Here is an 81,021-nt window from a genome sequence, read left to right on the forward strand (position 1 = left end):
GTAAATAATGTCATAAACGGATCTATAGACTATGATTCTCTCCGAATTAATTGGAATGGTGATGTTGTTCTAACAGATGTGATTATTAAAGATAGAGATGGTCATTTAGTTGGAACTGCTCAAGAGGTAGCTGTAGGAGTTAAATTATCTTCTTTGCCGAAGATTGTCGGTGGCAACACATCAGGGGCTACGGCTATTTCTAGTGTAATCGTTGAGGCGCCAGATTTTCATATATGGCAACTAGCTGATGGGTCGTGGAGTATAACTAAGTTAGTAAAACCATCCGATCCAAATAAGTCGGGTACTTTTGATGGCTCTGTGACTATTAATGATGGTCGCGTAGCGCTACGTACTAAAGATGGAATAAAGAGGAATGTAGAAAATCTTGATGGGACTATGGCGCTTGATATGAGTGGCATGTCTAAAGGTGCCTTTACTGCTGATGTAGATGGTTCCGCAATTACCTTGAATGGCAAAATTGATATGAACAATGTATCTAATTTTGATCTCTTTGTACAAGCTGATGAAATTGATACTGCTGGTATTATGAGTTTTGTTCCACTTCGTAAGGATCTATCTGTAACGAGTGGTAAGTTACAAGATTTACATTTAAATCTTAAAAGTGAAGATGGCAAATACATTATGAGTGGTAATGTAGGCTTTAAAGGTTTAACAGGCACTTATAAACGGGGTAATACAATTTATAATATTACCGATGGCACGGGTCGCATTATGCTTAATAATGATCAAATCGTTATTAGTCGTAGTTCTTGGAGGGTAAATGATCAAGTAACAAAGATCAATGGCTTAGTTACACTAGGCAAAGATGAAGAGTATTTAAATCTTAATGTTGTGGCCGATAAAGTAGATTTAGAGGCGATAACAGACGTCGGTGTTTCTGGTATTGTAGGTGGGCGTGCACATATTGGTGGTACGACAGTAGCTCCTCGTGTAGATGCAACGATTGCTAGTGATGGTATTTCTTATAATGGTTACTATATTGATCGTTTACAAGGTGATATTGTATATGATAACGGTTTAGTTCGTACGGATGATGTGCGCCTATCAGTAGGCGAAGGTAGTGCAAAGGTTAAGGGCCAATATGTGGTTGATACAGGGGATTTTGATACTACTATAAAGATTCAAAATTTACCTTTAGGCACTTTCACAAAAGATATGACCTCACCGGTTACAGGTAATATCGATGGTGAGATGCGTATCTTAGGAAAAAATAATCAAGTTACAGATGTTGTAGGCGCTGTTGAAGGTCGCCAAATAGGCATTCGCGGTGTTGTAGTTGATACTGCAAAAGCTAACTTTACGCATGCTGATAATAGTACAAATATGACCGTTGTAGGCACTATAGGAGATGGGGCGCTAAGCGGATATGGCTATATCCAAAATGGTAATATAGATGCCACTATTTCCGGTAATGCATTGCCATTGACCGCACTAAGTCCTATTATTGGTCAAGAGGTTGATGGCACCTTGAATACCTCTTTTGCGATACAAGGTACATTGGATAATCCAAATGTAATGGGCACTGTATGGGGTCAAGAGGTACATTATAAAGGGGCTCGATTCAATAATATCCATGGAGATATTAAGCTAGATAACCATATTCTCACTATCACCAATGGACATATTGGTGATGGCGATGGGGGCTATGATGTTAATGGTTGGTATAATCTTAATACAGATGTGTTAGATCTAAATGCCAAGGCTCGGGCTGCTCGTATTGAAAATGTGATTCGTACTGTTACAGATGTTCCTATTACAGGTTGGTTTGAAACAGACAATCATATTACAGGGACGGCTGCAAATCCGATTATAGAAGGTCGTGCTCATTTGTGGGATGGTTCTGCTTATGGCAAACTCGTGACCAATGCGTTTGCAAAATATAACTATCAGAATGATACATTAGAGCTTTATAGATTTGATATTGAAGGTTATGGTGCAACTATCACAGGTGGCGGTACAGTATCTAAAGAAGCAATTAATATTGATTTTGAAGGCAAAAAAATTGATATGGGCAGATTGCTCATTAATACGGATTACAAAGTTGATGGTTTGCTATCTGGTCGAGGACAAATTACTGGATCTGTGGATAACCCTCAATTCAATGGCTATATTTCATCCGATGCCTTATCAGTTAATGGGGAATTATTGAACGATATTCATGGTCGTGTTTATGCAGATAAATCGGTTGTAAATGTGCAAGATTTCACCTTTGCTGAAGCCGATGGTGGTCGCTACACTGCTAAAGGTGGTATGAAGTTTGATGATAGTAGACAACTATTTGGTGTATTAGATGTTACTAATGGTAGCGTAAAGAATTTGCTAACCTTGCTAGACCGGTCCAATGAACACATTGATGGCAAATTAAATGGTTCTGTTGAAATCGGAGGTACACGCGACAATCCAAGCGTTAATGTAACAGGCAAGATTAATGATGTAAGTATTGATGAAAAGATTGTTGGTGATGCAACTATCGATGCAAGTCTTGCTAATCGTAAATTCAAAGTTACAACTTTGAAACTGCCTGTTGATGAAGGTCTCATTGCAATAGGCGGTACGATGGATCTTGATGGTCAAGCGGACTTACAGGTTGCATTAAAGGATGTTGATATAGTACCGTTCTTGCCACTTATGGGTAAGGATATTCAAGCTACTGGTTGGGTGACTGGCGTTGTAAATATCACTGGGGAAACTAAGAATCCTAAAGTAGAATTATCCGGTGCTGTAGAGTCGGGGTCCTTTAATGGTGTTGGTATTGATGAAGGTTTTGTATTGGCTACAATGCAAGATCAAGTTATTCAGATTCAACGAATTCAAGGTGCCAAAAGTGGGTATAAGCTAAGTGTCTATGGTAAGATTCCATTAGCGGCAATCTTTACGTCTGGGTATATTCCAGCAAATGATAGCAAATCTATGGATGTAACTATTGATTTTAACGAAGCAGATATGGCTGTTATCCCTCTTCTTACAACTAGTGTTAAGGAGGCAACAGGTCCGTTAAAAGGCACGGTTCACATTACAGGCACTATTGATCAGCCTGAAGCATATGGTACTGTATCGGTACGTAATGGTACGATGAAATTGGCAAGTGTAGAAAATCAAATTACTGGTATTGATGGTGACTTAATTTTCTCTGGTCAACAAGGTGATTTCCAATCCCGTATTAATATGGGCAAAGGCTCAGCTGGTTTGGCTGCTAAAGTAAATTGGTCTGGACATACTCTTACTAATTACAAGGCGGCAGTTCAGCTAGAAGACTTAGAGGTTCGCAGTGAATATGTAAGAGGACCTTTGAATGGTGAACTTTATATTGCTGACCGAGATGGATTGCCGACCCTTATTGGTACTTTAAATCTTGAAAAGATTCAATTCAAAATTCCTCTTTCCTTACAATCTAGTGAAAGTACCAAAGATATGGGGGTGGATGTTACTGTTCATGCGGGTAAAGGTGTACGTTTATATGATCGCACCTTATACAACATGTTTATCAGTGGCGATGTTCATTTTGGTGGATCCTTACAAAATCCAACTGCTAGTGGTCAATTCGATGTTAGAAATGGCACGTTTAAGTATTTGAGCCATGTATTTAATATTACAAAAGGGAATGCTCATTTCGTAGGTGGCTCTTATTTACCAAACTTACAATTAGAGGCTGAAACAAATGTAAGTAATTACACTATTATGCTTGGCGTAAAAGGGACAGTGGATCATATGGACTTATCATTGTCCTCTAATCCTACATTGTCTAGAAAGCAAATCATTTCCATGTTGACCTTCGGCCGCGGTGCAGATTCAAATAGTAGTACTTTGACAAATGAAGATGTGAATGCTGTGGCTACAGCAGGGCTTCAAATGTTTGCTTTTGGCTATGTACAAGATGCATTACAAAATACACTTGGGTTAGACCGCATCAATATTACAACAGGGTCAATTGATCCCGATGAGCCAACTAATAGGGATACGGCAAGTAATTATAATATTGAAATCGGTAAATATGTATTACCGAGAGTCATGTTGACTTATTCTCAAGGTATTAATAACAAACAAAATAAATATGGTATAGAATATTCTGTTAAACGAAACCTTAAGTTCACGGGATGGCATACATCAAAAGGGAACAATTATATAGGTGGTCGTTGGACACGTAGCTTTTAAGAGTATGACTAGAATGTGTAAACCCCTTAGGTATGCACATTCTAGTCATATTAATTTCATAAAATTTGTTTAATATAGTACTCATTCCAAGCAATTTATGCTATAATGATAAAGATTTATTAGTCTTTATAAATAAGATGTAAACTCTTTATGGGGATGAGTTCTAGGAGGAATTTATGTTTAAACCAAAAGCTTATAAAAGTATGCTTGCAGCGTCCGTGTTGACCGCTGTCATGGGGACAGGCAGTGTATTTGCTGCTGAGGTACAAGCTGGCTATACTCCAGATTTAAATAGCACAACGACGACTAATGCTGCTACAACAAATGATGCAGCTACTACACAAGCTGTTTATAATGCTGATGCAACTACTACAACTATACAAGATGAAACTGATGCAGCTATCTTAGCTGCTCGTGGTGATACGACTATATCTAGTGACGGCACTGTAGTAAAAGGTTCTGATGGAACTGTTACAGTCAATAATGCTGCTTTAAAAACTGATGATAAACAAGTAAAAATGGTATCTAAAACTACTGGTGGTACTGATCTTGATAAGGCTGCTGAAAATGGCCAAACTCAAGCTGTTACAACAGTAGAAGCACAATATGTTACATCTGCTAGTGCAGAATCTGTTAATCCTTACGTAGGTAAATTGATTACCGGTTTGTCTATATCTGGGGTTACAGCTGAACAACAAGCAAATTTATTGCCAATTTTAACTGAAAAAGTTGGCGATGCCGTATCTGTTGATGGTGTATTTAAAGATGTAACTAATCTTGGTAATACTGGGTACTTCTCCGAAGTAAATCCTGTATTCACTTCCGTGCCTGAAGGCGTAAAACTGGACTTTGCTGTAACCGTAAATCCAGTTACCACTGGCGTTTCCTTTGAAGGTAATACTGTATATTCCTCCGAAGTATTGACTAAGTTCATGGACATTCAACCAGGTCAAGTTCTTAACTCTGTATCCGTAGGGCAAAAAGTTCAAGGTATTAATGCTGCATATGCTCGCGATGGCTATATGTTAGCACACGTTGATGGTGTCCGTGTAGATGACCAAGGCGTACTTCATATACACATTGTTGAAGGTATCGTAGAAGATATCATTCCAGCAGGTAACAAGAAAACCCGCAATAAAGTTATTACTCGTGAATTTGTTCAAAAGAAAGGAAAACCTTTTAATAAATTCTTGGTACGTCGTTCTGTAGAACGCGTATATAACTTAGGTTTCTTTGATGACGTAAACGTTCGTATGTTGCCAGGTGAACAAGATCCAAATAATGTAATTATTGAAATCGATGTATTGGAACATAAGACTGGTACCATCACATTAGGTGCTGGTTACTCTAAATCTGATGGGTTGATGGGTATTGTTGAATTCGGTGAAGATAACTTCCGTGGTACTGGCGATAAATTTAAAGTTCACTGGGAAATCGGTGGTAAGAAAAAATATAAGAACTACCAAATCTCCTACTTGAAACCTTGGATCGATAGCAAAGGTACATCCCTTGGCTTCTCCTTCTTCAACCGCGAAGATGAATACACAGATTACAATGAAGATGGTAATGAAGTAGCAGAATACAATAAGAAATCTCGTGGCTTTAATATTTCGTTCGGACGTCAAACTGGGGAATATACTCGTGATTACTTGACATTAGAATCCCGTAAAGATTCTTATAAATGGGATGATGATGATAGCTCTGGTTTCCGTTATGATAAAAATGCGGGTAAAGGTACAAACTGGGATAATGGTTCCTATAACTTCGCATCTGACAACTATGTAAAAAATAACTTCGGTCGCATTAACTCTGTAACATGGCAAAAAGTATACGATTCTCGCGATAATATCTATGAACCAACTCGTGGTCGTCGTATTTCCTATACTACACAATGGGCTGGTCATGGTTTGGGCGGTGACTTCGACTTCTACAAATTCACAGCTGAAACTCGTATGTACAAGAAATTGGGTGCTAAAAATGTATTGGCATTCCGTGCACGTGCTGGTTTCATCCAAGGTGATGCTCCTTATAGCCAATTGTTCACATTGGGCGGAGCTGATTCCTTACGTGGTTATGAAGATGATCAATTCCGTGGTAAGAAGATGTACAATGCTACATTGGAATTCCGTTTCCCAATTGTTAAGAAAGTTAGTGGTGTGTTATTCGGTGATATTGGTGATGCATGGGATGCACCAAATGTTACATGGTATAACAGCAAAAAATCCTTTAACTATGGCGTTGGTGCTGGTGTTCGTATTACAACTCCAATTGGTCCTGTTAAACTTGACTATGGCGTGGGTAAACACAAAAATAAATTCCACTTCAGCTTCGGTACACAATTCTAATATAGTAAATGTATATGGTGAAGGCCTCTTTTTAAAGAGGCTTTCACCAATATCTCTATATGGCATCCTTTGATGCAGTGATTTAAAGAAATGAGGGCACTCTATTATGATGCGAATGATGAACAACAAGGCGAATGTAAAGATTTTTTCCATCGTCATTGCTGCAATTTTTATTGTTGGTATTGGTGCGTTAGCTTATACGCAAATGGCTTCGCCTAGTAGTAATAGTGGGACTAGTACTATTGGGGTTATCGATACATCTCGTATGTTGTCTCAAGATAATCCAATTTATATCTCTGCAGCTCAAGAGTATATGAGCTATCAAAGCCAATTACAACAAGAAACGCAAGCTAAAATTGATGCAGCACAAGATGATGCTACTAAACAAAAAATCGCTGAAGAAGCGCGTCAAAACCTAGCTAAAAAAGATCAAGAAATTGCTAAATCCGTTCAAGATAAAGCTATGGAGGCTGCAAAAGCGGTTGGTGATGCTAAGGGTCTTAGCGTTGTTATGACTAAAGATACTGTACTATATGGCGGTGTTGACATTACAGATCAAGTATTGAAAAAACTAGCTACTGATGCAAAAAAATAAACTGTAGTTCTATGTAAGGGAGAACGACAATGAACGGGAAACAACGATATATAGGACTAGTCATATTTCTCGTTGCTGCAATAAGTGCTATGGTTTGGGCCTATGGTTTTGTAACAAATCGCCAACAGGGTCCTGATGGCATGTCAATAGGTGTTGTACGCATTGATGATGTACTAGAGTTTAATCCATCCTATGCGGATTATAAACAAGCCAAGAATGAACTGGAACTTTTACAACGTCAATATGAACTTGAACAACAAGCCTTAAATGCCAAGTCAGAGACACAAGATGAACAGTTGAAAACACTTGCACTGGATTCAACCTTGTCAGATGCTCTTACGGTAGAATTGCAAACTCGTATTGCAACAAAAGAAAATGAACTAAATCAGCAATTAAATTCGAAGCGCAATGAATTGACTCAAAAGTATTTAGCTGAGTTAAAGGTTAGTACTAATGAATATGATCTGGAAATCGTAAACCTTCAATTAGACTTATATGCCTATGATGCACGTGTATATATAGATGATGCACAAAGGGCGGCGGCTATGGCTGAAAAGGCTAAAAAAGAAGAAAGATTAAAAGAATTATTAGCTAAGAGAAAACCGTCGGATTTCGATGTGGATTCAATTAAAGCAAAGGTACAGGCTGAGCTTGCTCCAATGCAACAAAAAGGGCAGGAAGAGCTCAATCAATACGCTGCATCCCTACAGAAGGAATTAGCTGAGAAACGTGACTCCATGGTGCAACAACAAGCACAAGCCATCATTGCTAATAATAATCTGCCTGTGGCGCAAGATTGGAATGATACATGGGCAAAAAAACTTTCAGATAAAGAAGCTGAAGTGAGTGCACTTCATGAGGCTATTTTAGAAGATGTTCGTATGCGTGTAACAATTATTGCTGAGGAACAACATTTAGATTTAGTCATCATCGATGATGGTGGTAATATTAAAGGGCTTGATATTACTGATGCAGTGAAGGCGTCTTATCGAGTTCAATAAGGAGTTATATTATGAATAAACGTATTAAATCTTTAGTATTAAGTGTAGCTTTAGTAGCTTCTATGGCTATCTTAGGTGGTTGTGGTTCTAACAATGTTGGCTATGTGGATAGCGTGAAAGTAGCAAATAGTACTGAAAAAGGTATTGAAATTACTAAAGAGATTAACGCTAAAAAAGCGGAATTAGATGCTAAAATTGCTGCTGCTGATGAAGCATCTAAACAAAATGTATTTAACCAAGCGAATCAAGAATTAAATGCCTTTGCAAATGCAAAAGCACAAGAATACCGTCAATATCAAGAACAAAAAATCAATGAACTTGTGAAAGAAAAAAAACTTGATGTTATTATTGAAAAAGGCGCTGTTGTTGGTGGTGGCTCTGATGTAACCGATGATTTGATCACAAAAATGGGTAAAGCTTCTGACGATCAAATCAAAGAAGTTGAAAATGCGGCTAAAGCCCAAGAGCAACAAGATGCTCAGCAAAATGCACAGCAAGCAGATCAAGCTACAACAAGTACAACTGAAGCTGCACAATAATTGAGGATTACCACAGGGGGAGGAGTTTGCCTTGGAAAAAACTTTACAGGAACTCGCAAATTTAGTAAGCGGTCAACTTATAGGGGATGAGTCTATTGTCATTACTGAGACACGTAGCTTTGAACAAGCGGTAAAACAATCCATAACTTTTGCAATTGGTGAATATGTTGAACATATTGCGTTATGCCAAGCGGGTGCTGTTATCGTTGAATCAGAAGTAAAAAATGCACCGATGGCGCAAATCGTAGTTGATAATGCAAAATCTGCATTTGCCCAAGTGCTAGAAGTATTCCATCCACCTGTTGTAGTTCCCCGTGAAGTGCATAGTACTGCTATTATTGGCAAGAATGTTACACTTGGTAAAAATGTAGCTATTGGTGCCTATTGTGTTATTAATGATAATGCTGTTATCGGTGATAATGTAACGATTCGACCTTATGTATATATTGGTCATAATGTACGAATTGGGGAAGATTCTGACATCTATGCGGGTGCTATCGTACATGAGAACTGTATTTTGGGTAAACGCGTTGTATTGCGTGCTAAAGCAGTTATCGGTGGTGAAGGTTTTGGTTTTGCCACAGAAAATGGTATTCATACGCATATTCCTCAAGTAGGCAATGTTATTCTTGAAGATGATGTAGAAATTGGCTCTTGCACTACTATCGACAATGCTACAATGGGATCTACCTTGGTACGCCGCGGTACCAAAATTGACAATCTTGTTCACCTTGGCCACAATGTTGAGATTGGAGAAGATTGTTTCTTAATCGCACAGGTTGGGATTGCAGGTAGTACAAAATGTGGTAACCATGTAATCTTTGCAGGACAAACAGGCTGTACAGGTCATATTACAATTGGAGATAATGTACAATTTGCAGGTAAAACAGGAATTACTGGCAATGTGCCTTCTAATTCTGTTATGGCTGGGTATCCAATGAGACCTCATAAAGAGTGGCTAAAATTGGCTGCTTACGAGAATCGTTTGCCAGAAATGGTGAAAACTGTAAAACAATTACAAAAAGAAATTGACGCTTTGAAAGCACAGCTTAAGGAGAGCTAATAATCCATGTATAGGTTTATGAAAATCTTTAGTGCCTTTATTTGCTTATTACCTAAAGGTTTGCAATATGCTATTGGTACATTGCTTGGTGAAATTGCGTGGTTAGTGGTGCCACCTAAACGCAAGCGCCTGGCGATAGGCCAAATTTTATTCTGTAATATTACAGATGATCCTAAAGAAGCTCGACGTATTGCGAAAGCTAGTACTACACGCTTTGGCCGTATGATTATTGATGTATTGCGCTATCCTGAAATTAAAGATGGCGCATACAAAGATATGGTGGAGTTTATTAATCGAGAGTACTTAGATGATGCCTTAGAAAATGGTCGAGGTGCAATTTTAGCTGCTGTTCATAGTGGTAACTGGGAACTTTTAGGTGGCGTTCTTGCTTCTGAAGGATATCCGCTGATTTCTGTGGCTATGAAACAGAATGGTGATGCCGATAAGTTTATCAATGAATATCGTCGGATTATGCATCAACATGTGACCTATAAAACAGGTGTTCGTGAAATGATTAATGAACTAAAAAAAGGTGCATTTTTAGGCCTTATTATGGATCAGGACCCTGGTGATGATGGCGTTCTTGTACCATTCTTTGGCTATGAAACATTGACGGCTGCGGGGCCAGCTGTACTGGCTCGTATGCAAGATGTGCCTATTATTTTTGTAACCATACATTATAGCCCGTTTTCTGAGAAATATGAGATTGAAGCACATCCACCAATTTATGTGGAACGTACAGATGATAAAAAGCGTGATATAGCGGTAACAACAACTCGTCTAAATGAGTTTATTGAAGATTATATTCGACGATATCCTGAAGATTGGTTCTGGCTTCATAACCGTTGGAAATGGACTCGTCGTTTTTATGGTGAACAAATAGATACACCACCTGATGTTTTTCAATAGTTAATAATTTTAAAGAGATTTTGTTTATGCGATTGTGGAATCTTCAAGATGAAACTGATTCCTACTAGCATGGATGAAATCTCTTTTTATTTTATAACTTATAACTTAGTGTTTAAAAATAATCTATTAAAATTTTAAAGACTAAGAATAGTCTTTCCAATTAGCGTAATATATGGTAAATTTCTTGTAACGCCTATGCAAATAGGGTATAATACATATTGGTGTATAGTAAACGTGAATTCGGATTATGAAAGGACATTCTTATGAGTAAGCCACAACAAACAATAAAAAAGGCTGTTTCATATCAAGGGATTGGCCTTCATAGCGGTGAACCAGTACATATGGTTTTTAAGCCTGCACCTGAAGATACAGGAATTGTGTTTGTCCGCACGGACATTGAAGGGCATCCTTCTGTGCGAGCACACATTGATAATGTGACGAACACTATGCGCGCTACCACGCTGGAAAATGGTGAAGCAAAGGTATTTACTGTTGAACATGTGATGGCAGCGTTCAGTGCTATGAATATTGATAACTGTTATATTGAAATGGATTCTCCAGAACCTCCTGTAGGTGATGGTAGTAGTGCTATTTTTGTCAATCTTATTGAAGAGGCTGGCATTGAAGAACAAATAGCATCACGTCATATATACAAAGTGACTCGATCTCATGCTGTTTATGATGGGGATCGTTTTATTGTGATTTTGCCATATGATGGCTATCGCATGACTTTTACATCAATTAACAGCCATCCGTTGCTTGGTACGCAACAATGTGATTTTGAAGTATCGCCTGAGTATTTCAAAGCACACATTGGATCGGCTAGGACTATCGGATTTATGAAGGAATTGGAACAATTACAGGCCATGGGGCTTGCAAAAGGCGGTAGCCTAGATAATGCATTAGTCTATGATGATGAGAAATGTCTATCTATACCACGCTTTGAGGATGAATTAGTTCGCCATAAAGCATTAGATGTTATAGGGGATTTATTCTTGTTAGGACCGATTGAAGGCCATGTAATTGCTTTGAAATCGAGTCATGAATTAAATTCAAGATTGGCTCGCAGTATAATGGAAGAAATAAGGGAGACACAGCCATGATTCTTAATCACGAAGATATTTTAGAAATTTTACCTCATCGTTACCCAATGCTTTTGGTTGATCGCATTGTTGAGTTAGAACCTATGAAACGTGCTGTGGGTATTAAAAATGCTACATTCAACGAATTGTTCTTCCAAGGTCACTTTCCAGGGAACCCCGTTATGCCAGGTGTATTATTGACTGAAGCTATTGCTCAAGTCGGTGGTATTGCATTATTGTACCCTGAGGAAAATCGTGGTCTTACTCCTATGTTTACAGGTATTGATAAAGTGCGTTTCCGCCATCCTGTAAAACCTGGCGATCAAGTTCGCATGGAGGTAGATATTGTTAAAATTAAAGGTAAAATGGGCAAGGTTGAAGGCCGTGCCTATGTTGGCGACAAATTGTGCGCTAGCGGTGAATACATGTTTGCCCTTGTATAATAGAATGAGGAGTGATTGTAGTGATAGTTGTAGGCATGGAAAATGCGGAATCCAACATCCATAGTACAGCCATAGTCCATCCAAATGCTAAATTGGGCAAAGATGTAATCGTAGGTCCTGGCGCTGTTATCGGCGAACATGTCGAGATTGGCGATGGCACACAAATCGGTGCACATGTTGTAATTGGTGGTTGGACAACCATTGGTAAGCGTTGTGAAATTTATCCTAACGCATCTATTGGGTTGGAACCGCAAGATTTAAAATTTAAAGGCGAAAAAAGCTATTGTAATATTGGCGATGAAACGGTTATTCGTGAATTCGTAACTATTAGCCGCGCTACTGGTGAAGGTGAAGAAACACGTGTAGGCAATAATTGTTTACTTCAAGCCTGTACACATGTGGCTCATAACTGTATCGTTGGTAATAATGTAATAATGAGTAATTGTGCTGGTCTTGCAGGGCACGCTATCGTTGAAGATCGCGTGGTTATTGGCGGCCTTGCAGGTATTCATCAATTTGTTAAAATCGGTCGTAATGCAATGGTTGGCGGGATGGCTAAGGTGGTACAAGATATCCCACCTTACGTAATTGCTGATGGTCAACCGGCACGTGTTATCGGTCTAAACTCTGTAGGCTTATCTCGTGCAGGAATTTCCGAAGATGTACGACGTGATTTGAAACAGGCATTCCGTATTATTTATCGTTCTGGATTCAGCTTATCTAAGGCGATTGAAGAAATGGAATTACAATTGGATTCTTCCGTAGAAATTGAAAATTTATTACGCTTCCTACGCAATGCTGATAGGGGAATTATGCGTACTCGTCGCGACTAATTATGAGGACCTCGTACAATGTACGAGGTCTTTTTGTGTGCATTATCACTAGTTGAGTTTTATATCAATGATTAATTTACATTATATTTTTATATTTATAGAAAAGTTTTGATAGATATAATCGTAGATTTTTTAGTGCTTAAAAGGAATAAGGGAATTATAATAAAATGATGAAGAAAAGGGCATAAACCATGGCTTTTTAATGGTAAAAAGTAGCTATTTATAGTACAATATATTGTATATGATTATGTCTATTTTTAGGCCTTTTCATAGGGAACTTGAAATTACTAATTGATATATAGGCCGTGAGGCCATCTAGGAGGTATAGTCTTGGCAAAGGTAGGATTAATTGCGGGCATAGGTGTTTTGCCTGTAGAATTCATGCGTGCCGCTCATGTATTGGGCCACGAGGTGGTTGTTATCGGTGTGGTACCTGATATAGACCCGGCTCTAAAGGCTGAGGCTGATGCTTTCTACGATATTGGTGTTGCTAAACTAGGTAAAATCTTCAAAACCTTGAAAAAAGAAGAGGTTGAAGAGTTAACCATGCTTGGGAAAGTTACTAAAGAGATTCTTTTTAAAGGTCTTACGTTTCCTGATTTAAAAACATTAGGTGTTTTAAAGCGTCTTAAAAATCGTAAAGATGATACGATTATGCTTGCCATCGTTGATGAAATAGAGCGAGAAGGCTTTAAAGTATTAGATCAAACCGTATACTTAAAACCATTTATGCCAAAGGTTGGAGTGCTTTCAAAAGCACAACCTACAGATGAGCAATGGGCTGATATTTGTTTTGGTTTTGAACTAGCTAAACAAATGGGTGCCCTTGATATAGGTCAAACTGTTGTTGTTAAGCATAAGGCGGCCATGGCTATTGAAGCTATTGAAGGTACTGATAAGTGTATTTTACGAGGTGGCGAGCTCGGCCGTGGGGATGCGGTTGTCGTTAAAACCGAAAAACCAAATCAAGATGTACGCTTTGATGTGCCGGCAGTAGGCATAAAAACGCTCATGTCTATGATTGATAGTGGTTGTAAGGTACTAGCTGTAGAAGCGGAAAAGACTATTTTCGTACAACAACAAGATGTGCTTGATATGGCAGATCGTCATGGTATTGTTATCTGTGCTGTTGACCAAGAATTTGTAAATTCCAGAAAGGATGCATAATGAAAGTCATGTTTTCCGCCGGTGAAGCTTCCGGCGATACTCATGCGGCAAGTGTAGCCAATGCATTGAGAGAAATAGATCCTTCTGTAGAAATGTTTGGTATGGGTGGCACCTTGATGGAGCGTGCTGGTGTTCGTATCGTGTATGATATTAAGAATCTTGGTGTCATTGGTATTGTAGAGATTGTGAAATCATTGCCAAAATTCTTTAAGTTGCGCACGTATTTGAAACGCGTCATGATGAAGGAGAAACCAGATATTCTCGTTTGTGTAGATTACCCAGGTTTTAATATGAAATTAGCTGCGGTGGCTCATGAACTGGGGATTCCTGTTTTGTATTATATTGCTCCAACGATTTGGGCATGGCATAGTAGTCGAGGTAATACAATCCGTAAGTATGTAACTAAGGTAGCATCTATCTTTCCATTTGAAGCTGAAGCATATCGCAAGTATAAATGTAATGTAGATTTTGTAGGGCATCCTTTACTCGACATCGTACATCCTACGATGACTAAGGATGCGGCCGAAGCATACTTCGGGGCTCGCAAAGAGGCTAAAAAGGTATTGCTCATGCCAGGCAGTCGTAAACAAGAGGTTTTATCCTTACTTGATACGATGTTAAAAAGTGGTGAGCAATTGATGGCGAAGCATGAAGATATTCAATTCTTCTTGCCTCGAGCACATACAATTGATCGAAGTGAGCTAGAAGAATTTATCGATGCTCATAAGGTGCCTGTTACGATTACGGAAGACCATACATATGACTTGATGCAGATTTGTGATGTGTGCCTTGCTGCATCAGGAACGGCTACATTAGAAACGGCGATGATGGAATTGCCAACGGTATTATTGTATCGTGTATCTCCAATTACGTATGGTATTGGTAAGATGGTTGTGAATGTAACACATGTGGGCTTGCCTAATATTGTAGCGGGTAAAGAAGTCATTTCCGAATTATTACAAGATGCTGTCACTCCAGACGCAATTGTGTCTTTGGTAGAACCATTGCTCAGCGATGTAGACAAAAATGAAGCTATGCGCAGTGAATTGCGCGAAGTACGTCATAAATTAGGTGAGCCGGGTGCAGTAAAACGGGTAGCACATCTTGTATATAATCTCGGTAAGGAGAAATGTAATGAATAGTTATTCTAGGCTCTTATACTTTGTAAAGCCTTATTATAAGCGAATGCTTTTTGCAGTATTCTGCATGATTGTCGCTGCTGCTGCCTATTTGGTAGTACCTTGGCTAATTAAGAATGTAGTAGACCAAGTATTAGATGAAAAGAATATGTTTATGTTGAACCTTATTGTAGGTGCTATTATACTCATTTTCCTAATTCGTGGCTTTGCTACCTATGGTCAAACTTATAACATGTCCTACATCGGACAGCGCGTGATTATCGATGTACGTGAGGCTATTTTTAATCATCTACAAAAATTAAGCTTATCCTATTTCGATCGTCGTAAGACGGGCGTTATCATGAGTAATCTTACAAATGACGTAGCTGCATTGCAAACGGCCGTGGTAGATAACTTGATTTCTTTTATCACTGAATCTGTAACACTTATCGGTTCCTTGGTGTCCATGCTTCTCATTGACTGGAAATTGACGTTAGTTACTTTTATTACGGTTCCCGTAGTTTTAGTGATTATCAATGTTTTTGGTAAGAAGCTTCGCGTGGCAGGGCATGATGTCCAAGGGCGTGTAGCTGATATTACGGCACTTTTACAAGAGGTAATTAGTGCAGTTCGCGTTGTAAAATCCTTTGCTCGTGAAGATTTTGAGCGTAAGCGCTTTGAAGATGAAAATGATCGCAATTTTAAAGCAGTTATCAAAGCTACTAAATTGACTAGCTTGTTAAGCCCAATGGTTGAGTTTTCTGCGGCAATCGCTGTAGCGGTCATCCTTTGGTACGGTGGTTACTCCGTAGTAACAGGTGCTATTACTGCAGGTTCTTTGATTGCTTTCTTGATTTATGCTATTAACTTGTCAAATCCCGTAAAACGTTTGAGTCAAGTATATGGTAATATTCAAAAGGCGTTGGCTGCTGCTGATCGTGTATTTGAGATCTTAGATACTAAAACAGATGTTGTGGAGAAACCTGATGCTATTACATTGCCTGCTATTACCGGCAATGTGGAGTTTAATGATGTTTCTTTCTCCTATGATGGAGAAAAGGCTGCCTTAGAACATTTTACCTTGTCTGTTAAGGCTGGTGAAAGTGTGGCCCTCGTTGGTCCATCTGGTGCAGGTAAGACAACTCTCGCGAACTTACTACCTCGTTTCTATGATGTAACAGGTGGTTCTATTACAATTGATGGTTACGATATAAAAGATGTTACTTTTAAATCCTTGCGTGAACAAATTGGTCTTGTACCACAGGAAACCGTATTATTCAATGCTACAATTAAAGAGAATATCTTGTATGGACGTTTAGATGCTACTGATGAAGACGTGTATGAAGCGGCTAAAGCGGCTAACGTACTTGAGTTCGTTGAGAAGATGCCTGATGGTCTCGATACAATTGTAGGCGAACGAGGCAGTTCATTATCTGGTGGACAACGTCAACGCGTTGCCATCGCACGCGCTATTTTAAAAGACCCTCGTATTTTAATTCTAGATGAAGCTACATCTGCTTTAGATACGGAGAGTGAAAAACTTGTGCAAGAGGCGTTAGATCGCCTTATGAAAGGGCGTACGGCATTTGTTATTGCCCATCGATTGAGCACTGTTCAAAATGCTCATCAAATTGTTGTACTCAATCAAGGCCGCTTGGTAGAGCAGGGGACTCACCAAGAGCTATTAGCTATTGACGGCGGATTGTACAACCATCTTTATTCCGTTCAATTCTCCAATAAAGGATAACCATGTACTGGATATATAACGTATTGCTCATATTCTATTGGATTGGCTTGATTCCGGTTATTTTATACCGACTTGCCTTTGAAGATGGATTTTATGAGCGTATCAAACAGAGTGCAGGCTATATGCCAGCTTCACTATTAAAAAAAATTGAAGGGCGTCGTGCTATTTGGATTCACGCCGCTTCTGTAGGGGAAATTGTGGCTACCAGTCCATTGGTAAAAGAAGTCAAAAAGGAGTTTCCTGAAGCTGTTGTGGTCGTGTCTGTAGTTACTGCTACTGGTCATGCTATGGCTCATCGTATCATTCCTGAAGCAGAAGGAATTATTTTCTTTCCCCTTGATTTACCATATTTAACTCGTAAAATTTTACATATTATTAAGCCGATTACTATTTTACTTGTAGAAACTGAAATCTGGCCAAACTTCTTGCGTATCGCCGAATCGGAAAATATTCCAGTTATGATGGTTAATGGACGCATTTCAGATCGCAGTATGAAACGTTATAAGTATATCAGTGCTTTTACACGTGAAATGTTACGTTCTATTGAGCGTTTTTGCATGCAGTCCAAATTTGATGCGGCGTATATTGAAAGTTTAGGTGCTCATACACCTGATATTACCGTAACAGGTAATATGAAATACGATCAAACATATGCCACCGTATCATATGAAGAAAAACAAGCTCTTCTCGATGAATTTGGCTTTGGGAATAATCATCCTATCATTATTGCAGGTAGTACTCACAAAGGTGAAGAAGAGGCTATTTTTGAAACCTTCAAGCAAGTATTGAAAGAGTATCCACAAGCTCGTTTATTGATTGCACCTCGTGAGATTTATCGCGGTCATGATGTGCAAAATATTGCAAAGCGTTATGAATTGAGTGCTATTTGTCGTAGCGATATGAAGGAGCCTGTTCACGAAGGCATTCCCGTTGTTGTTTTAGATACCATTGGTGAACTTGGACGACTGTATAGCTTAGGCGATATTATCTTTGTTGGTGGTTCCCTTGTTAAAACTGGAGGCCATAATATTTTGGAACCAGCTGCACATGGTAAGCCAATTTTGGTTGGGCCTCATATGTTTAACTTTAAAGAAATTTTCGCCTTATTAAACTCCCGAAATGCTTGTGAGCAAGTGAAGAATGGAAAAGAGTTAACCGCTATGGTCTTGCGGTTATGTAATGATAGAGACTTGGCTAAAAAGATGGGGCAAAACTGCCTGGATATCATTAAAGAAAATCGTGGTGCTACGCGACGTAATACACAAGAGTTGCGTTTGCTATTTGAGAAACATCAAATTATTCCGTAGTAAGACTAAATTTGTAGATTAGTTTACTGTATTACATAATAGGAGGCGTCACCTATGAGTGGGGAAGCATTATTCAAATCCATCGTTAGTGGTGAAGATCAATCCGTATTAGGTGATATAGCTCGCTCCAGTTTAGGCCTTTTGAGTAAAGGTTATGAGAAAGCTGTATCAATACGCAATGCTCGATTTGATGAGGGTAAAGGCGTTACGAAAGTTACAGTGCCTGTAATCAGCGTTGGCAACATTACGGCTGGTGGTACTGGAAAAACACCGATGGTGCGATTTATTTGTGATGTGCTTACTCAGAAGGGCCTTCATCCTACTGTTCTTAGTCGTGGGTACCGTGCAGAAGATAATAACAAAAATATTATTATTTCTAAAGACGGAACAATGCTTGTAGAGCCATCTATCAGTGGTGATGAGGCTTGGTTACTGGCTAAGGTTTTACAAAAATCCAATGTAATTATTGGACGTGAACGTTCCAAATCTGCAGAAATCGCTATTAATGAGCTAGGTGCCGATTGTCTTATTATGGATGATGGATTTCAACATCGTGCACTAGCAAGAGATATTGATATTGTACTAATTGATGCATCCAATCCGTTTGGCTATGAACATGTGTTACCACGGGGACTATTACGTGAACCCCTTAGTGGTTTACAGCGCGCGGATATTATCGTTCTTACTAAGGTTGATCAAGTAGCACCAGGTATTGTATCCGGCATTCGAAAGCGATTAACTCAGATGATTCCCAATATACCTGTCTATGAAACAACACATAAACCGCAATTTATGTACACCTTAGATGAGTGGGCTAATGGTTCTGTTGGGGCTTCTGTAGATGCTTACAAGGAACAACGCATTATGGCTGTAAGTGGAATCGGAAACCCTCAATCCTTTACACAAACGTTAACTGATGTAGGGTATAACGTTGTTCATACCTTGCCATTTGGAGATCATCATGACTTTTCAAATGATGATGTAGTTGAGATTTGGAAACAAGCATTTGCTCATCAAGCTGATGCTATTTGTATTACAGAAAAGGATGCAGTTAAGTTAAGTCAGTTGCATGCAATTGAAGACTTAAAAATACCGATTCTGGTGCTATCTATAGGGATTGAATTTGTTTCTGGAAAACAAGAATTCATAGAAAATTTAGAGATTTAGTGTATAATAATAAGATACACGAATAACAGAAATGGGGTTTTATCGTGAAGTTTGGATGTGTTATTCCTGCGCGTTATGGTTCTACAAGATTACCGGGCAAACCATTAGCTGATATTGCAGGTAAACCTATGATTGAACGGGTTTATGCAAGGGTATCACAAGCTACAAAGACAGTATGTACAATTGTAGCCACTGATGATAACCGCGTATATTCTGCAGTACAACAGTTTGGGGGAACTGTTATGATGACAGATCCTAATCACCCTACAGGAACGGATCGATTAGCAGAGGTTGCTAGTCATTATACAGACTTAGATGTTGTTATCAATGTCCAAGGTGATGAACCGATGATTGATCCAAATCTTATTGATGACTTGGCACGTCTATTTGAGGAAGATCCAAACTTGCAGATGGCCACAGTAGCTACTCCTTTATTAGAGGAAGAGTACGAGGAGCCATCAGCGGTAAAGGTCATTTTAAATAATCGTAATGATGCGATGTATTTTTCTAGATCTTTAATCCCATATCCTCGCCATGATTTTGTGCGTCCGCCACTAAAACATATTGGCATCTATGCATATCGTAGAGAGTTTTTATTAAACTACGCTAAGATGGAGCCAACTCCGGCGGAGCGAACAGAATCTCTAGAACAATTACGTGCTCTAGAGAACGGTTATACAATTCGTGTTATTTTGACAAATAAACGATTTATCGGTGTTGATACACCTGAAGACTTAGCTCGTGTTAATGCAATTTACGAGCAAGAGGAGAAATAAATGAAAACAGTTCAAATTAAAGATATTACTGTGGGTGGCGGCAAGGGTTTATTTGTCCTTGCAGGTCCATGTGTTATTGAGGACTATGACCGCACATTAGCTATCGGTAAACGAGCAAAAGAGATATGCGAACGTTTAGGTGTTCCCTATATCTTTAAAGCTTCCTTTGATAAAGCTAATCGCTCTAGCTTTAGTTCCTTCCGTGGACCAGGTCTTGAGGAAGGGTTAAAAATGCTTGCTTCTATTAAGAAGGAACTCAATGTGCCCGTTGTCAGTGACATTCACTCTATCGAGCAAATTGAACCTGCAGCTGAAGTATTAGATATTCTACAAATTCCAGCTTTTTTATGCCGTCAAACTGATCTTGTTTACGGCGCTGCTAAAACTGGTAAATGCGTAAATGTTAAAAAAGGTCAATTCATGGCTCCTAAGGACATGGAAAATGTTCTTAATAAAATGAAAGAAACAGGTAATGAAAATCTTATGCTTACCGAACGTGGTTTTAGCTTTGGTTATAATAATCTCGTAGTTGACATGAGATCCTTCCCAATTATGCGTTCTTTCGACTATCCAGTAATCTTTGATGCTACTCATAGCGTTCAATTACCAGGTGGTGCAGGGACTAAATCTAGTGGTAACCGTGAATTTGTACCAAATTTGGCACGTGCGGCTGTGGCTAGTGGCGTAGATGGGTTATTCTTTGAAGTACACGATAATCCTGAGGAAGCATTGTCTGATGGTCCTAATATGTTGTATTTAGATCAATTTGAAGCTGTGCTTCGTGATTTAGTAGCTATTGATAAAATCGTAAAAGGTTAGGGGCGGTATTTGTGACTATTTTAGAACAAGCGGCACAGGTGCTTCATGAGGAAGCTCGTGCTATTGAAGAATTAAGTTCTCGTTTGGATCACAATTTTGTAAATGCTGTAAATATGATTTTGGCTTGTAAGGGCCGTGTAGTATGTACAGGAATGGGGAAATCTGGTCATATTGGTCGTAAAATTGCGGCTACCTTGGCTAGTACAGGGACACCGGCACTTTTTATGCATCCTGGTGAAGGCGTGCATGGTGATCTTGGTATGATTACTGAAGATGATGTAGTGTTAGCATTTTCTAATAGTGGTGAAACAGGAGAAATCATTAGTATTTTGCCGTCTCTGCGCCGCATAGGAGCTAAATTAATCTGTGTTGTAGGGAAACCAGAGTCTACATTAGCAAAAAATTCTGATATTGTATTGTTGGCAGAGGTAGAACGAGAAGCTTGTCCATTGGGTTTAGCACCTACTACAAGTACTACTGTTGCTCTAGCACTAGGTGATGCATTAGCAGTATGTTTATTGGAACGCCATCATTTTACTCCAGAAAACTTTGCTGTATTCCATCCAGGTGGTTCCTTAGGTCGCAAATTATTGTTGACTGTAGAAAATATCATGCATGGTGGCGATGATAATCCAACAGTATTTAGAGGGGCTACCGTTCGTGATGCACTCTTTGTAATGACAGAAAAAGGGTTAGGTGCTACAAATGTTATTGATGAAGAAGGACATTTGTTAGGTCTAGTGACTGATGGTGATGTGCGTCGTGGACTTGATTCTGGCAGCAATTTTTTAGAATGGCCCGTAGAGGATATGATGACGTCTATGCCGCGTACGATTACAAAGGATAAATTGGCCGCAGAAGCGCTTCATTTGATGGAGAAAAATCAACCTCGCCCTATCACCGTATTACCTGTGGTTGATACTAATAATGTATGTCTTGGCATTGTTCACATTACGGATTTATTGCGTAGAGGCATTGTATAATGAATATTCAATGGATTGTTCTCGATGTTGATGGAGTTTTATCAGATGGCACTCTAATTTATACATCGACTGGAGAAGAGCTCAAAGCCTTTTCTGTAAAAGATGGTTTAGGCTTGACTGCGGCTCGTAAATCAGGGATAAAGTTAGCAATTATTACGGCTCGTGTATCTCCTATGGTAGAGCGCCGTGCAAAGGAATTGCATTTTGATGAACTTCTTATGGGGCATGCTAATAAAACTGAAGTATTAAGAGCTCTTTGTAAAAAACATCAAATCGACTTAGCTTCGGTTGCTTACATGGGTGATGATCTTAATGATTTAGGAGCTCTTCAACTCGTAGGTTTGCCGATGGCACCAAATAATGCGGTATTAGAGGTTAAATCAATAGCTAAATTTATTTCTACCGTCAATGGTGGACATGGTGCTGTTAGAGAGGCTGTAGAATATATCCTGAAGAATCAAGGTTTATGGGATTCTGTTGTTGCAGATTATGCGCGAGAGGCCCATGCTCATGGACAATAAAGGAGGTGGGCAGAATGAATAACGAATGGCAATACCATTTAGTTAAAGGCATTAGTTGGCTTGTTTGTCGACTACCATACAAGCTCATTTTGCTCATAGGCGCTTGTTTAGGTCCTGTATATGGGCTAATAGCGAAGAAGCAAAAGCTTAGAGGCATAAATAATATTAAAATTGGCATGAATATGAACGATCAAGAGGCGGAACAATTAATTAATAAGTTGTTCAAAAATCTCGGTCGCAGTGTTATGGAAGTATTATACATGCCAAACCTGACGAAATCCTTTATCAATAAACACATAGAGATGCGTGGTGTTGAACATTTAGAAAAGGCCATTGCTGAAGATAAGGGAGTTATCGTTCTTACCGGCCATGTAGGCAACTGGGAATGGATGGGGGCTGCTATGGCGGCTCATGGATATCCTTCCACTACAATTGTTAAGAAACAACCTAATGCTCAATTCACACGCCTTATGAATGAATATCGTGAGATGGTGGGGCTTGACGTATTTGCTAGTGGTGGCAACGAAATCGTTTCTGCTGCTAAGGCTTTAAAAAAGAAAAAACTTCTTGGATTCTTAGCTGACCAAGATGGATATATAAATGGTTTACCAGTTCCGTTTTTGGGACAAGATTCATCAGCTGTTATGGGACCAGCAACATTTGCAAAGAAATTTGGCTCTCCTGTAGTACCTATTTTTGCATCTCGTAAGCCTGAAGGAGGACATATCGTTCATATCTTGCCGGCATTACATTATGAGGAAACTGGCGATGAAGATGTTGATATGTATCGTCTAACTGAAGCCTGTGTACGTGTTACGGAAGAATTTATTCGTGAACATCCAGATGAGTGGCTTTGGTTCCAACATCGTTGGATGACTAAGATGGATCAAATTATTGATTACGATAAGAAGATAGCTATACGGGAGAGAGCGCATGAAAAACAATAAAAAGTTAATTGCCATTGTGGTCGCTATAGTATTAGCTCTAATCGGTCTTATTGTATTTATTATGAAAGACTCTAATGAGGCTAATTCCACTCAAAATCAAAGTGGACAACTCGTTAATTTCCAAGGTGCGGACTTGCAAGAGGAAAAGGATGGCAAGTTAGTATGGGCATTATCGGCTGAGAAGATTGAATATGACCCGCGTACAAAAGCTATCGTTCTGACCAATTTGAAAGGTCTGTTCTATCAAGATGATGTGACTACTACGATTACAGCTCCTCATGCTGTACTGACGGGTGATCGAAACTCTCTTGATATTGATCAAGGCGTTACTGCTACCAATACGGAAGGTGCAGAATTTAAAACTGAGGCCCTTCATTTTGATAACAAAACGAAAACATTGACATCTAAAACGGCTTTCACTTATAACAGTAAGGATGTAACCCTCACAGGTGACAAGCTTGAGGGCAATATGTCTTTAAAAATTATTAAAGCCATTGGACATGCGAAATTAACAAAGAAGTAATTGAGAGGAAATATGATGAATAAGAAAAAACAGATTGGTATGGCTATATTAGCTGTACTCATGACCGCATCTGTTACAGTTTGGGCTGCAAATGATCCGTTGACTATCAGCGCTGATACATTGTCTTATGATGGCAATTCAGGTCGTGCAGATGCAACAGGTAATGTTGTTATTACCCAAGCGGATAAAACTATGACTGGTGCCAAGGGTTGGTACAATACAAAAACTCAAGAAGCAAATCTTGATGGTGGTGTATCTATGATTGGTTCTGATATGGCCATGTCTGCTCAAGCGGTTCACAGTTACAATAATAATAAATTCACTGCTAATGGTAGCGTTCATTTACAACGTGCTGATCGCCAAATCTTTGGCGACAGTGTTGAGTATAGTACTGACTCTGAATACGGTCTTGTTACAGGCAATGCCCGTTTGATTGCTGAAGGGACAACCTTAACCGGTGATAAGGTAGAAGGATGGATGAAGGAAGTTCGTGCTGTAGCGCAAGGTAATGTTACCTTCTCTAATCCTGAACGAAACGTGTCTGGTTCTGCTGACCGAGCTACATATACACAAACGCCAAACCAAAATGATGGAGTGGTACTCTTATCGGGTTCTGCGCATGCCGTTCAAAATGGTAATGTACTGAATGCACCGGAACTGAAAATTCGTTTAGCTGATGATTCTGCTGAAACATTAGGTGGACGTAGTACACTCGTCATTGTTCCGAATAAATAAGGATAATATATGTATATAGAAACCAAAAACTTAGTTAAAACCTTTAGCGGACGCAATGTAGTAGATGGGGTTAGTCTACGCGTTGATAAAGGCCAAGTTGTAGGTCTATTGGGCCCTAATGGGGCCGGTAAAACTACGTCATTTTATATGATTGTAGGCATTGAAAGACCGAGCTCTGGCATCATTACCGTTGATGGCAAGGATATTACAAATATTCCTATGTATAAACGGGCTGCTGAAGGGATTGGATACCTACCACAAGAGGCATCAATCTTTCGTTCCATGTCTGTAGAAGATAACATTCGTGCCATGCTACAGATTACGGCAAAAAAGCCTGATGAGATTGAAGCTATCGTGGAATCATTGATTGAAGAATTTCATATTGGACATGTCCGTGACCGTATGGGGATGCAATTATCTGGTGGTGAACGACGTCGTGTAGAAATTGCGCGTTGCCTCGCCTTAGAGCCTAATTTCATCCTTCTTGATGAACCTTTTGCAGGTGTCGATCCAATTGCAGTTGCTGACATTCAACAAATTATCTTACATGTTAAGAACCGAGGTATTGGTATCTTGATTACAGACCATAATGTTCGTGAAACATTGGGGATTGTAGATAAGGCTTATATTTTGAGTAGTGGTAAAATCCTCCTAGAGGGTACCCCTGATGAAATTGCGAATGATCCAATCGCTCGTGAACATTATTTAGGGGATAACTTTAAATTATAGGAGGGGCTATGAGATTATTAGATAAATATATTTTAAAAGCCTTTGTAGGCCCATTCCTATTTGGGGTTTTTGCTTTTACTAGTATTTTTATTGGTACAGGCACATTGTTTAGGATTGCTCAATATATTACTGAATATGGAGCGCCATTGTTGCTTGTCATGCAAGCATTTGTCTTGGCTTTACCAAGTATTGTTATCTTAACATTCCCAATGTCGGTTTTATTGGCTTCTCTTATGACCTTTAGTCGTTTGAGTAGCACTAGTGAAATCGTTGTTATGCGTGCTGGTGGACTAAGCTTTTTACGCTTGGCCATGCCCGTATATATTATTGCACTCATCATTTCCATTGGGGCTGTAGCATTTAATGAATTTGTTGTGCCTCGTACAAATCATATGTATCAAACGATTGTGCGCGAACAAATCATGAAAAATGCATCACCTCAAACACAAAATCATATCGTGTTAAAAACGATGAATGGTGATGAGCTAGGCACATTGATGTATGCTAAGAGCTATGATGCTGAAACCAAACAGTTGTCCATGATTACGGTTCAACAATTTGGGGAGGGTGGCAAGTTACAACAAGTTGAAAATGCAGATACGGCTATTTGGAATGGTCAATATTGGGTGATGCAGAATGGTATCATCTATGATTTATCAGCTGGTAATGGTGTTGAACGTACCATGAAATTTAAGGAGCAATCCTTGCCGATTAAGTCTGCTCCAAAAGATATTCAACAAGATCAACGTAAGCCTGAGGAATTGACGATTAAGGAGTTACGTCACCAAATCAGAGCTTATAAGGCTGCTTATACTAATGCTAATAAACTTGAAATGGAAATGTACCAACGCTTCACAATTCCGTTGGCAAGTTTTGTATTTGCTCTCGTAGGTGCACCTTTAGGCCTTCAAAAACAACGCTCTAGTTCATCTATCGGCTTTGGTATTAGTATTCTCATCATCTTTATTTATTATGGGGTGATGACCTTTGCTGGTGCATTAGGGAAAGGTGGAGCATTGCCAACCATATTGGCTGCATTAATACCGGATACATTAGGTATTATTGCAGGATTGTATTTGAATTGGCGCGTATCGAAATAACAGATTGTATTCTTAGGAGAAAGGAGGGACATGATGTTAGTAGGTGTCAAAATCTTAATAATTATCGCTCTTATGGGTGGTCTCATTGCTTACATGGGGGATAAGCTGGGCACTAAAATTGGTAAACGTCGTATGTCCCTCTTTGGATTACGACCTAAGCACACATCTATTATAGTCACTATTGTGACAGGCCTTTTAGTTGCAGCAGCTACGGTTGGAGTATTAACCTTTACGTCTCAAAGTGTAAGAACCGCATTGTTCGGTATGGATCAGTTGCGAGCTGATATGAAGCAGTTGAATAATGAGGTCGCTGCAAAGACGCAAGAACTGATTCGTGGACAGGCTTTGTTAGAACAAAATAAACAAGAGCTTGAAGAGCGGATGGCTGAGATCGAACAAATTCGCCGTGAAGTTGAGGCTACAAAAGCTGAATTGGCGAGTGCACAAGCTGCTAAAGATGCAACAGAAGCTGAGCTGGCATCTTTACAAGCCTCTTATGCAGAGGTATCTCAAAAGGTAGCTGAGCTTGAAGCAACACGTGCTAAGATGGAAGCCCATATTAAGAATCTACAAAATACACAAGAACAATTGCAAAATGGCATCATTCATTTACGGGAAGGAACCATTCTTTTCCAAGTAGATCAGCTATTAGCACAAGCTGTTGTACGACCTGGTTTAAGTGAAGAAGATAGTAATAATGCTATTAAACATATTATCGATGATACAAATAAACTTGTTTTGCGCCGATTAGGTATAGAGGATAATGGTCAATCCGTTGTGTATGTAGATCGACAAAATGTTGAGGTAGCTACTCAAAAGTTAATCAATTCCAAAACCCCTATGGTGGTTCAAGTTGTGGCTGCAGGAAATATTATTTCAGGTGAACCTGCAGTTGCCGTTATTCAAGTATATCCACAACAATTTATCTATAAAAATGGAGAGGTAATTCACTCTACAGTAATTGATGGGGGGACTAATGCTCAATCTTCTATGCTTCAATTCTTGAAACAAGTTAATGAGCGTGCTAAGGCAAAGGGGATTATTCCTGATTCCTTATCAGGTGATATTGGAACGATACCTGGTGATGATTTGTTTACAGCCATTAAGAGAATAAGCACTATGCGTGGTAAGGTTCATGTGGAAGCTTATAGTGATGGCGATACATATTCATCTGGTCCTGTTCATCTCAAGTTGCGTATTACTCAAATGCCAGATTTTAATGATAAGGCAAAAATACAAACTAATTAATATGATGAAGGTATGTTGGTTTCATACATTACAAAAGAAGGTCTTATGTAATTTTTAACATAAGACCTTCTTTTTATGTTAAAATATAACTACTGTACTTATAAAGGGGATAATCAAATGACTGAAAATACATATATTTTAGCAGTAGATCCAGGAAATGAGAAAACTGGTATAGCTATAGTCTCACCTTCCGGTGAGATGATATACCGTAAAATTATTTCTTCAAATACCTTCAATGAAGATATTGAGCGTGTTTTAACTGAATATTATGGTATCGTTCATATCGTTTGTGGAAATGGTACAAATCATAAACATTTGTATCCTTCTCTTCAACAAATTGGACGCAATCACAAGATTACAACTAGTTTAATCGATGAATCTCACAGTACAGAGGAAGCCCGTAAATTATATTGGCAATATAATCCTCCTACAGGGTGGCGTAAGATTATTCCTACATCTATGCAATTTCCACCAGAACCTGTAGATGATTTGACGGCTCTCGTTATTGGCTTACGCTATACGAAGCAATTAGCTCAGAACGAAGCGGCAATCAAAGAAGAAACTATGAGTTCAAGTGAGTTAGAAGAGAAAAGATTACATGCTATGGAGCAGTTATACGGAAAAGGAGATAATCATGACGAATGAAACTTCAACGCGTAACTGGTCAAACCTTATTATGCGTTGTGTAATGATGATTTTAGGGGCCTTCATCTATACGGTGGGCTTAGATTTATTTTTAGTACCCAACAGCATCATCGATGGTGGTGTAGTTGGTATTTCATTGATGGCTGCGGAACTATCTGGTATATCTTTTAGTATTTTCGTAGTACTTATCAATTTACCATTCTTGTATTTAGGCTATAGAGCAATCGGTAAAGGCTTTACCTTATCTACATTGTTCTCCATTGTCTGGATGGCTATATTTTCTAACTTTGCTCATGATTTTACACCGATTACGACAGATCCATTCTTAGGATCTATCTTTGGTGGTATAATCTTAGGTATTGGGGTAGGTCTTATTATTCGTAATGGTGGCTCATTAGATGGCTCTGAAATTGTAGCTATTATTTTTGATAAACGGTCCACCTTTTCTGTAGGCGAAATTGTAATGGCCATGAATTTAGTTATTCTTGGAGCAGCGGGCTTTGTATATAGTTGGAATAGTGCCATGTATTCCTTAATCGCTTATTTTATTGCTTATAAGATGATTGATGTGACCATAACTGGCCTTGAAGAATCTAAAGGGGTTATGATTATTACCGATGCAGATAATTCCAAGATTATTGCCGATGCATTAAATGCTAATCTTAATCGTGGTGTTACTATTATGTACGGAGAAGGCGGGTATTTAAAACAACCGAAACATGTATTGTATTCTGTGGTAACGCGGCTAGAAATTACAAGATTAAAGGATACCGTTTATGAAGTAGATCCTACAGCATTTATTACAATCCAAGACGTACATGATGTCTTTGGTGGGAGATTTACGAAAGGTGGTCATTAAGAGGAAACTATGAGTAATAAGTTAGGTAATACAATAGTAAAAGAGATATTAGATTGGATTTATGCTATTGCATTGGCATTAATCATTGCTATGGTAATTCATATTTTCTTGATTCAACCTACTAGAGTATCTGGGGAATCAATGGATGATACATTACACAATGGACAATATTTGATTGTTACCAAATGGCATCACATAATGAATGATATGCCCGAATATGGACAAATTGTTATTATTGATAGTCGTGTTAATCGTGTTCGTACATGGGTGGATGATGTAAAAGAACCATTGATGAACTATGCATCTGTTTTCAATAAATCAGCTCAAACAAATGATGTATGGGTAAAACGTGTAATAGGTAGACCTGGTGATGTACTAGAGTTTAAAGATGGGTATGTATGGCGTAACGGAGAGAAATTACAAGAGCCATATACAAAAGATACAAAAATGAATTATACTCGTTCTACACCTGTAACAGTTCCTGAAGGTCATGTATTTGTGATGGGGGATAATCGCAATCATTCTAGTGATAGTCGGTTTATCGGACCAGTTCCTGTTGATCATATTTTAGGATTTGTTTCTTATGCAATTTAATAATCGTGAAAGCCTATCTATGATGTTTTTCATCGTAGATAGGCTTTTTTATAAGTTAAGAAGGATTAAGTTACGTTGTATCTTGTGAAATGTATACTAAATAAAATTTACCGAGACTGCTAGGTTGAATCTAAATATATCACTTAGTAATCTTATAGAAAATAAACAATTCAAATATATAAATTAACTATATTTATTATATGATTTATATTTAATAAGTAATAATTATTAAATTTATGGATGTAGATAATAAAATTATCTATTATTTTAGTCTATAAAATGAAATTTTGTAAAATTAAATTTTTAGAAATACAGTAAAAATCTATGTTTTTAGGATAATTTTTATTCATGAAAGAAATTTCATAAGATTTAGTTGTGTAAAATGCTTTACAAAGTTTTGGGGTGGTGGTATATTCACATCAACAGAAAGGCTACGCTACAAAGAAGTGGAGCTAAGATAGATAATTTAGTTGAGGAAACATGGACACTCCTAATACATCTTTCATAGTGATACTACTTATGTAGTGAATGTCTTCTGCAAATATAAATTCTTATTTATGAGAAAGAAGGAATTCATTATGAAAAAACAATTCGCAACAATGTTAGCAGCAACAGCAGTGTTAGGTGTAACAACAGCATTTGCTGCAAATCCATTCTCCGATGTAACTCCAGACAGCTGGGCATATCAAGCAGTATCCCAATTGGCACAAGCTGGTATTGTTAATGGTTATCCAGATGGCACTTTCAAAGGCCAAAACAACATCACTCGTTATGAAATGGCTCAAATGGTAGCTAAAGCTATGGCTAACCAAGATCGTGCTAACGCTGAACAACAAGCTATGATTAACCGCTTGGCAGATGAGTTCTCTAACGAGTTGAACAACCTCGGCGTTCGAGTATCTCGCTTGGAAGACCGTGTAGGTAATGTAAAGGTAACTGGCGATGCTCGTATCCGTTACCAAGGTTCTGAAGACAAAGGCGTTTACAAAGCTAATAGTAAATCCTTAACTGACGGCCGTGCACGTGTACAATTCAACGCTAATGTAAATGATAAAACACAAGCAGTTGTTCGTGTAAAAGGTAATTACGAATTTGGTGACTCTACTAAAGGTTCTCAAGCAACAATCGATCGTGCTTACGTGGATCACAAGTTTGGTAGCAACGTATCTGCTAAAGCTGGTCGTTTCCAACAAACAATTGGTGGCGGTTTGATGTACGATGATACATTTGATGGTGCACAATTAAATGTAGGTAATGATAAAGTTCAAGTACAAGGTGCATATGGTTATATGATTGATGGTGCTGCTGATGGCAACTCCAAATCTGATAACCCATCTGTATCCTATGTAGGCTTAAAAGGTAAAGTTGGTAAAGAATCCTCCGTTGGTGGTTTCTATTCCAGATTATCTAGCGGCAACTTGAACCACAATGGTGTAACAGTTAATTCCGATAAACAAGATGTTTACGGTTTCAATGCGGACTTCCGTAAAAATAAATTGTGGGCTGGCGGTGAATGGTTGAAAGCTTCCAACGTAGATAATTCTCAAGCTTGGACAGCAGGTCTTGGCTATGGTAACTACGACATCGCTAAAAAAGGTACATGGGATGTGAAAGGTCAATACTTCAACCAAAAAGCTAATGCACCAATCGTAAGTTCCACTTGGGATCAAGCATATGATTTAACAAATACATCTAATGGTTACAAAGGTTACATGGCTAGCGTAGACTACGCAGTACAAGATAACGTAGGTTTATCCGCAGGTTATGGTTTCAACTCTAAAGACCAAAGCGGTAATGATCTTTCCGATTTCTACCGTGCAGAATTAAATTACAAATTCTAATTCCCTCACAAACAAAAAAAGACTTCTTCGGAAGTCTTTTTTTTGTTGCATAAAAGTATTATGAATTATTTTATATATAATAGTATATATATGGTAACATAAATATATATTTTTTATTTAATCATTTATGTAGTTATATAGCAATACTATTTCAATATCGTTTAGATATATATAATAAATCTTGTATATAAAATTATTATATATTTTATTAAAGGTGATGTTATTTATAAGTAAAAGTTAATGGTAATTATGATGATAATTCTCGATTAATAGGAAAGCAAAAAAATTTAAATTTTTTTGTGATAAAAAAATGAATCTATAAAACCAGATAAAATCTAATATAGTAAGCATTTTAAGTTGAAAAAATCCAATTGATGAGAATGGAAATGAGAAAAAAGGGTTTACATGAAAAAATGGTTGTGCTAATATCACCGTACAAGAAGTAGCAAACATATGAAACGAAGAACTTCGATGTAGAATATAGTGAGGAAACATGGACACTCCTGAAATTCTTAATCTGAAGAACTGAGTAGAATATGAATGTTATGACTTGTAACATTTTATTTTCTATTTTTTTCAGAAAGAAGGAATTCAACTATGAAAAAACAATTCGCAGCAATCTTTGCAGCAACAGCAGTTTTGGGTGTAACTACTGCATTCGCGGCTAACCCATTTTCCGATGTAACTCCAGATTCTTGGGCATACCAAGCAGTTTCTCAATTGGCTAACGCTGGTGTTATCAATGGTTACCCAGATGGTACTTTCAAAGGCCAAAATAACATCACTCGTTACGAAATGGCTCAAATGGTAGCTAAAGCTATGGCTAACCAAGACCGCGCTAACGCTGAACAACAAGCAATGATCAACCGCTTGGCTGATGAATTCTCCAACGAATTGAACAACTTGGGCGTTCGTGTAGCTCGCTTGGAAGACCGCGTTGGTAATGTAAAAGTTACTGGTGATGCTCGTCTTCGTTACCGTGATGCTGAACATGCTAAATCCAAATTTGACGCTCGTGCACGTGTACAATTCAACGCAAAAGTAAATGATCGCACTGACGCAGTAGTTCGTTTGACTTCTGGTAACTTCGAATTGGGTAACTCCACTACTGAAGGTAATGCAAATGCTACAATCGATCGCGCATATGTTAACCACAAATTCGGCGAACGCGTATCCTTGAAAGCTGGTCGTTTCGGTCAAGTTATCGGTGGCGGCTTGATGTTCGACGGCACATTCGACGGTGCTCAATTGAACGTTGGCAACGACAAAATCCAAGCTCAAGCAGCTTACGGTTATATGGTATCCGGTGAAGCAGCTGGTTTGACTAAAGAAGAAAACGTAACTGATACTTACCTTGGCTTAACTGGTAAAGTTGGTAAAAACACTATGGTAGGCGGTTTCTATGATCGCGTAAACCAATCCGATGATGTTAAAAACATCTATGGTTTCAATGCTGATGCTAACTTCGATAAAGTTTGGGTTGGTGGTGAATGGTTGAAAGCTTCCAACCTTGAAAAATCTCAAGCTTGGACTGCTGGCGTAGGTTATGGTAACTATGACATCAAAAAACAAGGTACTTGGGATGTGAAAGGTCAATACTTTAACCAAAAAGAAAATGCACCTATCGTAGATACTACTTATAATCATCTTTACACTCAAGATGCTAAAGGTTGGATGGCAACTGTTAACTATGCATTGCAAAACAACGTTGGTTTGTCCGCTAACTACGGTTTCGACTGGAAAACTCAAAGCGGTTCCGATCTTAGCGATTTCTACCGTGCAGAACTTAACTACAAATTCTAATTTGATAGTTAATTATATGAAAGAGACTCCTTCGGGAGTCTCTTTTTTGTAGTTTGAAGATTAATATACACGGTGAACATCCTAGAGTATTATCAATTTAACATAGAGCGTAAGTAGGATATTCTTTTTTAGCAAATAAATATAATGATAATATAGCTTTAGACTTATTCTTTAAATTAATGAATAAATATTTAATTGATTAGTAATATTAATGTAATGTTGGGATTTTAAGTCTAATAAAAAAAATTTTTGTATAAAACCTTAAAATGAAAAGATATTCATGAAGTTAGGTTGTTACTGAGTTCATGAAACTTTTAAAATAGAAAATATTTATTGATAAGGCTGAACATAGGTATTAAGGCTTTACATAGAAAAAAGGTTGTGATACTATCACCGTACAGGTCATGATACATACATGAAACGAAGATCTTCGATGTAGAGTATGGTGAGGAAACGTGGACACTCCTATACATTATTAATCTGAAGAACGAGTAGAATGTGAATGTTATGACTTGTAACATTTTATTTTCTATTTTTTTCAGAAAGAAGGAATTCAACTATGAAAAAACAATTGGCAGCAATCTTTGCAGCAACAGCAGTTTTGGGTGTAACTACAGCTTTCGCAGCTAACCCATTCTCCGATGTAACTCCAGATTCTTGGGCATACCAAGCAGTTTCTCAATTGGCAAACGCTGGTATCGTTAACGGTTATCCTGATGGTACTTTCAAAGGCCAAAACAACATCACTCGTTACGAAATGGCTCAAATGGTAGCTAAAGCTATGGCTAACCAAGACCGCGCTAACGCAGAACAACAAGCTATGATCAACCGTTTAGCTGATGAATTCTCTAACGAATTGAACAACTTGGGCGTTCGTGTAGCTCGTTTGGAAGACCGCGTTGGTAACGTAAAAGTTACTGGTGATGCTCGTCTTCGTTATAAAGATGCTGAACATGCTAAATCCAAATTCGACGCTCGTGCACGTGTACAATTCAACGCAAAAGTAAACGATCGCACTGATGCAGTTGTTCGTTTGACATCTGGTAACTTCGAATTAGGTGACTCCAGAACTGAAGGTAAAGCAAATGCTACAATCGATCGCGCATATGTTAACCATAAATTCGGTGAACGCGTATCCTTGAAAGCTGGCCGTTTCGGTCAAGTTGTTGGTGGTGGCTTAGCATTTGATGGTACTTTTGATGGTGCTCAATTCAATGCTGGTAATGACAAAGTTAAGGCACAAGTAGCTTATGGTTACATGGTATCTGGCGATGCAGCTGGCTTGACTAAAGAGGAAAATGTTACTGATCTTATCGTAAATGTTAATGGTAAAGTTGGTAAACATGCTATGGTTGGTGGTTTCTATGACCGTATTAACCAAGATGACGATGTTAGAAACGTATATGGTTTCAATACTGACGTTAACTTCGATAAAATTTGGGTTGGTGGCGAATGGTTGAAAGCTTCTAGCCTTGAAGAATCTCAAGCTTGGACTGCAGGCGTAGGTTATGGTAACTACGACATCAAAAAACAAGGTACTTGGGGCGTAAAAGGTCAATACTTCAACGCAAAAGAAAATGCTCCTATCATTGATACTACTTACAACCACATCTACACTACAGATGCTAAAGGTTGGATGGCTACTGTTGACTATGCATTGCAAAACAACGTAGGCTTAACAGCTAACTACGGTTTTGATTGGAAAGATCAAAACGGTAATGATAAAGCTGACTTCTACCGTGCAGACCTTAACTACAAATTCTAATTTGATAGTTACTCATATGAAAGAGACTCCTTCGGGAGTCTCTTTTTTGTGTTTAATATAAAATTATATGAGGCTTTTTATTATAGTGTTTCATTAATGCTGTCTACTCAATTAATATAGAATGATTTGTCGATAATAGAGGATTTTGCATTTAATGAAAATTTCATGAGTAAACTTTCTTATCATTATTAGGCTTATTACTGCTTATTTCTATCTATAGTGCCACTATTAATGGTATAATAAAGAGTATTTAAAATTTCTATAAAGGCGACAAACATGAATTCTTCTTTTTCTCATATCAAAATGGTTGCCATCGATTGTGATGAAACTTTGGTGCGTAGCGATAATTCTATATCTGACTATACAGTAGATGTATTACATCGGTTGCAGCAAAAGGGTGTTGTTATTACGATTGCTACGGGGCGTATGTACCAAACGGCTAAGCCCATTGGTCAGGCGTTAAAGCTTGGTAATGTGCCGCTGATTTTATTTTCTGGTGGGCTCATTCAAGAATTAGAAACAGGATATAAACTATTTGAACAGACTGTTCCTATTGTAGCCGTACGTCGTATCTATGAATTAGCAAAACAATATGATTGGCATATACAATCTTATGTGGATGATCATTTATTATGCCATCATAAGACGTGGCAGTCCGCTCTCTATGAAAAACAGACTGGTGCTACGGCAGAATTTTTAGGGGATACGTTATATAGTTTAAACTCTGAACCAAATAAGCTAATTGCCATAGATACAGTAGAAGGCATTGACCGAATTATTGAAATTTTAACTCCTAGGGTCGGTGATTTAGTGACTCTAGTTCGTAGCCAAAAAGACTTTTTAGAAATCATTGCCCCTAATGTGTCAAAGGGGCGTGCCTTGACACAATTAGCTTTAGATAATCATATTAGTTTAGAACATATTATTTCTTTTGGTAATGCAGAAAATGATATTTCTATGCTACGTAAAACAGGTTACTCTGTAGCTGTTGAAAACGCTACAGATCATGTTAAATCTGTGGCTCATACAATTTGTGGCCATCATAATGACGATGGAGTAGCCCATTGGATTGAAGGTAATCTTTTATAATGGAGTAAAACTATGGAAGCATTTCGTTTGTTAATAGTTACAGGTATGTCAGGTGCCGGCAAAACTCAAGTATTGCAAGCTTTAGAAGATATGGGGTATTTATGTATTGATAATATTCCCCCTGTGCTGATCCCTAAATTAAGTGAAATTTGCCGACAAGGTGGAGAACGGACTAATCGCGTTGCTCTTGTTGTAGATATTCGGGGTGGCGAATTTTTTGAAGCTCTTTCTTCATCTTTAGATACATTAAAAGATATGAAGGTAGATTTTGAAATTGTATTTATGGATGCTACAGATGAGACTTTGATTCGTCGATATAAGGAAAGCCGACGAAGTCATCCATTGGCTCCTAATGGGCTGATTACAACAGGGCTAAAGAAGGAACGCCAAATTCTTAACTCTGTGCGCCATAAAGCAGATTTTATTATTGATACCACTAATATGAAAACAGCCAGCTTGAAAGAGTATTTAAAAACGCGCTTTGCTCAAGTTGATGAAGCTCATGGTATGGCTATTACTGTAGTGAGCTTTGGTTTTAAATATGGTATTCCTCTCGATGCAGATATGGTATGGGATGTTCGTTTTCTACCGAATCCATTTTATATTCCCGAGTTTCGTCATAAAACAGGTCGTGTAAAAGCAGTGAATGAATATATCCATTCCTTTGAAGTAACGGATGAATTTAAAAAACGTTACTTTGATACTATGGATTTTCTTGTGCCAAATTATGAACAAGAAGGGAAATCTCAATTTATTGTGGCAGTAGGCTGTACAGGTGGTATGCATAGATCTGTAGCTATGGCAGAGGCTTTATATTCCCACTTGTTAGAAAAAGGATATCGTGTCACTGTTGAACATAGAGATATGATGAAAAATAATGTAGAAGAAGATTATAATCCTCATGAAATTATAACACTTGATAACTAGATAGGGGGGATTATGTTGCGAAAAGGATGGTTCCGGTGGCTAATTCCGGGTCTAAATATAAAACGTTGGCTTGCCCTATTTAGTTGTGGTGTAGGTCTTTTAATTATTGGCATTTCCTTGATGTTTAACTATCAATGGCTTGCGGTTCTCGAAGATATTGTACTTGCCTTTTCTTATAATATGACGGGCTTTTACAATTATAATGTACTCATTGCTGTAGGGGCTGTAGTATTATCGATGGGCGCTGTGTTAATGCTCATCGGTACGAGTAAGGTTATAAAAACGATTATTCGAGCTGTGTTACCTAACCCTGACAGCAAGGTATCAGATATTATTTTTCAAAACATCCGACTTGATAAGGGTCCGAAAATTGTAGTAATCGGTGGTGGCACGGGTTTATCAAATTTATTGCGTGGTTTGAAATCACATACATCAAACCTATCTGCGATTGTAACCGTTGCTGATGATGGAGGTTCTTCTGGTCGCTTGCGAGAAGACTTTCAAATGATAGCACCTGGCGATTTGCGAAATTGTTTAGTATCACTAGCTGAACAAGAAGGGGTAATGGAGAACTTATTCCGTTACCGCTTCGAAGGCGAAAATGAGCTTTCTGGGCATAGCTTTGGTAATCTCTTTATTACTGCGCTAGCTCAAGTTTACGATGGCGATATTGAAGAAGCTCTTGAAGCGGCTAGTAAATTGTTGCGTGTCCGTGGTCGTGTAATTCCTTCCTCTACAGAGTTCATTAAATTGCGTGCAGAGATGACAGATGGCACTATTGTAGAAGGTGAAAGTAATATACCACACTCGGGCAAACGAATTCGTCATATCTATAGTGATCCAGCATTGCCTAAGCCAGAGGGGGCTGCATTACGTGCCATTGATGAAGCGGATGTGATTATTTTAGGTCCTGGTAGTTTATATACAAGCATTATCCCAAATTTACTAACTGATAAGTTGGCCTCTCATGTACGTGCCAGTAAGGCTAATAAAATTTATATTGCTAATGTTATGACACAACCGGGTGAAACCACAGGCTACACATTAAATGACCATGTAGAGGCTTTAATTGCTCATGGCGGAGAAGGAATTATAGATACTGTTCTTGCCAATGATGGTCCGTTGCCAATTCAAATGGTTGAACAATATAGTGCTGTAGGATCTGAACCATTGGTATTAGATACTAAAAAGTTACAAGCTAAAGGAATCCGCACTATACGAGCTACCTTAATTAACCCTCAAAAACCAGCTGTTCATGATCCTGAACGGTTAGGTAAAGTTATTATGGATATTATTCATGCTATGCAATCTAATACTGAACCGCATATCTTAGAGTATTATCTTCAACGAGATGATCATTAATGAGAAGGGATGCCCATGTCATTTGCAGAAGATGTAAAAAATGAATTATGCCAATATGAAGCCTCTAGTGATGCGGATGTGGCCATGAAAATTGAAGCGTCTTGCTTATTGCGTATGGGCGGATCTATCATTTTGGGGATGAAAGGTGCCGTCGGCATTCGTTTAGCTACGGCTAATAATGCAGTAGCTCGTCGTTTGCTTGGTATTTTGAAAAAGCAATACGAATTACCTACAAATGTTTTAGTACGACAAGGTTTAAACTTGCGTAAAAAAAATATGTATACGCTATCTGTAGAACCCTCTCTAGAGGGTAGACAGGCTCTAGAGGATCTTGCTTTATGGCCTGTGAGTGAACAAATCCCTCGTAGTTGGCTCAAATCAATGGAAGCGCGACGCGCCTTTTTAAGGGGAGCTTTTTTAGGGGGAGGCTCTGTCAATAAACCACAAAGTGATTATCATCTTGAGTTTATGACGGGAAACGAGACCTTTGCGAGGGAAATTATCCATGTATTACGGCTCTTTCACATTCATGCGGGCTTAACGGAGCGGAAGGAAGAGTATGTAGTATATCTTAAAGAAGGGGACGCAGTAACAAACTGTTTGCAAATCATGGGAGCTCAATCGGCTCTTATGGAATTTGAAAACGTGCGGATTATGAAAACCGTACGAAATCAAATTAATCGACAAGTCAACTGTGAGACTGCAAATTTACAGAAGGTTGTGGATGCAGCAGTTCGTCAGGTAAAAGCAATCCGGATTATTGATAGAGAAATCGGCATTGAAGAATTACCAGAAAAGTTGCGCGTCGTTGCAAGACTTCGGTGGGAGAATCCTGAAGCGAGTTTAAAAGAACTTGAAGAGTTGATGGAGGGGAAACTATCTAAATCTGGAATTGGACATCGACTAAAGAAGATTGAAGCATTAGCACTTACGTATGACCCGTTGGGGCTCGAAGAAGTATAGAGGTAATAATATATGTTTTCCTATAAATCAAGATATTGTGTAGCTGCGGCTATGGCCGCCATGGCTGCCCTTACAGGCCATGTAGAAGCTCGTGATATAGATTTACAATCAATTGGATATTTTCAGTTTTCTCCGTTGCCACCATCGTTGGTGTCTCAAACGGATACATTGCTCCTATCGGATAGTCCTGAATATGTAGGACCTGTAGGAGGTACGTTAAGTGCAGGTACAATTAATGGCAATGGTCGTATCTATTTCTATCATGTAAATGAAATGGATTTACCTCACAAGATTGCTATCGTCTTAGAAAACCAAACGGCTTATCCAACTTCAGTACATGTCATGAGACAATTAAAATCTGTAGCTACACCTGACTATTTTGCAGCAGGTCGTGATTTGTCGCGAAAGGATTTGGAGCAACCTCTTAATGAAAGCCCAGATGCAAGACCGTTATACTCTCTTAGCATCCCACCACAAGGGCGTCAATTAATCTTTAGTGACTTAGAAAATACACCGGTAAATCGAGATGCATTATTTACGGGTATTGTAGATATTAAAACAGAAGGGCCTATATTTGCGCGTGTCATGATGTTGCCTATGGGTATGGACCCTGTTGATGCGTCACATTGGGTGAAAAATCTTCCTATTGATGAAATACAATTACGCGGTACTTATACTGGTGCTAAACGTAATATGGAGGTTACTACACCATTCGACACCGCTTTAGGCGGTGCCTTTGTAGAAATTGGTAATGACCGAGAGGATACGTTTATCAATGGTGTAGACGAAATGCAAAATAAAGCATTTGTTCGTGACCGTGGTAACTATGGCGTATCGTATACGTTAAAAATTCCTACAAAGGGGAATGAACCGTTTAGACTGTATTTTAACCCTCTTGGGGGACCTTATTCTGGTTCCTTTATGGTAAAAGCATTGCATCAACAAGGTGCTAGACGGGGACAGACCGATACACGAACTTATCACATTGGTGGTGAAGATGGTATTTCCGCATTAGGGGAAGGTACTATATTAGATAGTCGTCTATTAGGGAATTATAATGCGGGCGATTTATTAACATTAAACTTTATGCCAGCCGGTGCATCGAATTTGCCAATTCGTTTCTTGTTAATTCCTGAATCTCTTGCAAATCCACAAAAACATCAAACTATTGCTGTTAATGTGCCGAAAGATGTTAAAGACATTTTAGGGCATCCAACTCAAGGAGGCACACAAATACCTGTAGGCCCTGTAGGTGGTAAAGATGGAGATAAAGGAGCAGTAGATACTAAAAAATCTACTATTGAAAGTCCAGCTAAGCGGGCAGAAACAATTGCTCATGAAGAAACTAAAAAGTTGAGCGATAAAGCTGTAGCAGATGTAAAAAAAGAAGCACAACTTAAAAAGGCAAAAGATGAGAGAGAAGCATTAGCTCGTAAAAAAGCTGAAGAGGCTCGACTAGCTGCAGAAAAAGCCGAAATGTTGCGAAAGGCTGCAGAAGCCAAGCATGCTGAAATTGAGCGTAAGATGGCTGAAAAAGCCGAAGCAGAGCGTAAAGCAGAGGAAGCTCGCAAGGCGGAAGCGGCTCGTAAAGCTGAAATGGCACGTATCGAGGCAGCGAGAAAAGCGGAAGCAGATCGGCTAGAGGCGGCTCGTAAAGCAGAAGAAGCTCGACTAGCAGCGGAAGCAAAACGTCTTGAAGAAGAACGTAGAATTGAAGCTGCTCGTATTGAGGCCGCACGCAAAGCGGAGGAAGAAAGAAAAGCGGCCGAAGCTAAGGCACGCTTTGAAGCGCAAAGAGCAGCAGAAAAAGCTGCTTTAGAGGCCAAAAAGGTCGAAGAGGAACGCTTGGCTGCTGAGGCTAGAGCTCGTTTAGAAGCACAACGTAAAGCCGAGCAGGAAGCATTGGAAGCAAAACGTGCCGAAGAAGCTCGTAAAGCAGCAGAAGCGAAAGCTGCTTTAGAAGCACAACGTGCTGCTGAGCAAGCCGCTCTTGAAGCGAAGCGTCAAGAAGATGCTCGTAGAGCGGCAGAGGCTAAGGCTGCTTTGGAAGCACAACAAATGGAAGCAGCAAGAAAAGCAGAAGAGGCTCGTCGTGCGGAGGAAGCGCGTAGAGCAGAAGAAGCTCGAATTGAAGCGGAACGTAAAGCTGAGGCCGCTCGCGTAGCAGCAGAAGCAAAACGAGCAGAGGAAGCACGCAAAGCTGAAGCTGCGAGAATTGAAGCGGCGCGTAAAGCTGAACAAGCTCGTTTAGAAGCAGAAGCACGTAGAGCAGAAGAAGCTCGTAAAGCAGAAGCAGCTAGACTAGAGGCACAACGTAGAGCTGAACAGGAACGACTCGAAGCAGCGCGCCGTGCTGAAGAAGCTCGTATTGCTGCAGAGGCTAAACGTGCCGAAGAAGTGCGTAGAGCCGAAGAAGCTCGTCGCATAGAAGAAGCAAGACGTGCCGAAGAGGCTCGTAAAGCAGAGGCGGCTCGCATAGCGGCGGAAGCTCGTAAGGCAGAGCAAGAGCGACTTGCTGCAGAACGAGCTGAAGCAGAACGTCAAGCAGCCGAGGCACGACGTCTTGCTGAGGAACGATATAAAGCACAACTAGAGGCAGAACGTAAAGCTGAAGCTGCCCGTCAACAAGCATTGGCTCAAGCTGAAATAGAGCGTAAAGCAAAAGAGCGTGCTGAAGCGATTCAACGTGTTCGAGATCAACAAGAAAGCGCTCGTCGTCGTGCAGAACTTGCCCGTCAACAACTTGAAGCCGAACGTAAGGCTGCTCAAGCATCTAAGAGGACTCCTTCCTTCAGTGAACTTGATGATGTTCATGGGGATACATCAAATGTAACTATTCCAAATGCTGTATCCATTGATGAGTTAACAAAACCTAGACCGACGGCATCCCAAAATACACGTCGTCGTGAGCAACGTCAGCCTCAATTGTTGCCAAATCAGCAAAATGTGCAGATAAATCCTGTAGCGAATGAGTCGCAACAAGATCAAATGCCGTATACTACACAAAATGAACAGCAAAATGATGAAGAAAATCCACCAAGACTATATCCACTAGGTTAAGGTTCTTAATTTCTAAAAAAGAAATGTTAGATTAAAGTTTAAGATATGGTAGTGGCTTAATAGCTGTTTAAATATAGAGAGGATAAGCAATTGTATATGGTTGTCCTCTTTTTAAAATCCATATGAATTTTGTGTTTTACATTGACTTTCAAAGGTGGATTCAGTACAATAAATAAAGAAAATGCATATATGGTACGAGAGACCATTGCATAATACAATACCTTTTAATTTAGTCCAGAGAGGCTGAGAAAGGAATATAGTTGAAGTGCCCATAGGGGCTTCTTTGTGCAAACTATTTGACCTTTTGCCCTGGGCAAAAGGTCTTTTTTGTTACGTGAGTTAGGAGGAAATCATGGGACAAGTTAGCCTAAAAGGCAAAGATTTATTGGGTTTGCAAAATGTGTCACCTGAAGAAATCAAATTGATTTTAGATGTGGCAAAGAAAATGAAGAAGATTGTTCTTTCTGATGACAAGAAGGTTCCACTTTTAAAGGGGAAATCCATTATTAACCTTTTTATGGAGCCAAGTACTCGTACCCGTAGTTCCTTTGAGTTAGCCGGCAAATACTTAGGGGCTGACGTGATCAATCTTTCTCCTAGTGGATCTTCCATGGGTAAAGGTGAAAGCTTCCGCGATACATTGTTAACTATGTCCTACATGGGCACAGATGCTATCGTAATGCGACACAGCGCAGAAGGTGCACCTTTATATGCTACGAAAGCCGTAGATCCTATTATCATTAACGCAGGCGATGGCGCTCATGAGCATCCAACACAAGCATTACTAGATATGTATTCTATCTTAGAAAAAAAGGAATCTATTGAAGGTCTAAAGGTGGTTATCCTTGGCGATATAATGCATAGTCGCGTAGCACGCTCCAACATTTATGGACTTACAAAAATGGGGGCTGATGTACATCTAGCTGGTCCTCGTACAATGGTATATCCAGAATTTGAAAAATTAGGTGTTACCGTACACCATGATATTCGTGAAGCAGTGGCTGATGCAGATGTAGTTAACGTACTTCGCATTCAATTAGAACGCATTCATTCTGCATTGTATCCTACAAATAGAGAATATGCTCGTATCTTTGGTATTAACAATGATGTATTAAAATTAGCTAAAGATGATGTAATGGTAATGCATCCAGGTCCTATGAACCGCGGCCTTGAAATTGCACCAGATGTAGCATATTCTGATCAATCCGTAATTCAAGAACAGGTACGTAATGGCGTAGCTGTACGTATGGCTGTATTGTACTTAACTATTATCGGAGGTGACGGTAGTGAGCTTGCTTATTAAAAATGGTACGGTAGTTAATCCGGCAAAAAAACAAAACGAAGTAGCAGATGTTCTCGTAAAAGATGGTAAAATTGTGGACATCGGTCAAAACTTGAGTGCTGAAGGTGCTGAAGTTTATGATGCAACAGGGCTTATCGTAGCACCTGGCCTTATCGATATTCACACACATTTGCGTGAACCAGGCCAAGAAGCTAAAGAAGATTTCCACTCTGGTACACAAGCGGCTGCTGCAGGTGGTTTCACACGTGTTGTCACTATGGCTAATACTAACCCAGTTGTAGATAATGCTGCACTTGTAAGAGGTTTACAAAAACAGGCTGAACTCACTGGCGTTGTGAAAGTAGAATTTATTGGTGCTGTATCCAAAGGTCTTGAAGGTAAGGAACTTGCTGAAATGGGCGATATGGCAGAAGCTGGTGTAGTCGCTTTCTCCGATGATGGTCACTATGTAGAAAATGCTGCATTTATGCGTCGTGCCTTAGAATACTCCTCCATGTTTAATAAGATGGTTATCGACCATGCAGAAGATATTACATTGACTAAAAATGGCCATATGCATGAAGGTATTGTTTCTTATGAATTAGGTGTTATTGGTCGTCCTGCAGTAGCTGAAGATTTGGCTGTTGCTCGTGATATCTTGTTATCTGAAATGACAGGTGGTCATATCCATATCGCCCACGTAAGTAGTAAAAATACTGTAGATATGGTGCGCCGTGCGAAGGCTAAAGGCCTTAATGTAACATGTGAAGTTACAAGCCAACATTTATCTTTCACAGATGAATACCTACGCGAATATAACCCAGCATTCAAAATGGCTCCTCCAATTCGCTCTGAAGATCATCGCCAAGCATTATTAGAAGGCTTGAAAGATGGTACAATCGATGCGATTATTACAGACCATGCACCACATGCATATGAAGAAAAAGACCATGAATTCTGCTGTGCACCAAATGGTTTCAGTGGCCTCGAAACATCTTTGGCGGCGGTTATTACCAATGCATATGGTCCTGATAAACTAAGCATCGATCAAGTTGTGTACTATATGAGTACTCGACCAGCTGAGTTGATGCATCTTGATGCAGGTGTTCTTGAAGTTGGCAAGCCAGCAGATATTACCGTATTCTCCACGACTGAAAAATGGACAGTAGATCGAAATAAATTCTATACAAAAGGTAAAGTTAGCCCATTTGATGGTATGACTGTTACAGGTAAAGCTAAACTCACAGTCGTTGATGGCAAAATTGTTATGAAGGAGGGCGTAGTCTTATAATGAAAGGCAAGTTAGTTCTTGAAGATGGTTCCGTGTTTGAAGGTTCCTTATTAGGTGGCGCCCCAACGGTAGGCGAAGTTGTATTTAACACAGGTATGACCGGGTATCAAGAAATCTTGACTGACCCATCCTATGCGGATCAAATTATTACATTAACCTATCCTTTAATTGGTAATTATGGTACTTTAAATTCTATTACTCAAGGCCCTAAACCATATTGTAAAGGTTTTATTGTAGGTGAACTGTGTGACTTTCCATCTAACTGGCAAAATGAAGGCCTATTTAGTGAGTATCTTCGTTTGCACGGCATCCCTTGCCTTTATGATGTAGATACACGTGCAATTACACGTGTTCTTCGTAACCATGGTGTAATGAAGGGCGTACTCGTACGCTCTGATTACCCTATGGAGGATATTCAAAAATTGTTTAAACAAGACTTGCCAACAGATCAAGTTATGCGTGTAACTACAAAATGGCAAGGTATGCGTGGAGATAAAAATGCTGAATTCCACGTAGCGGTAATGGATTATGGTGTAAAGGAAAATATCCTTCGCTCTCTAGAAGCTGCAGGCTGTCGTCTTACTGTATTTCCTGCAGATGCTAAAGCCGAAGATGTGTTGGCAGCAAATCCAGATGGTATCTTTTTATCTAATGGCCCTGGAGACCCTCAAGATCTTGGCTATGCAGTAAAAGAAGTAAAGAAAATGTTTGGTAAGAAACCAATCTTTGGTATCTGTATGGGGCATCAAGTATTGGCACAAGCTTATGGTGGAACCACATTCAAATTGAAATTTGGTCACCGTGGTTCCAACCATCCTGTACAAGATTTACGTACTGGTCGGGTATATATTACATCTCAAAATCATGGCTATGCGGTAGATGATACTTCTTTGCCAGCTTTTGTAGAAATTACACATCGTAGTGTAAATGATGGCACCGTAGAAGGTATGCGTCATAAAGAATTGCCAATCTTCTCCGTACAATACCATCCAGAAGCATCCCCAGGACCTACTGATAACCTATATTTATTTGACGAATTTGAAGACTTAATGAGAAAGGGAAAATAATATGACCTCAGAAGCAAAAAAAGTACTTGTAATTGGTTCTGGTCCAATTATTATCGGCCAAGCTGCAGAGTTTGACTATGCTGGCACACAAGCATGCCGTTCCCTTCGAGAAGAGGGTTATAAAGTAGTATTGGTTAACTCTAACCCTGCTACTATTATGACTGATACAGATATTGCAGACCGCGTATATGTAGAACCGATTAGTCTTGAATTCGTAACAGAAGTAATTAAAAAAGAACGCCCTTGGGGCTTGTTGGCTACATTAGGTGGTCAAGTAGGCCTTAATATGGCCGTACAATTGTCTGAAGCGGGTGTATTAGAAGAATATGGTGTAAAACTTCTTGGTACAACTCTTGAAGCCATTAAACAAGCCGAAGACCGTGAACTCTTCAAAGAAGCGATGAAGGAAATCAATCAGCCAGTACCTGAATCCGATATCTTTAACGATCTTGAAGAAGCAGTAGCCTTTGCTAATCGCATTGGGTATCCTATTATCATCCGTCCTGCATACACATTAGGCGGTACTGGTGGCGGTATTGCCCATAACGAAGATGAAATGTATGAAATCACACGTCGTGGTTTGAAACTTTCACCAATTCACCAAATCCTAGCAGAACGTTCCGTTGCAGGCTGGAAAGAGATTGAATACGAAGTAATGCGCGATAGTGCAGATAATTGCATCATCGTATGTAACATGGAGAATATTGACCCTGTAGGTGTGCATACTGGGGACTCTATCGTTGTGGCACCAAGCCAGACTTTGAATGATATTCAATACCAAATGCTGCGTACCGCATCTGTAGAGATTATCCGTTATTTGAAAATCGAAGGTGGTTGTAACGTACAATACGCTTTGAATCCAAATAGCAACGAATATATCGTTATCGAAGTAAACCCTCGCGTATCTCGTTCCTCTGCATTGGCATCTAAAGCAACTGGTTATCCAATTGCGAAGGTAGCAGCTAAAATTGCAGTAGGCATGACATTAGATCAAATTACAAATGCAGTAACAGGGGAAACAAAAGCATGCTTTGAGCCTACGCTAGACTATGTAGTTACTAAGTTCCCACGTTGGCCATTTGAAAAATTCAATTTGGCGGACCGTACATTGGGCACCCAAATGAAGGCTACTGGCGAAGTTATGGCTATCGACCGCTCTTTAGAAGGCTCTTTGTTAAAAGCCATTCGTTCCTTGGAAATTGGTTTAGACCATATTGAGCTTAAGAAAATTGGTCATGAATCTATGGAACAATTGATTGAACGTTTGCATTTAGTAGATGATGAACGTATTTATGTTGTAGCAGAAGCTCTTCGCAAGGGGATTAGTGTAGAAAAAATTCACTATATTACAAAAATTGACACATTCTTTATTGAAAAAATCAAAAACATTGTTAATGTAGAAAAAGCATTGGCTGAACAGGGCTTAACAGAAGATATATTGCGCAAAGCAAAACGCTATTCCTTCACCGATTCTGTTATTGCTCGTTATGCTAATACAACTGTAGAAGACGTTCGCGCAAAACGTAAAGAATGGAACATTCTACCAACATATAAATACGTAGATACCTGTGCGGCAGAATTTGAATCTAAAACGCCGTACTATTACAGTGCTTATGCGCAAGAAGATGAAGTTAAACCACTAGGTGAAAAATCCGTAGTAGTACTTGGTTCTGGGCCAATTCGCATTGGTCAAGGCGTAGAGTTTGACTATTGTTCCGTACACTCCTCTTGGGCACTCCGTAAAGCGGGTTACCAATCCATTATGATTAATAACAACCCAGAAACAGTTTCTACAGACTTTGATATTTCTGATTCTTTATACTTTGAGCCATTGACTGTGGACGATGTTATGGAAATCATTGATAAAGAACAGCCAGTTGGCGTTATCGCTCAATTCGGTGGACAAACAGCGATTAACTTGGCAGGCCCATTGGCTAAGCGCGGTGTAAAAATTCTTGGTACATCCGTGGATAGCATCGATATGGCAGAAGACCGTGAACGCTTTGATGAATTGTTGGCGAAACTTGGCATTCCTCGTCCAGTAGGTGCTCTGGTAACCTCTGATGAAGAAGCACAAGAAGCAGCTAAAAAGTTAAAATACCCATTAATCGTTCGTCCTTCCTATGTATTGGGGGGGCGTGCGATGGAAATCGTATACAATGATAAAGAGCTTGATGTATACATGAAGGAAGCCGTAGTAGCATCTAAGGAGCATCCTGTTCTTATCGACCGTTACATGGTTGGTATGGAGGTAGAGGTTGATGCTATTTCCGACGGTACTGATGTATGTATCCCTGGTATTATGGAACAAATCGAACGTGCCGGTGTTCACTCTGGTGACTCCATGGCCGTTTACCCAGCTCAACACTTGAGTCAAGAATTGATTGATCAAATTGTTGACTATACACGTCGTATTGCAGTAGGTCTTAATGTTAAAGGTGTGCTTAACATTCAATACATCGTGGCTGATGGTGAACTTAATGTAATCGAAGTTAACCCTCGTTCTAGCCGTACCGTGCCATTCATTTCTAAGGTAACAGGTATTAACATGGTGGAATGTGCAACACGCATTGCGCTTGGTGAAAGCTTAATAGATTTGGGCTTGCCACTTGGTCTTGTACCTAATAAACCTTATGTAGCTGTAAAAGCACCTGTATTCTCCTTCTCCAAAATGGGGCTTGTGGAAATCGCCCTTGGACCTGAAATGAAATCTACTGGCGAAGTTATGGGGATTGGTCGTACATATTCTGAAGCTTTATTCAAAGCTATCAATGGTGCAAACATGCGTATTCCAGAGGATGGTACAATTCTCATGACAGTAGCAGACCGTGATAAAGCAGAAGCTTGTGAACTTGCAAAAGGGTTCATCGATCTTGGTTATCATATTGAAGCAACTGGTGGTACAGGTAAATACTTTATCGAACACGGTGTTGATTGTAAGGTGGTTAATAAAATCTCTGAAGGGGATGACAACTGTGCTGACCACATTCGTCAAGACAAGGTCGATCTTGTACTTAATACATTGACTGCAGGTAAACGTCCTGAACGCGAAGGCTTCCAATTACGTCGTCTCGCTGTAGAAATGGGTACACCTTGCTTAACAAGTCTTGATACAGCACGGGAAGTATTGCGTGTTGTGGCGAATCGTAAAGATGATGCTAACTACTCTGTAGAAGCGTTACAAGATTTTGAATTGGAGTAATAACCATGAGTGGCTATGTAGAACAGGGCGAAGTCGTTCGCAATGAGCAAATAGGCTCTGATGTGTGGATTATGGATATTCACGCACCAAAACAAGCAGTAGAAGCAAAGGTAGGACAGTTTTGTAATGTTCGCGTAGCGGACTCTACGGCGCCATTATTGCGCCGCCCTATTAGCTATGCTGGATTTGATGCCCGAAAGGGTACGATTACCCTTTTGTATCGCGTCGTAGGTAAGGGGACTGAGATTATGACACATCTCGTACCTGGCGATACATTAGATTGTTTAGGCCCTTTGGGCGAACCGTTTGTAACATCTAATAATATGCTTCTCATTGGCGGTGGCGTTGGTATTGCACCGATGCTATGTATCGCATCTCATTTGAAAGAAGGTGAAGAAGCACAAGTTATTTTGGGCTTTAGAAATGAAAGCGAAACCTTCTGGGCAGATTTATTTAAAGATACACCTGTTCAAGTCCACATCACTACTGATGATGGTAGTGTGGGCACAAAAGGTTTCCCTACGGCTATTATGCCTGACCTAATTAATGCTAATTCCTTTACTTCTGTCATGACTTGTGGTCCTACGCCGATGATGAAAGGCGTAGCTCAAGTGGCTAAAGAACTGAATGTGCCTTGCCAAGTTTCTCTTGAGGAGCGTATGGGCTGTGGTACTGGAGGTTGTTTAGGCTGTGCTTGTGATGGTGCAGAAGGTAAACGCTATAAAGTTTGTAAGGATGGTCCTGTATTCCCCGCTGAGGAGGTGTTCTTTTAATGCATGAACGCGATTTAAATAACACCGTTACGCCAAATCCAAAGCTTGCCATTGATTATTGCGGGATTAAGATGAAAAATCCTATTATCGCCGCATCTGGCACCTTTGGCAATGGCCCTGAGTATGCTGGGTATTTAGATCTTAGCAATGAGATAGGAGCTATCTCCGTAAAAGGTTTAACACCTAAGGGGCGTCACGGAAACCCTGGAACTCGTATTGCAGAAACACCATCTGGCGTATTGAACTGCATTGGCCTTGAAAATCCTGGAGCTGAACATTTTGTTAGAGAAATTCTACCAGAGCTTAAGAAATATGATGTACCATTGCTAGCGAATATGTCTGCGGGCACAATTGATGAGTTTGCTTGGATGGCAGAGACATTATCTGTAGATGGCATTGCAGGGTTAGAAGTCAACGTATCTTGCCCAAATGTAGAATGTGAAGGCATGGCTTTTGGTGTAGATCCAAAGGTTGTTGAATCGGTAACTAAAGCGGTTCGTAAGGTAACGGATAAACCTGTTATCGTTAAGCTTTCACCAAATGTAACAGACATTGTAGAAATCGCAAAGGCTGTTGAAGCAGGCGGTGGTAATGGAGTAAGTCTAATTAATACCTTGTTGGGCATGGCTATAGATATTCACCGTCGCAAGCCTGTATTGGGGAACACTTATGGTGGATTATCCGGCCCAGCCGTAAAACCCGTGGCTCTTCGCATGGTGCACCAAGTTTATAAAGGGGTAACTATTCCTATTATTGGTCTTGGTGGTATCATGACTGGCACAGATGCTATCGAATTTATGATGGCAGGGGCGCAAGCCGTTCAAGTTGGTACAGCTACGATGGTAGATCCAACAGCAATTTCACGTATTGCCCGTGAAATGAGCGAATATGTAGAACAATATAATCTTAACAGCATCACTGATATTGTAGGTGCTGTTCATCAAGTATAACAGAATCATATATACGGCGAGCTTAAACAACCATAAGAATTGTCGTTATATAGGATATGATACAAAAAGACCTAGTACATTTAGTACTAGGTCTTTTCTTATGTATTGAATTGGGGTCTATAATTACATAGATGCCAATTATATAGACTGTTAATGTCATAGTATGGTAATAATATGTATAATTATGATTATACATATGCTTTGTAGAAGTCAATAAATTGCTGTGCTACTGGGGAAAGTGCATGGCCTTTAAGTGTGATAAAAGCTTTTTTGAAATCCCCCGAGAATTCTGGTAATTTGATGCGGGCCATTTTGCGATGATTGATGAGTTCCTTAGCGTCCATTGGGACTAAAGAAACTGTACGTCCAGAAGAGGCCCACTCAATAGCTGAGCTTTTAGTTGTGGTGATAGCTACCGCATTAAGTTGCTCCATATCTGTTAAGCTAGATTGCATAATCATTCGGACAGAGCCACCAGAAAGGGATAGAGGACATTTTTTTATGTCTTCCCACGTGATGGTATCATGCTCACGATCTGTCCAGAATACATCACGGCGGAAAATAGCGTATAAATGCTCTTCTTGGGTAAGCAGAATATCGAATTTATCGATATCTACCATTTGAATATTGGCGATACCTAATTCGGCGCTACCGTTGATGAGTTGGGTCACTACATTTGTCATAAGTCCTTCATAAATTTCAAAATGGACAGATGGATATTTCATGGAAAAAGCTGGTAAATATTGCTGTACGATTGGCGTTGAACGAGATGCAGACGTCGCAATGCGTAAAGTACCTTCAATGCGTGAATTCAATTGTTGTACAGCATTATATGTAGATTCTTCAATAGAGCAAAGTTGTTGTGCTTTTTCATAGAAGATTTTACCAGCATCTGTTAATTGCAAGTTTGATCCTCGTTGGCCGCGTTTAATGTTGATTAATTGAGCCCCAAATTCAGCCTCTAAATATTTCAACTGCTTACTTAACGCTGGTTGTGTAATATGAAGAATCTCTGCGGCCTGTGTCATATTGCCCGTTTGAACAAGGGTAATAAAATTGTGGTAGTAAGATGTATCCATAGAATCTCCCTATTATACACATAATATGATAAATAAAAATTATAACGAACTAAGTAACGGTCATTTCACATTTAATAAAATGCTATATATACTAAATTCAACAAAGTAATAGAAAGTAAATTAAGTTTTAAATTATCTTTCTATACTTATCACAAATTTTGATATATAACAATAGTTAAGAAAGTAGGTACTACTATGGGCGTGGTAAAAAGAACATTAAGTCGAGCAATTCGTAATTGGGAAGCACGTAGATTAATGACGGCTCGTAATAAAATTAGCCGGAAAAAACAATTAGAACGAGTATGGCCTTATCCTATGACTAAGGAAAAACGTCGTGAACTCGGTCAAGGTATAGCCGGTTTAGTTAATAACGGCAATTAAAAGTTTGGAATCTACTAACTAGATTATTTATCTAGTGGTAGTACCACCTCAATAGAATCTAATACATTACAAGTAGCAGCTCCATGACTTATGTCTTGGAGCTCTTTTTGTATGCGCTCTACATCAGTAGGTGGTATTAGGATTGTAATGTCTACATATTCACCAAAGCTTGCTTCATAGTGTAATTTTTCATCCTGTACATATCTTTCTACTGCTCCATACAGTGAATAGTCAATCTTTGCTTGTAGCCGAGTTCGTGTTGTATGTAGTTCTTTAGGCGCAAGACGTAAGGTTTCCGCAACGGAGTGTGAATAGGCCCGAATCAAGCCACCAGCGCCCAATTTAATGCCTCCAAAATAACGTGTTACGACGACGGCTACATTGGTAATACCAGTCTTTTTGAGTACTTCTAGCATTGGTTTACCTGCTGTGCCTGATGGTTCTCCATTATCGGAAGATCGTTGTTGTTCTTGCTGTGGGCCTAATGTATAGGCTGTGCAGTTATGGCGCGCATCCCAGAATTCTTTATTGATGCGGCTTATAAAGGTTTGGGCTTCCTCTTCAGTCTTGCAAGGATATACTGTTGTTATAAACCGTGATTTTTCAACAACATATTCATGGCGAAATTCCTTTGCTACCGAAGTAAATTCCACTGTAGGGCTTACTGATTCAGACATATATTCACCTCCTTTGGAATCAAAGTTTATGTTTATTCATCATCACTTTATTATAATCTATTTATGAAGGCTATGTATAGGTAAAAGCGGTTAATTCCCTTATAAAAAAGAAATAGCCTCTATATTTGGTAGGATATTGACGTAATGAGAATTTATGTTATTATTAAATGTAGATATATGAGTAGTTAGTCATGTAATATGTTCATATATTGAAGTTTTAGAATATATTGAAACATTCTTAGTGAACGTGTTTATGGCTATTTTATTTACAATAGGATATATAGCTTTTTATAGATAGATGTTTAGACGTATATTTAAGTACATAAATACAAAATATAGTACGAATTTGTAATAATATAGTAAGTTGTAAGATAAGATATATCTACAGAGTAGAAAGGCCTGTGAATATGAGCGTAAAAAAACAAGAATTTGATATTACAGGTATGCACTGTGCAGCCTGTGTAAAACGCGTTGAAAATGTCGTTTCTAAAGTTGATGGCGTAGAATCTGTTAAGGTCAACCTCTTAACTAGAAAGGGGAGCGTTGAATATAAAGATGGCGCTACTATAGATTCACAACAGATTATTGATGCCATTACAAATATTGGTTTTGGTGCTGCAGAAGCAGACGAAACAAAGCAAGAAATAGAAAAGGTTAACTTAAAACCTCATATTACACGCCTTATTATTGCCGCCTGTATGGCGGTACCGATGATGATTAATATGACCTTACATCGATTTGGTATTCAGGCATTGCCTGTATGGGTAGAGTTTGTTCTTGCTACTATTGCTCAGTTCGGTCCTGGTCTCATGTTCTATAAGAGCGCCTGGAGTGCAGTGAAAAATGGGGCGCTTACGATGGATGTGCTCGTTGTAATGGGCACGACGGTAGCTTATCTATTCAGTATCTATAACTGGCAATTTCACCCTGAATTAGGCCCTCATGGAATATATTTTGAAACCTCTGCGTGGCTCATTACTTTTATCCTTCTTGGTAAACTCTTAGAAGAGATTGCAAAAGGGCGTACCTCCGAAGCACTTCAAAAATTGATTGCCTTACAACCTGCAACGGCTCATGTGTTGCGTGATGGAGAATTTATTGATATCCCTACATCTAAGGTGGTAGCTGGTGATATTTTACAAGTTCGTGCAGGTGAAAAGATCCCTGTTGATGGCACGATTACTGAGGGATATTCCACAGTAGATGAGGCTATGCTGACCGGTGAAAGCTTACCGGTAGAAAAACAAGTTGGTTCTGAAGTTATTGGTGCTACTATAAACCTAAGTGGTGCTTTTACCATGGAAGCCAAGCGTATCGGTTCCGATACGATGTTGTCTCAAATTATCAAGGTTGTAGAAGAGGCACAAACCTCCAAGGCTAGTATTCAACGTATTGCAGATATCGTGGCTCAATATTTTGTACCGACCGTTATTGGCCTTGCTGTTTTGACAGGTCTTGTGTGGTACTTCATTATGGGAGATTCTATTAACGTTGCTCTCATTAATGCAACAGCGGTACTGGTTATCGCATGTCCTTGTGCGCTTGGCCTTGCTACACCAACATCTATCATGGTTGGGTCTGGACTTGGTGCGGAACACGGTGTGCTCATCAAGAGTGCAGAATATCTTGAAAAAGCGGGTAAACTCGATGCCATTGTTATGGATAAAACCGGTACCCTTACACAGGGTGTATTGGATGTGACGGCTTTTAAAAATTATAATGGTGATGAAAGTACTAATATGTCTATTATGATGGCTCTTGAAAGTGGTACATCTCATCCGATTGCAAAGGCCATGGTTTACTATGGTGAAGATCATGGCTATAAAGGTAAAGCTGTTGAACTTGAAAGTTTTGCTGATGTACCAGGTAAAGGGTTACAAGGTGCATACCAAGGCGTATCCGTACAACTTGGGCACAGTCGTTGGATGAATGAACTAGGTTATGATTTAACGGCGGTTCAAGAAGATATTTTACGCTTTGAAGAACAAGGTGCTTCCGTATCTGTTCTAGCTGTAGATGGCGTTGTTAGTGCTTTGTGGGCTGTAGAAGACGAATTACGTCCAGAAACTATCGAGGTTGTAAAAGAGTTACATGCTCAAGGTATTGATGTATGGATGCTTACTGGTGATAATCGTCGAACTGCTCAATATATTGCTAAACAAGCGGGTATCTCTCATGTTATAGCTGAAGTATTGCCTCAAGATAAGGCTAGCAAGGTAAAAGAATTGCAAGATAAAGGTCTTGTAGTGGGGATGGTTGGTGACGGTATCAATGATGCTCCGGCTCTTGTTACAGCAGATATTGGTTTTGCCATCGGTAGTGGTACCGATATTGCGGTAGAGGCGGCGGATATCGTTCTTGTACGAAATGATTTACATACCTTGGTACAAGCAGTACGACTTAGCCGTAAGACAATGACCAACATTAAACAAAACCTATTCTGGGCATTGATCTTTAACTGTATTGGCATTCCTTTGGCCGCTATTGGTGCGTTAAATCCTATGATTGCTGGTACAGCGATGGCATTTAGCTCTGTTACAGTTGTAAGTAATTCACTTCGTTTGAAACGAGCTAAAATTTAAGATTATACATATAATTGAATACTATAAAGCACCTATACAGAGGTATAGGTGCTTTATTATATCTACAGACATATAGCTAAGTATATATTTATATCTTGTATTGAGACGTGAAATGGATATTTAATTCCTATGATAATGGTGTTTTTAGACGGCTTATGATTTGTTATACTGAATATAGTGATTGATTTAAAAGAGAGGTTCATGATTATGAAATTAAGTACTCGAGACATTGTCTATATTGGTTTTATTGCCGCGTTATGTGCAGTGGCTACTACAATTCGCATTGAAATACCAGGTGGCGCTATGGTTCATTTAGGATCTGCTGCACTCTTTACAACATCTATCCTCTTTGGTGGATTATATGGCGGCTTAGGTGCGGCAATTGGATCTGCACTATTTGATCTCTTTGGTGGTCATACGCAGTATATCGTATTCTCTTTCTTTATTAAAGGCATTGCAGGACTTATCGTAGGTGGTATGACTGCAGGCTATTTGCCACCCTCTATTACAAAACCAACGGCATCCTTTGGTCGTATTTTAGTAGCCCTTATTATTGGTGCTATTTGGACAGCTTTAGGCTACTTCCTTGCGTGGTGGTTCGTTCTTGAAAGTGCGGTCGTTGCGGCTAGCAAAATTCAATACTCCTTGATTACAAGTGCCGCAGGCATTGTAGTAGCAATTATATTAACACCTAAATTACAAACGATAGTACGCAGATTGTTTACTAAAAATTAATTTATATAATGTTTTAGGCAGATAATGGTAAAATATCTATAATAATCTAATATATTTATAATGACCTAATACACTTATATAACTGCCTTTTCAATACATACAAAAGCCTTTAGATGCTAAATTAGTTTAGCGTCTAAAGGCTTTTGTGTTAGGTTATTATTTTATAGTTAGTGCTTGTATTAGCTATTAAGCTATTAGAAATTACAAAGATCGTTTAAATTTTCTGCCATTGTAGGGTGTGTGAAGATTTGATTTTTGAAATATGTATATGGAATGTTATTATCCATAGCCATTTTAATTAAGTTGATCAATTCTTCTGCGCCTTGGGAATAGAGTGTTGCGCCCAGGATTAAGTCGTTATCCGCATCTACAACAATTTTAAAAGCACCTTTTAAATAGTCGTTTACATGTGCTCTAGGCATGGTAGCTACGAGCATTTCTTTCGTTTTAACAGTATATCCTTGGTTGATTGCATCTTCTTCTGTAAGACCTACACGAGAAAGTGGAGGTGTTAAGAAGGTAGTATAAGGTATATTTTTACGATCTTTTAAGGTATACTGGCCGTTGCCTGTAAGTGTGCCAAATACGATACGGAAGTCATCAAGAGATACATATGTGAATTGAGGTCCACCGTTTACATCGCCGACTGCGTATACACCAGGAACGGAGCTTTCACAAGTATCATTAACTACAATGGCACCGCGTTCGTTAGTAACGATGTCCGTATGTTCTAAACCGATATTAGCTGTATTGGCTTTGCGCCCTGTAGCGTATAGAACAGCATCAAATGTATAGTTTTGATTATTAGCTTTGATAACTGGTTTGTTGTCATCATTGGATACAGAGTCTAATGTTACATTATTAAGAATGGTAATGCCTTGTTCAGTTAAGTACTCAGTAGCTAGCTCTTGAACGATAGGTTCTTCACGTTTTAAGATGCTAGATTCGATGTTGAATACAGTTACCTTAGCACCAAGTTTTGCATATAGACTTGCAAATTCAAGACCGATAGGACCAGCGCCGATAACTCCTAATGTACTAGGTTGAGTAGGTAATTGTTGAATTTCTGTACTATTATAGAAACCTGTAGCTGTATCAATGCCAGAAATATTAGGTTTAATCGCTACAGCACCAGTGTTTATAACGATAGTGTCAGCAGATAATATAATCTTATCCTTGCCAGCGGTAACAGCGATTTCTTTATTGCTAATAAATGCACCATGCCCAGTATAGACATCGACATGTTCATTTGTATCTAACATACCGAAGTTTTTATTGCGTAAGCGAGATGTAACAACTTCACGTTGATTTAATACTTGATCGTATGATAAGCCTTTTGATGCGGCAATGATCATCGTTTTAGTAGGAATACATGCGATATTAATACATGTACCACCGTACATTAGTGGATTTTCTTCAATCATGGCTACTGATTTGCCCATAGAGCCAAATTTTGCGGCTAATGTTTTGCCAGCCTTGCCGAAACCTAAGACGATAATGTCATATTGTTTGGTATTCATATAATACCTCCTGTTTTTTATATTGAAAATATTAGATATTGATATTATAGCATATTATTATAGATATAAAAGTAGAAATTAGAAATAATTATCATTGATTATGAATTAAATTTGTCTAGAATGATTATGTTAAGGTAGTCAATTAGTTTATGATTTTGGTTCAAGGAGATGAGATAGCTTGTATAACTATGATTTATATGTATTATAGTAATGAAGTAAGTGTGTTAAGTATTTCTACTTGACACATCTTTTTTTATAATGTACCATATGTAAAGTAATATGACTTGACAGTGATGGAGGTGGCGAAATGGAAGAACGAGTACTCATAAGTTTGCTCTTAGATTTCTATGGGCCATTGTTGACGGACAAGCAACGCATGTCCTTACAACTTCACCACGAAGATGATATGTCCCTTGGCGAGATTGCTGAGGAATTAGGCGTATCACGACAGGCTGTACACGATAACTTACAGCGTGCTCGACACATTTTAAATGATTACGAATCAAAATTGCACTTGGTGGCACAATATGAACAACGGGAAGGCTTGCTTTCACAGTTGAAAGCAACATTGCCTAAAGAGGTGTTAGCCGAAACCAAGGTGCAACAAGTATTGGCGCAAATGGAGGGATATTATGGCATTTGATAGCTTGTCAGAAAAACTGCAAGAAGCCTTTCAATCCTTAAAAGGGAAGGGCAAAATTACAGAAGATGATGTCAATCTTGCGTTGCGTCAGGTACGTACAGCTTTATTAGAAGCTGACGTTAACTTTATGGTAGCAAAGGACTTTGTTAAGTCCATTAAGGAAAAGGCCCTTGGTGAAGAGGTGTTCGGATCCTTGAATCCAGCCCAAACGGTTATTAAAATCGTAAATGATGAGTTAACGGCTCTCTTGGGTGGTACGCAAAGTCGTATCATGATTTCTAGCAAGCCACCAACAATTATTATGCTCGTTGGTTTGCAAGGTGCTGGTAAGACTACAACAGCTGGTAAACTAGCTGTATACTTACGCAAACAAGGTAAACGTCCGATGCTTGTCGCTGCCGACGTATATCGTCCAGCTGCGATTACTCAGTTGCAAGTTGTAGGTAAGCAAATTGATATTCCTGTATTTGCGGATGAAACACCTGGTGCGAATCCAGTAGATATTGTGCGTCGTGCCGTAGAGCAAAGCACGCATATGCTGAAAGATGTTGTTATCATCGATACCGCAGGACGTTTGGCTATAGACGAAGTCCTCATGGATGAGTTGTCAAATATCAAAGCTGCTGTTCGACCTCATGAAATTCTGCTCGTTGTAGATTCTATGATCGGTCAAGATGCAGTAACAACCGCTCAAACCTTTAACGAAAAATTAGGTGTTGATGGTGTTATCCTTACTAAACTCGATGGTGATGCGCGCGGTGGTGCCGCATTATCCATCAAAGCTGTAACAGGCTTGCCAATTAAGTTCACTGGTGTGAGCGAAAAAATGGATGGCTTTGATGTATTCTATCCAGACCGCATGGCTTCTCGTATTCTCGATTTGGGCGACTTTAAAACATTGATTGAAAATGTACAAGGCGCCATCGATGAAGAAGAAGCTCGTGAAATGGCAAAGAAAATGGCGAAAAACAATTTCACCTTGGATGACTTCTTAAAACAGATGAACCAGGTGCGAAAGTTAGGGCCATTACAAAATATTATTGGAATGTTGCCAGGCATGGGACAAATTAAGGATCAATTAAAGGACCTTGATTTGAATAGTAAAGAGGTGCGTCGTATTGAGGCTATCATTACATCCATGACGGCGGCAGAGCGAGAAAATCCAAGTATTCTTAATGGTTCTCGCCGCAAGCGTATTGCATTAGGTTCTGGTACACAGGTCCAAGATGTAAATCGCTTGTTGAAACAATTTGAAGAAGCGCGGAAGATGATGAAGCGCATGCAAGGTTTACGTGGCGGTAAGGGCGGCTTCCCTGGAATGCCTAAATTACCGTTTATGTAATACATGGGCAGGGGCGCTGAACTTGTCCATCCACATCAGTATAAGGAGGTGAATTTCACAATGTTAAAAATTCGTTTGACTCGTTTAGGTGCTAAAAAAGCTCCTTTCTACCGTATCGTAGTTGCTGACGCACGTGCTCCACGTGAAGGTCGTCCTGTTGACACAATTGGTCAATATGATGCTACTAAACAACCAGCTATCGTTAATGTAGACGAAGAAAAAGCTTTGGCTTGGTTAGCTAAAGGTGCTCAGCCTACTGACACTGTTCGCTCCTTGTTCAAAAAACAAGGCGTTATGCAAAAATTTGCAGACGCTAAAAAGTAATTAATAGAGAGGCATACTGTGATGATAGAATTAATTTCATTAATTGCGAAATCATTAGTGAAGCAGCCTGATGCCGTTTCTGTTACCATGGTCCAAAAGGGTAATGTGGAAGTTTATGAACTTCATGTAGCCCCAGAGGATATGGGTAAAGTCATCGGAAAGCAAGGTAGAATTGCTAAAGCGATTCGCTCTGTGGTGAAAGCGGCGGCTATTAAAGAGAACAAAAAGATATCTGTTGATATTGTTTAAAAGGGAGTATTCCAATGGAAGAAATGACATTACGTGTCCCTGTAGCAGTAAAAGCAAAAGTAACAGATGACTTGAAAGCGAAAATTGTTTCCGATCTTGAAACTCGTCTTGATATGGTGAATAAAGATTTGGAAGCAATTGAGTTCCAAGCTCAACGTATTTTGGCTGATGCAGCTAAAGTTGATGCTACAAGTCTCACTGCTATTCGTCAACAAATCGACGAAGAAAAAAATAAACGCTTGGCTTTCAAAGAAGAAGTAACAGCTAAATTGAAGGATGCTAAGGAGTTGTCTTTAGGAACTGAAATTCCTCAAGGTACATTAGAGCAAACAGTTACCGTTAAAATCGGGGATAATTTGGATGCCTTGATGGGCGCTGAAATCCTATTAGAAGACGGTAAGATCGTTGCGTTTCGTCAATAATGAAGCATAACGATTTCATCACAATAGGTGTTATCATCGCCCCGCACGGCGTGCGGGGTGATCTTCGTATTATGCCTCAAACCGATTTTCCAGAACGGTTTATGCATATGGATGCCTGTTACATCGATGGTAAAGAATACCACGTTGCATCCGCACGATTTCACAAACAATTTGTATTAGCATCCTTTAAGGAAATTCCTGATCGTAATACGGCTGAATTATTGAGTAAGAAAGAAATTCAAGTGCGCCGTGAAGATTTAGTGGAATTGCCAGAAGGTCGCTATTATATCTTTGATATCATTGGCCTTGAGGTACAAGATACTATGGGTAATGTGCTTGGCACAGTTACTGATGTATTACAACCAGGTGCTAATGATGTCTATGTGGTCTCTAAAGATGGGGAACCAGATCAATTATTTGCAGCCATTGAAGAGGTCGTTAAAGACATCGATGTGGAAAATAAATTGATGATCGTAGATCCGCCTGAATGGATATAATCCTTTGGGCGGTTTTGTTTTATCTACATATAGGGATATTATCGTAAAAGGTATATAATATAGCTATATATAGATAGTACTAATGAGTTAATGTGAGTTAATAAGTACAGGGGACGGTTTATGCGTATTGATATTGTATCTTTATTTCCAGAGTTTTTTGATGCGTTTTTTAATCATTCCATCATAAAACGAGCTATCGAGGCAAAACGTCTATCTGTAGGTGTAACGAATCCTCGAGATTTTAGCCATAATAAGCATGGTCAAGTAGACGACACACCATATGGTGGCGGGGCTGGTATGCTCATGATGGCACCTCCTATTTTTGAAGCCGTAGAATCCGTTATTGCTCAATATGATAGTGATATTAATGATACTTATACCACAGATGAAATGTGTGATGAAATGAGTCTTATTGGTAATCCTAATGAAAGTATACGACGTCGTATTATCTTTATGGGACCTACAGGACAGCCTTTTACACAGGAGAAGGCTCGTGAATTGGCTAGCTATGATCAAGTGGTCCTTATTTGTGGTCACTATGAAGGTGTAGATTATCGCGTAGAGAAACATCTTGTAGATGAAACGATTTCCATTGGTGATTATGTATTGACCGGTGGTGAGTTGCCAGCCATGGTAGTTACTGATGCAGTGGCTCGCATGATACCTGGTGTATTAGGTGCGGCCAGTGGGGCACAAGAGGACTCTTTTTATGAGTCTCTTTTGGAGTGCCCGCAATATACAAAGCCTCCAGAATTTAGAGGGTGGGCTGTTCCAGATGTATTGCGCAGTGGTCATCATAAAAATATTGCCGCATGGCGTCAAAAGGAAGCACTAAAACGGACACGATTATTACGGCCTGATTTATTGGAACGACCATTAACAAACGAAGAAGTTAAGCTTTTAAAAGAAATTATTGCAGAAGAGCCTGAGATATGAATTTTAAGTGTTATGATGTTGTAGAGATTCAGGGAAAACGATACGTAGTCGGGGAGGTCATTTCTTATCAAGAGTTTATCGTTGATAAAACAATACGTTATGATCTTAATGATGAAAATTATAAAAAAGAACTAGGTGTTTCCAAAGGAGCTCAGTCTTGGACCGAATATGGTCTTATGCCCGTTAATGGGACGGATAAAAAATGGCTTACCATTGTAAACGGTGAAAAAGAATATTGCACTTTTTCTGAAACAGTTTTACGTTCAACCCCTCCTGCAGGATATAGACTACATGATAAAGGTATAGAACGTGTCGTAGCTGTGGAGGGGCAATCGAAGGCTAGAAGTGGCGACGAAGCAGATTATAAAGAATATAGAGCGGTTCAAAAGGATAAGACCTTTGTATTTTTTATAGAGAACTGGCGTGGTGGTTTAACAGATCAGGCTCAAGGCGAACGGATTCGTTTGTCTGATATACATCGACGGAGAGATCAGGCTGCACAAGCGGCGAGTAAAAAAGTGCGAAATGCAGCGCGCAGAAAAGAATGGACTCAATTGGGTCTAAGTTGGGGAATTATTTTACTCTTTTTGGGGTATTTGTTTATAGGAGATTTGTCTTGGCACGAGCTTCGTGATGAAGTGGGTTTTCCCTATACTATGGAGGAGCGCATTAAGGATTCCTATTATTATGAATCACAAGGTGCAAAAGACGGTTTAAAGGTGTATACGTCAAAACAAGATCCTAATGCAACGGCTATCGATCTTATCGATGCCGTGTATGGCAAGGTTTATACCATTAAACAAGACACAAAGTCTCCAGAGAAGTGGATTGTTATTTATACAACGAATGAGGTATCCGTTATTAGTACGGTTAATGATACTACTTATGTTGAGGTCGGATTGCTTAAAAATTTGCCTGATTCAGAGGATACACGATTGGCGAATATTAGAAACGACAGTGACATATTGTTGCGGTATGCGTATATGGTGGAATTAAAGAATAAGCAGGGACGTCAGACTTTATTAAAAGAAATAAAAGATTGAAATAGTATTGATTCCAGTCACGAAATCAAACGAAGGAATATTTTATGTATGAACCAAGTAAGAATACTGTTTACATAGCCATAGCCTTTACATCTATAGCAGCTCTAGTAGGCGCTTATTCGTATTGGGATGATGTTAGCTATGCCCTATGTGATGTGGTTAAACCAGAATTAAATAATGGTGAAGTACGGCTCGTTGATGATGAAGGTAAAAGCTATACCTTGATTAATCATGGTGATGGAAAAGAAACGGCACTTTATGATGATGCTGAGAAGTCTGTTACCTTTCATCGCGATGAGAAAGGCAATATTATATGGGATGCAGGCTTAGCCAGCTTGATTCCGACTCTGGCTGTAGGGTATTATGCGTTTCATGGATTTTCAGCCCCAATGGCATATATGGATGCACCAAGTATGACTTATCGCGTTACGTCGCCTCTTACACCTTTTGATGCAAATACAGGCGCTAGTAAATCTAATAGTGAAAGAGTGGCTAGAACTATTAATGAAATGACTAGAAATCGTTACAATACTAAAACGAGTAATCGAGCACATAGAATTGGTGAAAAATATGGCTTTGGTAGTGTAGGCGCCCGAACTTCAAGCGGGACCTCCTGATGAAAGGATAAACAATGAAATCCTATATTGATGAGCTGGATAGAAATATATTTAATTTTGTGGAATATGAAGGATATGATGATCGGTATCCTTCATTGTCTATGCAGGCCTTTTCATCCGACTTTTACGATGAAATTCGTCATGCTTCACGTAGATTATTTCAAATATTTTGTAAAGCAGCAAAAGTATTTCAAATGGCACCAGATGACTTTGCACGAAATATGGATATGCCAGACAATTTAATTCCTTACTTACATAAGTCTAATGCCTTAGGTTTACCGACGTGGTTATCTCGTTTTGATTTTGTTCTCGATATAAATGGCAATTTGCGCATGGTAGAACTTAATGCGGATACGCCATGTTTTCTCATTGAAAGCTATTATGCCAATGAAATTGCAGCTAATTATGTAGGACGAAAACATCCTAATACAGAATGCCGAAAAGAATTACATACATTTTTAAAGCGCATGTATGATGCTGTTTTATCTGCTAAGTATGGTAGAAATCAATATAAGTCTATGCTGGCAAATAGAGAAAGACTACCTAAGGATCCCTTTGTATTCTCCTGCTTTCATGATTATTTTGAAGATTACGGAACAACACGGTTTCTTATGAATGAGCTAAAAACGGCCTGTCCTGAGGCTGACACGCGCTTTATATCTTTTTATGATATGAAGATTGATGATGATGGTATTCCTTTAGCAGATGGTAGTCATGCGACCCTATTATATCGATTACATCCCATGGAGCTTTTGATTGATGAGCGGACGCCTGATGATGAACCTTTGGGTGAGATGTTCTTAGATCTTTACGAGGATAATACATTTGCTCTTTTTAATCCTCCAGAGTCAATTATTTTACAAAATAAATCCTTTATGTCCTTAGTATATGCATTGTATTTAACAGATCAATTTTTTACGAAACCAGATCGAGATATAATCGAACAGTATTTGGCACCATCCTATTTTGAAAATGACTTTTCCGCTCTTGATGATGGACTTTATATTCAAAAGGAGATTTGGGGACGTGAAGGAAGGCATGTACAAGTTGTTCAAAAACGTGGTGATACATCTGAGCTTTACATGGAAAAGCTAGTTGATAACTATGATGATATCATCTGTCGCGACAGTAAAAAGGTTATGTATCAAGACTTTATACAGCAGAAACGTTTTACTCATACAGTGGATTGTGGAGTGAAGGATGGATTTTTAACCTTATCCTGTTTTATGCTTGGTGATCAAGCTTCCGCGGTAGGATGCCGTTTTTCTCCGGAAGAGATAGCTGGTACAGAAGCATACTTTGTACCATTATTAATAGAGTAAGCGAAATATTATGAAATTTGTGACCATATAGTATGGGCAAACGAATGATAATAGGTGTATTTAGCAGCAGTCGTGCTTATGTCTACTTTAGCGAGGGTGCGTATGGAGTTTAATTGTTATGATGTCTTAGAGGTTCATGGCAGCCGCTATGTAATCACTGAGAAAATTAAATACATAGAGATTATTCCAAAAGCAGATAAGGAACAATCCTATAGGGGCCAGCCGTCTATGACAAAATCACCAGGTGATTATTGGCATGAATATGGACTGGAGGCTGTTGAGGGAATTGATAAGATATGGCTAACTATTGAGTATAATGATAATGAATGGTGTACCGTATCTAGAACATCCTATCATACACGGCCAGGTAAGGATTTTACATTACATCAAATCGGATTAGAAAAGGTTGTCGATGTCGATGGTGAAAGTGGTGCCTCCGTAGGGGACCGCGCAGGATATCGAGAATATCAGCTGCCTTGTGAAGGTGGTGCTAGTGTATTCTTTGAAGAAGAGTGGTTTGAAGGTAAAAAAATGTTTGCCGAAGGGTCACGAGTGCCTTTAGTGAATATTCGCCTTTGTAATGATGCAGCTGCTCAAGCCATTAAGCAAAAGATGCGTAACAAATTTATGAAAAAGAGGTTTGGCTCTATTGCTGTTGGTGTGGGGTATACTGTACTATTTTTACTATTTCTGTTTTGGTCGGACAATGATTTGTCTTGGCATAGTATACGCGCTATGTTTGGAGTGCCTTATACGGCAAAAGAACATATGCATGACACATCTGCATATTATACAAAAACAGATTCGGATAGTGACTATGTATACACGTCTACACTAGATCCTGTTAGCACCGCATTAGACTTGATTGATTCTGTGAATGGTGATATTAAGAATGAGCGGGATAACTTAGAAGAGGGACATGAAGTTATTGTATTTTATTCTGGGGACTTGGTGTATATCATTACCAATACGGATGGACAAACTAAGGTTAAGGTATGTGAACAATCAAAATTGACACAAGAGGATTGGAAAATTATTGATCGTACATTAATCAGCTCTCATATACTCGATAACTATGCGACCATGGTTCGCCTACGGGATAATACGGGACGCGAACGATTGTATCCTACTACCAATTCTGGCAACACATCCAATACAAAATTATATTATTAGGAGGCTTATTATGATTTATATACCAGATGTATTATTGACAATTTTTTATGCTTGCTTTGGCATTATACTGATGTTAACGGCGAATACGGTTATCGATTTCTTCGTGCCTGGAAAATTTAGTGAAGAAATTAAGCGTGGTAACTGTGCTGTGGCGTGGCTTTCAGCGGGATCATTTGTCGGTATCGGTGAAATTTTGCGCGCTGTTATTATGTCACCAGCCGTGACTACAGCTGATACTTCTTTGTTACATGGTATCGTAGCCAGTGTTGTATATGCTGTGCTTGGTATTGTATTATTTGTTACTGGCTATATGTTTATAAATATTTGGCATCGTAAATATAAATTATCCGAAGAAATCATGAGAGGTAATACAGCGGCAGGCATTCTTGTGTTTGGCATCTTCGTAGGTCTTGCCCTTGTTATTAGCGGTGCTGTGCACTAAGGGAGTGTTCTATGTATAAGCCAAGTAAGAAAACCATATACCTTACAGGTGCTTTCGCTGCCGTTGCTGGTCTTGTAGGTGTATATTCCTACTGGAATGATATCTCCTATGCTGTGTGCGACAAGGTTTACCCAGAAGCCAATGAAGGAGAGGTTCGATTAAAGGATAATCAAGGAAACCGATATTCTTTATTAAATCATGGTGATGGTAAAGAAACAGCCTTATACGACGATAATCGATCCGTTACCTTTCACCGAGATAATAGTGGCAATTTGGTGTGGGATGCGGGGCTAGCAGGGCTCTTACCAAGTATTGCTGCAGGATATTATATATTTCACGGTTTTAATCCACCTACTGCGCGCATGGATGGACGAACCATGACATATCGCATAGCAGCACCATTACAAACGTATGAGGAGCCCTATGTATATACCGCATCAGGGTCGAATGTACATAGCGCTATGGGGCGGAGCCTTTATAGAAGTTATGAACGCAATAGAAGCAAAAAGGCGTCTTCCATAGGACAGAAATCTGGATTTGGTAGTGCTGGTGCACGGTCTAGTGCTTCATAATGGATATGATGGCAATGTATGTTAATGAAGATTAGTTTAGAATTTAGGAGATATAGTATTGGCTAATTTATATATCGGACTTGTTCATTATCCTATTATGAATAAACATAAAGAGGTCATTACGACGGCTATTACAAATTATGATATACATGATATTGCACGAGCATCTATTACCTATGATGTGTCTAAATATTTTGTCATTCATAATATTCCAGCTCAACGTGAGTTGGTAAGTACGATTATGGAACATTGGAAATCTGGATTTGGCTCTACTTATAATCCTGATCGCAAGGATGCTTTCACAGGTGTGGAATTGGTAAATTCAATTGCGGTAGCGGTGCGAACAATTGAAGATATAGAAGGGACGAGACCGATTGTAGCTACAACAGATGCTCGCACCTATGATAATACGATTTCCTATGCACGGATGCGTGAACATCTTGAAAATGAGGGGCGCCCTGTGTTAGTATTATTTGGTACCGGTTATGGTATGACAAAAGAAACGATGGAAAGCTTTGACTATATTTTAGAACCTATATATGGCCATGGTGAATACAATCATTTATCCGTGCGTAGTGCCGTATCAATCATCTTAGATCGGCTGCGGGGCGAAGCATGGTGGAATAAATAGGAGGCGTCTATGTCAGGACATTCTAAATGGGCAAATATTAAACATAAAAAAGGTAAAACTGATGCATTAAAAGCTAAATTGGCTACAAAAATCGGTCGTGAAATTACCGTTGCAGCACGGATGGGTGGTGCAGATCCAACTGGTAATATGCGTTTGAAATTGGCTTTGCAAAAAGCTCGTGAAAATAATATCCCTAAGGATAACATTCAACGTGCTATCGACAAAGGTATCGGTGCTACGGACATGAATGCATATGAAGAAATCGTATACGAAGGTTATGGTCCTGCCGGTGTTGCCGTTACTGTTGAGGTGATGACCGATAATCGTAATCGTGCTGCTGCAGACGTGCGCCATGCATTCTCTAAACAAGGTGGTAACCTTGGTGAAAGCGGCTGTGTAGGCTGGATGTTCAAATCTAAAGGCGTATTTGTTATCGATAAAGAAGGTCATGATGAAGATGAGGTAACTATGCTGGCTCTTGAAGCTGGAGCAGAAGACCTTAAGGCTGAAGATGATGTATTTGAAATTTATACAACACCAGAGGATTTTGATGCGGTAGAAGCAGCGCTTGCTGATGCGGGTATCGAAACTGTAGTAGCTAAAATCACGATGATTCCAGATACAACGATTGAGTTGACTGGTGATGATGCTGTGAAAATGCAGAAAATGCTTGACGTATTGGATGATCTTGATGATGTACAAAACGTATATCATAATGGTATTTTGCCGGACGATGAAGAAGAATAATAATAAAGGGGGCACTCTATGGGGTGCTCCTTTTCTATTGAAATTAAACTCGGATATTTATTAATGTTAAGAAAATTAATATGTCTCATATATAATTCATAGGGGAATTCATGAACTTCGATGTGAAATTATGCTATAATAAAATAGATTATGTAATGGAGGTAGGCGGTAGCTTATCTCATTTTTAAACTAAGGGGGTTGGGGTGCGAATTATAGGAATTGACCCAGGCACGGCTATATGCGGGTACGGCATTATTGACGTGAAGGGTAGCAAACTAACACCAGTAGCCTATGGGGCTATTACAACTCCTAAGGAATTAACTGATTCACAGCGACTGGAAATTCTATTTAATGATCTTAGTGATTTATTGGAGGAATATAGGCCTGATAAGTTCGGTGTGGAGGAATTATTTTTTAACCGCAATGTAACAACAGCCATTAAGGTAGGGCAAGCACGTGGTGTTATTTTATTGGCTGCTGAACAACAACGGATTCCTATTTATGAATATACACCATTACAAATTAAACAAGCTGTCACAGGTTATGGTAAAGCTGATAAGAATCAGGTCATTTATATGACGATGAATATTTTGGGGATTCGTGAGAAAATTAAGCCTGATGATACGGCAGATGCATTAGCTGTTGCTATCTGTACGGCTCATAGTTCTCACAATGATAGATTAAAGAGGTTGGTATAATGATAGGGTATGTGCGAGGTATCGTAACACATCTTTTTAAAGAATCGTGCTATGTTGATGTACATGGCGTAGGGTATCGCGTATATGTGCCGACCACTACGCGTCAACAGCTGATAGAGGGCCATGAGGCGACGCTATTCACGTATCTTAATGTACGAGAAGATGCGATGCAACTTTATGGCTTTTGGACGGAAGAAGAATATGAGTTGTTTATACTCCTCATTTCTGTTTCTGGTATCGGGCCCAAGGTGGGGCTTGGCATCTTGTCAGGCATGACACCTGAGGCTTTCAAATTAGCGATTATCAATGGACAGGTACAGCAATTAACTAAGTTACCTGGCATTGGTAAGAAGTCTGCGGAGCGACTTGTTTTAGAGTTAAAGGATAAAATCGCTAAGATGACACATATTTCTTCGGAATCACCTGCGACTATTCAGCCTATTGGCGTTGCTGCAAACGGTGCTGCAGGAGAAGCTATTGAAGCCCTCGTATCCTTAGGATACTTGGAACGGGATGTAGCAGATATTGTAGAGTCTTTAGATGATGGTAAGCGTGATGTATCTGAGTTGATAAAAGTCAGCTTAATTGAGCTTGGGAAAGGACGATAAGGATGAATGAGGAAGTACGCCTTGTCGGCAATGGCGAGCACGAAGAGGATATATGGCAATATAGCCTTCGACCTAAGCTTTTTAATGAGTATGTAGGTCAAGAAGAGGCTAAAGGTAATCTAAATGTGTATATTCAAGCTGCAAAACAGCGTGGGGAAGCATTGGATCACGTGCTGCTCTATGGGCCTCCAGGCCTTGGCAAGACAACATTAGCAGGGATTATTGCAAATGAATTGGGTGTTAATTTTCGTATAACTTCTGGTCCGGCTATTGAAAAGTCTGGTGACTTAGCTGCAATATTAACAAATTTGGACGACCATGATGTATTATTTATCGATGAAATTCATCGCTTGTCTCGTAGTGTAGAGGAAGTGTTGTACTCTGCTATGGAAGACTATGCTATTGATATTATCATCGGTAAGGGCCCAAGTGCTCGAACTGTGCGTATTGACTTGCCAAAATTTACTTTGGTAGGTGCCACGACTCGAGCGGGTGCTTTGGCAGCACCATTACGGGATCGATTTGGTATTATTAATCGGTTGGAATATTATAAACAGCCAGAGTTAGAATTTATTGTGTCTCGAGCCGCAGAAATACTTAATATTGGTATTGTACCGACTGGGGCAAGCGAAATTGCGCGTCGTTCAAGAGGAACACCGCGTATCGCAAATCGTCTGCTTAAACGGGTACGCGACTTTGCACAAGTCATTGGTGATGGGGTTATCACTCAAGAAATTGCAGACGAAGCATTACAACGTTTATATGTAGATAAAATGGGACTTGATCGAATTGATCGACGTGTGTTGGAATGTATTATTGAAAAATATGATGGCGGTCCTGTAGGGATTGATACCATTGCGGCGGCCATCAGCGAAGAGAGAGATACCATCGAAGATGTGTATGAACCATATTTGATGCAATTAGGATTTTTAGGACGCACACCGCGTGGGAGGGTAGCTACTAAATTAGCCTATGAGCATTTAGGTATTTCACAGACAGGGAAATAACAATGAAAACAAAACGATTACAATTGATGATAATGGCCACTTTGTTTTTAGGTGTAAACATTGGCGGTGTTTCTATAGCACATGGAGCGACGCTGCAAAATAAAGGTACAGTGGTAACGAAAAAGCCAACGCCAAAATCAACAGTATCTAATACAACTGTATCGAAAGTAAATACGACGAAGAAATCTAGTTTTCGTCCACTTGCTACTAAACCAGCTGCAAAGCCGGTCGCAACAACTAAAACGGTTTCTAAGTCAACTGCTACATCTACGGTGGTTAAACCTAGTGCAAAACCGGTTAATGTAGCAAAGCCTGCTACAGCTACAAAGCCGGTAACGATGGCTAAACCAGTTAGTGCAACAAAATCAACTAGTACTGCGAAATCTAGTACTAATGCAACAGCTACGAAATCAGCTGCTACAGGTAAAGCTACAACGGCTACAAAACCTGCGGCTTCTGCTACTGCAAAGCCAGCTACTAAACCTGCAGTTACTGGTGATAAACCTGTAGCACAAAAAAGAGCTACTGAAAAAACAGCTACTAAAAAGGTAGTAAAAACAACGGATGTGAATAGCATTCAAGCCAATACAGCAGTTATTACTCGCAACAAAGTGGGCTCCGTAGTGACGCCTGCTACAGAACGTAAAGAAAACATGCCAAATGTACGTGTTCTACTAGGTAGTCGTAGCTCCGATGCTACTGTTACATCTACAGCTAATATGGTTGTATTGAACAGCGGTAATGGTCAAGTTAGCACAATCAGTGCTAATCGTGGTACATCTATTGGCGTTCGCGGCGGCAAGATTGCTGTAAATGGAAAGGCTATTGATAGTGTGGTTACATTGAAGCCTGCGAATGGTGATGCACCATTCTTGTTCGAAGGTAAAGGTTATCGTGGCGGTTTAACATTACGTGCCAATAATGGAACCATGATGGTCATTAATTCTGTGCCCCTTGAGGATTACCTGTATGGTGTTGTCCCACAAGAGGTAGTACCGTCTTGGCCGGCTGCTGCATTAGAGGCACAAGCCGTAGCAGCTCGTACTTATGCTCTTCATACGATGGAACAAAATAAAGGTAAATTCTACGATGTGAGTAATTCCACGGATCATCAAGTTTATAGTGGTGTGAGTGGTGAATCTCAAGCTACCACAAATGCAGTAAATAAAACTAAAGGCGTAGTTATGCTTTATGATCAACGTCCTATTAATGCCTTATTCCATTCTGATGGCGGTGGCTATACAGAGGATAGTGTAAATGTTTGGGGAAGTGATGTGCCATACTTGAAAGGGGTAAAAGACTTTAGTACTGGTACATCTACATCGAATTGGACTGTTACTACCTCTCGTCAAGCTCTTGAAAGTAAACTTAATGCGGCAAGTAAAGGGGTAGGTAAATTGAAGAGCATTCAGTTGACTCCTCTTGGTAAGCCTGGGCAACAAACATCGGACCGCGGTGTATCAGGTCGTATAAAGAGTGCTACTTTCATAGGTACCTCTGGAAAAACTACTGTAGATGGCGATGCATTGCGTAGTATTTTAGGTTTAAAATCTACACTATTTGATTTCTATGTAAATCACAACCCTGCTAAAGGCACGGGAAAGGCATATCATAGCTTTACTGGCAAGAATGATACTATTTATATTAAAGGCCACGGTTGGGGTCATGGCCTTGGTATGTCTCAATGGGGCGCTGCGGAAATGGCAAAGCGTGCTAATCCTGGAGATATAAATTATTACCAAACTATTTTGCGTCACTACTATAGTGGCATTACATTGAAGAAAATGTACTAATAAGGATTACGATGAAAGTTACAGATTTTGATTATGAATTGCCAGAGGAACTGATTGCTCAGCATCCTGTAGAACCTCGTGATACAGCACGGCTTTTAACCTTAGATAAGGTAAGTGGTGAAGTTAAACATAAAGGGCATTTTTATGATTTGCTAGAAGAACTCCATGAAGGAGATGTGCTTGTATTTAATAATACGAAGGTTATCCCTGCGAGATTATATGGACATCGTCAAGGTTCTGGTGGCAAGGTGGAGGTACTTCTACTCACACCATGTGGTGAAAATCGATGGGAATGCCTTGTTAAACCGGGGAAAAAATGTCCTATCGGGCAAGTTATAGAGTTTGATGACCGCCTAAGTGGAGTTATTATAGATAAAACAAATTTTGGAGGCCGTATCATTCAGTTCACATGCAACGGTGTGTTTGATGATGTGATTCAAGAAATTGGTGAAATGCCATTACCTCCATACATTCATGAAAAGTTAGAAGATAAAGACCGTTATCAAACGGTATATGCTAAGGAGAAAGGCTCTGCTGCGGCACCAACTGCAGGACTTCACTTTACACCTGAGCTATTAGAAAAAATAAAAGCTAAAGGCGTGGAGCTTGAGTTTGTAACCTTGCACGTTGGATTGGGTACCTTTAGACCTGTATCGGCAGAGACTATTGAAGATCATGAGATGCATAGTGAGTTCTTCGTTGTATCTCAAGAAACCGCTGACCGTATTAATGCAGCTAAGAGAAACGGACGCCGTATTATTGCGGTAGGTACTACATCTGTACGTACACTCGAGTCTGCTACGAATGATGACGGTATACTACAAGGTATTAGTGGATGGACTCAAATCTTTATCTATCCTGGTTATAAATTTAAGATGATTGATGCATTGGTAACGAATTTCCATTTGCCTCAATCTACATTGTTAATGTTGATTAGTGCATTAGCCGGTCGTGAACATTGTTTAGCGGCCTACGAAGAAGCTGTTCGAGAACGTTATCGCTTCTTTAGCTTTGGCGACGCTATGTTTATTCGTTAGGAGGGATTATGCCAAGTATTACTTATGAATTACAAAAGACATGTCCTCATACGGGGGCACGTGCAGGTTTATTGCATACACCACATGGTACCTTCCAAACACCTATGTTTATGCCTGTAGGCACGCAAGCGACAGTTAAAACTATGACACCAGAAGAACTAAAGGCTATGGGTTCTCAAGTTATCTTGAGTAATACCTATCATTTATTTCTTCGCCCAGGGCCGGAGCTTATAGAAGAGGCTGGGGGCCTACATAAATTTATGAATTGGGATCAAGCGATTCTTACTGATAGTGGTGGATTCCAAGTATTTAGTTTAGGCGATATGCGCAAAATTACTGAGGATGGTGTTACATTTAGATCCCACATTGATGGATCAAAACAGTTTTTATCTCCAGAAGTTGCCACAAAGGTACAAGAACAATTAGGTTCTGATATTGCGATGGCCTTTGACGAATGTATTCCGTATCCCGCGGATCATGATTATGCGAAACGCTCTACGGCGCGTACCACGCGTTGGGCTCATCGTTGCCAAGAGGCTCGTAAGGCTCATGACCGTCAAGGTATGTTTGGCATTGTTCAAGGCGGCATGTATAAAGACTTGCGTAAACAAAGTGCGGAAGAGTTAGTAGCCATGGACTTTGAAGGGTATAGTGTCGGTGGTTTATCCGTAGGGGAACCTCATGATTTAATGAATGAAATCCTCGAATATACAACCCCATTATTACCGACAAATAAAGCTCGCTATTTAATGGGGGTTGGTACTGCGGACTGTCTTGTAGAAGGTATTGCACGTGGAGTTGATATGTTTGATTGTGTATATCCAACTCGTGTTGCTAGAAATGGGATGGCCATGACCTGGAATGGTCGTCTTAATATTCGAAATGCTCAATTTGCTCATGATTGGGGGCCGTTAGAAGAAGGGTGCCAATGTTATACATGTAAAAATTATTCCCGTGCATATATTCGTCACTTATATAAGGCAGAAGAAATTTTGGCATTGCGCCTTGTAACGTATCATAATCTCTACTTCTTGTTAGAGTTTATGCGTCAAATGAGACAATCTATTCTAGAAGATCGGTTCCCACAATTTAGAATGCAATTCTGGGATAGCTTTAAAAAATAGTAATTAAGTCTAGTCAAATTTATATTAGGTGGCTATACTAGAAAAGAAATACATATTTATTAATCTAGGAGGATAACATGGGAGATATTCAACAAATCTTGCAAACTAGCTGGCCTATTTTGTTAATGGTAGTGATTTTTTATTTTTTATTGTGGCGTCCACAAAAGAAACAACAAAAAGAGCGCGCTAACTTGTTAGGTAGCTTAAAAAAAGGCCAAAAAATTGTTACTATTGGTGGTATTTACGGCGAAATTGTTGAACTTGATGACGAAAAAGTCAAAGTACAAGTATCTGAAAAAGTTGAATTAACATTTGCTCGTACAGCAGTTGCTAACGTACTGTCTAAGAAAAATAAGGAAGAAAAATAATGAATACAAAGGAAGCAGTGCGCCAGGCGTGTAAGTCTCAGCGCGCTGCTTTATCCGTTGCTGATTGTAGGCAGTGGACGCCGATGTTGACGAATCAAATCGTCAATAGTCCTGAGTATACATCGGCAAAAAATATTATGGCCTATTTGGCGATGCCCAAAGAGGCCGATTTAGACGATGTGATTCGTCATGCTTTAGAACATGGTAAATCCGTATACGTTCCAGTATGTACCGATAAGACGACTATGATTGCAGTTCGTCTTAAGTCTCTAGAATCTATTACTCGGGGTGTGTTAAATATACGCATTCCCTCTGAGCCATATGATATTATTGATCCACATGACTTGGATTTGATTTTAGTGCCTGGTGCTGGCTTTGACCGTCATGGTGGTCGTATGGGGATGGGGAATGGGTATTATGATCGATTTCTCAAGGAACTTTTACCAAGTACATTTATGGGCGTATGTTGGGCGGTACAATTATGGGATACACTAATCCCGATGGATGAGCTAGACCAACGGATGAGTAAAATCGTGACAGAGCAAGGCGTTATACATTGTGTATAGCAGAAGGGAGCAACTATTTTGAACGGTAAAGCTATTATCAAGTTTTTAGTAGTCATTGCTGTCATCATTGGTACCTTTGCGTATTGTATTCAACCTTTAGCAGGTTCTTTGAAACAAGGCCTTGATTTACAAGGTGGTACGCATATTGTATTGGAAGCAGAAGATTCTGCGACTGGTACAGCTGACAATGATGCAGTAGAACGGGCAAAGCAAATCTTAGAGCGTCGTATTAATGAAATGGGTTTGTCTGAACCATTGGTACAACGTGAAGGGGCTCGTCGTATTATCATTGAATTGCCAGGTGTAAAAGATCCTGACGAAGCGATTAAACGTATCGGTAAAACAGCGGTCTTGGAATTTAAAAACGACCAAGGTCAAACCGTTATGACTGGTGATGATTTAAAAGATGCGAAAGAAGAGTTAGGTCAAAATAAACAACCACTCGTTGCTATTGAATTAAGCGATGAAGGGGCTAAGAAATTCGCTGATTTAACATCTAAAAATATTGGTCGTCGTATTGCCATTACATTGGATGGTAAAGAATTGACTAATCCTGTAGTACAACAAGCAATTACAGGTGGTAAAGCCACTATCTCTGGTAGTCAAAGTTTAGAAGAAGCTAAAGACTTAGCTATTTTATTACGTTCCGGTGCATTACCTGTTAAAATTAATGTATTAGAAGTGCGTACAGTTGGTCCTTCTTTGGGTCAAGACTCCAAGGATAAATCTGTTGTAGCCTTCAGTGCCGGTATTGCAATGATCATGATTTTCTTGGTTATTTTATATCGTTTTTCTGGCATCGTAGCTAATATAGCGTTACTTGTATATGTTATGCTCTTATTACTCGTGTTGGGCAAGGGCTTTAATGCGACTATGACATTGCCAGGTATTGCTGGTATTATCTTATCCATGGGTGTTGCGGTAGATGCGAATATTCTAATCTTTGAACGTTTCAAGGAAGAGGTATTTTCCGGTAAATCTATGCGGGTTGCTATGGAAGCAGGTTTTAGCCGTGCGTTATCCACAATTACTGATGCAAACGTATCCGTTATCATTACAGCTGGTATCTTAACTATTTTAGGATCTGGTCCTGTAAAAGGCTTCGCTATCAGCTTAGGCGTAGGTGTTGTGGTAAGTATGTTCACTGCGATTACTGTGAGCCATTTCTTATTGCGCTTATTAATCGATTGTAACTTTACAAACCATCCATTCTGGTTTGGTGCGAATATTTCTCCGAGCACAAGTGCTGACGCATTTGCACCTAAATCTTTGAAAGGAGGTAAACGCAAATGACATTAGACGTAATTAAACATCATCGTTGGTGGTTTGCTATTTCCTCCACACTTGTTATAATCAGCTTAATTTCCATATTTACTAAAGGGTTTAACTTTGGTATTGATTATACTGGTGGTACGATTGTTGAAGTTGTATTTGATCAACCTGTAGAGGTTAGTCAAGTTCGTGACGTTCTAAAAGAATATAATCTTGAAAATGCACAAATTCAGCTTTCCGGTGATACTACTGGTGATACAGCGGGCGAAGACGTAATGATTCGTACACGTAATCTCGAGTCTAGTGAAAGTGCCGCTGTTGTTGATTCTTTGACTAAATCTATTGGTAACAATACAGTTAAACGTATTGAAACTGTAGGTGCTGTAATTGGTTCTGAAGTTACAGAACATGCGTTATTGAATCTTGTTATAGCATTTGCAGCATTAGCTCTATATATTTCTTATCGTTTTGAATATAAGGTTGCCATTTCTGCGTTAGTTGCCATTTTCCATGACTTGATTATGGTTCTTGGTGTTTTCTCTTATTTCCAACTAGAAATTGATGCATCCTTCTTAGCTGCCATTCTTACGGTTGTAGGTTACTCCATGAATGAATCTGTAGTTATCTTTGACCGTGTTCGTGAAAATACGCATACACATAAACGTTCTGATACATTTGCAGATTTGGCGAATGCGTCTATTACACAAAGTATTCACCGTAGTTTCTATACATTGGCTACCGTTATGTTCGCTTGTGTATCCCTTTATCTATTCGGTGGGGACACTACAAAGAACTTTGCCCTTTGCATGATCATCGGTTTTGCTAGTGGTGCGTACTCCTCTATCTGTGTAGCTACATCCTTGTGGGTTATGTGGAAGAGCCGTAATAAAAATGACGTACGTAATCAATAATAAGTTATAAATTATTATTATTGTGTTAATGATTAAAGTATAAGAACCTCTTTGGATTTATTTTTAGAGAGGTTCTTTTATTTTGCTATCTTTTATTATGTAAAATGGTATAGGTATTTTACAAATAACAGTCATTTTTAACTATATAAAATTTTAAAAGGCTTGTTCTTGAATTCTATAAGATAGAGGCGTAAAATGGCTAGGTGACACGATACAAAAGGAGATACAAATATGGATTCAAATAGATTATGGAGCCCTGCTTTTACTAATTATGGTATTAGTAGTGGTATTTTATATATGACTCAATATGTTCTTGTAGCGGCATTGCCAATCGTAATCACGTCTGAGCTGGCTGGCAGCGATCTTGATGCGGGCTTAGCGATGACATATTTCCAAATTGGTACAATTTTATGTAGGGTTTTTGCAGGGCGATTAATAGATGGTTTTAATAAGCGTATTGTTCTATTAATATCAACAGCCTTGTTTTTCATTATTATGGGATTATTTAATTTTACTACATCCTTAGAGGCTGTTTTCGTATTACGTGGGTTACATGGTGTTGTGTTTGCCCTTGGAACAACTGTAATGGCTACTCTAGCAGTATTAGTATTACCTCCTAGTCGAAAAGGTGAGGGAGTTAATATGTTTGCTATCTTTTCAAATATAGCAATGGTATTAGGACCTGCTATCGGCTTATATGCTTTGTCGTCATACGGTAGTATGGCATTGTACATATTTTTAACGGTTATGACTGGATTGGCTATGGTCTTAAGTAATATTATTCCCCTATCAAAGGAGTTAGCAGTACCTAAACAATCAAAATATAAAGGTTGGCATATTTCCCAGTTTATAGAAAATAAAAGTTTACCTTGGGCTTTAATGGGCTTATTTATTGGTTTTACTTATTCTGGTGTTTTAGTTTTTATACCCATAGAACTTAATAGCATGGGGGCAGGAATATGGGGTAGTGCTTTCTTTGCTATTTTTGCGTTGATGATTATTATTAGTCGACCTATAGTAGGAAAAATATATGCTCGATATGGTTCAAAAATTATTATCTATACAGGATTAGGATTATTTATACTAGGCTTATTTGTATTGGGATTAGCTATAACCCCATTAGCTATTCTATTCACCGCTCCGTTGTTGGGGTTAGGCTATGGTGCAGCACAACCTGCATTCCAAGCGCTGGCTATACAATCAGCTCCTATTGAGCGTGCGGGTGTATCAACAGCAACATATTTTTTAGCATTAGATATAAGTGTTGGTGCTGGATCAGTTATACTTGCATTATTAGCTAGTGCGTGGGGCTATCAATATTTATATATGTTCACTGCATTGGTTATGGTGATAGCACTTATTTTGTATCATATATGGGTAAAAAGATATACTCCTTTAGAACTATAGTTGTTTAAGGTAAAATTGGGTAAATAAATATTTAACAAGTTAAAATGGCTTCTAATGAGATATTATGTATAGGATGCAATAAAAATAATGAAAGCAAGATGAAATTTTTGGGGTAACAATTTTATATATTGACGTTTATTATATTTATGCTATACTTATACAAGTCATTAGGACACAGCTCAAATAATAAGTATGAAAAACTTCTTAGAAGTTAAAAAAAAGCACTTGACGGAATGAGCTGGACTTGATAGAATAATCAAGTCGCCAGTTGATGAAACACTTCGAAGAAAGAGTGTGTAGACTGGTACAGATCTTTGAAAACTGAACAATGATAGGTAATCAATCATAACGATTGAACATATGCCAGAGTGCGGGTTTTGACATAGTCAAAACCAACCATAATTCAAAGCTACTTCAATGTAGCGACAACAAAACGAATGAGCTATTCAAATAGCTTCAAGATATCTTGGAGAGTTTGATCCTGGCTCAGGACGAACGCTGGCGGCGTGCTTAACACATGCAAGTCGAACGAAGAGCGATGGAAGCTTGCTTCTATCAATCTTAGTGGCGAACGGGTGAGTAACGCGTAATCAACCTGCCCTTCAGAGGGGGACAACAGTTGGAAACGACTGCTAATACCGCATACGATCTAACCTCGGCATCGAGGATAGATGAAAGGTGGCCTCTACATGTAAGCTATCACTGAAGGAGGGGATTGCGTCTGATTAGCTAGTTGGAGGGGTAACGGCCCACCAAGGCGATGATCAGTAGCCGGTCTGAGAGGATGAACGGCCACATTGGGACTGAGACACGGCCCAGACTCCTACGGGAGGCAGCAGTGGGGAATCTTCCGCAATGGACGAAAGTCTGACGGAGCAACGCCGCGTGAGTGATGACGGCCTTCGGGTTGTAAAGCTCTGTTAATCGGGACGAAAGGCCTTCTTGCGAATAGT

Annotated in this window: 74 protein-coding genes and 1 rRNA gene (1 of these 75 only partly in view); 72 read left to right on the top strand and 3 right to left on the bottom strand. The window is 39.3% G+C overall.

Features of this window, described 5'->3' with window-relative positions; all coding sequences use genetic code 11:
- The 42 genes from VPHSUH08_RS06705 to VPHSUH08_RS06910 all read left to right on the top strand — a co-directional run.
- Positions 1-4,173 carry the 3' portion of a translocation/assembly module TamB domain-containing protein gene (locus VPHSUH08_RS06705; RefSeq protein WP_105087053.1) on the top strand. Its footprint begins 117 nt before the window's first position, so the window shows 4,173 of its 4,290 coding nt (coding positions 118-4,290); its start codon lies beyond the left edge, outside the window; the stop codon is at positions 4,171-4,173.
- Between the two features lie 176 nt (positions 4,174-4,349).
- Complete coding sequence (locus VPHSUH08_RS06710) at positions 4,350-6,518, top strand: outer membrane protein assembly factor (protein ID WP_004695462.1); 2,169 nt, start codon at positions 4,350-4,352, stop codon at positions 6,516-6,518.
- 106 nt (positions 6,519-6,624) lie between these two features.
- On the top strand, positions 6,625-7,113 hold the full coding sequence (locus VPHSUH08_RS06715) for an OmpH family outer membrane protein (protein ID WP_004695463.1): 489 nt from the start codon (positions 6,625-6,627) through the stop codon (positions 7,111-7,113).
- Between the two features lie 29 nt (positions 7,114-7,142).
- On the top strand, positions 7,143-8,114 hold the full coding sequence (locus VPHSUH08_RS06720; RefSeq protein ID WP_021147878.1) for an outer membrane chaperone Skp (OmpH): 972 nt from the start codon (positions 7,143-7,145) through the stop codon (positions 8,112-8,114).
- Positions 8,115-8,125: 11 nt separating this feature from the next.
- Positions 8,126-8,653, top strand: coding sequence for an OmpH family outer membrane protein (locus VPHSUH08_RS06725; protein ID WP_105087054.1), 528 nt, complete (start codon positions 8,126-8,128; stop codon positions 8,651-8,653).
- A gap of 31 nt (positions 8,654-8,684) precedes the next feature.
- On the top strand, positions 8,685-9,716 hold the full coding sequence (gene lpxD / locus VPHSUH08_RS06730) for a UDP-3-O-(3-hydroxymyristoyl)glucosamine N-acyltransferase (RefSeq protein WP_024061013.1): 1,032 nt from the start codon (positions 8,685-8,687) through the stop codon (positions 9,714-9,716).
- 6 nt (positions 9,717-9,722) lie between these two features.
- Positions 9,723-10,625: a lysophospholipid acyltransferase family protein gene (locus VPHSUH08_RS06735; RefSeq protein WP_004695471.1), complete on the top strand. Its 903-nt coding sequence runs from the start codon at positions 9,723-9,725 to the stop codon at positions 10,623-10,625.
- Between the two features lie 263 nt (positions 10,626-10,888).
- Positions 10,889-11,728 carry a UDP-3-O-acyl-N-acetylglucosamine deacetylase gene (lpxC, locus tag VPHSUH08_RS06740; RefSeq protein WP_004695472.1) on the top strand — a complete coding sequence of 280 codons (840 nt, stop codon included), beginning with the start codon at positions 10,889-10,891 and terminating at the stop codon, positions 11,726-11,728.
- The gene (gene fabZ / locus VPHSUH08_RS06745) at positions 11,725-12,150 is read left to right on the top strand and encodes a 3-hydroxyacyl-ACP dehydratase FabZ (RefSeq protein ID WP_004695477.1); all 426 of its coding nucleotides are present in this window, start codon (positions 11,725-11,727) and stop codon (positions 12,148-12,150) included. Before lpxC ends, fabZ begins: the two co-directional genes overlap by 4 nt.
- 20 nt (positions 12,151-12,170) lie before the next feature.
- A complete protein-coding gene (gene lpxA / locus VPHSUH08_RS06750) occupies positions 12,171-12,983 on the top strand; it encodes an acyl-ACP--UDP-N-acetylglucosamine O-acyltransferase (protein WP_004695481.1) in 813 nt (270 codons plus the stop codon).
- Positions 12,984-13,313: 330 nt separating this feature from the next.
- The gene (locus VPHSUH08_RS06755; RefSeq protein WP_004695483.1) at positions 13,314-14,150 is read left to right on the top strand and encodes an LpxI family protein; all 837 of its coding nucleotides are present in this window, start codon (positions 13,314-13,316) and stop codon (positions 14,148-14,150) included.
- A complete protein-coding gene (gene lpxB, locus VPHSUH08_RS06760) occupies positions 14,150-15,292 on the top strand; it encodes a lipid-A-disaccharide synthase (RefSeq protein WP_105087055.1) in 1,143 nt (380 codons plus the stop codon). Before VPHSUH08_RS06755 ends, lpxB begins: the two co-directional genes overlap by 1 nt.
- On the top strand, positions 15,285-17,015 hold the full coding sequence (locus VPHSUH08_RS06765) for an ABC transporter ATP-binding protein (protein WP_024061012.1): 1,731 nt from the start codon (positions 15,285-15,287) through the stop codon (positions 17,013-17,015). Before lpxB ends, VPHSUH08_RS06765 begins: the two co-directional genes overlap by 8 nt.
- A gap of 2 nt (positions 17,016-17,017) precedes the next feature.
- Entirely contained in the window at positions 17,018-18,322 is a 1,305-nt protein-coding gene (locus tag VPHSUH08_RS06770) for a 3-deoxy-D-manno-octulosonic acid transferase (RefSeq protein WP_060919871.1), read from the top strand.
- A 54-nt stretch (positions 18,323-18,376) separates the two neighbouring features.
- A complete protein-coding gene (gene lpxK, locus VPHSUH08_RS06775; RefSeq protein ID WP_004695492.1) occupies positions 18,377-19,489 on the top strand; it encodes a tetraacyldisaccharide 4'-kinase in 1,113 nt (370 codons plus the stop codon).
- Positions 19,490-19,533: 44 nt separating this feature from the next.
- The gene (gene kdsB / locus VPHSUH08_RS06780; protein WP_004698512.1) at positions 19,534-20,265 is read left to right on the top strand and encodes a 3-deoxy-manno-octulosonate cytidylyltransferase; all 732 of its coding nucleotides are present in this window, start codon (positions 19,534-19,536) and stop codon (positions 20,263-20,265) included.
- Positions 20,266-21,084, top strand: a complete 819-nt coding sequence (gene kdsA, locus VPHSUH08_RS06785) for a 3-deoxy-8-phosphooctulonate synthase (RefSeq protein WP_004698452.1) — start codon at positions 20,266-20,268, stop codon at positions 21,082-21,084.
- 11 nt (positions 21,085-21,095) lie between these two features.
- On the top strand, positions 21,096-22,067 hold the full coding sequence (locus VPHSUH08_RS06790) for an SIS domain-containing protein (protein WP_058948513.1): 972 nt from the start codon (positions 21,096-21,098) through the stop codon (positions 22,065-22,067).
- Positions 22,067-22,588 (top strand): HAD family hydrolase, encoded by a 522-nt coding sequence (locus VPHSUH08_RS06795; RefSeq protein ID WP_004698460.1) that lies wholly within the window; start codon positions 22,067-22,069, stop codon positions 22,586-22,588. The genes VPHSUH08_RS06790 and VPHSUH08_RS06795 overlap by 1 nt, the downstream gene beginning before the upstream one ends.
- Before the next feature lie 14 nt (positions 22,589-22,602).
- Positions 22,603-23,535 carry a lysophospholipid acyltransferase family protein gene (locus VPHSUH08_RS06800; protein WP_004698446.1) on the top strand — a complete coding sequence of 311 codons (933 nt, stop codon included), beginning with the start codon at positions 22,603-22,605 and terminating at the stop codon, positions 23,533-23,535.
- The gene (gene lptC, locus VPHSUH08_RS06805; RefSeq protein WP_004698432.1) at positions 23,522-24,058 is read left to right on the top strand and encodes an LPS export ABC transporter periplasmic protein LptC; all 537 of its coding nucleotides are present in this window, start codon (positions 23,522-23,524) and stop codon (positions 24,056-24,058) included. The genes VPHSUH08_RS06800 and lptC overlap by 14 nt, the downstream gene beginning before the upstream one ends.
- Positions 24,059-24,070: 12 nt before the next feature.
- Positions 24,071-24,793 (top strand): LptA/OstA family protein, encoded by a 723-nt coding sequence (locus VPHSUH08_RS06810; RefSeq protein WP_004698437.1) that lies wholly within the window; start codon positions 24,071-24,073, stop codon positions 24,791-24,793.
- A 9-nt stretch (positions 24,794-24,802) separates the two neighbouring features.
- Positions 24,803-25,522 (top strand): LPS export ABC transporter ATP-binding protein, encoded by a 720-nt coding sequence (lptB, locus tag VPHSUH08_RS06815; RefSeq protein ID WP_004695507.1) that lies wholly within the window; start codon positions 24,803-24,805, stop codon positions 25,520-25,522.
- Positions 25,523-25,530: 8 nt separating this feature from the next.
- Positions 25,531-26,622: an LptF/LptG family permease gene (locus VPHSUH08_RS06820; protein ID WP_105087056.1), complete on the top strand. Its 1,092-nt coding sequence runs from the start codon at positions 25,531-25,533 to the stop codon at positions 26,620-26,622.
- Between the two features lie 33 nt (positions 26,623-26,655).
- Positions 26,656-27,870: a DUF3084 domain-containing protein gene (locus VPHSUH08_RS06825; RefSeq protein ID WP_004695510.1), complete on the top strand. Its 1,215-nt coding sequence runs from the start codon at positions 26,656-26,658 to the stop codon at positions 27,868-27,870.
- Positions 27,871-27,987: 117 nt separating this feature from the next.
- Complete coding sequence (locus tag VPHSUH08_RS06830) at positions 27,988-28,515, top strand: hypothetical protein (protein ID WP_105087076.1); 528 nt, start codon at positions 27,988-27,990, stop codon at positions 28,513-28,515.
- Positions 28,505-29,374, top strand: coding sequence for a YitT family protein (locus tag VPHSUH08_RS06835; RefSeq protein WP_058948515.1), 870 nt, complete (start codon positions 28,505-28,507; stop codon positions 29,372-29,374). The genes VPHSUH08_RS06830 and VPHSUH08_RS06835 overlap by 11 nt, the downstream gene beginning before the upstream one ends.
- A 9-nt stretch (positions 29,375-29,383) precedes the next feature.
- The gene (lepB, locus tag VPHSUH08_RS06840; protein ID WP_004695516.1) at positions 29,384-29,968 is read left to right on the top strand and encodes a signal peptidase I; all 585 of its coding nucleotides are present in this window, start codon (positions 29,384-29,386) and stop codon (positions 29,966-29,968) included.
- A 578-nt stretch (positions 29,969-30,546) separates the two neighbouring features.
- Positions 30,547-31,809: an S-layer homology domain-containing protein gene (locus VPHSUH08_RS06845; RefSeq protein ID WP_004695518.1), complete on the top strand. Its 1,263-nt coding sequence runs from the start codon at positions 30,547-30,549 to the stop codon at positions 31,807-31,809.
- Positions 31,810-32,406: 597 nt separating this feature from the next.
- Positions 32,407-33,612, top strand: a complete 1,206-nt coding sequence (locus VPHSUH08_RS06850) for a putative porin (protein WP_105087057.1) — start codon at positions 32,407-32,409, stop codon at positions 33,610-33,612.
- Positions 33,613-34,171: 559 nt separating this feature from the next.
- Positions 34,172-35,377 carry a putative porin gene (locus VPHSUH08_RS06855; RefSeq protein WP_105087058.1) on the top strand — a complete coding sequence of 402 codons (1,206 nt, stop codon included), beginning with the start codon at positions 34,172-34,174 and terminating at the stop codon, positions 35,375-35,377.
- Between the two features lie 276 nt (positions 35,378-35,653).
- The gene (locus VPHSUH08_RS06860; protein ID WP_105087059.1) at positions 35,654-36,466 is read left to right on the top strand and encodes an HAD family hydrolase; all 813 of its coding nucleotides are present in this window, start codon (positions 35,654-35,656) and stop codon (positions 36,464-36,466) included.
- Between the two features lie 12 nt (positions 36,467-36,478).
- A complete protein-coding gene (rapZ, locus tag VPHSUH08_RS06865) occupies positions 36,479-37,393 on the top strand; it encodes an RNase adapter RapZ (protein ID WP_060919902.1) in 915 nt (304 codons plus the stop codon).
- A 12-nt stretch (positions 37,394-37,405) separates the two neighbouring features.
- The gene (yvcK, locus tag VPHSUH08_RS06870; protein ID WP_060919901.1) at positions 37,406-38,755 is read left to right on the top strand and encodes a gluconeogenesis factor YvcK family protein; all 1,350 of its coding nucleotides are present in this window, start codon (positions 37,406-37,408) and stop codon (positions 38,753-38,755) included.
- Positions 38,756-38,770: 15 nt separating this feature from the next.
- The gene (whiA, locus tag VPHSUH08_RS06875; protein ID WP_024061002.1) at positions 38,771-39,718 is read left to right on the top strand and encodes a DNA-binding protein WhiA; all 948 of its coding nucleotides are present in this window, start codon (positions 38,771-38,773) and stop codon (positions 39,716-39,718) included.
- A gap of 12 nt (positions 39,719-39,730) precedes the next feature.
- A complete protein-coding gene (locus VPHSUH08_RS06880; protein ID WP_105087060.1) occupies positions 39,731-42,778 on the top strand; it encodes an ATPase in 3,048 nt (1,015 codons plus the stop codon).
- Between the two features lie 352 nt (positions 42,779-43,130).
- Positions 43,131-44,081 carry an aspartate carbamoyltransferase catalytic subunit gene (locus tag VPHSUH08_RS06885; RefSeq protein WP_058948519.1) on the top strand — a complete coding sequence of 317 codons (951 nt, stop codon included), beginning with the start codon at positions 43,131-43,133 and terminating at the stop codon, positions 44,079-44,081.
- The gene (locus VPHSUH08_RS06890; protein ID WP_060919898.1) at positions 44,065-45,351 is read left to right on the top strand and encodes a dihydroorotase; all 1,287 of its coding nucleotides are present in this window, start codon (positions 44,065-44,067) and stop codon (positions 45,349-45,351) included. The genes VPHSUH08_RS06885 and VPHSUH08_RS06890 overlap by 17 nt, the downstream gene beginning before the upstream one ends.
- Positions 45,351-46,418, top strand: a complete 1,068-nt coding sequence (gene carA / locus VPHSUH08_RS06895; RefSeq protein WP_105087061.1) for a glutamine-hydrolyzing carbamoyl-phosphate synthase small subunit — start codon at positions 45,351-45,353, stop codon at positions 46,416-46,418. The genes VPHSUH08_RS06890 and carA overlap by 1 nt, the downstream gene beginning before the upstream one ends.
- A 1-nt stretch (position 46,419) precedes the next feature.
- A complete protein-coding gene (carB, locus tag VPHSUH08_RS06900) occupies positions 46,420-49,620 on the top strand; it encodes a carbamoyl-phosphate synthase large subunit (RefSeq protein ID WP_105087062.1) in 3,201 nt (1,066 codons plus the stop codon).
- Positions 49,621-49,625: 5 nt separating this feature from the next.
- A complete protein-coding gene (locus VPHSUH08_RS06905; protein WP_004698480.1) occupies positions 49,626-50,393 on the top strand; it encodes a dihydroorotate dehydrogenase electron transfer subunit in 768 nt (255 codons plus the stop codon).
- A complete protein-coding gene (locus VPHSUH08_RS06910) occupies positions 50,393-51,343 on the top strand; it encodes a dihydroorotate dehydrogenase (protein ID WP_004698485.1) in 951 nt (316 codons plus the stop codon). The genes VPHSUH08_RS06905 and VPHSUH08_RS06910 overlap by 1 nt, the downstream gene beginning before the upstream one ends.
- Positions 51,344-51,531: 188 nt before the next feature.
- On the opposite strand, the gene VPHSUH08_RS06915 is transcribed toward VPHSUH08_RS06910, so the two are convergent.
- Positions 51,532-52,422 (bottom strand): LysR family transcriptional regulator, encoded by an 891-nt coding sequence (locus VPHSUH08_RS06915; protein WP_004695545.1) that lies wholly within the window; start codon positions 52,420-52,422, stop codon positions 51,532-51,534.
- Between the two features lie 195 nt (positions 52,423-52,617).
- On the opposite strand from VPHSUH08_RS06915, the gene VPHSUH08_RS06920 reads away from it, so the two are divergent.
- Positions 52,618-52,803: a hypothetical protein gene (locus VPHSUH08_RS06920; protein ID WP_004698441.1), complete on the top strand. Its 186-nt coding sequence runs from the start codon at positions 52,618-52,620 to the stop codon at positions 52,801-52,803.
- A gap of 23 nt (positions 52,804-52,826) precedes the next feature.
- On the opposite strand, the gene VPHSUH08_RS06925 is transcribed toward VPHSUH08_RS06920, so the two are convergent.
- Positions 52,827-53,480, bottom strand: a complete 654-nt coding sequence (locus tag VPHSUH08_RS06925) for a YigZ family protein (protein WP_004698470.1) — start codon at positions 53,478-53,480, stop codon at positions 52,827-52,829.
- Positions 53,481-53,887: 407 nt separating this feature from the next.
- Between VPHSUH08_RS06925 and VPHSUH08_RS06930 the strand changes: the two genes are divergently transcribed.
- Both VPHSUH08_RS06930 and VPHSUH08_RS06935 read left to right on the top strand, forming a co-directional pair.
- Complete coding sequence (locus VPHSUH08_RS06930) at positions 53,888-56,062, top strand: cation-translocating P-type ATPase (RefSeq protein ID WP_038150564.1); 2,175 nt, start codon at positions 53,888-53,890, stop codon at positions 56,060-56,062.
- A 207-nt stretch (positions 56,063-56,269) separates the two neighbouring features.
- Positions 56,270-56,797 (top strand): ECF transporter S component, encoded by a 528-nt coding sequence (locus VPHSUH08_RS06935; protein WP_024060993.1) that lies wholly within the window; start codon positions 56,270-56,272, stop codon positions 56,795-56,797.
- A gap of 194 nt (positions 56,798-56,991) precedes the next feature.
- Here the strand turns inward: VPHSUH08_RS06935 and VPHSUH08_RS06940 are convergent, their stop codons facing one another.
- On the bottom strand, positions 56,992-58,317 hold the full coding sequence (locus VPHSUH08_RS06940) for an FAD-containing oxidoreductase (protein ID WP_008603415.1): 1,326 nt from the start codon (positions 58,315-58,317) through the stop codon (positions 56,992-56,994).
- A gap of 307 nt (positions 58,318-58,624) precedes the next feature.
- Here VPHSUH08_RS06940 and ylxM point away from each other — a divergent pair, with 307 nt between their 5' ends.
- The 27 genes from ylxM to VPHSUH08_RS07075 all read left to right on the top strand — a co-directional run.
- Entirely contained in the window at positions 58,625-58,960 is a 336-nt protein-coding gene (gene ylxM / locus VPHSUH08_RS06945) for a YlxM family DNA-binding protein (protein ID WP_004695559.1), read from the top strand.
- Entirely contained in the window at positions 58,950-60,302 is a 1,353-nt protein-coding gene (ffh, locus tag VPHSUH08_RS06950) for a signal recognition particle protein (protein ID WP_008603414.1), read from the top strand. Before ylxM ends, ffh begins: the two co-directional genes overlap by 11 nt.
- Before the next feature lie 60 nt (positions 60,303-60,362).
- Positions 60,363-60,626 (top strand): 30S ribosomal protein S16, encoded by a 264-nt coding sequence (gene rpsP, locus VPHSUH08_RS06955; RefSeq protein WP_004695565.1) that lies wholly within the window; start codon positions 60,363-60,365, stop codon positions 60,624-60,626.
- A 21-nt stretch (positions 60,627-60,647) separates the two neighbouring features.
- The gene (locus VPHSUH08_RS06960) at positions 60,648-60,875 is read left to right on the top strand and encodes a KH domain-containing protein (protein WP_004695567.1); all 228 of its coding nucleotides are present in this window, start codon (positions 60,648-60,650) and stop codon (positions 60,873-60,875) included.
- 14 nt (positions 60,876-60,889) lie between these two features.
- Entirely contained in the window at positions 60,890-61,297 is a 408-nt protein-coding gene (locus tag VPHSUH08_RS06965; protein WP_004695569.1) for a YlqD family protein, read from the top strand.
- Entirely contained in the window at positions 61,297-61,794 is a 498-nt protein-coding gene (gene rimM, locus VPHSUH08_RS06970; protein WP_105087063.1) for a ribosome maturation factor RimM, read from the top strand. Before VPHSUH08_RS06965 ends, rimM begins: the two co-directional genes overlap by 1 nt.
- A gap of 120 nt (positions 61,795-61,914) precedes the next feature.
- A complete protein-coding gene (gene trmD / locus VPHSUH08_RS06975) occupies positions 61,915-62,730 on the top strand; it encodes a tRNA (guanosine(37)-N1)-methyltransferase TrmD (protein WP_105087064.1) in 816 nt (271 codons plus the stop codon).
- Positions 62,727-63,773, top strand: coding sequence for a DUF4178 domain-containing protein (locus VPHSUH08_RS06980; RefSeq protein WP_105087065.1), 1,047 nt, complete (start codon positions 62,727-62,729; stop codon positions 63,771-63,773). The genes trmD and VPHSUH08_RS06980 overlap by 4 nt, the downstream gene beginning before the upstream one ends.
- A gap of 44 nt (positions 63,774-63,817) precedes the next feature.
- Positions 63,818-64,390 carry a hypothetical protein gene (locus VPHSUH08_RS06985; RefSeq protein WP_105087066.1) on the top strand — a complete coding sequence of 191 codons (573 nt, stop codon included), beginning with the start codon at positions 63,818-63,820 and terminating at the stop codon, positions 64,388-64,390.
- Positions 64,391-64,404: 14 nt separating this feature from the next.
- On the top strand, positions 64,405-65,712 hold the full coding sequence (locus VPHSUH08_RS06990; protein ID WP_105087067.1) for a glutathionylspermidine synthase family protein: 1,308 nt from the start codon (positions 64,405-64,407) through the stop codon (positions 65,710-65,712).
- Between the two features lie 102 nt (positions 65,713-65,814).
- Complete coding sequence (locus VPHSUH08_RS06995; protein WP_105087068.1) at positions 65,815-66,885, top strand: hypothetical protein; 1,071 nt, start codon at positions 65,815-65,817, stop codon at positions 66,883-66,885.
- 10 nt (positions 66,886-66,895) lie between these two features.
- Positions 66,896-67,327, top strand: coding sequence for a DUF350 domain-containing protein (locus tag VPHSUH08_RS07000; protein WP_105087069.1), 432 nt, complete (start codon positions 66,896-66,898; stop codon positions 67,325-67,327).
- Between the two features lie 11 nt (positions 67,328-67,338).
- Positions 67,339-67,899, top strand: coding sequence for a hypothetical protein (locus tag VPHSUH08_RS07005; protein ID WP_024060984.1), 561 nt, complete (start codon positions 67,339-67,341; stop codon positions 67,897-67,899).
- Positions 67,900-67,957: 58 nt separating this feature from the next.
- The gene (locus VPHSUH08_RS07010; protein WP_024060983.1) at positions 67,958-68,530 is read left to right on the top strand and encodes an RNA methyltransferase; all 573 of its coding nucleotides are present in this window, start codon (positions 67,958-67,960) and stop codon (positions 68,528-68,530) included.
- A 9-nt stretch (positions 68,531-68,539) separates the two neighbouring features.
- Complete coding sequence (locus tag VPHSUH08_RS07015; protein ID WP_004698429.1) at positions 68,540-69,277, top strand: YebC/PmpR family DNA-binding transcriptional regulator; 738 nt, start codon at positions 68,540-68,542, stop codon at positions 69,275-69,277.
- Positions 69,278-69,480: 203 nt separating this feature from the next.
- Positions 69,481-69,975 carry a crossover junction endodeoxyribonuclease RuvC gene (gene ruvC / locus VPHSUH08_RS07020; protein WP_004695586.1) on the top strand — a complete coding sequence of 165 codons (495 nt, stop codon included), beginning with the start codon at positions 69,481-69,483 and terminating at the stop codon, positions 69,973-69,975.
- Entirely contained in the window at positions 69,975-70,583 is a 609-nt protein-coding gene (ruvA, locus tag VPHSUH08_RS07025; RefSeq protein ID WP_105087070.1) for a Holliday junction branch migration protein RuvA, read from the top strand. Before ruvC ends, ruvA begins: the two co-directional genes overlap by 1 nt.
- A gap of 2 nt (positions 70,584-70,585) precedes the next feature.
- On the top strand, positions 70,586-71,590 hold the full coding sequence (gene ruvB / locus VPHSUH08_RS07030) for a Holliday junction branch migration DNA helicase RuvB (RefSeq protein WP_004695590.1): 1,005 nt from the start codon (positions 70,586-70,588) through the stop codon (positions 71,588-71,590).
- A gap of 2 nt (positions 71,591-71,592) precedes the next feature.
- On the top strand, positions 71,593-73,383 hold the full coding sequence (locus VPHSUH08_RS07035; RefSeq protein WP_004698497.1) for a SpoIID/LytB domain-containing protein: 1,791 nt from the start codon (positions 71,593-71,595) through the stop codon (positions 73,381-73,383).
- An 11-nt stretch (positions 73,384-73,394) separates the two neighbouring features.
- Entirely contained in the window at positions 73,395-74,420 is a 1,026-nt protein-coding gene (gene queA, locus VPHSUH08_RS07040; protein ID WP_105087071.1) for a tRNA preQ1(34) S-adenosylmethionine ribosyltransferase-isomerase QueA, read from the top strand.
- A gap of 8 nt (positions 74,421-74,428) precedes the next feature.
- Positions 74,429-75,544: a tRNA guanosine(34) transglycosylase Tgt gene (tgt, locus tag VPHSUH08_RS07045; protein ID WP_105087072.1), complete on the top strand. Its 1,116-nt coding sequence runs from the start codon at positions 74,429-74,431 to the stop codon at positions 75,542-75,544.
- Positions 75,545-75,621: 77 nt separating this feature from the next.
- Positions 75,622-75,912, top strand: coding sequence for a preprotein translocase subunit YajC (gene yajC, locus VPHSUH08_RS07050; RefSeq protein WP_105087073.1), 291 nt, complete (start codon positions 75,622-75,624; stop codon positions 75,910-75,912).
- A complete protein-coding gene (locus VPHSUH08_RS07055; RefSeq protein WP_105087074.1) occupies positions 75,912-76,478 on the top strand; it encodes a 5-formyltetrahydrofolate cyclo-ligase in 567 nt (188 codons plus the stop codon). Before yajC ends, VPHSUH08_RS07055 begins: the two co-directional genes overlap by 1 nt.
- A gap of 18 nt (positions 76,479-76,496) precedes the next feature.
- Positions 76,497-77,771 carry a protein translocase subunit SecD gene (secD, locus tag VPHSUH08_RS07060; protein WP_105087075.1) on the top strand — a complete coding sequence of 425 codons (1,275 nt, stop codon included), beginning with the start codon at positions 76,497-76,499 and terminating at the stop codon, positions 77,769-77,771.
- Entirely contained in the window at positions 77,768-78,661 is an 894-nt protein-coding gene (gene secF, locus VPHSUH08_RS07065) for a protein translocase subunit SecF (RefSeq protein WP_004695602.1), read from the top strand. Before secD ends, secF begins: the two co-directional genes overlap by 4 nt.
- 231 nt (positions 78,662-78,892) lie before the next feature.
- The gene (locus tag VPHSUH08_RS07070) at positions 78,893-80,068 is read left to right on the top strand and encodes an MFS transporter (RefSeq protein ID WP_004698471.1); all 1,176 of its coding nucleotides are present in this window, start codon (positions 78,893-78,895) and stop codon (positions 80,066-80,068) included.
- 463 nt (positions 80,069-80,531) lie between these two features.
- Positions 80,532-81,021, top strand: a 16S ribosomal RNA gene (locus tag VPHSUH08_RS07075); the annotation flags it as partial.

Source organism: Veillonella sp. S13054-11 (assembly GCF_002959795.1).
In the GTDB taxonomy this organism is placed as follows: Bacteria; Bacillota; Negativicutes; order Veillonellales; family Veillonellaceae; genus Veillonella; species Veillonella parvula_E.

What these genes read in the sequence shown, in the direction of transcription:
- VPHSUH08_RS06710 (WP_004695462.1), top strand. Translation starts at nt 4,350, where the DNA reads ATGTTTAAACCAAAAGCTTATAAAAGTATGCTTGCAGCGTCCGTGTTG.
- VPHSUH08_RS06715 (WP_004695463.1), top strand. Translation starts at nt 6,625, where the DNA reads ATGATGCGAATGATGAACAACAAGGCGAATGTAAAGATTTTTTCCATC.
- VPHSUH08_RS06720 (WP_021147878.1), top strand. Translation starts at nt 7,143, where the DNA reads ATGAACGGGAAACAACGATATATAGGACTAGTCATATTTCTCGTTGCT.
- VPHSUH08_RS06725 (WP_105087054.1), top strand. Translation starts at nt 8,126, where the DNA reads ATGAATAAACGTATTAAATCTTTAGTATTAAGTGTAGCTTTAGTAGCT.
- VPHSUH08_RS06735 (WP_004695471.1), top strand. Translation starts at nt 9,723, where the DNA reads ATGTATAGGTTTATGAAAATCTTTAGTGCCTTTATTTGCTTATTACCT.
- lpxC (WP_004695472.1), top strand. Translation starts at nt 10,889, where the DNA reads ATGAGTAAGCCACAACAAACAATAAAAAAGGCTGTTTCATATCAAGGG.
- fabZ (WP_004695477.1), top strand. Translation starts at nt 11,725, where the DNA reads ATGATTCTTAATCACGAAGATATTTTAGAAATTTTACCTCATCGTTAC.
- lpxB (WP_105087055.1), top strand. Translation starts at nt 14,150, where the DNA reads ATGAAAGTCATGTTTTCCGCCGGTGAAGCTTCCGGCGATACTCATGCG.
- VPHSUH08_RS06765 (WP_024061012.1), top strand. Translation starts at nt 15,285, where the DNA reads ATGAATAGTTATTCTAGGCTCTTATACTTTGTAAAGCCTTATTATAAG.
- VPHSUH08_RS06770 (WP_060919871.1), top strand. Translation starts at nt 17,018, where the DNA reads ATGTACTGGATATATAACGTATTGCTCATATTCTATTGGATTGGCTTG.
- lpxK (WP_004695492.1), top strand. Translation starts at nt 18,377, where the DNA reads ATGAGTGGGGAAGCATTATTCAAATCCATCGTTAGTGGTGAAGATCAA.
- kdsA (WP_004698452.1), top strand. Translation starts at nt 20,266, where the DNA reads ATGAAAACAGTTCAAATTAAAGATATTACTGTGGGTGGCGGCAAGGGT.
- VPHSUH08_RS06795 (WP_004698460.1), top strand. Translation starts at nt 22,067, where the DNA reads ATGAATATTCAATGGATTGTTCTCGATGTTGATGGAGTTTTATCAGAT.
- VPHSUH08_RS06800 (WP_004698446.1), top strand. Translation starts at nt 22,603, where the DNA reads ATGAATAACGAATGGCAATACCATTTAGTTAAAGGCATTAGTTGGCTT.
- lptC (WP_004698432.1), top strand. Translation starts at nt 23,522, where the DNA reads ATGAAAAACAATAAAAAGTTAATTGCCATTGTGGTCGCTATAGTATTA.
- VPHSUH08_RS06810 (WP_004698437.1), top strand. Translation starts at nt 24,071, where the DNA reads ATGATGAATAAGAAAAAACAGATTGGTATGGCTATATTAGCTGTACTC.
- lptB (WP_004695507.1), top strand. Translation starts at nt 24,803, where the DNA reads ATGTATATAGAAACCAAAAACTTAGTTAAAACCTTTAGCGGACGCAAT.
- VPHSUH08_RS06820 (WP_105087056.1), top strand. Translation starts at nt 25,531, where the DNA reads ATGAGATTATTAGATAAATATATTTTAAAAGCCTTTGTAGGCCCATTC.
- VPHSUH08_RS06825 (WP_004695510.1), top strand. Translation starts at nt 26,656, where the DNA reads ATGTTAGTAGGTGTCAAAATCTTAATAATTATCGCTCTTATGGGTGGT.
- VPHSUH08_RS06830 (WP_105087076.1), top strand. Translation starts at nt 27,988, where the DNA reads ATGACTGAAAATACATATATTTTAGCAGTAGATCCAGGAAATGAGAAA.
- VPHSUH08_RS06835 (WP_058948515.1), top strand. Translation starts at nt 28,505, where the DNA reads ATGACGAATGAAACTTCAACGCGTAACTGGTCAAACCTTATTATGCGT.
- lepB (WP_004695516.1), top strand. Translation starts at nt 29,384, where the DNA reads ATGAGTAATAAGTTAGGTAATACAATAGTAAAAGAGATATTAGATTGG.
- VPHSUH08_RS06845 (WP_004695518.1), top strand. Translation starts at nt 30,547, where the DNA reads ATGAAAAAACAATTCGCAACAATGTTAGCAGCAACAGCAGTGTTAGGT.
- VPHSUH08_RS06850 (WP_105087057.1), top strand. Translation starts at nt 32,407, where the DNA reads ATGAAAAAACAATTCGCAGCAATCTTTGCAGCAACAGCAGTTTTGGGT.
- VPHSUH08_RS06855 (WP_105087058.1), top strand. Translation starts at nt 34,172, where the DNA reads ATGAAAAAACAATTGGCAGCAATCTTTGCAGCAACAGCAGTTTTGGGT.
- VPHSUH08_RS06860 (WP_105087059.1), top strand. Translation starts at nt 35,654, where the DNA reads ATGAATTCTTCTTTTTCTCATATCAAAATGGTTGCCATCGATTGTGAT.
- rapZ (WP_060919902.1), top strand. Translation starts at nt 36,479, where the DNA reads ATGGAAGCATTTCGTTTGTTAATAGTTACAGGTATGTCAGGTGCCGGC.
- yvcK (WP_060919901.1), top strand. Translation starts at nt 37,406, where the DNA reads ATGTTGCGAAAAGGATGGTTCCGGTGGCTAATTCCGGGTCTAAATATA.
- whiA (WP_024061002.1), top strand. Translation starts at nt 38,771, where the DNA reads ATGTCATTTGCAGAAGATGTAAAAAATGAATTATGCCAATATGAAGCC.
- VPHSUH08_RS06880 (WP_105087060.1), top strand. Translation starts at nt 39,731, where the DNA reads ATGTTTTCCTATAAATCAAGATATTGTGTAGCTGCGGCTATGGCCGCC.
- VPHSUH08_RS06885 (WP_058948519.1), top strand. Translation starts at nt 43,131, where the DNA reads ATGGGACAAGTTAGCCTAAAAGGCAAAGATTTATTGGGTTTGCAAAAT.
- carA (WP_105087061.1), top strand. Translation starts at nt 45,351, where the DNA reads ATGAAAGGCAAGTTAGTTCTTGAAGATGGTTCCGTGTTTGAAGGTTCC.
- carB (WP_105087062.1), top strand. Translation starts at nt 46,420, where the DNA reads ATGACCTCAGAAGCAAAAAAAGTACTTGTAATTGGTTCTGGTCCAATT.
- VPHSUH08_RS06905 (WP_004698480.1), top strand. Translation starts at nt 49,626, where the DNA reads ATGAGTGGCTATGTAGAACAGGGCGAAGTCGTTCGCAATGAGCAAATA.
- VPHSUH08_RS06910 (WP_004698485.1), top strand. Translation starts at nt 50,393, where the DNA reads ATGCATGAACGCGATTTAAATAACACCGTTACGCCAAATCCAAAGCTT.
- VPHSUH08_RS06915 (WP_004695545.1), bottom strand. Translation starts at nt 52,422, where the DNA reads ATGGATACATCTTACTACCACAATTTTATTACCCTTGTTCAAACGGGC.
- VPHSUH08_RS06920 (WP_004698441.1), top strand. Translation starts at nt 52,618, where the DNA reads ATGGGCGTGGTAAAAAGAACATTAAGTCGAGCAATTCGTAATTGGGAA.
- VPHSUH08_RS06925 (WP_004698470.1), bottom strand. Translation starts at nt 53,480, where the DNA reads ATGTCTGAATCAGTAAGCCCTACAGTGGAATTTACTTCGGTAGCAAAG.
- VPHSUH08_RS06930 (WP_038150564.1), top strand. Translation starts at nt 53,888, where the DNA reads ATGAGCGTAAAAAAACAAGAATTTGATATTACAGGTATGCACTGTGCA.
- VPHSUH08_RS06935 (WP_024060993.1), top strand. Translation starts at nt 56,270, where the DNA reads ATGAAATTAAGTACTCGAGACATTGTCTATATTGGTTTTATTGCCGCG.
- VPHSUH08_RS06940 (WP_008603415.1), bottom strand. Translation starts at nt 58,317, where the DNA reads ATGAATACCAAACAATATGACATTATCGTCTTAGGTTTCGGCAAGGCT.
- ylxM (WP_004695559.1), top strand. Translation starts at nt 58,625, where the DNA reads ATGGAAGAACGAGTACTCATAAGTTTGCTCTTAGATTTCTATGGGCCA.
- ffh (WP_008603414.1), top strand. Translation starts at nt 58,950, where the DNA reads ATGGCATTTGATAGCTTGTCAGAAAAACTGCAAGAAGCCTTTCAATCC.
- rpsP (WP_004695565.1), top strand. Translation starts at nt 60,363, where the DNA reads ATGTTAAAAATTCGTTTGACTCGTTTAGGTGCTAAAAAAGCTCCTTTC.
- VPHSUH08_RS06960 (WP_004695567.1), top strand. Translation starts at nt 60,648, where the DNA reads ATGATAGAATTAATTTCATTAATTGCGAAATCATTAGTGAAGCAGCCT.
- VPHSUH08_RS06965 (WP_004695569.1), top strand. Translation starts at nt 60,890, where the DNA reads ATGGAAGAAATGACATTACGTGTCCCTGTAGCAGTAAAAGCAAAAGTA.
- rimM (WP_105087063.1), top strand. Translation starts at nt 61,297, where the DNA reads ATGAAGCATAACGATTTCATCACAATAGGTGTTATCATCGCCCCGCAC.
- trmD (WP_105087064.1), top strand. Translation starts at nt 61,915, where the DNA reads ATGCGTATTGATATTGTATCTTTATTTCCAGAGTTTTTTGATGCGTTT.
- VPHSUH08_RS06980 (WP_105087065.1), top strand. Translation starts at nt 62,727, where the DNA reads ATGAATTTTAAGTGTTATGATGTTGTAGAGATTCAGGGAAAACGATAC.
- VPHSUH08_RS06985 (WP_105087066.1), top strand. Translation starts at nt 63,818, where the DNA reads ATGTATGAACCAAGTAAGAATACTGTTTACATAGCCATAGCCTTTACA.
- VPHSUH08_RS06990 (WP_105087067.1), top strand. Translation starts at nt 64,405, where the DNA reads ATGAAATCCTATATTGATGAGCTGGATAGAAATATATTTAATTTTGTG.
- VPHSUH08_RS06995 (WP_105087068.1), top strand. Translation starts at nt 65,815, where the DNA reads ATGGAGTTTAATTGTTATGATGTCTTAGAGGTTCATGGCAGCCGCTAT.
- VPHSUH08_RS07000 (WP_105087069.1), top strand. Translation starts at nt 66,896, where the DNA reads ATGATTTATATACCAGATGTATTATTGACAATTTTTTATGCTTGCTTT.
- VPHSUH08_RS07005 (WP_024060984.1), top strand. Translation starts at nt 67,339, where the DNA reads ATGTATAAGCCAAGTAAGAAAACCATATACCTTACAGGTGCTTTCGCT.
- VPHSUH08_RS07015 (WP_004698429.1), top strand. Translation starts at nt 68,540, where the DNA reads ATGTCAGGACATTCTAAATGGGCAAATATTAAACATAAAAAAGGTAAA.
- ruvA (WP_105087070.1), top strand. Translation starts at nt 69,975, where the DNA reads ATGATAGGGTATGTGCGAGGTATCGTAACACATCTTTTTAAAGAATCG.
- ruvB (WP_004695590.1), top strand. Translation starts at nt 70,586, where the DNA reads ATGAATGAGGAAGTACGCCTTGTCGGCAATGGCGAGCACGAAGAGGAT.
- VPHSUH08_RS07035 (WP_004698497.1), top strand. Translation starts at nt 71,593, where the DNA reads ATGAAAACAAAACGATTACAATTGATGATAATGGCCACTTTGTTTTTA.
- queA (WP_105087071.1), top strand. Translation starts at nt 73,395, where the DNA reads ATGAAAGTTACAGATTTTGATTATGAATTGCCAGAGGAACTGATTGCT.
- tgt (WP_105087072.1), top strand. Translation starts at nt 74,429, where the DNA reads ATGCCAAGTATTACTTATGAATTACAAAAGACATGTCCTCATACGGGG.
- yajC (WP_105087073.1), top strand. Translation starts at nt 75,622, where the DNA reads ATGGGAGATATTCAACAAATCTTGCAAACTAGCTGGCCTATTTTGTTA.
- VPHSUH08_RS07055 (WP_105087074.1), top strand. Translation starts at nt 75,912, where the DNA reads ATGAATACAAAGGAAGCAGTGCGCCAGGCGTGTAAGTCTCAGCGCGCT.
- secF (WP_004695602.1), top strand. Translation starts at nt 77,768, where the DNA reads ATGACATTAGACGTAATTAAACATCATCGTTGGTGGTTTGCTATTTCC.
- VPHSUH08_RS07070 (WP_004698471.1), top strand. Translation starts at nt 78,893, where the DNA reads ATGGATTCAAATAGATTATGGAGCCCTGCTTTTACTAATTATGGTATT.